The 81,237-nt window shown below is 70.8% G+C and carries 78 protein-coding genes and 1 pseudogene; 50 read left to right on the forward strand and 29 right to left on the reverse strand.

Going from position 1 to position 81,237, the window contains the following annotated elements; genetic code table 11:
• A partial coding sequence (locus N1028_RS17660; protein WP_259530852.1) for a peptide deformylase occupies positions 1 to 113 on the forward strand: 113 nt, incomplete at its 5' end.
• A gap of 85 nt (positions 114 to 198) precedes the next feature.
• On the forward strand, positions 199 to 1,482 hold the full coding sequence (locus N1028_RS17665; RefSeq protein WP_259530748.1) for a cell wall-binding repeat-containing protein: 1,284 nt from the start codon (positions 199 to 201) through the stop codon (positions 1,480 to 1,482).
• Between the two features lie 60 nt (positions 1,483 to 1,542).
• Here the strand turns inward: N1028_RS17665 and N1028_RS17670 are convergent, their stop codons facing one another.
• Positions 1,543 to 3,366, reverse strand: a complete 1,824-nt coding sequence (locus tag N1028_RS17670; protein ID WP_259530750.1) for an AMP-dependent synthetase/ligase — start codon at positions 3,364 to 3,366, stop codon at positions 1,543 to 1,545.
• 103 nt (positions 3,367 to 3,469) lie between these two features.
• On the opposite strand from N1028_RS17670, the gene N1028_RS17675 reads away from it, so the two are divergent.
• Genes N1028_RS17675 through N1028_RS17685 form a run of 3 tightly spaced genes read left to right on the forward strand, consistent with a single transcriptional unit; the run spans position 3,470 to position 6,539 of the window.
• On the forward strand, positions 3,470 to 4,432 hold the full coding sequence (locus N1028_RS17675) for an ROK family glucokinase (protein WP_259530751.1): 963 nt from the start codon (positions 3,470 to 3,472) through the stop codon (positions 4,430 to 4,432).
• Complete coding sequence (locus N1028_RS17680; RefSeq protein WP_259530752.1) at positions 4,432 to 5,136, forward strand: lysophospholipid acyltransferase family protein; 705 nt, start codon at positions 4,432 to 4,434, stop codon at positions 5,134 to 5,136. Before N1028_RS17675 ends, N1028_RS17680 begins: the two co-directional genes overlap by 1 nt.
• Before the next feature lie 59 nt (positions 5,137 to 5,195).
• Positions 5,196 to 6,539, forward strand: a complete 1,344-nt coding sequence (locus N1028_RS17685; protein WP_259530753.1) for a class II 3-deoxy-7-phosphoheptulonate synthase — start codon at positions 5,196 to 5,198, stop codon at positions 6,537 to 6,539.
• A gap of 73 nt (positions 6,540 to 6,612) precedes the next feature.
• On the opposite strand, the gene pknB is transcribed toward N1028_RS17685, so the two are convergent.
• Entirely contained in the window at positions 6,613 to 8,649 is a 2,037-nt protein-coding gene (gene pknB / locus N1028_RS17690; RefSeq protein WP_310795619.1) for a Stk1 family PASTA domain-containing Ser/Thr kinase, read from the reverse strand.
• Between the two features lie 143 nt (positions 8,650 to 8,792).
• Here pknB and N1028_RS17695 point away from each other — a divergent pair, with 143 nt between their 5' ends.
• The gene (locus N1028_RS17695) at positions 8,793 to 9,128 is read left to right on the forward strand and encodes an Rv2175c family DNA-binding protein (protein ID WP_259530754.1); all 336 of its coding nucleotides are present in this window, start codon (positions 8,793 to 8,795) and stop codon (positions 9,126 to 9,128) included.
• Between the two features lie 24 nt (positions 9,129 to 9,152).
• On the opposite strand, the gene N1028_RS17700 is transcribed toward N1028_RS17695, so the two are convergent.
• Positions 9,153 to 10,262, reverse strand: a complete 1,110-nt coding sequence (locus tag N1028_RS17700) for a polyprenyl synthetase family protein (RefSeq protein WP_375163440.1) — start codon at positions 10,260 to 10,262, stop codon at positions 9,153 to 9,155.
• 75 nt (positions 10,263 to 10,337) lie between these two features.
• On the opposite strand from N1028_RS17700, the gene N1028_RS17705 reads away from it, so the two are divergent.
• From N1028_RS17705 to N1028_RS17800, 20 genes are all read left to right on the forward strand, one after another.
• Positions 10,338 to 10,739, forward strand: a complete 402-nt coding sequence (locus N1028_RS17705) for an SCO2097 family morphological protein (RefSeq protein WP_259530756.1) — start codon at positions 10,338 to 10,340, stop codon at positions 10,737 to 10,739.
• Between the two features lie 244 nt (positions 10,740 to 10,983).
• Positions 10,984 to 11,415: a division/cell wall cluster transcriptional repressor MraZ gene (mraZ, locus tag N1028_RS17710; RefSeq protein WP_259530761.1), complete on the forward strand. Its 432-nt coding sequence runs from the start codon at positions 10,984 to 10,986 to the stop codon at positions 11,413 to 11,415.
• A gap of 137 nt (positions 11,416 to 11,552) precedes the next feature.
• The gene (gene rsmH, locus N1028_RS17715) at positions 11,553 to 12,533 is read left to right on the forward strand and encodes a 16S rRNA (cytosine(1402)-N(4))-methyltransferase RsmH (RefSeq protein WP_259530767.1); all 981 of its coding nucleotides are present in this window, start codon (positions 11,553 to 11,555) and stop codon (positions 12,531 to 12,533) included.
• Positions 12,530 to 13,207 (forward strand): cell division protein FtsL, encoded by a 678-nt coding sequence (ftsL, locus tag N1028_RS17720; RefSeq protein ID WP_259530768.1) that lies wholly within the window; start codon positions 12,530 to 12,532, stop codon positions 13,205 to 13,207. The genes rsmH and ftsL overlap by 4 nt, the downstream gene beginning before the upstream one ends.
• 6 nt (positions 13,208 to 13,213) lie before the next feature.
• Positions 13,214 to 14,998 (forward strand): peptidoglycan D,D-transpeptidase FtsI family protein, encoded by a 1,785-nt coding sequence (locus tag N1028_RS17725; protein ID WP_259530769.1) that lies wholly within the window; start codon positions 13,214 to 13,216, stop codon positions 14,996 to 14,998.
• A 12-nt stretch (positions 14,999 to 15,010) separates the two neighbouring features.
• Positions 15,011 to 16,603, forward strand: coding sequence for a Mur ligase family protein (locus N1028_RS17730; protein WP_259530770.1), 1,593 nt, complete (start codon positions 15,011 to 15,013; stop codon positions 16,601 to 16,603).
• 4 nt (positions 16,604 to 16,607) lie between these two features.
• Positions 16,608 to 18,086 (forward strand): UDP-N-acetylmuramoyl-tripeptide--D-alanyl-D-alanine ligase, encoded by a 1,479-nt coding sequence (locus N1028_RS17735; RefSeq protein WP_259530771.1) that lies wholly within the window; start codon positions 16,608 to 16,610, stop codon positions 18,084 to 18,086.
• Positions 18,083 to 19,177, forward strand: a complete 1,095-nt coding sequence (mraY, locus tag N1028_RS17740) for a phospho-N-acetylmuramoyl-pentapeptide-transferase (protein ID WP_259530773.1) — start codon at positions 18,083 to 18,085, stop codon at positions 19,175 to 19,177. Before N1028_RS17735 ends, mraY begins: the two co-directional genes overlap by 4 nt.
• Positions 19,177 to 20,727, forward strand: a complete 1,551-nt coding sequence (gene murD, locus N1028_RS17745; RefSeq protein WP_259530774.1) for a UDP-N-acetylmuramoyl-L-alanine--D-glutamate ligase — start codon at positions 19,177 to 19,179, stop codon at positions 20,725 to 20,727. The genes mraY and murD overlap by 1 nt, the downstream gene beginning before the upstream one ends.
• A complete protein-coding gene (ftsW, locus tag N1028_RS17750; RefSeq protein ID WP_259530776.1) occupies positions 20,684 to 21,919 on the forward strand; it encodes a putative lipid II flippase FtsW in 1,236 nt (411 codons plus the stop codon). The genes murD and ftsW overlap by 44 nt, the downstream gene beginning before the upstream one ends.
• Complete coding sequence (locus tag N1028_RS17755) at positions 21,916 to 23,007, forward strand: UDP-N-acetylglucosamine--N-acetylmuramyl-(pentapeptide) pyrophosphoryl-undecaprenol N-acetylglucosamine transferase (protein WP_259530777.1); 1,092 nt, start codon at positions 21,916 to 21,918, stop codon at positions 23,005 to 23,007. Before ftsW ends, N1028_RS17755 begins: the two co-directional genes overlap by 4 nt.
• A gap of 92 nt (positions 23,008 to 23,099) precedes the next feature.
• Positions 23,100 to 24,524 (forward strand): UDP-N-acetylmuramate--L-alanine ligase, encoded by a 1,425-nt coding sequence (gene murC, locus N1028_RS17760; protein ID WP_259530778.1) that lies wholly within the window; start codon positions 23,100 to 23,102, stop codon positions 24,522 to 24,524.
• Between the two features lie 86 nt (positions 24,525 to 24,610).
• A complete protein-coding gene (locus tag N1028_RS17765) occupies positions 24,611 to 25,615 on the forward strand; it encodes a cell division protein FtsQ/DivIB (RefSeq protein WP_259530779.1) in 1,005 nt (334 codons plus the stop codon).
• Positions 25,616 to 25,739: 124 nt separating this feature from the next.
• Positions 25,740 to 26,984: a cell division protein FtsZ gene (gene ftsZ / locus N1028_RS17770; protein ID WP_259530780.1), complete on the forward strand. Its 1,245-nt coding sequence runs from the start codon at positions 25,740 to 25,742 to the stop codon at positions 26,982 to 26,984.
• The gene (locus N1028_RS17775) at positions 26,981 to 27,652 is read left to right on the forward strand and encodes a YggS family pyridoxal phosphate-dependent enzyme (RefSeq protein WP_259530781.1); all 672 of its coding nucleotides are present in this window, start codon (positions 26,981 to 26,983) and stop codon (positions 27,650 to 27,652) included. The genes ftsZ and N1028_RS17775 overlap by 4 nt, the downstream gene beginning before the upstream one ends.
• Positions 27,653 to 27,692: 40 nt before the next feature.
• A complete protein-coding gene (locus N1028_RS17780; protein ID WP_259530783.1) occupies positions 27,693 to 28,208 on the forward strand; it encodes a cell division protein SepF in 516 nt (171 codons plus the stop codon).
• A gap of 7 nt (positions 28,209 to 28,215) precedes the next feature.
• Complete coding sequence (locus N1028_RS17785) at positions 28,216 to 28,521, forward strand: YggT family protein (RefSeq protein ID WP_259530784.1); 306 nt, start codon at positions 28,216 to 28,218, stop codon at positions 28,519 to 28,521.
• Between the two features lie 71 nt (positions 28,522 to 28,592).
• Positions 28,593 to 29,258 (forward strand): DivIVA domain-containing protein, encoded by a 666-nt coding sequence (locus tag N1028_RS17790; protein ID WP_259530785.1) that lies wholly within the window; start codon positions 28,593 to 28,595, stop codon positions 29,256 to 29,258.
• The gene (gene lspA / locus N1028_RS17795; RefSeq protein ID WP_259530786.1) at positions 29,248 to 29,850 is read left to right on the forward strand and encodes a signal peptidase II; all 603 of its coding nucleotides are present in this window, start codon (positions 29,248 to 29,250) and stop codon (positions 29,848 to 29,850) included. Before N1028_RS17790 ends, lspA begins: the two co-directional genes overlap by 11 nt.
• On the forward strand, positions 29,850 to 30,770 hold the full coding sequence (locus N1028_RS17800; RefSeq protein WP_259530787.1) for an RluA family pseudouridine synthase: 921 nt from the start codon (positions 29,850 to 29,852) through the stop codon (positions 30,768 to 30,770). Before lspA ends, N1028_RS17800 begins: the two co-directional genes overlap by 1 nt.
• On the opposite strand, the gene N1028_RS17805 is transcribed toward N1028_RS17800, so the two are convergent.
• Together N1028_RS17805 and N1028_RS17810 are read right to left on the reverse strand one after the other, a co-directional pair.
• Positions 30,767 to 31,141, reverse strand: coding sequence for a fluoride efflux transporter FluC (locus tag N1028_RS17805; protein ID WP_259530788.1), 375 nt, complete (start codon positions 31,139 to 31,141; stop codon positions 30,767 to 30,769). The two genes, N1028_RS17800 and N1028_RS17805, sit on opposite strands and share 4 nt — an antisense overlap.
• On the reverse strand, positions 31,138 to 31,611 hold the full coding sequence (locus N1028_RS17810) for a fluoride efflux transporter FluC (RefSeq protein WP_259530790.1): 474 nt from the start codon (positions 31,609 to 31,611) through the stop codon (positions 31,138 to 31,140). Before N1028_RS17810 ends, N1028_RS17805 begins: the two co-directional genes overlap by 4 nt.
• A gap of 81 nt (positions 31,612 to 31,692) precedes the next feature.
• Here N1028_RS17810 and N1028_RS17815 point away from each other — a divergent pair, with 81 nt between their 5' ends.
• A complete protein-coding gene (locus N1028_RS17815; protein ID WP_259530791.1) occupies positions 31,693 to 32,340 on the forward strand; it encodes a hypothetical protein in 648 nt (215 codons plus the stop codon).
• An 86-nt stretch (positions 32,341 to 32,426) separates the two neighbouring features.
• Here N1028_RS17815 and N1028_RS17820 read toward each other — a convergent pair whose 3' ends face one another.
• Entirely contained in the window at positions 32,427 to 32,597 is a 171-nt protein-coding gene (locus N1028_RS17820) for a hypothetical protein (protein WP_259530792.1), read from the reverse strand.
• Positions 32,598 to 32,685: 88 nt separating this feature from the next.
• On the opposite strand from N1028_RS17820, the gene N1028_RS17825 reads away from it, so the two are divergent.
• Positions 32,686 to 33,726, forward strand: a complete 1,041-nt coding sequence (locus tag N1028_RS17825) for a zinc-binding dehydrogenase (protein WP_259530793.1) — start codon at positions 32,686 to 32,688, stop codon at positions 33,724 to 33,726.
• Here the strand turns inward: N1028_RS17825 and N1028_RS17830 are convergent.
• The 3 genes from N1028_RS17830 to N1028_RS17840 form a co-directional block, all read right to left on the reverse strand.
• Positions 33,704 to 34,600, reverse strand: coding sequence for a helix-turn-helix transcriptional regulator (locus N1028_RS17830; RefSeq protein ID WP_259530795.1), 897 nt, complete (start codon positions 34,598 to 34,600; stop codon positions 33,704 to 33,706). The genes N1028_RS17825 and N1028_RS17830 overlap by 23 nt on opposite strands.
• Positions 34,601 to 34,704: 104 nt before the next feature.
• Positions 34,705 to 36,153 carry an APC family permease gene (locus tag N1028_RS17835; protein ID WP_259530796.1) on the reverse strand — a complete coding sequence of 483 codons (1,449 nt, stop codon included), beginning with the start codon at positions 36,151 to 36,153 and terminating at the stop codon, positions 34,705 to 34,707.
• 46 nt (positions 36,154 to 36,199) lie between these two features.
• Positions 36,200 to 37,297: an alcohol dehydrogenase catalytic domain-containing protein gene (locus N1028_RS17840; protein WP_259530797.1), complete on the reverse strand. Its 1,098-nt coding sequence runs from the start codon at positions 37,295 to 37,297 to the stop codon at positions 36,200 to 36,202.
• A 119-nt stretch (positions 37,298 to 37,416) separates the two neighbouring features.
• Between N1028_RS17840 and N1028_RS17845 the strand changes: the two genes are divergently transcribed.
• The gene (locus tag N1028_RS17845) at positions 37,417 to 38,838 is read left to right on the forward strand and encodes a PucR family transcriptional regulator (RefSeq protein WP_259530801.1); all 1,422 of its coding nucleotides are present in this window, start codon (positions 37,417 to 37,419) and stop codon (positions 38,836 to 38,838) included.
• Between the two features lie 6 nt (positions 38,839 to 38,844).
• On the opposite strand, the gene N1028_RS17850 is transcribed toward N1028_RS17845, so the two are convergent.
• Both N1028_RS17850 and N1028_RS17855 read right to left on the reverse strand, forming a co-directional pair.
• The gene (locus tag N1028_RS17850; protein ID WP_259530802.1) at positions 38,845 to 39,360 is read right to left on the reverse strand and encodes a hypothetical protein; all 516 of its coding nucleotides are present in this window, start codon (positions 39,358 to 39,360) and stop codon (positions 38,845 to 38,847) included.
• Between the two features lie 131 nt (positions 39,361 to 39,491).
• Positions 39,492 to 40,394: a glycosyltransferase family 2 protein gene (locus N1028_RS17855; RefSeq protein ID WP_259530803.1), complete on the reverse strand. Its 903-nt coding sequence runs from the start codon at positions 40,392 to 40,394 to the stop codon at positions 39,492 to 39,494.
• A 67-nt stretch (positions 40,395 to 40,461) separates the two neighbouring features.
• On the opposite strand from N1028_RS17855, the gene N1028_RS17860 reads away from it, so the two are divergent.
• Complete coding sequence (locus tag N1028_RS17860) at positions 40,462 to 42,873, forward strand: glycoside hydrolase family 3 C-terminal domain-containing protein (protein ID WP_259530804.1); 2,412 nt, start codon at positions 40,462 to 40,464, stop codon at positions 42,871 to 42,873.
• A gap of 2 nt (positions 42,874 to 42,875) precedes the next feature.
• Here N1028_RS17860 and N1028_RS17865 read toward each other — a convergent pair whose 3' ends face one another.
• Entirely contained in the window at positions 42,876 to 43,976 is a 1,101-nt protein-coding gene (locus tag N1028_RS17865; protein WP_259530805.1) for an NAD(P)/FAD-dependent oxidoreductase, read from the reverse strand.
• A gap of 59 nt (positions 43,977 to 44,035) precedes the next feature.
• On the opposite strand from N1028_RS17865, the gene N1028_RS17870 reads away from it, so the two are divergent.
• Positions 44,036 to 45,511 (forward strand): cryptochrome/photolyase family protein, encoded by a 1,476-nt coding sequence (locus tag N1028_RS17870; protein WP_259530806.1) that lies wholly within the window; start codon positions 44,036 to 44,038, stop codon positions 45,509 to 45,511.
• 43 nt (positions 45,512 to 45,554) lie between these two features.
• Here N1028_RS17870 and N1028_RS17875 read toward each other — a convergent pair whose 3' ends face one another.
• Positions 45,555 to 46,235, reverse strand: coding sequence for an SDR family NAD(P)-dependent oxidoreductase (locus N1028_RS17875; protein ID WP_259530807.1), 681 nt, complete (start codon positions 46,233 to 46,235; stop codon positions 45,555 to 45,557).
• A 102-nt stretch (positions 46,236 to 46,337) separates the two neighbouring features.
• Between N1028_RS17875 and N1028_RS17880 the strand changes: the two genes are divergently transcribed.
• A complete protein-coding gene (locus N1028_RS17880; protein WP_259530808.1) occupies positions 46,338 to 47,180 on the forward strand; it encodes a helix-turn-helix domain-containing protein in 843 nt (280 codons plus the stop codon).
• Between the two features lie 28 nt (positions 47,181 to 47,208).
• On the opposite strand, the gene N1028_RS17885 is transcribed toward N1028_RS17880, so the two are convergent.
• Positions 47,209 to 47,859, reverse strand: coding sequence for a 3'-5' exonuclease (locus N1028_RS17885; protein ID WP_259530809.1), 651 nt, complete (start codon positions 47,857 to 47,859; stop codon positions 47,209 to 47,211).
• A 166-nt stretch (positions 47,860 to 48,025) separates the two neighbouring features.
• Here N1028_RS17885 and N1028_RS17890 point away from each other — a divergent pair, with 166 nt between their 5' ends.
• From N1028_RS17890 to pdxY, 3 genes are all read left to right on the forward strand, one after another.
• Positions 48,026 to 49,141, forward strand: coding sequence for a hypothetical protein (locus tag N1028_RS17890; RefSeq protein WP_259530811.1), 1,116 nt, complete (start codon positions 48,026 to 48,028; stop codon positions 49,139 to 49,141).
• A complete protein-coding gene (locus tag N1028_RS17895; RefSeq protein ID WP_259530813.1) occupies positions 49,138 to 49,716 on the forward strand; it encodes a 2'-5' RNA ligase family protein in 579 nt (192 codons plus the stop codon). The genes N1028_RS17890 and N1028_RS17895 overlap by 4 nt, the downstream gene beginning before the upstream one ends.
• 78 nt (positions 49,717 to 49,794) lie before the next feature.
• Entirely contained in the window at positions 49,795 to 50,646 is an 852-nt protein-coding gene (gene pdxY / locus N1028_RS17900) for a pyridoxal kinase PdxY (RefSeq protein WP_259530814.1), read from the forward strand.
• Positions 50,647 to 50,672: 26 nt separating this feature from the next.
• On the opposite strand, the gene N1028_RS17905 is transcribed toward pdxY, so the two are convergent.
• Both N1028_RS17905 and N1028_RS17910 read right to left on the reverse strand, forming a co-directional pair.
• Positions 50,673 to 51,779 (reverse strand): iron-containing alcohol dehydrogenase, encoded by a 1,107-nt coding sequence (locus N1028_RS17905; protein ID WP_259530816.1) that lies wholly within the window; start codon positions 51,777 to 51,779, stop codon positions 50,673 to 50,675.
• A 4-nt stretch (positions 51,780 to 51,783) separates the two neighbouring features.
• Positions 51,784 to 53,424 (reverse strand): flavin-containing monooxygenase, encoded by a 1,641-nt coding sequence (locus N1028_RS17910; protein ID WP_259530818.1) that lies wholly within the window; start codon positions 53,422 to 53,424, stop codon positions 51,784 to 51,786.
• Between the two features lie 123 nt (positions 53,425 to 53,547).
• Here N1028_RS17910 and N1028_RS17915 point away from each other — a divergent pair, with 123 nt between their 5' ends.
• The 3 genes from N1028_RS17915 to N1028_RS17925 are packed head-to-tail and all read left to right on the forward strand — an operon-like array spanning position 53,548 to position 57,181.
• Positions 53,548 to 54,723 carry a thiolase family protein gene (locus N1028_RS17915; RefSeq protein WP_259530819.1) on the forward strand — a complete coding sequence of 392 codons (1,176 nt, stop codon included), beginning with the start codon at positions 53,548 to 53,550 and terminating at the stop codon, positions 54,721 to 54,723.
• A complete protein-coding gene (locus tag N1028_RS17920; RefSeq protein WP_259530821.1) occupies positions 54,720 to 55,085 on the forward strand; it encodes a Zn-ribbon domain-containing OB-fold protein in 366 nt (121 codons plus the stop codon). Before N1028_RS17915 ends, N1028_RS17920 begins: the two co-directional genes overlap by 4 nt.
• Positions 55,082 to 57,181 carry an acetate--CoA ligase family protein gene (locus N1028_RS17925; RefSeq protein WP_259530822.1) on the forward strand — a complete coding sequence of 700 codons (2,100 nt, stop codon included), beginning with the start codon at positions 55,082 to 55,084 and terminating at the stop codon, positions 57,179 to 57,181. The genes N1028_RS17920 and N1028_RS17925 overlap by 4 nt, the downstream gene beginning before the upstream one ends.
• Positions 57,182 to 57,248: 67 nt before the next feature.
• Here the strand turns inward: N1028_RS17925 and N1028_RS17930 are convergent, their stop codons facing one another.
• The 3 genes from N1028_RS17930 to N1028_RS17940 are packed head-to-tail and all read right to left on the reverse strand — an operon-like array spanning position 57,249 to position 60,631.
• Entirely contained in the window at positions 57,249 to 58,010 is a 762-nt protein-coding gene (locus N1028_RS17930) for an SDR family NAD(P)-dependent oxidoreductase (protein ID WP_259530823.1), read from the reverse strand.
• Between the two features lie 37 nt (positions 58,011 to 58,047).
• On the reverse strand, positions 58,048 to 59,508 hold the full coding sequence (locus N1028_RS17935) for an NAD-dependent succinate-semialdehyde dehydrogenase (RefSeq protein WP_259530824.1): 1,461 nt from the start codon (positions 59,506 to 59,508) through the stop codon (positions 58,048 to 58,050).
• Between the two features lie 34 nt (positions 59,509 to 59,542).
• On the reverse strand, positions 59,543 to 60,631 hold the full coding sequence (locus N1028_RS17940) for a zinc-binding dehydrogenase (protein ID WP_259530827.1): 1,089 nt from the start codon (positions 60,629 to 60,631) through the stop codon (positions 59,543 to 59,545).
• Positions 60,632 to 60,910: 279 nt separating this feature from the next.
• Between N1028_RS17940 and N1028_RS17945 the strand changes: the two genes are divergently transcribed.
• Positions 60,911 to 61,603 carry an N-acyl homoserine lactonase family protein gene (locus tag N1028_RS17945; protein WP_259530828.1) on the forward strand — a complete coding sequence of 231 codons (693 nt, stop codon included), beginning with the start codon at positions 60,911 to 60,913 and terminating at the stop codon, positions 61,601 to 61,603.
• Between the two features lie 6 nt (positions 61,604 to 61,609).
• On the forward strand, positions 61,610 to 62,014 hold the full coding sequence (locus N1028_RS17950; protein WP_259530829.1) for an FmdB family zinc ribbon protein: 405 nt from the start codon (positions 61,610 to 61,612) through the stop codon (positions 62,012 to 62,014).
• Positions 62,015 to 62,064: 50 nt separating this feature from the next.
• On the opposite strand, the gene N1028_RS17955 is transcribed toward N1028_RS17950, so the two are convergent.
• Positions 62,065 to 63,876, reverse strand: coding sequence for a sigma-54-dependent Fis family transcriptional regulator (locus N1028_RS17955; RefSeq protein ID WP_259530831.1), 1,812 nt, complete (start codon positions 63,874 to 63,876; stop codon positions 62,065 to 62,067).
• A 228-nt stretch (positions 63,877 to 64,104) separates the two neighbouring features.
• Between N1028_RS17955 and N1028_RS17960 the strand changes: the two genes are divergently transcribed.
• The 6 genes and pseudogenes from N1028_RS17960 (at position 64,105) to N1028_RS17985 (ending at position 72,071) form a co-directional block, all read left to right on the forward strand.
• Entirely contained in the window at positions 64,105 to 65,172 is a 1,068-nt protein-coding gene (locus N1028_RS17960) for an ABC transporter permease (RefSeq protein ID WP_259530833.1), read from the forward strand.
• Positions 65,173 to 65,232: 60 nt separating this feature from the next.
• Entirely contained in the window at positions 65,233 to 66,492 is a 1,260-nt protein-coding gene (locus N1028_RS17965; RefSeq protein WP_259530835.1) for a substrate-binding domain-containing protein, read from the forward strand.
• 79 nt (positions 66,493 to 66,571) lie between these two features.
• Positions 66,572 to 69,154 carry an ATP-binding cassette domain-containing protein gene (locus N1028_RS17970; RefSeq protein ID WP_259530837.1) on the forward strand — a complete coding sequence of 861 codons (2,583 nt, stop codon included), beginning with the start codon at positions 66,572 to 66,574 and terminating at the stop codon, positions 69,152 to 69,154.
• Positions 69,151 to 70,011 (forward strand): annotated as a pseudogene (locus N1028_RS17975) (LLM class F420-dependent oxidoreductase). The gene N1028_RS17970 and the pseudogene N1028_RS17975 overlap by 4 nt, the downstream one beginning before the upstream one ends.
• An 81-nt stretch (positions 70,012 to 70,092) precedes the next feature.
• Entirely contained in the window at positions 70,093 to 71,127 is a 1,035-nt protein-coding gene (locus tag N1028_RS17980) for an alpha/beta hydrolase (RefSeq protein WP_259530839.1), read from the forward strand.
• Positions 71,124 to 72,071, forward strand: coding sequence for a methyltransferase family protein (locus N1028_RS17985; protein ID WP_259530840.1), 948 nt, complete (start codon positions 71,124 to 71,126; stop codon positions 72,069 to 72,071). The genes N1028_RS17980 and N1028_RS17985 overlap by 4 nt, the downstream gene beginning before the upstream one ends.
• On the opposite strand, the gene N1028_RS17990 is transcribed toward N1028_RS17985, so the two are convergent.
• Both N1028_RS17990 and N1028_RS17995 read right to left on the reverse strand, forming a co-directional pair.
• Positions 72,049 to 73,074: an NADPH:quinone reductase gene (locus N1028_RS17990; protein ID WP_259530841.1), complete on the reverse strand. Its 1,026-nt coding sequence runs from the start codon at positions 73,072 to 73,074 to the stop codon at positions 72,049 to 72,051. The two genes, N1028_RS17985 and N1028_RS17990, sit on opposite strands and share 23 nt — an antisense overlap.
• A 58-nt stretch (positions 73,075 to 73,132) precedes the next feature.
• The gene (locus N1028_RS17995; RefSeq protein ID WP_375163441.1) at positions 73,133 to 73,411 is read right to left on the reverse strand and encodes a helix-turn-helix domain-containing protein; all 279 of its coding nucleotides are present in this window, start codon (positions 73,409 to 73,411) and stop codon (positions 73,133 to 73,135) included.
• Between the two features lie 65 nt (positions 73,412 to 73,476).
• On the opposite strand from N1028_RS17995, the gene map reads away from it, so the two are divergent.
• The gene (gene map / locus N1028_RS18000; RefSeq protein ID WP_259530842.1) at positions 73,477 to 74,238 is read left to right on the forward strand and encodes a type I methionyl aminopeptidase; all 762 of its coding nucleotides are present in this window, start codon (positions 73,477 to 73,479) and stop codon (positions 74,236 to 74,238) included.
• Positions 74,239 to 74,314: 76 nt separating this feature from the next.
• The gene (locus N1028_RS18005) at positions 74,315 to 75,325 is read left to right on the forward strand and encodes a hypothetical protein (RefSeq protein ID WP_259530843.1); all 1,011 of its coding nucleotides are present in this window, start codon (positions 74,315 to 74,317) and stop codon (positions 75,323 to 75,325) included.
• A gap of 3 nt (positions 75,326 to 75,328) precedes the next feature.
• Here the strand turns inward: N1028_RS18005 and N1028_RS18010 are convergent, their stop codons facing one another.
• The 3 genes from N1028_RS18010 to N1028_RS18020 all read right to left on the reverse strand — a co-directional run bounded on the left by N1028_RS18010 (position 75,329) and on the right by N1028_RS18020 (position 76,966).
• Positions 75,329 to 75,721 carry a PPOX class F420-dependent oxidoreductase gene (locus N1028_RS18010; protein ID WP_259530844.1) on the reverse strand — a complete coding sequence of 131 codons (393 nt, stop codon included), beginning with the start codon at positions 75,719 to 75,721 and terminating at the stop codon, positions 75,329 to 75,331.
• A gap of 32 nt (positions 75,722 to 75,753) precedes the next feature.
• The gene (locus tag N1028_RS18015) at positions 75,754 to 75,972 is read right to left on the reverse strand and encodes a hypothetical protein (RefSeq protein ID WP_259530845.1); all 219 of its coding nucleotides are present in this window, start codon (positions 75,970 to 75,972) and stop codon (positions 75,754 to 75,756) included.
• 64 nt (positions 75,973 to 76,036) lie between these two features.
• Positions 76,037 to 76,966, reverse strand: a complete 930-nt coding sequence (locus tag N1028_RS18020; protein ID WP_259530846.1) for an alpha/beta fold hydrolase — start codon at positions 76,964 to 76,966, stop codon at positions 76,037 to 76,039.
• Between the two features lie 114 nt (positions 76,967 to 77,080).
• On the opposite strand from N1028_RS18020, the gene N1028_RS18025 reads away from it, so the two are divergent.
• A complete protein-coding gene (locus N1028_RS18025) occupies positions 77,081 to 77,308 on the forward strand; it encodes a hypothetical protein (RefSeq protein ID WP_259530847.1) in 228 nt (75 codons plus the stop codon).
• 19 nt (positions 77,309 to 77,327) lie between these two features.
• Here the strand turns inward: N1028_RS18025 and pgi are convergent, their stop codons facing one another.
• From pgi to N1028_RS18045, 4 genes are all read right to left on the reverse strand, one after another.
• Positions 77,328 to 79,070 carry a glucose-6-phosphate isomerase gene (gene pgi / locus N1028_RS18030; protein ID WP_259530848.1) on the reverse strand — a complete coding sequence of 581 codons (1,743 nt, stop codon included), beginning with the start codon at positions 79,068 to 79,070 and terminating at the stop codon, positions 77,328 to 77,330.
• An 89-nt stretch (positions 79,071 to 79,159) separates the two neighbouring features.
• Complete coding sequence (locus N1028_RS18035; protein WP_259530849.1) at positions 79,160 to 79,798, reverse strand: TetR/AcrR family transcriptional regulator; 639 nt, start codon at positions 79,796 to 79,798, stop codon at positions 79,160 to 79,162.
• Between the two features lie 9 nt (positions 79,799 to 79,807).
• Positions 79,808 to 80,299 (reverse strand): BphX family protein, encoded by a 492-nt coding sequence (locus N1028_RS18040; RefSeq protein ID WP_259530850.1) that lies wholly within the window; start codon positions 80,297 to 80,299, stop codon positions 79,808 to 79,810.
• A gap of 32 nt (positions 80,300 to 80,331) precedes the next feature.
• The gene (locus tag N1028_RS18045) at positions 80,332 to 80,979 is read right to left on the reverse strand and encodes an alpha/beta hydrolase (protein ID WP_259530851.1); all 648 of its coding nucleotides are present in this window, start codon (positions 80,977 to 80,979) and stop codon (positions 80,332 to 80,334) included.
• Between the two features lie 107 nt (positions 80,980 to 81,086).
• Here N1028_RS18045 and N1028_RS18050 point away from each other — a divergent pair.
• On the forward strand, positions 81,087 to 81,237 hold a 151-nt coding region (locus N1028_RS18050; protein WP_259530857.1), incomplete at its 3' end, for a DUF2510 domain-containing protein.

The raw sequence follows: 81,237 nt of genomic DNA on the forward strand, positions 1-81,237 counted from the left end.
AAGCGCTCCAGCACGAGACCGACCACCTCGACGGCCTCCTCTACCTCGACCGCCTCGACAAGCTCACCCGCCGCGAGGCCATGCGCCTGGTGCGAGAGGCGCCCTGGTTCTGAGTACCAACTGCTCATAACGTCCGAGCCGGATGCGCCGCGAAGGTGAGAGGTCACCCCCTCACCATTCGAGAAAGCGATCCGATCCATGCACCTCCGTTCCTTCCACCACGGCGCCATAGCGGCCGCCGTGCTGACCGTGGCCGCCCTCCTGCCTGCCACGAGCGCGTCGGCGACGCCGACTCTCGACGCGCCCGTCTGCCCCCAGGCCGAGGCCCTTCAGGGCTTGGCCATCGCACCGACACCTGCCCTGGCCGAACCCGACTACAACGCGGTGGTCGAGATCTCCGCCGGTGCACTGCCCGCGGGCGTGCTCCTCGAGGGCGACCGTGCCACGAACACGCCCTACGTCTTCCGCGGAACCCCCTCCGTCACGGGGAGCTTCACCTTCACCGTGAAGCGCATCTTCGAAGACGCCACGCCGCTGACGACGTCGTGCACGATGACGGTCGGCACACCGGGCGACGTCTCGCGCATCGAGGGGCTCGACCGCTACGACCAGGCCGTCACGGTGTCGAAGGCCTCATTCGCGAGCTCTGACATCGTCTACGTCGCCAGCGGCGAGAAGTACTCCGACGCTCTGAGCGCGGCATCGGTCGCGGGCCTGAGGAAGGCGCCGTTGCTGCTCTCCCGGTCGACGACGATCACCACGAGCACGTCGGCGGAGCTGCTCCGGCTCAACCCCAAGCACGTCGTGATCGTCGGAGGCACCGCGTCGGTGGCGGAGATCGTGGTGGATGCACTCAAGGCAGTCGTGCCCGAGGGAGTGAAGTTCACGCGCATCGGTGGGGCCGATCGCTTCGAGGTGTCGCGGGCACTCATCCGACACGCTGACCTAGGGGTGTCCTCGGCCTCGGGCGTCGTCGTGGCAACGGGCAGCAACTTCTCGGATGCCCTTGCCGCGTCGCCCGCGGCGGTGCTGGCGCAGGCGCCGGTGCTCCTGGTGAACGGCTCCGCGTCAGCGCTCACCGCCGAAGAAGCGGCGCTGCTCGCTCACCTTGGCGCGCGCTCCGTCCATATCGCCGGTGGCCCGGCCTCCGTGAGCCCGGCACTGGAGACGTTCCTTGCGAAGTCGTTCACGGTCACGCGGTCCAACGGCACAGACCGATACGAAGCGGCTGTCGCGCTGAACAAAGCGGCCTTCACGTCGCCGACGGGGAAGATCTACCTGGCGAGCGGCACCGCCTTCGCGGATGCGCTGAGCGCCGGGCCGGTGGCCGGGCGAGATGGGAGCCCGATCTACCTCGTGAAGAACGGATGCGTGCCGAACTCGGTGCTGCAGGAGATCGTGCGACTGAAGCCCACGAGCATCATCGTGCTGGGCGGCACGGCGACGCTCAGCGCCTCGGTGGAGGCGCTGAAGTCCTGCTGAGCCACCAACGTGGAAGCGCCCCCCACCTGAAGGTGAGGGGCGCTTCTCGCGGGGCGGGCGTCAGTGCACCAGGGACTGGCCCTCGGTGGCCGGGGCCGCGTTGTAGATGTTCTCGATGATGGGGGCGTAGTCCTTGAGGATGACGTTGCGCTTGATCGTGAGCTTCGGCGTGAGGTGACCGGAGGCCTCCGTGAAGTCGTCGGTGATCACGACGAACTTGCGGATGGACTCGGCACGCGAGACGAGGGCGTTCGCCTCGTCGACCGCGCGCTGCACCTCGGCCAGCACCGCCGGGTTCTCGGCCGCCTCGGCCACCGTCATCGTGGCGTCCTGGCCGTTGTTGTTCAGCCACACCGGGAGCATCTCGCTGTCGAGCGTGATGAGAGCCGAGATGAACGGCCTCTGGTCGCCGACCACGACGACCTGACCGACCACCGGGTTCGAGCGGATCGGATCCTCGAGCGCGGCCGGGGCCACGTTCTTGCCACCGGCCGTGACGATGATCTCCTTCTTGCGGCCCGTGATGGTGAGGAAGCCGTCGTCGTCGAGCGCACCGATGTCGCCCGTCTTGAACCACTCGCCATCCATCACCTCGGCCGTGGCCTCGTCGTTCTGCCAGTAGCCGCCGAACACGTTGATGCCCTTGACGTGGATCTCCCCGTCTTCGGCGATCCTGAGACCCACACCGGGGAGCGCGGGGCCCACGGTGCCGATCTTGAACTTGTCGGTGAGGTTCACGGTGGCGGGCGCCGTGGTCTCGGTGAGGCCGTAGCCCTCGAGGATCGTGACGCCGAGGCTGCGGTAGAAGTGCCCCAGCCGGTGGCCGAGCGGCGCCGATCCCGAGACCGCGTGCACCACGCGCCCACCGAGGGCCGCACGGAGCTTCGAGTAGACCAGTCGGTCGAACAGCTTGAACTTGAGCTTGAGCCCGAGCGGCACGTGACCGGCGTCGAGCGCCTCGGAGTGCTCCACCGCCACGTGCGCGGCCGAGCGGAAGATCTTGCCCTTGCCCCCGCCTTCGGCCTTCTGCTCCGAGGAGTTGTAGACCTTCTCGAACACGCGCGGCACCGCGAGGAGGAACGTCGGCTTGAACGAACCGAGCGCCGGAAGCAGCTGCTTGGTGTCGGCCTGGTGCCCCACCTTGACCCCGCCGTGCACGGAGAGGATCGAGATGAAGCGCGCGAACACGTGCGCGGTCGTGATGAACAGGAGGGTGGAGGCGCCCGGTGCCACGACGTCCTTCATGGCCACCGCGGCGTTGCGGCTGAGCTCCACGAAGTTCGAGTGGGTGAGGATGCAGCCCTTCGGCCGGCCGGTCGTGCCCGAGGTGTAGATGAGGGTGGCGAGGTCGCTGCCCACGGCAAGGTTGCGGCGGCGCTCGACCTCGTCGTCGGACACCGCCCCACCCGAGGACGCGAGCTTGTCGAGGTCGCCGAGGTCGACCTGCCAGACCCGTGTGACGTTCGGTAGGTCGGGGTGGATCTCGTCGAACTTCGAGAAGTGGTCGGCCGTCTCGACGATGATCGCCGTGGCGCCCGAGTCGGAGAGGTTCCACTGCACCTGCGCAGGCGACGAGGTCTCGTAGATCGGCACGAGCACGGCACCGGCGAACCAGGTGGCGAAGTCGATCAGGGTCCACTCGTAGCGGGTCTTGCACATCAGACCGATCTTGTCGCCGGGCTCGATTCCGGCGGCGATCAGGCCCTTGGCGACAGCGCGCACCTGGGTGAGGAACTCGGCGGCGGTGATGTCGCGCCAGCCGGCGCCCTCGGGCACCGCGAAGAGCGCGTCGTCCGGGGTGAGTCGGACCCGCTCGATCAAGAGGTCGGTCACGTTCGCCTGAGGGTCGGCGGTGACGACGGGGGGAACGAAATACTGGTCCACGGCAGCTCCTTCGGTACCGGTCGAGTGCACTTCATCTACACTCTACTTGGTGCGCCCGGGGCTTCTCCTGGCGCCGTCCCATCACGGTGAGAGGAATCGCGGCATGCGCGCCATCGGAATCGACATCGGTGGCACCAAGATCGCCGGCGCCGTGGTGGACGAGCTCGGCACGATCGTGGCCCACGACCGCCGCCCCACGAGCGCGACCGACACGCAGCTCATCGAGGACACCGTGGTCGAGATGGTGCAGCACCTCACCGCAGGCGAGCTCGCCAAGGGCGAGCAGATCGCCGCCGTGGGCGTGGCCGCGGCGGGCTTCATCGACGCCTCACAGTCGACCGTCTACTACGCGCCCAACATCAGCTGGCGCAACGAGCCCTTCCGCGAGAAGCTCGAACGCCGTCTCGAGGTGCCCATCATCGTCGAGAACGACGCCAACGCGGCCGGCTGGGCCGAGTTCCGTTTCGGCGCCGGGCGCCTCGTCAGTGACATGGTCATCCTCACCATCGGCACGGGCGTCGGCGGCGCCATCGTGAGCGGCGACCGGCTCTTCCGCGGCGGCTTCGGCGCGGGAGCAGAGCTCGGACATCTCCGCATGGTGCCGGGCGGCCTGCCCTGCGGCTGCGGCGCCCACGGTTGCATCGAGCAGTACGGCTCGGGTCGCGCCCTCCTCCGCATCGCCGGCGAGCTGGCGGATGCCGGGGGCATCGGCCGTGAGCTGGCCGCGCTGCGGACTCGCGATGGGGGGCTCACGGGCCTGCACGTCGCCGACCTGGTGCAGGCGGGCGATCCGGGCGCCCTGTCGGCCGTCCGCACCCTCGGCGGCTGGCTCGGCCAGGCCTGCGCGAGCCTCGCGGCCGTGCTCGATCCGCAGCTCTTCGTGATCGGCGGGGGAGTGGCGCAGTCCGGCGACGTGCTGCTCGACCCGATCCGCGCCGCCTTCCTCGAGCACCTGCCGGCCCGCGGCTACCATCCGGAATCCGAGTTCGCGATCGCCGAGCTCGTCAACGACGCGGGGGTCGTCGGCGCCGCCGACCTCGCCCGCCACTACGCCGGGGCGGTCTGATGTTCTACTTCCTCGCCAAGTACCTCCTCATAGCTCCCGTGCTGAAGACCCTGTTCCGGCCCTGGGTGATCGGCCTCGAGAACATCCCGGCCAAGGGTGGCGCCATCCTCGCCTCCAACCACCTCTCGTTCAGCGACTCCGTCTTCCTGCCCGTCATCGTCGACCGCCAGGTCTCGTTCCTCGCCAAGAGCGAGTACTTCACGGGCAAGGGCATCAAGGGCTTCTTCGTGAAGCTGTTCTTCACCGCCTCCGGCCAGCTCCCCATCGACCGCGCGGGTGGCAAGGCCTCCGAGGCCTCGCTCAACACGGGCCTCCGGGTGCTCGCTCGCGGAGATCTGCTCGGCATCTACCCCGAGGGCACCCGCAGCCCCGACGCCAAGCTCTACCGGGGCCGCACGGGTGTGGCGCGGATGGTGCTCGAGGCGCACGTGCCGATCATCCCCGTGGCCATGATCGACACCGAGAAGGTCATGCCGATCGGCTCGAAGATCCCGAAGATCCGGCGGATTGGCATCGTCATCGGCGAGCCACTAGATTTCTCTAGGTTCGAAGGACTGGAATCAGACAGGTTCATCCTCCGCTCCGTGACCGACGAGATCATGTACGAGCTCCACCGCCTCGGCGGCCAGGAATACGCCGACGTGTATGCGACTTCAGTCAAGGAGAAGCGCACGAGACCCGTGCGCACCGCCACCACCAAATAGATACGGGAACAGAGCCAGTGGTAGATCCAACAGAACTCATCGTCGAAGCAGATGAATCGGTGATCGCGGGTCTGGACTATTGGCGCACCCTCCCGGTCAAGCAGCAGCCCTCCTGGCCCGACCAGAACGCGGTGGAGTCCGTCTCCCGCGAGATCGCCACGCTCCCGCCTCTCGTGTTCGCGGGCGAGGTCGACAACCTTCGCGACCGCCTCGCGGCCGCCGCGCGCGGTGAGGCCTTCCTCCTGCAGGGCGGCGACTGCGCCGAGACCTTCGCGGGCGCCACGGCGGATCAGATCCGCGACCGGGTGAAGACCATCCTGCAGATGGCCGTCGTGCTCACCTACGGCGCCTCGATGCCCGTCATCAAGATGGGCCGCATGGCGGGTCAGTTCGCCAAGCCCCGCTCGAGCGACACCGAGACCCGCGGCGGAGTCACCCTGCCGGCTTACCGCGGCGACATCGTGAACGGCTACGACTTCACCCCGGAGTCGCGCACCGCCGACCCCAAGCGACTGCTCGACGGCTACCACATGGCCGCGTCGACGCTCAATCTCATCCGCGCCTTCACCCAGGGCGGCTTCGCCGACCTCCGCCAGGTGCACACCTGGAACAAGGGGTTCACCTCGAACCCCGCCAACGTGCGCTACGAGCAGCTGGCCGGCGAGATCGACCGCGCGGTGAAGTTCATGGTGGCCTGCGGCGCCGACTTCGAGGCGCTCAAGCGCACCGAGTTCTACACCAGCCACGAGGCGCTCCTGTTCGACTACGAGCGCCCCATGACCCGGATCGACTCGCGCACGGGCACGCCGTACAACACCTCGAGCCACTTCGTGTGGATCGGGGAGCGCACGCGCGACCTCGACGGCGCGCACGTCGACTTCCTCTCGCGGGTGCGCAACCCCATCGGTGTGAAGCTCGGCCCCACCACCTCGGCCGACGACATGCTGCGCCTGATCGACAAGCTCGACCCGAACCGCGAGCCGGGTCGCCTGACCTTCATCACGCGCATGGGCGCGGGCAAGATCCGGGATGCGCTGCCGCCGCTGCTCGAGGCCATCAAGGCCAGCGACGCACTGCCCCTCTGGGTCACCGACCCGATGCACGGCAACGGCCTCACCACGCCCACGGGCTACAAGACCCGTCGTTTCGACGACGTGGTCGACGAGGTCAAGGGCTTCTTCGAGGCGCACCGGGCTGCAGGAACGCACCCTGGCGGCATCCACGTCGAGCTCACCGGCGACGACGTGACCGAGTGCCTCGGCGGCTCGGAGCACATCGACGAGGCCACCCTCGCCACCCGCTACGAGAGCCTCTGCGACCCGCGCCTGAACCACATGCAGTCGCTCGAGCTCGCGTTCCTCGTGGCCGAGGAGCTCGTCGCCACCTCCGGCGGCCGCCCCTAGCCCCAGCCCTGCCGAGACGTCAGAATCCACGCAAAAGCTCAGCTTTTGACGTGGATTCTGACGTCTCGGCGGGCTAGAAGACGCTGAAGCTGATGGTGATGGAGGAGCCGCGGGGGACGGAGGCGCCTCCTGCGGGGTCGGTCGCGCTCACGCGGAAGGTGTCGGGGAAGGCGTCGGCGACCGCGTTGTACTGCAGCGAGAAGCCGAGGTCGACGAGCACGGGCTTGACCTCGCTCCAGAGCTTGCCGTTGAGGTCGCTCGGCACCGTCACGGGCTCGGGCCCGCGCGACACGTTGAGCGTGATGTCGTCGCCCTCGACGATCGGCCCCTCCGGCAGGATGGCGTCGTAGACCTGGCCCTCGGGGTATTCGTCGTTGAAGTCCTGCGACCCGTCGACACCCACGAGGCCGACCGCCGCGAGGGTGGCCTTCGCCTCGTCGAGGGTCTGCCCGATGACGCCGGGCACCGAGCCGAGCGAGACCTCGAGATTGACGGGCTGCCGCTCGCCGTACTCGGCGCCGAGGGCCGCGCCGTCGGCGCCCGTGGCGACGAGCACGATGCCGGCCTCCGCGTCGTCGCTGAAGTACTTCGTGATCGAGCCCACGGTGAAGCCGGCGTCGGTGATGGCGGTCTGGGCCGCGGCCTCGTCGAGTCCGGCCAGGGACGGCACCGGGAGCATGGCGGGCCCGATCGAGACGAGCACGGAGATGGCCGAGCCGTTCCGCACCGAGCTGCCGGCCGGGGGATCGGTGCCGATGACGGATCCGGCGGGCACCTCGAGGTTGGCCGTGTCGACCCTGGATGCCTCGAGGTCGAGGGCCGCGAGAGTGGCGACCGCGTCGTCGGGCGCCATGGCCGCGACGTCGGGCACGGTGGTCATCGCGCCGGGGCCGGCGCCGAAGTACCAGCCGGTGCCGCCGAGGAGGGCGGCGATCACGATCACGATGCCGAAGATCCAGAACCCGCGCTTGCGCCTGGTCGACGACTTCTGGGCGATCTTCGCCTGGGTGGCAGCCGCCGATCCGTGCGGGCCGGGAGTAGCAGCCCCCACGGGCCCTCGGGCGCCGGGAGGGGCGGGCGGCAGGCCGGCCGCCGATCCGTAGACCGTGGTCGAGGGTGTGGGGGAGCCCTGGTTGACCGCCGACATCGAGCCCGTGCGCCGGCGCTCCTCGAGCACCTGGGTCTGGGCGTGGTCGAGGTCGGCGTCGAAGCTGTCGGCCGGCAGCACGACCGTGCGCGAGGTGGCGGGGTTCTTGGCGCGCTTGCCCACGAGCTCGTGCTCGGCGGTGCGCAGGCGGTCGAGCATCTCGCGGGCGTCGGTGGGCCGCTCGTCCGGGTTCTTCGCCGTGGCCCAGAGCACGAGGTCGTCGAGCTGCTCGGGCACCTCGGGGTTCGCGTGGCTCGGCGTGGGCATCTGGTCGTTGGCGTGCTGGAACGCGATGGCCATGGGCTGCTCGCCCACGTAGGGCTGAGCCCCCACGAGCATCTCGTAGAGCATGATGCCGGCGGCGTAGATGTCGCTGCGTGCATCCGCCGTTCCCCGGGTGAGGAGCTCGGGGGAGAGGTACGCGATCGTGCCGAGCAGGGCCTGGCCCGTCGCGGTGTTGGCCGAGACCGCCCTGGCGAGGCCGAAGTCGCTGATCTTGATGCGCCCGTCGTCGGCCAGCAGCACGTTCTCGGGCTTGAGGTCGCGGTGCACGATTCCCGCCTTGTGCGCGGCCGCGAGCCCGCCGAGCACGGCGTCCATCACGTCGACGGTCTGCTCGGTGGTGAGCTTGCCGTAGTCCTTCAGCAGGTCGCGGAGCGTGACGCCCGGCAGGTACTCCATCACGAGGTAGGCGATCTCGGCGTCCTGGCCCTGGTCGAAGACGTTCACGACGTTCGGATGCGCGAGGCGGGCCGCCGAGCGGGCCTCCTGCACGAAGCGCTCCTTGAAGGCGGCGTCGTCGGCGAGATGACCGTGCATGATCTTGATCGCGACCTGGCGCTCGAGCCGCAGGTCGGTGGCGAGGTAGACGGTCGCCATGCCGCCGCGGGCGACTCGCGACCGCACCTGATAGCGGCCGTCGATGAGACGGCCGATCATGGGGTCGGGAGGCGCGCTGGTCACACCCACGAGTCTAGGGAGCGGGTCATCCACTTCCCCGCATAGACACTGCGCGAGACAGCGGAGTTCGCGGGAATTCCTCTTTTCGCGACGGAAGCCCCGTGCACCGGTCGACCGACTGTGCGGAAGCGTGGCACTCTGTAAGCGTGACTGATCTGCCCGCCAACGAATGGCTGACCGTTCCCGACCTCGTCGACCTGCTCGGCCTCACCCCGGCGAAGGTTCGCCGCCTCATCGAGGACAGGCACCTGGCCGCCACCCGCCGCGACGGCGTGCTCTCGGTGCCCGCTGCGTTCCTGCGCGACGGCGAGCCCCTCACCGAGCTCCGCGGCACCATCATCGTGCTGTCGGACCTGCGATTCACCGACGACGAGATCGTCGAGTGGATGCTGGCGCCGAACGACCTGCTCGACACCTCGCCCATCGAGGCGCTGCTCGCCGGCCGCAAGGCGGAGGTGCGACGCATCGCCCAGGCGCTCTAGCTCGAACTAGAGCTCCAGCCGGTTCTAGCTCTCGCGGTTCGTGATGGTGCGGGCGAGCGAGGAGAGTTCCACCTTGGCCGTGTCGCCGAGGGGCGCTCGCTCGAGCTCCGTGAGCGCCGTGCGCACGCGGTCGGCGATCATAAGCTCGACCTCGGTGACGGCCCCGGTCTCCACCATCGTCTGCTGCATCATGCGGATCTGGTCGTCTCCGAGCTCCGGGTCGCCGAGCAGCTCGTCGAAGATGCGGCGCGACGAAGGATCGAGCCGGGCGCGGGTGAGAGCCACCAGCACGGTGCGCTTGCCCTCGCGCAGGTCGTCACCGGAGGGCTTGCCCGTGCGCGCGGCGTCGCCGAACACGCCGAGCACGTCGTCGCGCAGCTGGAAGGCGATGCCGAGGGGGAGGCCGAAGCGGCGGAGGGCATCGAGCTGGTCGACGCCGGCGCCGCGCAGCGACGCGCCGATCACGAGGGGCGCCTCCACGCTGTACTTCGCCGACTTGTAGACCATCACGCGCTCGGCGTGCTCGAGCGCCTGCTCGAAGTCGAGGCCGGCCCAGGCCCGTTCCTCCATGAGGTCGAGGTACTGCCCGAGGGTCACCTCGGTGCGCATCATGTCGACGGCCTCGCGGGTGCCGAGCAGAGCATCGAGCGCCGGTGCCCCGAGCACCGCACGGGAGATCAGCTCGTCGCTCCAGGCCAGCAGCAGATCTCCGAGGAGGATGGCGCTGCCCTCGCCGAAGCTCCGGGCGGGCCCGTGCCAGTTCTCGTCGGCGTGCAGCGACTCGAAGCGTTTGTGCACGGCGGGCAGCCCGCGACGGGTGTCGGAGTTGTCGATGATGTCGTCGTGCACGAGTGCCGCGGCGTGGAAGAGCTCGAGGCCGGCGCACAGATCGACGAGAGCGTCGAGCTCGCTCTCGCGCGGTACCGCCGAGGAGGAGTTCGCGGGCGACACCGCTCGCCAGCCCCAGTAGCAGAACTGCGCGCGGAACCTCTTGCCGCCGCTGAGAAGATCCCGCGAGAACGTCGCGAACGGTGACAGCTCGGGGGCGATGCGCCGGAGAATGGAATCACGCGACGCGAGGAATTCATTGATCCGAGTGTCGACGAGTTTGACTAGGCGCGGGCTTTCCATCACTCGCCTAGCCTAGCTAGACTGCGCGCACTACAATCGGCAGTGTCGCGCCGGTCCAGAGCCTGAGGTGAAACAAGGATGCCGCTTTCGGAGCAAGAACAGAGACTCCTCGATGAGATGGAGCGCAGTCTCTACCACAACGACGCCGACTTCGTGTCGGCGGTCAGCGGTGGTCGTGGACGGTTGAACTACGGTGCCCTCGTGGTGGGCATCCTGGTGGCCATCCTCGGCCTCGGTGTCGTCATCGCGGGCGTCATCTTCCGCCAACCGCTGATCGGCCTGGTGGGCTTCGTGGCGATGTTCGCGGGAGTGCTGATCGCTCTCCGTCGCTCCAAGCGCACGGCCGGCAGCCCCGTCTCCCCGCCTGCGTCCGGCAGTCCGGCGGGTTCCGGCCGCGGCACCGCGTCGAGCTCGAAGTCGGGCTTCATGGATCGCCTCAACGACCGCTGGGAGCGACGGGACGACGACAGGGGACAGTAGCCCCCTAACCCTCCACTTCGCTCCCCGAAAAAAGACCGGCCCCGGGCCGGTCTTTTTTCATGCCCGGAAACGCTCCCGGGGTGCCCAGATCGCTCCATTTCCCTCCACCCCTCAGATCCGCGCAATTCCGTGGCTCAGAGGGGTGTTTTTCGTGTCATGAGCGTCTCGTGCATAGATTTGTGGTGCGTAGTGGAGTAAAGTGGAGGCATTGCCCACGAATCTGGCCGGAGAGTGAGGGAGGTGGATGTTCCTTGGCACCTACGAACCCAAGCTCGACGACAAAGGGCGCATCATCCTCCCGGCCAAGTTCCGTGACGAGCTCGCCGGCGGCGTCGTGATCACGCGCGGCCAGGAGAACTGTCTCTACGTCTTCTCCACCCGCGAGTTCGAAGACCTGCACGAGAAGATCAGGCAGGCGCCCGTCACGAGCAAGCAGGCCCGCGACTACCTCCGCGTGTTCCTCTCCGGAGCGAGCGCCGAGACACCCGACAAGCAGCACCGGGTCACGATCCCCGTGGCCCTCCGCGGCTACGCCAAGCTCGACCGCGACCTCGTGGTGATCGGTGCGGGCAGCCGCGCCGAGATCTGGGATGCCGAGGCCTGGAACGCCTATCTGGCCGCCCAGGAGGCGGCCTTCTCCGAGACCGACGAGGAGGTGATCCCCGGACTCTTCTGAGTCGCAGCCCCTGACTCCCAGCCGTTCATCCGCCCTGGCACACTTCCCCGGTGCCAGGTCGAACGCCCTGACACACTTCCCCGGTGCCAGGTCGGAATGGATGGGGATCAGGGGCTGCGAACCGGATCCGGATGCTCATGGCAGACGACCAGACACCAGTCGACAAGACCCCCGCCGATCGCCACACCTCGGTGCTGCTCGAGCGCAGCCTCGAACTGCTCGGCCCCGCCCTCGGGCGGCCGGGCGCCGTGCTCGTCGACTGCACGCTCGGTCTCGGTGGTCACTCCGAGGCCTTCCTCGAGGCGTTCCCCGAGCTCCACCTCGTGGGCCTCGACCGCGACCCCAACGCGCTCCGACTCGCCGGGCAGCGCCTCGAACGGTTCGAGAGCCGCATCGACCTCGTGCACTGCGTCTACGACGAGATCGACGAGGCGCTCGAAGGCCTCGGCATCGACGCCGTCGACGGCATCCTCTTCGACCTCGGCGTCTCGTCGATGCAGCTCGACGAGGTCGACCGCGGTTTCTCCTACTCCAAGGACGCACCCCTCGACATGCGGATGGACGACACGGCCGAGTTCACCGCCGCCGAGATCATCGCCACCTACTCCGAGGCCGACCTCCGCCGCATCTTCCGCGACTACGGCGAAGAGAAGCTCGCCGACCGCTACGCCCGCAAGATCGTCGAGGCCAGGAACGCGGGGCCGGTCGTGCGCTCCGGGCACCTGGTCGACATCATCCAGGCGGCGACCCCCGCGAAGTTCTCGAACCAGGGCCACCCCGCCAAGCGCGTGTTCCAGGCGCTCAGGATCGAGGTGAACGCCGAGCTGAGCGTGCTCGAGGACGCCCTGCCGAAGGCCATCGACGCGCTTGCGGTGGGCGGCCGCATCGTCGTGCTCGCCTTCCAGTCCCTGGAAGACCGGATCGTGAAGCGCGAGCTGCAGAAGCGCGCCGTCTCCACCGCTCCTCGCGGCCTCCCGGTCGAGCTGCCCGAGCACAAGCCGGAGCTCAAGCTCCTCGTGCGCGGCGCCGAGCTCGCCGACGAGGCCGAGCGGGAGCGCAACCCCCGTGCCATCCCCGTGCGCCTGCGCGCCGCCGAGAAGATCAGGAGCATCGCGTGACGAACACGGCCGGCGCCTACATGGCGCGCCCCCGCCCCACCCTCGGTGCGAACGCCCTGCAGTCGGCGGTTTCATCCGCCGATCCGGCGCCGGGACTGCTCCCAGGACACGACCTTCCGGTCGCCCCGCGGATCGAGATCGTGCCGAGCCGTTCGCAGAAGCGCGCGCGGCCGAAGATCGCCTACGCCGCCGTCGTGGTGACGGGCGTGCTCGCCATCGTCGTCACGCAGCTCCTGCTCTCCGTCGGCCTCTCCGACGGCGCCTACGAGATCTCGTCTCTGCAGCAGCAGCAGAAGGAGCTCGACCGCACCAACCAGGTGCTCTCGGAGCAGTTCGACACCCTCTCGTCGCCTCAGAACCTCGCCGCGAGCGCCGCGGCGCTCGGCATGGTCGCCAACAGCACCCCGGTGTACCTCCGGCTGAGCGACGGCGCCGTGCTGGGCTCGCCGGCAGCAGCCGGGGCGAGCGCGATCGGCGGCTCCGAGATCCCGAACTCGCTGCTCTCGCCGGCAGACGCCGCGGCCGCCGCCGCAGCTGCTTCGGCCGAAGCGGCGACGGCTGCGGCGACGGCTGCGGCACAGCCGACTTCGGAGGTCGCGAGCGCGCCTCCCGCAGCCCCGCAGTCCGCCGACGTACCGTGGCAGGGTGCACTGCCCTCCCCGACCACGCGCTAGCGCCTCGTGACCGCCGCCGTCTCCCGCAGCACCCGTCGTCGCGCGGCCTTCGCGGTCGCCCTCGTGGCGGCCGTGGTGATCGTCTTCATCGTGCGCCTGGTGTCCATCCAGATCGTGCAGGCCGACACCCTGAACGCGGCCTCGCTCGACAAGCTGTCGATGCAGAACCCGATCTACGGCCTCCGCGGCGACATCGTCGACAACGACGGCACCGTGCTCGCCACCACCGTCCTCCGCTACGACGTGACGGCGTCACCGCGGTCGGTGACCGACTTCGAGCGCACGGGTGAGGACGGCAAGACCGTAGACGTCACCCCCACCCAGGCCGCCGCCGAGATCGCGGCGATCACGGGTCAGACGCCCGAGGCGGTCTACGGGGCGCTCACGGCCGATCCGTCGTCGAACTTCGCCTACGTGACGCAGGGCATCGACGTCGACGCGTTCCGTGCCATCCGGGATCTCGGCATCCCGTGGCTCTACTACGAGTCGAACCCCGTGCGCACCTACCCCAACGGAGCCGTTGGCGGCAGCGTGGTGGGCTTCACCGGCGCCCCGGGCGAGAACGGCCTCGAGGGCCTCGCGGGCGTGGAGCAGCTCGACAACGAGTGCCTCGTGGGCACCGACGGCCTCGAGACCTACGAGCGCGGCGCCGACGGCGTCGCCATCCCCGGCACGACCGAGACCGCGGTCGAGGCGAAACCGGGCGGCACCGCCGTGCTCACGATCGACAGCGACCTGCAGTTCTTCGCCCAGCAGACCCTCCTCGACCGCATCACCGAGGTGGGAGCCGAGTGGGGCACCGTGGTGGTCTCCGAGGTCAAGACGGGCAAGCTCCTGGCCGTGGCCGACTACCCGAGCGTCGACCCCAACAACGTCGATGCGACGGCCGAGGCGGATCGCGGGTCGAAGGCGTTCCAGGCCCCGTTCGAGCCCGGCTCGACCTTCAAGGCGCTCACCGCGGCCTCCGTGCTCGACGCGGGGCTCGCCACGACGCAGACGCAGGTCGTGGCGCCCTACATCTACACCGACGCCAACGGGGCCTCGACCCGCGACAGCTCGTTCCACGCCGATCCGCTCAACCTCACCTTCGCCGGGGTCATGCAGGAGTCCTCCAACACGGGCACCGCGATGCTCGGCGAGCTGCTGAGCTCCGAGCAGCGCTACGGCTACATCGAGAAGTTCCACATGACGACGCCCAGCGAGGTGGGGTTCCCCGCCGAGTCCGGCGGCATCCTCGCCCCCTGGGACGAGTGGGACGACCAGACGAACCTCACCACGACCTTCGGCCAGGGCGTGTCGACCACGGCCGTGCAGATCGCGAGCCTCTACCAGACGCTCGGCAACCACGGCGTGCGCCTCCCCGTGCAGCTCGTCGAGGGCTGCCGCCAGGCCGACGGCACGATGACCGACACCGTGGAACCGACGGGCGAGCAGATCGTGCCCGACGCGGTGGCCACGGATGTCGTGAACATGCTCGAGACGGTCGTCACGGGCGGCTACGCCAAGTCGAGCCTCGAGATCCCGGGCTACCGGGTGGCCGCGAAGACCGGTACCGCGCAGATGAGCGACGGCAGCGGAGCGTACAGCTCGAGCTACATCACGTCGGTCGCAGGGCTCGCTCCGGCGGAGGACCCGCAGTACGTCGTTTCGGTGTCGATCGCGAAGCCCGTTACCATTGACTCGGCTCTGGCCGCTGCGCCGGTCTTCCAGAAGATCATGTCGCAGGTCCTGAAGCAGAACCGGGTTCTGCCGTCCACGGTGCCCGCACCAGAGATGCCGACCACGTTTTGAGCAAGGAGTCCAGTGGCTGATCGCGGCTCTTCGGCACTCAGACCGGAGCATCCGATCGCGCGATCGCTCCCGCACCTGGTCGAGGAGTTCGGCTTCGCGCACCGCGGTGCCCCCGTGGCCGACGTCGTCAGTGGGATCACCCTCTCGTCGAAGGACGTCGTGCCAGGCGACCTCTACGTGGGGCTGAAGGGCGCCCGCTTCCACGGCGCCTCGTTCGCCGCGGCGGCGCGGGACGCCGGGGCCGTCGCCGTGCTCACCGACGACGAGGGCGCCGAGATCGCCCTCGACTCGGGCCTGCCCATCATCGTCACGCCCGACCCGCGCCTCGCGCTCGGCGAGGTCGCCGCCTGGATCCACCGCACGCGGGAGGATCCGCCCACGATGTTCGGCGTCACGGGCACCAACGGCAAGACGAGCGTGGCGTACCTGCTCGAGGCCATCCTCCGTCAGCTCGGCATCGTCGCGGGCCTCAGCACGACCGCCGAGCGGCGGATCGGCGACGAGACCATCGTGGCGAAGCTCACGACGCCCGAGGCCACCGAGATCCACGCGATGCTCGCCCGCATGCGCGAGGCCGACGTGCGCTCGGTCGTGCTCGAGGTGTCGGCCCAGGCGATCACCCAGCACCGAGTGGACGGGATCGTCTTCGACGTCGTGGGCTTCACCAACCTCAGCCACGACCACCTCGACGACTACGAGACCATGGACGTCTACTTCGCGGCCAAGCGCGAGCTCTTCCAGCCCGACCGCGCCAAGCGCGGCGTCGTGATCGTCGACGGCGGCTGGGGGACCCGACTCGTCGAGGAGTCGCGCATTCCGCTCACCACGATCGGCACCTCAGCCACCGCCGAGGGCATCGACACCGAGTGGAACCTCGTGATCGACGAGGAGACCCTCGACCGCACGACGTTCACCCTGCGCGGCCCCGACCACCGCGAGCTCACGACCTCGGTGCCGCTCGTCGGCAGCTACATGGCCGCCAACGCCGCCCTCGCCATCGTGATGCTCGTGGAGTCGGGCTTCGACCTCGACGCCATCGCGCACGCCCTCAACGAACCCTACGACGGCGACGACCGCGATCTGGACCTCGAGCGCACCCCTGGCATCGACGTGTACATCCCCGGCCGCACCGAGAAGGTCTCCGGCGATCGCGGACCCATCGTCTACATCGACTACGGGCACACCCCCGACGCGTTCGTCTCGGCCCTCGAGGCGCTCCGCCGGGTGGCCGAGGGGCGGATCGTGATGGTGTTCGGCGCCGACGGCGACCGCGATCCCTCGAAGCGCGAGGACATGGGCGCGATCGCCGCCCGCCTCGCCGACGCCGTCGTCGTCACCGACTTCCACCCTCGCTACGAGGACGCGGCCTCGATCCGTCGCGTGCTCGTCGACGCCGCGAAGGCCGCCGTGCCCGAGCGCGAGGTGCACGAGGTGCCGGATCCCCGAGCGGCCTTCCGGCACGCCCTCACGATCGCCGGCGAGGGCGACGTCATCCTCTACGCCGGTCCCGGCCACGAGGACTACCACGAAGTCGCGGGGGAGCGGATCCCGTATTCGGCCCGCGACGACGCGCGCAATGCGCTGCACGAACACGGATGGCTCTGACGACATGCTCGACCTCACACTGACCGAGATCGCCGAGGCCCTGCAGGGCGAACTCGTGATCACCGACGATGCCGCGCGCGCCGGCTGGACCCCCGAGACCGTGGTGAACGGCACGGTCGACACCGACTCGCGCCTGATCGGCACGGGCGACGTCTTCGTGGCCAAACGCGGCGAATTCGACGACGGGCACCGCTTCGTCGGGGCGGCCGTGGCCGCCGGCGCCGCGCTCGTGGTGGTGGAGCACGCCTTCGCCGCCGAGGAGGGGCGGGCTCTCGCCGTGCCCCAGGTCGTCGTGGCCGACTCCGTGCTCGCGCTCGGCGCCTTCGCGACCGAGGTGGTGGCACGCGTCCGCGCATCCGGTGACCTGAAGATCGTGGGGATCACCGGTTCGAACGGCAAGACCACCACGAAGAACCTCCTGCGCGCCGTGCTCGAGCGCGTGGGCGAGACCGTCGCACCGCGCGACTCGTTCAACAACGAGGTCGGAGCCCCGCTCACGATGCTCAAGCTCACCGCCGGCAGCCGGTTCCTCGTGGCCGAGATGGGTGCGAGCGGCAAGGGTGAGATCACCCGCCTCATCCGCATGGCCAAGCCCGACGTGGGTGTCGTGCTCACCGTCGGCCTCGCCCACGCGGGCGAGTTCGGCGGCATCGAGACCACCCTCGCGACGAAGACCGAGATGGTGCAGGATCTCGAGCCCGATGACGTGGCCGTGCTCAACATCGACGACCCACGGGTCGCAGGCATGGCGGGGAAGACCCGCGCCGAGGTGCTCTGGTTCGGGCTGTCGGACGCCGCCGCCGTGCGCGCGACCGAGATCGACGCCACGGCCTCGGGCACGACGTTCGTGCTGCACCTGCCGGACGGCTCGTCGAAGCCCGTGCGCTTCGCCGTGCTCGGCGAGCACCACGTCATGAACGCCCTCGCCGCCGCGGCCTCCGCGCACGTGCTCGGTGTGCCGATCGACGAGATCGTCGCCGCCCTCGAGACCGTGACCCGGGCCGAGCGCTGGCGCATGGAGGTCATGGGCGGCAAGGACGGCGTGCGCGTGATCAACGACGCCTACAACGCGAGCCCCGACTCCATGGCGGCCGCCCTCAAGACCCTCGCCCTGATCGCGCGCCCCGAGCAGCGCACGATCGCCGTGCTCGGCGAGATGAGCGAGCTCGGCCCGTTCTCCGTGGAGGAGCACGACCGCATCGGGCGCATGATCGTGCGGTTCAACATCCACAAGCTCGTCGTGGTCGGGGAGGGCGCCCGCGCCATCCACCTCGCCGCCGAGCACGAGGGCTCGTGGGGCGGCGAGGCGATCTTCGTCGACACCGCCGACGAGGCCTTCGACCTCATCGCGGCCGACACCCGGGCCGACGACCTCATCCTCGTCAAGTCCTCCAACTCGGCGGGCCTGCGCTTCCTCGGTGACCGCATCGCCCAGGCCAACTCGATCGCCCAGCCCGACCCGACAGGAGGGGCGGCCTCATGATCACCCTGCTTGCCTCCGCTTCGCTCTCGCTGGCGTTCACACTGTTCCTGACCCCGGTCTTCATCCGCATGTTCAAGCGGTTCGCCTGGGGCCAGTTCATCAACGTCGACACCCCGGATGCGCACCACGTCAAGCGCGGAACGCCCACCATGGGCGGCATCGTCATCATCCTCGCGGTGCTCTTCGGCTACTTCGTCTCGGGGCTCGTCACCCAGGAGCTGCCCTCGGTGTCGGGCCTGCTCGTGCTCTTCCTCATGACGGGGCTCGGCGTGGTCGGCTTCATCGACGACTTCCTCAAGGTGCACAAGGAGCGCAGCCTCGGCCTGAGCCCGGTCGCCAAGATCATCGGCCAGGTGCTCGTGGGCATCGTGTTCGCGCTCCTCGCCATCCAGTTCCCGAACGCGCAGGGCGAGACCCCGGCCTCCACCCAGGTCTCGTTCATCCGCGACCTGCCCTTCGACTTCCTCTCCTGGGGCGTCGTGATCGGTGTGATCGCGTTCGTGATCTGGATCTGCGTGATCGTGATGTTCACCTCGAACGGCGTGAACCTCACCGACGGCCTCGACGGCCTCGCCCCCGGCTCCTCGATCCTCGCCATCGGCTCCTTCGTGATCATCGGCTTCTGGCAGTTCAACCAGTCCTGCGCGAGCGTGACGCTCGACGCCGATGTGCTCGACAAGTGCTACGACGTGCGCGATCCGCTCGACCTCGCGGTGGTGGCCGCGACCGTGGTGGGCGCGCTGATCGGGTTCCTGTGGTGGAACACCAACCCCGCCAAGATCTTCCTCGGCGACACCGGGTCGCTCGCGCTCGGCGGCGCTCTCGCAGCTCTCGCCATCCTCGCCCGCACCGAGCTCCTGCTCATCCTGATCGGCGGCATCTTCGTGATCGTGGCCGGCCAGGTCGCCGTGCAGCTGACCTACTTCAAGCTCACCAAGGGCAAGCGCATCTGGCGGGCGAGCCCTCTGCACCACCACTTCGAGATGAAGGGCTGGGCCGAGGTCACGATCGTGGTGCGCTTCTGGATCATCGCCGGGCTCTTCGTGGCGGGAGCCGTGGGCTCGTTCTACCTCGAATGGCTCTCGCGCTGATGGCCGGCGTTCCTGTCGGTCGCGCGGAGCAGCTCACGAGCTGGCACGCCGACTGGACCGGTCTTCGCGTGGCGGTGCTCGGCCTCGGCGTGACCGGGTTCTCGGTGGCCGACACCCTCACCGAGCTCGGAGCGCGCGTGCTCGTGGTCGCCGAGAAGGCCAAGCAGGAGTACATCGACCTCGTTCCCGTGATCGGCGCCGCGCTCGTGCAGGCGCCGGCGGGGGAGATCCCCGCCGAGCTCGAGGCCCACGATCCCGAGCTCGTGGTGGTCTCGCCCGGCTACCACCCCGATGACCCGCTGCTGGTCTGGGCCGCCGAGCGCGGCATCCCCGTCTGGGGCGATGTGGAGCTCGCCTGGCGGGTGCGCGACAAGGTGGTCGACGCCGTCACCGGCCGGCCCGCCGACTGGATCGCCGTCACGGGCACCAACGGCAAGACCACGACCACCCAGCTCGCCGCCTCGATGCTGCTCGCGGGCGGGCACCGCGTGGCGCCGTGCGGCAACATCGGCATCCCCGTGCTCGACGCGATCCGCGACCCGCAGGGCTTCGACGTGCTCGTGGTGGAGCTCTCGAGCTATCAGCTGCACTCCACGTCGAGCATGTCGGCCCACTCGGCCGTGGTGCTCAACGTGGCCGAGGACCACCTCGACTGGCACGGCTCGTTCGAGGCCTACGCCGCTGCCAAGGCACGAGTCTACGACGCCGTGCAGGTGGCCTGCGTCTACAACAAGGCCGACGAGCTGACGATGCGGATGGTCGAGGAGGCGGAGGTCGTCGAGGGCGCACGCGCCATCGGATTCGGCCTCGGCGTGCCCGGCCCGAGCGACTTCGGGGTCGTCGAGGGCATCCTCGTCGACCGCGCCTTCCTCGACGAACGGCGCGACTCCGCCCTCGAGATCGCGACCGTGACCGAGCTCGCCGCCCGCGGCCTCGCCGCGCCGCACACCGTGGCCGACGTGCTGGCCGCCGCAGCGCTCGCGCGCGCCTACGGCGTCTCGATCGAGGCCATCCGTGCGGCGCTCGCCTCGTTCACCCTCGACCGGCACCGGATCGAGCACGTGGTCACGGCGGGCGGCATCACCTGGGTCGACGACTCCAAGGCCACCAATCCGCACGCCGCCGCCGCATCGCTGAAGGCCTACCCCTCGATCGTCTGGATCGTGGGCGGGCTGCTGAAGGGCGTCGACGTCGACCCGTTCGTGCGCGATTCCCTCGCCGGCGCCCGCTCTCCCGTGCGGGCCGTCGTGGTGATCGGGGTCGACCGCGCGGAGCTCGGCGACGCCATCCGGCGACACGCCCCCGGGCTGCCGCTGTTCGAGGTCGACCACGCCGAGACTAGTGACGTGATGGCCGACGCGGTCGCCCTCGCAGCCGCCGTCGCCTCCAGCGGAGACGTGGTGCTGCTGGCTCCCGCCGCGGCCTCGATGGACCAGTTCACGGACTACGCGGATCGGGGAGACCGATTCGCGGCGGCCGTGCGGAAGCACGTGGGAGGCACTGACGGTGACGACGACCTCCCGGCCCACGACCCGCAGGCCGGCCGCTAGAGCCGCCTCGGCCACGACCGCCTCGGCCAGAACCATCTCGGCCAGGACCATCTCGGACGGGGCGCACTCCGCCCGCATCTCGCTCGGCCAGGCGTTCACCGCCGAGTCGAGCAACTACTTCCTGCTGCTCGGCACCACCCTCTTCCTCGTGCTGCTCGGGCTCGTGATGGTGCTCTCGTCGAGCTCCATCGACTCCTACAACGGCAGCCAGGGCTTCTTCGGGGTGTTCTGGAAGCAGGGCATGTTCGCGCTCATCGGCATCCCGCTGATGCTCGTGATCTCCCGGCTGCCCCTCCGGGTCTTCAAGCGCTGGGCGTGGCTGGCGATCTTCGTGTCCGTGTGCGTGCAGCTGCTCGTGTTCACCCCGCTCGGCATCGAGGTGGGCGGCAACCTCAACTGGATCGGCATCGGCAGCGTCAACTTCCAGCCCTCCGAGCTCGTCAAGCTCGCGCTCGTGGTGTGGATGGGGGCGATCCTGGCGAAGAAGGAGGCTCTCCTCGGCAGGTTCGGGCACGTCGCCATCCCCATCCTGCCCGTGGCCGGCGGGGCCATCCTGCTCGTGCTCGTGGGCGGCGACCTCGGAACGGTCATGATCATGGCCGGCCTCGTCTTCGGCGCCCTCTTCTTCGCCGGCATCAAGCTCAGGATGCTCGCCCTCCCGATCATCGCGGCGGCCCTCATCGCCGTGGTGGTCGCCTTCTCCAGCGAGAGCCGCACCACGCGCATCATGGCGTTCCTCGCGGGCACCAACACCGATTACGAGGGCACGGACTGGCAGGCTCAGCACGGCGAGTGGGCGCTCGCAAGCGGCGGGGTTCTCGGCGTCGGGCTCGGTAACTCCCGGGCGAAGTGGTCGTGGCTGCCCGCGGCCGACAACGACTACATCTTCGCCATCATCGGCGAGGAGCTCGGCCTCGTGGGGGCCATCGTCGTGCTCATCCTCTTCGTGGCGCTCGCGATCGCGTTCGTGCGCATCATCCGTTCGACCAACGACATGTTCTCGCGCGTCGTGACCGGCGCCGTGATGGTGTGGCTGATCGGCCAGGCCTTCGTGAACATCGCGGTGGTGCTCGGTGTCCTCCCGGTGCTCGGCGTGCCCTTGCCGCTGATCTCGTCCGGCGGATCGGCCCTGCTCACGACGCTCGCCGCCATCGGCGTCGTGCTCGCCGTGGCCAGGGAGAACGCGACGTGACCACCTACCTCCTCGCGGGCGGCGGCACGGCCGGCCACGTGAACCCGCTGCTCGCGACCGCCGACGAGCTGCGCCGGCGTGATCCGTCGTGCACCGTGCTCGTGCTCGGCACCGCCGAGGGGCTCGAGGCGCGGCTCGTGCCGGCGCGCGGCTACGAGCTGCTGACCATCCCCAAGCTGCCCTTCCCACGCAGGCCTGACGCCGCCGCCCTGCGCTTCCCGGGCGGGCTGCGCCGCACCATCGCCCAGGTGGCCCGGATCGTGCGCGAGCGCGGGGTCGACGTCGTCGTGGGCTTCGGCGGCTACGCCTCCGCACCCGGCTACCTCGGCGCCCGCAAGGCCCGCGTGCCGTTCGTCATCCACGAGGGCAATGCGATGCCCGGGCTCGCCAACCGGCTCGGCGCGCGCTTCTCGCCCTGGGTGGGCGTGACGTTCGCGAGCACGAGGCTGCCGCACGCGCGACTGACCGGCATGCCGCTCCGCCGCGAGGTGACCGCCCTCGCCGATCCCGCCGTGCGCGCTGCGGCCGCCGCCGAGGCCCAGGAGCTCTTCGGACTCGACCCCGCGCGGCCCACGCTCCTCGTGACGGGCGGCTCGCTCGGCGCCCGCCGCATCAACGCCGCCGTGCACGGCTCCGCCGACGCCCTCGTGGGGGCCGGCTGGAACGTGCTGCACATCGCGGGGAACCGTGCCGAGGTCACCGACCCCGGTGTCGCCGGCTACGTCTTCCTCGACTACTGCGACCGGATGGACCTCGCCCTGGCCGTGGCCTCCTTCGCGGTGTCGCGCGCCGGTGCCTCCACGCTCTCGGAGTTCGGCGCCGTCGGCCTCCCCTCGGTGCTCGTGCCCTACGCGGTCGGCAACGGCGAGCAGCGCTTCAACGCCCGCGACCTCCTCGCCGCGGGCGGGGCCGTGCTCGTCGAGGACGCCTCGTTCACCCCGCAGAAGGTCACCGAGGTGGTGCTGCCGATCCTGGCCGACCCGGCCCGGATCGAGACGATGGCCGTCGCCGCGCGCGGAGCGGGCATCCCGGATGGTGACGCCCGCCTGGCCGCCCTGGTCGACGAGGCACTCGCGGGGCGTGCCTGAACGCCCGCCGCTCCCGGTGCGCGTAACGTTGTAGGCGGCGGATCCCCCTCCGCCCGACAGACCCGTCCCCGTCTTCGAAAGTGCGTGAGCCCGTGATCAAGCCCGACCTCGACATCGAGATTCCCGAGACGCTCGGCGCCGTGCACTTCGTGGGCATCGGCGGAGCGGGCATGAGCGGCATCGCCCGCCTCTTCGCCGCCTCCGGACTCACCGTGACGGGATCGGACCGCACCGACTCGAAGACCGCCGAGAAGCTCCGCGCGATCGGCATCCCCGTGGCCGTGGGCCACGACGCCGCGAACGTCGGCGACGCCGACACCCTCGTGGTGACGAGCGCGCTGTGGCCCGACAACCCCGAGTACCTGCTCGCGAAGGAGCGAGGCCTCACCGTGCTGCACCGCTCGCAGGCGCTCGCCTGGCTCACCAACCGGCGCAGGCTCATCGCCGTGGCCGGAGCGCACGGCAAGACCACCTCGACCGGCATGATCGTGACCGCCCTGCGCGAGCTCGACGCCGAGCCGAGCTTCGTGAACGGCGGCGTCATCTCCGATCTCGGCACGAGCTCCGCGCTCGGCGACGGCGAGCTGTTCGTGGTGGAGGCCGACGAGTCAGACGGCTCGTTCCTGCTCTACGACACGGCCGTCTCCCTCATCACGAACGTCGACCCCGACCACCTCGACCACTACGGCTCCGTCGAGGCGGTGGAGGACGCCTTCGTGCGGTTCGCCGACGCCTCCTCCGAACTCGTCGTCATCTCCTCCGACGACGCCGGGGCGCTTCGTGTGTCGGCCCGCCTCGCGCACGAGCGGGTGCTCACCTTCGGAGAGGCGGCCGACGCCGACTTCCGCGTGCACTCGGTGGTGACCGACGGGCCCGTGCGGTTCACGATCTCGCATCAGGGCACCGACTACCCGGCCGAGCTGCGAGTGCCGGGGCGCCACAACGCCCTCAACGCGGCCGGCGCCGTGGCCGTGCTCGTGGGGCTCGGCTTCGAGACCGCCGCGGCCGTCGCCGCCGAGGGGGCCTTCGGCGGCACGGGCCGGCGCTTCGAGCTGCACGGCACCGTGGGCGGCGTGAGCGTCTACGACGACTACGCGCACCACCCCACCGAGGTCGACGCCGCTCTCACCGCCGCGCGCACCGTCGTGGGCGAGGGCCGCATCATCGCCGTGCACCAGCCCCATCTCTACAGCCGCACCCAGCTCATGGCGGGGGAGTTCGCCGAGACCCTCGAGCGCACCGCCGACTACACGATCGTGCTCGAGGTCTGCGGCGCGCGGGAGGATCCGATCCCGGGCGTCACCGGGGCCCTCGTCTCCGAGCGATTCGACGACCCCGCCCACGTGGCCTACATCGACGACTGGCAGCGTGCCGCAGATCACCTCGCCGAGGTGGCCCGGCCGGGCGACTTCGTGGTGACCCTCGGCTGCGGCGACGTGAACCTCATCGTCCCGCAGCTGCTCGACTCGCTCGAGCGCATTCGTCCGGCGTCGGAGGCGGACGTCGCGGCCGGATGAAAAGACCACCCGGCATCACCCCACCCCCGGCGGCGCCCCCGCCGCCGCCGCCTCCTCCGCCTGCCCGCGAGAAGCGGGCGGCCCGCGTGCCCAAGGTCCGGCCGGCCGAGAAGCCTCCGGCACGACCTGCGGCGCCGGTGGCCGATGCGCAGGCGACCGAGCCGATCGAGCGGCTGCCGGTCTCGCTCGAGACCGGTGCCGTCATCGTGCCCGAGGGCATCCGCCTGCCCGAGCGCAGTCCGCTCTCGGAGCGCACGGGCACGATCGAGCGCACGGGCACGATCGAACGGCCGGCCAGGCCCGAGCGACCCGGCCGCCGCTCCGCCGTCGCCGAGCGGGAGCTCCGCCGCGCCACGCGCTCGCGCCGCCGCTACGAGCGCGCCGAGGCGAAGCGCTTCACCCAGCGCTCACGTCGGCGCAGGCTCGCCTGGATGATCTCGGGCGCCTCGCTCGTGGGGCTGGTCATCGTGGTGCTGCTCGCCGCGTACTCGCCCCTCCTGGCCGTGCGCAGCATCGCCGTGGAGGGTGCCACCCGTCTCGACGCGGCGGCCGTCACGAGCGCTCTCGACGACCAGCTCGGCCGTCCGCTCGCCCTCGTCGACTACGGCACGATCGAGCGCGAGCTGGCGGCGTTCCCCTACATCGAGTCGTACTCGGTCGAGGCCAGGCCGCCCGACACGCTCGCCGTGCGTGTCGTCGAGCGCCGACCGGTGGCCCAGGTGCAGACCGCCACGGGATTCGACCTCATCGACGCCGCGGGCGTCACGGTGCAGCAGTGGCCCGACCGCATCACGGGGTTCCCGCTGCTCGACCTCACCGGCACCCAGATCGGCAGTCCCGGTTTCCGGGCGGCCGCCGCCGTGCTGATGTCGCTCCCGGACGAGCTGCTCGCCTCGATCGACCGCATCAGCGGCACCACCCCCGACAGCGTGACCTTCGTCTTCGCCGGCGTCGGTCAGAGCGTCGTGTGGGGGAGCCCCGAGGAGAGCGAGCTGAAGTCGCGGCTGCTCACGCGGCTCATCGGCACCCAGGATCCGAACCTCCCGGTGCAGTACGACGTCTCGAGCCCGCAGAGCCCCGTGGTGCGCTGATCGCGACACGCGGTGTTTCTCCCGGATGCGCGGGGCGCGCTCCCGTAACTTCGTCGTAGGAAATACATACTCGGAATAACTTTAACTTTCAACTTGAACTTTAAGGTTCCAGCGGAGGCCGGACGTGACTTCAAACCAGAACTACCTCGCCGTGATCAAGGTCGTCGGTATCGGCGGCGGCGGCGTCAACGCCGTGAACCGCATGATCGAGCTCGGCCTTCGCGGGGTCGAGTTCATCGCGATCAACACGGATGCCCAGGCGCTGCTCATGAGCGACGCCGACGTCAAGCTCGACGTGGGTCGCGAGATCACCCGAGGGCTCGGCGCAGGCGCCGACCCCGAGGTCGGCCGTCGTGCTGCCGAAGACCACGCGGAGGAGATCGAGGAGGCCCTCGCCGGTGCCGACATGGTCTTCGTCACCGCAGGTGAAGGCGGCGGAACCGGCACCGGTGGCGCCCCCGTGGTCGCCCGCATCGCGAAGTCGATCGGCGCGCTCACCATCGGTGTGGTCACGAAGCCCTTCGGCTTCGAGGGCAAGCGCCGTGCGGCCCAAGCCGAGGACGGCGTGGCCACCCTCAAGAACGAGGTCGACACCCTCATCGTGGTGCCCAACGACCGGCTGCTCGAGATCAGCGACCGCGGCATCAGCATGCTCGAGGCCTTCTCGACCGCCGACCAGGTGCTGCTCGCCGGTGTCCAGGGCATCACCGACCTCATCACGACCCCCGGCCTCATCAACCTCGACTTCGCCGACGTCAAGTCGGTCATGCAGGGCGCGGGCTCGGCCCTCATGGGCATCGGCTCCTCCCGCGGCGCCGACCGGGCCATCAAGGCCGCGGAGCTCGCCGTGGCGAGCCCTCTGCTCGAGGCCTCGATCGACGGAGCGCACGGCGTGCTGCTCTCGATCCAGGGCGGATCGAACCTCGGCATCTTCGAGATCAACGACGCCGCCAAGCTCGTGCAGGACTCGGTGCACCCCGAGGCGAACATCATCTTCGGTGCCGTGATCGACGACACCCTCGGCGACGAGGTGCGCGTCACGGTCATCGCCGCCGGCTTCGACGGTGGCGAGCCCAACGCCAACACCCCGGCCGTGGCCGCCGACACCCGCCGTGCGAGCTTCGCCGCCGCGGCCGAGGAGTCCGACCCGTACGGCCGAGGCGGAGCCCCCGCGGCGTCGCCGCGCCGCGAGCACGCCGCCGCCGAGAGCGCCGCGGAGCCGACACCGTCGACCCCGACGCCCTCGTGGGCCGGTTCGTCGCAGTCCTCGCACTCCGGAGGTGACCTCGGTCTCGCCGGCGGTGTGGCGCTCGACCCGGCCTCCGAAGACGACGACGCCGACCTGGATGTCCCCGACTTCCTGAAGTGAGCGAACTCTCCGACCGCGTCGAACGGGTCGTCTCCGGCATCTCGGAGGCGGCCCGTTCGGCCGATCGCGATCCGTCGGAGCTCACGCTCATCGCGGTCACCAAGTTCCACCCCGCCTCGCTCGTGCGGGAGCTCCAGGCCCTCGGGCTCCGCGACTTCGGGGAGAACCGGCACCAGGAGGCGCGCGAGAAGGCGGTCGAACTCGCCGACCTCGACCTGCGTTGGCACTTCGTGGGTCAGCTGCAGTCGAAGAAGGCCCGCCAGGCCCGGGAGTACGCCTCCGTGGTGCACTCGGTCGACCGCCCCGAGCTCGTCGACCGGCTCGCCTCGCCCGGGCATCCGCTCGACGTGTTCCTGCAGGTCAATCTCACCGACGATCCCGCCCGCGGGGGAGTGCGGCCCGAGGAGCTCCTCGCCCTGGCCGAGCACACGGCCGGAGCCGAGGGGCTGAACCTCCTCGGCGTCATGGCGGTCGCCCCCCTCGACGAGGAGCCAAGGGCCGCCTTCGCGCGCCTGAAGGCCGCAAGCGACGAGGTGCGCACCGTCGTGCCCGCCGCCACCTCGATCTCGGCGGGGATGTCGCACGACTACCGCGAGGCGATCGCCGAAGGCGCGACACACCTGCGCATCGGGACCGCAATCACGGGAAACCGGCCGCCGCGCGATTAATCTCGGGGTTAGGAAAAAGTAACCGCAACCGGAGGTTCTGATGGCCAACCCGCTCCGCAAGACAATGGTGTACCTCGGTCTCGCCGACGAAGAGCTCGAGTACGAGGCTCCCGCCGAGCGCGCCCCCCAGTCCTCGCCCGTGGCACCTGTGCCTCATCCGCACCAGGCCCCGCAGGCCGCCGCCCCGGCTCAGCCGCAGGCCGGCCGCGCCCCCGTGACCCCGCTCCGCAAGTCCGCGCACACGAGCGCGCCGAAGAATGTGGCCCCTGCTGAAATGAACGAGATCCTCACCGTCCACCCCAAGCAGTACAAAGACGCCCAGGTGATCGCCGAGAACTTCCGCGACGGCATCCCGGTCATCATCAACCTCTCGCAGATGACGGATGCCGACGCGCGCCGTCTGATCGACTTCGCCGGCGGCCTCTCGCAGGGCCTCTACGGCAAGATCGAGCGTGTCACCAGCAAGGTGTTCCTGCTCTCGCCGTCCCACGTCTCGGTCTCCGGAGACGACGGATCTCCCGCGCGTGCGGAATCCTCCTTCTTCGTACAGTCATAATTGCTGAGTGGGTTCACTCGTCGTCATCATCGCGACCGTCGTCTATTTCGCTCTGCTGCTGTACTTCTTCCTGATGTGGGGTCGATTCATCCTCGACCTCGTCCGGACCGTGCGCCGTGACTGGCGCCCGGCCGGGGCAGTGCTGGTGCTGGCGGAGGTGGCCTACACGGTCACCGACCCGCCCATCCGGTTCTTCCGGCGGATCATCCCGCCGCTCCGACTCGGCGCCGTGGCGCTCGACTTCGGCTGGAGCATCACGATGCTCCTCGTCATCATCGGTCTCTCCGTGGCGGGCTTCTTCCGCTCGGCGTGACCTTCCCAGGGAATGTTGCTACGGTTAGCAACGCGTTATCACTGTTTGTCAAGCAATAAGGGTGGAAAACCATGGCGTTAACTCCGGAAGATGTTGTTAACAAGAGATTTTCTCAGACCAAGTTCCGCGAGGGCTACGACCAGGACGAGGTGGATGACTTCCTCGACGAGGTCGTCGTCGAGCTCCGCCGCCTGACGCAGGAGAACGAGGAGCTCAAGGCTCAGCTCGGCTCCGGTGCCGCTCCGGTCGCCGCCGCTCCCGCTGAGAAGGCCGTCGTGGCCGAAGAGGTCGTCGAGGCCCCCGCGCCCGTCGCCGAGGTGCCCGCACCCGTCGCCGCCGCTCCGGCACCGGCCCCGGCTCCTGTGGCCGCAGCTCCCTCGACTTCCGATGTCGACGACGAGACCGGCTCGACCACGAACCTGCTCCAGCTGGCCCGTCGTCTGCACGACGAGCACGTCAAGGAAGGCGCCGACAAGCGCGACGCCCTCATCGCCGAAGGCCACGCCACAGCGGCACGCATCGTCGCCGAGGCCGAGACCAAGCAGCGCAACGAGCTCGCCCGTCTCAACCAGGAGAAGGCCGGCATCGAGCACCGCATCGACGAGCTGCGCACCTTCGAGAAGGACTACCGCTCGGGGCTGAAGAGCTACATCGAGGACCAGCTCAAGGAGCTGACCTCGTCGAGCGTCGACGGCGACAAGAGCCCGTCGTCGAGCTTCAGCGGCTTTGGAGGCTGAGAACACCTCGAAAGGCCGCCCTCGGGTCCTGATCGTCCTGGCGATCGTCGCAGCAGCGTCGATCGCCTTCGATCAGGTCTCGAAGCTCCTGGTCGTCACACATCTCGAATTGGGTGAGGTCGTCCCCGTCCTGGGGACCCTCATCCAATTTCAGTTTGTGAAGAACCCCGGCGCGGCCTTCTCGATCGGAAACGCGTACACCTGGATCTTCTCGATCCTCGCGGCCGTCGTCACGGCGTTCATCATCTGGTTCGCCCGCCGCATCCGCTCGTTCGCCTGGGCCTGGGTCTTCGGCCTCCTGCTCGGCGGAACGATCGGCAACCTCATCGACCGGCTCTTCAAAGAGCCCGGCTTCGGGGTCGGGCACGTGATCGACTTCATCACCATCCCGGTGCTGCCTGCCATCTTCAACCTCGCCGACGTGTCGATCACGGCGGCGATGGTGCTGTTCCTCATCCTCACCATCCGGGGGATCGGGCTCGATGGCAGGAAGGCACCCTCGGAGCGTTCGGCCGAGGCCAAGGCCGAGCTCGAAGCCGGGTCCGGAGCGGATGCCGGGTCGAAGCCGGCCGAGCAGAGCGAACAGGCCTGATGGAGTCACGCACGCTGCCCGTGCCCGATGGTCTCGACGGCTCGCGGGTCGACGCGGGCATCGCCAAGCTGCTGGGCTTCTCGCGCACGTTCGCGGCCGAGGTCGTCGACGCGGGCGGAGTGAGCGTCGACGGCCGCACGGTCGGCAAGTCCGACAAGCTGCGCCGCGACACCTGGCTGTCGGTCGAGTGGGCCCCCAAGGAGGAGCCGCGGATCGTGCCCGTCGTCGTGCCGGAGCTCGAGGTCGTGTACGACGACGACAGCATCATCGTGGTCGACAAGCCCGTCGGCGTGGCCGCGCACCCCTCCGTGGGCTGGGACGGTCCGACCGTGCTCGGCGCCCTCGCCGGCGCCGGCTACCGGATCGCCACGAGCGGCGCCGCCGAGCGCGCGGGCATCGTGCACCGGCTCGACGCCGGAACGAGCGGTCTCATGGTGGTGGCCAAGAGCGAGCAGGCCTACACCTGGCTCAAGCGCCTCTTCCACGACCGCGAGGTCGACAAGATCTATCACGCGCTCGTGCAGGGACACCCCGATCCGTTCGCGGGCACCATCGACGCCCCCATCGGGCGGCACCCCAGGTCGGACTGGAAGTTCGCGGTGACCTCGGCGGGCAAGCCCTCGGTCACCCACTACGAGACGCTCGAGGCCTTCCGGGCGGCGACGCTGCTGGAGATCCACCTCGAGACCGGGCGCACGCACCAGATCCGAGTGCACATGGCCGCTCAGCGGCACCCGTGCTGCGGAGACACGATGTACGGCGCCGACCCCGCGCTGTCGGCCCGCCTCGGACTCGGGCGGCAGTGGCTGCACGCGATGCGGCTCGGCTTCGTGCACCCCGAGACACGGGAGTACGTGTCGTTCGAGAGCCACTACCCGGCCGACCTGCAGCATGCGCTCGACGTGGTGCGGAACGACTAGCCGATCCCCAGAGCGAGCCCCAGGTAGGCCGCCGCGGTGGCCAGGAGGAGCATGCCGAGCCCGTTGATCAGGCCGGCGGCCCAGCGTCGGGCGAGCAGCAGGCGCACGGATTCGACCGAGGCCGTGCTGAAGGTCGTGTAGCCGCCGAGGAGCCCCACGCCGAGCACGGTGAGCCAGGGAACGCCCACGAGGTGCGCTGAGGTGAGGCCCGTGAGGAGGCCGAGCGCGAACGATCCGCTGACATTGATCACCATGGTCCCCCACGGGAAGGCCGTGCGGTCGCGGTTCTTGACGGCGGTGTCGACCACGTAGCGGAGGCCGGCTCCCAGGCCCCCGGCGAGGATCGTGGCCGCGAACAGGAGCGGCGTCACGTGCCGGTCCTCTTGCGGCGGGTCAGCCGGCCGACGAAGACGCCGGCCAGCGAGGTGACCGCGCCGAGCACCACGGTGCCGAGGGCGTAGGCCGCGGCGGCGAGCAGGTGGTCGGCATCGACCAGCAGCGAGGTGTCGGCGGCGAGCGCACTGTAGGTGGTGAAGCCGCCGATGACGCCGGTTCCGACGAGCAGGCGCACCCGGCGCCTGGTGCCCGTGTCGGGACCGCGCAGTGCCAGGACCTCGAGCAGGAGCCCGAGGGCGAAGGCGCCCACGAGGTTGACGACGAGGATCGCCATCGGCAGCCCGCCGGCATCCGGGACCGCCGCCGAGACGAGCATCCGGAGCGTCGTGCCCACGATGCCTCCACCCACCACGAGCAGCAGGGGGAGACCGAACGGGCTCGCCCCGGCCCCGGCATCCGAGTCGAGCGGCTCGTTGCGCTCCAGTTCGTCGCGCGGGGTGGTCATGACGAGAATCTAGCCCAGATCGCCGGACCGGCCCGACTCCCAGCGGCGCAGGCTCCCAGCGGCGCAGGCTAGCGTGGGGCCGTGCAGAGACTTCCGCCCCCGTCGTGGCCCGTGTGGGTGCTGTTCGCGCTGCTCCTGGTGCCGGGCCTCGTGATGCTGGGGCTCCTGGGCGGCCTGAAAGACGCGTCGGGCGAGCTGCTCGCGCAGAGCGAGGACGCGGTGGGGAGGAACATCGTGCTCACCGGAACGCTCGTCGACGTGGAGACGGACTCGGGGATGCCCGTCAGCACGGGGATCTACGAGGTGACGATCCCTGCCGGCGAGGGCGGTGCAGCCGAGACGGTGACCTTCCGGGGTGACGAGCACTGGGGTTTCCCGCCCGACCCCGATCATCCCGCCGAGCTGTCGTTCCGCGTGGTGCTCGACGACCCGCCGCGGCCGGCCGCGCACGGTCCGGTCGGCAGCGTCGAGCCCGTGACCGAGGCGAGTGTGCAGGCCGACCGGGAGGCGCTCGCGACCAACGAGGCGGTCTGGGTGGGCGGCATCGTCGTGTTCTGGCTGTTCGCGCTAGGGATGCCGGCGCTCGGTGTGGTGCTGGCGGTGCGTCGGCGGCGTGCGAAGCAGGCGGTGAGGGCTGCGACCGCGACCGGCGCGGTGGGCTCGCCCACGGCGGCGGCCTGGGCGGCCCACGCCCCGTTCGACAGCCGGCTGCCCCCGCCGCGCATCTGATCCGGCCTCCCCCCGGAGCCGTCAGCGGCGCCGAGACTCGGGCCTGAGCTCCGTGGCGCCGTAGCTGTTGTCGTCGGGGTTGAGGGTCATGCCGGGGCCACGAGCTCGACGACCTCGAGCTCGTGCTGGTTGGCGGCGCTCGTCATGTCGAAGCGCGCCGCCGGGCGGGCCGACGAGGTGGGAGCGCCCGCCGCATCCCTCCGCCAGCGGCCCGAGAGCCAGCCGCCCGCCAGCGGGCTGTAGGTCAGGACCCCCATGCCGTGCCTCGCCGCGGCAGGGAGGGTCTGGCGGAACCCGTCATGACCGACACTCCCAGGAGGCCCCGGGGAGGGGTCGAATGGAGACATGAAAGCCACAATCATGTACGGCGCGGGCGATGTCCGCGTCGAGACCGTGCCCGACCCGATCATCAGCGAACCGACGGATGCGATCGTGCGGGTCGTCCGCGCGTGCGTCTGCGGCAGCGACCTCCACCCCTACCACTCGATGCCCGCCTCCGAGAAGGGCACTCCCATGGGCCACGAGCTCATCGGTGTGGTGGAGGAGATCGGCTCCGCTGTCACGACGCTCCAGCGGGGTGACTTCGTGGTGGCGCCCTTCGCCTACCAGGACAACACCTGCGCCATCTGCCGCGACGGCTTCCAGACCTCGTGCCCGCACGGCGGCTTCTACGGCACCCCCGAGGTCGGCGGCCTCCAGGCCGAGTTCGCCCGCATCCCGCAGGCCGACGGCAGCCTCGTGGTGGTGCCGGGCGTCGACGAGTCGAGCGACCTGCTGCCCTCGCTCCTCAGCCTCTCCGACGTCTACCTCACCGGCCACCACGCCGCCCACATGGGGCGGGTCTCGGCCGGCACGACGGTCACCGTGATCGGCGACGGCGCGGTGGGTCTCTCGGCCGTGCTCGCCTCCCGCCGGCTCGGTGCCGAGCGGATCATCCTGATGGGCCGGCACACCGCCCGCACCGACCTCGGCCGCGAGTTCGGCGCCACCGACGTGGTGGCCGAGCGCGGCGACGAGGGCATCGCCGCGGTGCTGGAGCTCACCGGCGGTGAGGGTTCGCACGTGGTGCTCGAGGCCGTGGGTCACCTGCCGGCCTACGAGCAGTCCTACGGCATCGTGCGGCCGGGCGGCGTGATCTCGCGCGTGGGCGTGCCGCAGTACGAGGAGGCGCCCGTGGGCTTCGGCTCGCTCTTCGGCAAGAACGTGACGCTCACGGGCGGCCCCGCACCCGTGCGCGCCTACCTCGAGGCCGCCATCCGGGAGGTGCTCGACGGCGAGATCGACCCGGGCCGCGTGTTCGACCGCACGGTCGGGCTCGACGACATCCCGGCCGCCTACGCGGCGATGGACGCCCGCGAGGCGCTCAAGGTGATGGTGGCGTTCTGACCACGTCCTGAGCGGCCTCCTGGGCGGCCTCCTGGCCGGCCGCCCAGGAGGCCAGGAGCTTCAGAGCGTCGGCGGTGGGGGAACCGGCGGGGGCCGTGTAGACGTTCATGACGAGTCCGGGCTCGCTCGGCAGCTCCATCGACTCGAAGTCGAGGTCGAGGTCGCCCACCACCGGGTGGTGCAGGCGCTTGCGCCCGCTGCGGTGGTGCATGACGTCGCGCGAGGCCCAGCGGGTGCGGAACAGCTCGCTCTGGGTCGAGAGCTCGCCGATGAGCGTGATCAGATCGGGGTCGTGGGGGTTCCGGCCCGCCTCGAGCCGGAGCATGGCCGCCGCGTCGTTCGCGATGCGGTCGTAGTCGCGCCAGAACTCGCGCGCCGCCGGGTCGAGGTAGGTGAAGCGCGTGGTGTTGACCGGCCTGCGCGGGCTGTCGAACACGGGGGAGTAGAGGGCCCGGCCCATCCGGTTGGCGGCGAGGATGTCGTGCCGTCCGTTGCGCACCCACGCCGGCGCATCCGAGACCGCGTCGAGCACCTGCTGCACGGCGGGCCGCACCGAGGTGGAGGTGCGTTCACGCGGCCGCCGCGACGGTGCCGCCGCCCGAGCGAGATCGAAGAGGTACTGCCGCTCGGCGTCGTCGAGCCGCAGGGTTCGGGCGAGCGCGTCGAGCACGCCCTCGGAGGCGCCGGCGAGGCTGCCGCGCTCGAGCCGCACGTAGTAGTCGACCGACACACCCGTGAGCATCGCGACCTCCTCGCGCCGGAGACCCGCCACCCGGCGGTTGCCGCCGTAGACGGGGAGACCTGCCTGCTCGGGAGTGATGCGGGCCCGCCGGGAGCTGAGGAACTCGCGGATCTCCGCGCGCGTGTCTGCCATGCACCCACGCTAAGCCCGCACGCACGACGCCGGGGAGGCACTGCCACTACCTGGCAGAGCCTCCCTGGCGAGCGGGCCGCCGCGGCGGTGGTCCGAAGAGCCCGCTACCCGACGCCGCTCATCGTGCTGGTCTCGGTGCGGCCGATCCGCTCGATCACCTCGGGCCGCCGCTTCGCGAGGTACACGAACCGGGTGACTGCGAGGGCGAGGGTGACGAGGAACACGTAGGGGATGACGTTGAGCGGGAACGCCGGCACCGGGAACACGTTGGCGAAGAACACGTAGGCCATGGTGGCCACGGCGATCGTGGCGCACACCCAGACCAGCCGGTTCGGGATGCCGGCCCGCCGCGTGTAGACGACGCAGGCGATCGCCACGAGCGCGTAGGCCACCATGTAGCCGTAGGTGCCCCAGGTGTTGACCCAGACGAGGGTCTCCATGGGCTGCGCGCCGATGAGCAGGAACACGATGTCGACGACGATCGCGGCCGGCCCCGCCACGAGCAGCACCCGGTGCGGCGTGAGGTGGCGGTCGTGGGTGCGGCCGAAGCGCTCGGGCACCACGCCCTCCTTGCCCATGACGTAGACGATCCGGCCCACGACGTTCAGCGGAGCCACGACCACGGCGAAGAACGACGCTCCGACCCCGAAGGTCAGCACGGGGCCGAACCAGGCCGGCATGCCGATGAGCGACGACATGTCCTCGAGCGGGCTCGCCGACGTGGCGAGGCCCTCCCCGAGCACCGCGATCTGCGTGTAGGCGGCGAAGACGTAGAGGATGCCGACCGAGAGCGCGCTCCAGATGATGGCGCGGGGGATGGCGCGGTAGGGGTCCTTGGCCTCGCGGCCGAGCGCGTCGGCCGACGAGAAGCCCACGAACCCGAGGATGCCGAGGACCATGCCCGCCGCGATCCCCTGGAACGAGGAGCCCTCGGCGATGACCTGGGCGGGATCCCAGGCGCCGGGGCCCGCCCAGACGAGGGCGGCGACGAGCAGCACCGCGATCACGCTCACCGAGACCAGCTCGAGCACGAGCGAGATGCGGGCCGACAGCCGGATGCCGCGGATGGTGAAGAGCGTCGCGAGACCGCCGAGCACGATCGTGAGGCCGATGTTCCAGCCGAGACCCGTGGCCGGCACTCCGAGGAGCACGAGGAACTGGCCGATGTAGCTCACCGAGCCGTTGAGCGAGGCCGTGGCGATGCCGAAGCAGCCGATGAGGAGCGCGGCGCCCGCGAGGAAGGCGCCGGTGGGGCCGAGGCCCTTCGCGACGTAGGTGTAGAGCGAGCCCGCCGAGGCGTGCTTGCGGGCGAACACCACCACGCAGTAGCCGACGCACAGGATGACGATGGTCGCCAGCACGAACGCGTAGATGGTGCCGTTGCCCGCGCCGAGGAAGATGGCGGCGGCGGTGAACGCGATCACGGCGCTCGGGGCGATGTTGGCGATGGCCTGCGCGGCGAGCTCGGGACCGCTCATGACGCCGGTCCGGAGCCCGGCGTCTTTCGGCGCCGGGTTCGCGGCGGAGGCGGGGCGGGGTCTGGTGGTGGACATGGGCTCTCCAGTGAGTCGGAACGGGCGGGTCGGGGTGAGTGCGGTGCTAGGGGATGAGGAGGGTGCGGAGCACGGTGCCGGCCTCGAGGTCGTCGAATGCCTCCTGCGCCTCGGAGAGCGGACGGCGGCCCGAGATGAGCGGGTCGAGCTTCAGCTGCCCGTCCATGTAGCGGTCCACGAGCGCGGGCACGTCGATGGAGGGCCGCACCGAGCCGTAGTTCGAACCGAGGATGCGCTGGTCGGCCTCGGCGAGCACGAGAGGCTCGAACGAGGCCTTCGCGCCGGTGGGCGGGAGTCCGACGATGACGGCCGCGCCGCCGAGGCCGAGCATCCGGATGGCCTGCTCGGTCGTGGTGGTGCGCCCGATCGCGTCGAAGGCGTAGTCGACGCCGTCCGGGAGCAGGGCGCGCAGCTGGTCGACGGCATCGCCCTGGGTGGCGTCGATGCGGTCGGTGGCGCCGAACTGCAGCGCCATGAGGGTCTTGTCGGCCACGACGTCGATCGCGATGATGCGCTCGGCACCTGCCAGCCGGGCACCCTGCACCACGTTGAGGCCCACGCCGCCGCAGCCGATCACGGCCACGGTGGAGCCCGGCTCCACGGCGGCGGTGTTGAGCACGGCGCCGACGCCGGTGGCCACGGCGCAGCCGACGACCGCGATGATGTCGAGCGGGGCGTCGTCGCGCACCTTGACTGCTCCGGATGCCGGCACCACGACCTCCTCGGCGAAGGAGGAGACGCCGAGGTAGTGGTGCAGGGTCTCGCCGTCCTTCGACAGCCGCGAGGTGCCGTCGAACAGCACGCCCTGCGGCGCGACGAGGGTGGCGACCTTCTGGCAGCGCGCCTCGTGGCCGGAGCGGCAGTAGCGGCACTCGCCGCACGGCGGCACCCAGCTCAGCACGACGTGGTCGCCCACCGCGAGGGTCGTGACTCCTTCGCCGAGCGCGACGACGACGCCGGAGCCCTCGTGCCCCATCACCATCGGCGACGCCGCATCCCACTCTCCCCGCATGACGTGCAGGTCGGAGTGGCAGACGCCGGCGGCGGCGATGCGCACGCGCACCTCGCCGGCCTTGGGCTCTGCGAGCTCGACATCGGTGTACTCGATCGGTGATCCGGGCTCGCGGAAGACGACGGCTCGCATGAGACCCCTTCGTGTCGTGGAATGGTTCGGGGTCGATGCTAGGGACAAGCCGAGCAGCGTGTCATTCGTCAGAAGTGTGGAACGCAGCATCCGGATTCACCATCTCGTACACTGACGGCATGGTGAGGGATGTCGGTTCGGTCGCGCGCTCGCTCGGCGGGGAGGTGCTGCCGGGCGCCGTGGAGGTCTCGCGCCCTGTGGAGGCGATCGTGCCGCTCGAGGAGTTCTCGGTGCTCGGGAGCGCGCGCTTCGCCACCCTCGTGGCGGCCCCTGCCGCGCGGCTCGCCGAGGCGCTCGCCGGGGGTGACGAGCGGTCGATGCTGCTCCGTGATGCGGTGCTCGTGACCCACGGCGGCGGCAGTGCCCTGCGCTCGAGCGTGGCGGGTGCCGGCGTCACGGCGATCGTGGCCACGGCGCCCGCCGACGACCTCGTGCTGCCCACGGTGACCTCGCTGCTGGCCGTCGACCAGGCGGCCGAGGAGCGCGCTGTGGTGGCAGCGATGCGGGTGCTCACCCTCGCCGCGCGGCGGGGCGGTGCGGCGGGTGTGGTCGCCGAGCTCGCCCACCGCACCGACGGCTGGGTGGTGCTGCTCGACCGGCACGGCCAGGTGATCACCACCGCAGGTGCCGGAGGGCTGCACGTGCAGGATGCGCAGGCCGTGGCGCTCGGCCGGCCCGTGCGCATCCGGCACCGTGCCCTGCAGGTGCACCCGGTGGGCCCGGGCGAGGACATCAGCGCGCAGCTCGTGCTCGCGCCCCGCACCGAGACCTCGGCCAGGGGGCGTGAACTCGGCTCCCAGGCCGCTGCGCTCATCGACCTCATCATGCGCACCCACGACTCGAGCCGCACCGAGCGGCTCGGCCGCTCCGTGATGATGGACGTGCTGCTGGCCGGGGGCTCGGGTGCCGCACGGCTGCTGCGGCAGCTCGGCGTGCACGAGCAGAGCCTCAGCGGCTTCGCTCTCGCGTCGCGCTCGGCCGGGATCGACATCGAACGGCTGCTCGTGCCGTGGCTCGCGGAGCTCGGTGCCGCGCAGGTGTTCACCGAGCAGCGCGGGGTCGTGACCGGGTTCCTCCGCGGCGACCACGCCGAGGAGATCGCCTCGCGGGTGGAGGCCTACAGCTCGGTGCTCTACCTCGGCCTCGGCGGTGAGGCGGCGGCCGAGGCGCTCGAGCGGAGCGCGGCCGAGGCCCGCCAGGCGCTCGAGGTGGCCAGGGCCGATGCCCGGCGCGTGGTGCGGTATGCGGCGATCCCGACGATCGCCTACGTGTTCGACCGGCTCGACGACGAGACCACCCGGCGCATCGGCCACCTCCTCGATCCGCTCGCCCGGGAGGGCGTGCACGGGGAGCTCACCGAGACCCTCCGCGTGTTCCTGACTGCGAACGGGGCCTGGGGGAGCGCAGCTGCGACCCTCGGGGTGCACCGGCAGACCCTCGCCGGCCGCATCCGCCGCATCGAGGCCGAGACGGGCCTGTCCATGGCCGACCCCGACGACCGCACGGCGGCGTGGCTGGCCCTGCGGGCCCTCGAGCGCTGACTCGCGCTACTGCGGACCGCTGTCGGGCGGCACCTCGGAGCCGCCGTACCAGAGCTCGACCGTTGCTCCTCCGGTCAGACCGGCCAGCGCGTCGGGGTCGATGGGGCCGGGCGCGACATAGCTGACGGAGTAGACACCCTCGACCTCGTCGTAGTGGCCGCCGATCGGGCCTGTGGTGTCATCGGCGCGCAGACGATCGATCAGACTCAGCAGGACTGCGTTCGACTCGTCCCAGGTCGGCCCGTCCGTGACGATGACGACCTCCACCTGGAGCGGCGCGGCGTCGAGGAGCTGGAGGGCTGCCTCGTCGACCGGCCCCCGCAGGACCACCTGGGCGTGGGGCACGGCTTCCTTCCGCCACTCCGCCTGCACCAGAGAGTCGAAGAAGCGCGCCGACAGCGCATTGTCGATGTCGTAGAGCTGCTCGGCGATCCCCGGATCGTCGGCGCCGACGATGCGGCGCTCCACGCTGGGAGGTTCTGCGGTGGCGGCGATGAGCACGGGTTCGGTGGCAGCAGGCATGGTCGCAGGCGGGTGAACGGCCGGCGCGGTTGTGAGCACAGGCCCGGTTCCGCTCGCCGTGCATCCTGCAAGCATTCCCACCACGACGGAGGCGGCGGAGAGGGCCGCCGCCACCCGCAGGCCGCGCACCGCTAGTCGACCTCGGCCGCGGAGGGCTCCGGGGTGCGGGGGCGGCCGCCCCAGGCCTGGGGAGTGCGGTGCTCGAGGAGGCGGCGCTGCACGTGCAGGGCGGGGTAGATGCCGAGGAAGACCGCCATGGGGGCGAGCAGCCGCAGATCGCGGATGCCGTGGGCCTCGTAGGTGCGCTTGAAGCGCTCCACGTAGTAGTAGTAGTCCTTCGGCGCCGAGTCGAGCCGGCGTGCCGACATGCCCACGGTCATCGCCGAGACGTAGCCGATCTTGAAGCCCTTGAGTGCGAGGTGCACGGCCAGGTCGAGATCCTCGTGCATGAGGTCCTCGCGGTCGGGGCAGACGTCGTCGCGCACCGCGAGCCAGGCCTCCTTCGTGATGGCCATGTTGGTGCCGAAGAGGAAGACGTACTTGCCGGCGAGCTTGACCTGGATCTTGCGGAACGTGTCGTCGGCGTGGTGCCCGAAGGAACGCATGGGCATGTCGTAGTACTCGACCGAACCGCTCGCGGCCACGAAGTCGCCCGAGGCGAAGGCGCGCTGCACTTGCTCGACCCAATTGGCCGAGAGGGCCGTGTCGGCGTCGATGCGGCCGATGATGGTGCCCGTGGCCGCATCGAAGCCCGCATTCCTGGTGGGCGTGATGCCCTGCTCCTCGTGCTGCGGGACCAGCCGGATGTTCGCATCCGGGAACGCCACCTGCATGGCCTCGACCGCGGCCGCCGTGCCATCGGTCGACTTGTTGTCGACCACGATGATCTCGTGAGCGGGGACGGTCTGCTCGATCGCCGCCACGAGGCAGTGCCGGATGCCGGCCTCCTCGTTGTAGGCGGGGATGACGATCGAGACGGTGAGGAGGGCGGAGGCGGGGCTGGAGCTGGTGGAGTGGGGGGCACTGTCGGTCACGGCGGCGTCCTTCGGTTCAGGGGTGGGGACAGTCTGGCAGAGCGGCGGCCATCTAGCATGGGTTCGGATGACTGGACAGACTCCCGCCGAGATGCTCGCGCGGCTCACCGACGCCGAGAAGGTCTCGCTCACCGCGGGCGCGGACGCGTGGACGACACGTGCGGTCGACCGGGTGGGGGTTCCCGCCGTGCGGGTGGGTGACGGCCCCCACGGTGTGCGCCGGCCGCAGGAGGGCTCGGCCCTGTCGATGTTCGACTCGCATCCGGCCACGTGCTTCCCCACGGCCTCCGCTCTCGGGTCGAGCTGGGATCCCGCGCTCGTGCGCGAGGTCGGGATCGCGCTCGGCCGGGAGGCCGCCGGACACGGGATCGGCGTGCTGCTGGGCCCCGGGGTCAACCTCAAGCGCACCCCCGTGGGTGGGCGGAACTTCGAGTACTTCAGCGAGGACCCGCACCTCTCGTCGCGCATCGGCGCCGCCTGGGTGGGCGGTGTGCAGAGCACGGGCGTGGGCGCGTCGCTGAAGCACTTCGCCGCCAACAACACCGAGCAGCGGCGCTACGGCATCGAGGCCGTGGTCGACGAACGGGCGCTGCGGGAGCTCTACCTGGCGAGCTTCGAGCACATCGTCGTGAGCGAGCGGCCGGCGACCGTGATGGCCGCCTACAACCGCCTGAACGGCCCGCACTGCACCGAGAACGCGTGGCTGCTCAACGGGGTTCTCCGCGGTGAGTGGGGATTCGAGGGGGTCGTGGTGTCGGACTGGGGGGCCGCGTGGGATCGCACGGCCTCGGTGCCGGCCGGCAACGACCTGGCCATGCCCGGGCTCGGCAAGGGCGACGACCGCTACGTGCAGCGCGCGCTGACGTCGGGACGCCTGCCGCAGAAGGCTCTCGACGCCTCGGTGCTGCGCATCCTGGAACTCGCGGCGCGGTACGGGGACGTGCAGGGTACGAGCGCCCCCGACCTCGAGGCGCATCACGACCTGGCACGCAGGGCCGCCGCTGCGGGCACCGTGCTGCTGAAGAACGACGGGGTGCTGCCGATCGCGACCGGGAGCCGTGTGGCGGTGATCGGCGCGATGGCCGAGGAGCCGCGGTTCCAGGGCGCCGGGAGCTCGCACGTGGTGCCGACCCAGGTGGACACCCTCCTCCAGGCCCTCACCGAGGCGCTCGGGGACTCCGCGGTGTCGTACGCGCCCGGCTACGACCGCGGGCACGACAGGGCCTCGGCGGCCCAGCTCGCCCAGGCGCGGGTGGCGGCGCTCGCCGCGGATGTCGCGGTCGTGGTGGTCGGACTGCCCGAGACCTTCGAGACCGAGGGCGTCGACCGCGAGCACCTGCGCCTGCCGGCCTCGCACGACAGGTTGGTCGAGACCGTACGGGCGGCGAACCCGCGGACGGTCGTGGTGCTGCAGAACGGCTCGCCCGTGGAACTGCCGTGGGCGGCGTCGGTTCCGGCCATCGTGGAGGGCTACCTCGGCGGCCAGGCCTCGGGGAGCGCGATGGCCGATGTGCTGCTGGGAGCGGCGGAGCCGGGCGGGCGGCTGGCCGAGACGTTCCCCGTGCGCTACGACGATCATCCGGTGTCGGTGCTGCCGAACGGGCCGGCCACGATCGAGTACCGGGAGAGCCTCTACGTCGGCTACCGGTGGTTCGACAGTGCCGGGGAGGCCGTGGCGTTCCCGTTCGGCCACGGCCTGTCGTACACGAGCTTCTCCTGGTCGGAGGCGACGGTGACGGTCGGCGAGGGGCTCGACGAGGTCGAGGTGCGGGTGACGGTCTCGAACACCGGGTCACGGAGCGGATCGGACGTCGTGCAGGTGTACGTGCACGACGCCGAGTCGACGCTGTTCCGGCCCGAGCAGGAGCTGCGCGCGTTCGAGAAGGTGTGGCTCTCGCCGGGGGAGAGCTCGGAGGTCGTGCTGCGGCTCGACCGGAGGGCGTTCAGCGCCTGGGACGCGGACGCCCACGCGTGGGTGCTCGAACCGGGGGAGTTCGAGGTGCGGGTGGCGAGGTCATCGCGCGACATCGTGCGGCGGGCGACGGTGGTGCCGGGTGGTGCCCGGGTAGACCGCGAACCTCCGGACGACCGCGAACCACCGGCCCACCGTGATCCGCTGCCCTACCGCGAGCCCTCGCGGGCCGTCGGCTTCCCGGCGACCGCCTTCGGCAAGCTCCTCGGGCGGACGCGTCCGGGGAACACGGCGGCGCGCCAGGGGCGGTTCACCCTCGACACCTCGATCCGGGACATGCAGGAGGCACGCGTGGGTCGCATCCTGCTGCGCTTCGCGACGAGCCGGGCGATCGCGACCCTCGGGGCGCCTGCCGGGGCCGCCGCTGATGCGGTGGCGGGCGACGTGGTCTCGCAGTTCACGTTCCGCATGATCCCCACCGTGAGCGGTGGCCTGGTGGGACGGCGGGCAGCTCGGCGACTGCTCGCCATCGTGAACGTCCTGGCCCGGCTCGACCGCTCGTTCTGATCTCAGCCTGCCGCCGTGGGGGCGTCGCCTGTGGCCTTTCCGGTGGGGCTGCCGAGCACGCTGCCCAGGGCTCGGCCGAGGGCGTGGCCGGACTCCCAGGCGGTGGCGACCGAGGTGCGGCCGCCCCAGGCGTCGCCGCAGACCGCGAGGCGCCCGTCGAGCAGGTAGGGCTCCGGATGCGTCGACGTGGCACGGGCGAACGTCCACCGGTGGGCGTGGGTCCAGACGGGCGGGCCGGCGGGGTCGAGGCCGAGGAGCGCTTCGACCTCGGCGATGACGGCGGGCACCGCGGACTCGGGGTCGTCGAGGTGGCGGTGGGCGAGATCGGCGGTCGTGTGCGCGACGAGCACGGGAGCGCCGTCGCCGCGGCGGTCGCCGTCGTCGGCGAGGAACGAGATCACATCCGATCCGTTCACGAACGCGCCGTGCAGCTCGGCCGGCCAGGAGCGCTGCGGGTAGCCGAGGGCCACCGAGATCACGGGTTCCCAGGTCTCGACGTCGAGCTGCGCCCGCACCGCCGAGTCGTCGGGCAGCAACCGGACGGCCTGGGGCTCGGGCATGGCCAGGACGACGGTGTCGTAGGGGGCGGCCCCCGAGCCTTCGACGCGCACGGTGCCGCCGGGGTGCACCTCGGTGACCTCGTGCTCGAGCTGCAGCACGGCGCCCGCCCGCACGGCTGCGTCGGCGAGATCGCCCACGAGTGAGCGGAGGCCGGCGGGTGCGGCGTGGCGCAGGGGACCCGTCGTCGTGTCGGAGGTGCCGGGCTCGAGCACCGTGAGGGTGTCGGTCCAGCCGCGGGCGAGCCCGCGAGCGGTCCACTCGGCGACGACCGCGGCGAATCCCGAACCGCCCGAACCGCCCGGCCCCGTCGCATCCGGAACGGTGAAGTAGGCGGCCCCCAGGTCGACCGGCCGCCCGTGCAGTCGTCGCCCGGACATCCGCCCGCCGGGGCGCCTCCCGCGATCGACCACGGTCACGGGCACCCCCGCCTCGCGGAGCGCGATCGCGCAGGCGAGCCCCGCGATGCCGGCACCCACCACGAGGACACCGCCGGACGAGCCGTCGAGCGCGGCCGAGGGGCGGGGGAGTTGTGGGGAGTCCATGCGTCCATCCTGCCCCGCGCGCCCTGTGCACGCGGCGGGAGCGTGTCTACGGTGGGGCTGTGACCTCCTCCTCCGATCGCACGCGCTGGGTGTTCGCCGGTCAGCTCGGCCCGCTCTTCGACGACGGCGGACCGATGATGATCGTCGAGGCCCGCTCGGTCTTCGGCCGCCGCCCGATGCACCGCGCCAAGGCGCACCTGCTGCTCTCGGCGATGCGCCACCGGGCGGCGGCTCTCGGCGACCGGGTGGAGTACCACCGGGTCGAGCGCTACAGCGAGGTGGTCGAGGGGCGCGACCTCGAAGTGATCGACCCCACCTCGTGGTCGGCCCGCCGGTTCGTGCGACGGCACGGCCTGCACGTGCTGCCGAGCCGAGGCTTCGTGACCCCGGAGGAGGAGTTCGCCGAGTGGGCGGCCTCGCGGGCCGGCAAGCGCCTGCTGCTCGAGGACTTCTACCGCACCGTGCGCGAGCGCACCGGCATCCTGATGCGCGGCGACCAGCCCGAGGGCGGCCACTGGAACTACGACCACGACAACCGTCAGCCGCCGCCCAGGCACGCCGCGCGGCTCGGGCTCCCCGACCCGTGGTGGCCGGTCGAGGACGGCATCGACGAAGAGGTGCGCGCCGACCTCGACCGCTGGCAGCGCGAAGGGGCGGTGACCCTCGTCGGCGACGACGGCCCGCGCCGTTTCGCAGCGACCCCCGAGGAGGCCGAGCTGGCGCTCGCCGACTTCGTGGAGTCGCGGCTGAACGACTTCGGGCCGTTCGAGGACGCCATGCTCGGCGGCGACTGGACCATGGCGCACTCCCTGCTGAGCGCTCCCATGAACCTGGGGCTCCTCGACCCTCTCCACGCCGTCGAGACCGTGGTCGCCGAGTACCACTCCGGCCGGGCGCCGCTCGCGAGCGTCGAGGGCTTCACCCGGCAGATCATCGGCTGGCGCGACTACGTCTGGCACCTCTACTGGCACCTCGGCGAGACCTACCCCACCCGGCGCAACGCGCTCGCCGCCCACGAGCCCCTGCCGCCCGCCTTCCGCGAGCTCGACCCCTCGGCGGTGGAGTCGAACTGCCTGCACGAGACGCTCGACGGCATGCGGCGGCACGGCTGGGCACACCACATCCAGCGCCTCATGGTGCTCGGCAACTGGGCGCTCCAGCACGGCTACGACCCGGTGGCGCTCAACGACTGGTTCGTCGACATGTTCGTCGACGGCACGCCGTGGGTGATGCCCGCCAACGTCATCGGCATGTCGCAGCACGCCGACGGCGGCATCGTGGCCACGAAGCCCTACGCGGCGGGCGGTGCCTACATCAACCGGATGTCGGACCACTGCTCCGGCTGCGTGTTCGACCCGGCGAAGCGGCTGGGGGAGGACGCGTGCCCGTTCACCGCCGGCTACTGGGCGTTCCTCGACCGGGTCGAACCGCATCTCGCCGGCAACCACCGCATGGCGCAGCCTCTCGCGGGGCTCCGCCGCCTGGCCGACCGGGAGGCCGTGGTCGACCAGGAGCGGCACCGCGAGCGGTGGTGAGCCGGGCCGGCCGCAGATCGGCTCGTCCGCCCGTGCGCCCGAATCAGTAGTCGATGCGACCGTGCCGGTTGTGGAACTCCCCGGTCGGTCCTTCCGGCCCGAGGAGCGCGAGGGCAACCGTCGCGTCGGTGCCCTCGGCGACGGTCTGGTGCCCGCTGTGCCGGTTGAAGTCGGTGGCCGTGTAGCCCGGGTCGCTCACGTTTGCCCGGAAGCCGGGGAGGTTCTTGGCGTACTGCACCGTGAGCGCGATCACGGCCGCCTTCGAGGCGGCGTAGGGCACGGCGGGCACGGGGAACTCGTCGTGCCCCTCCGTGCTGAGGAATCGCGGCCAGCCGACGCCCGAGGCGACGTTGACGATCACGGGCGCCCCGGAGAGCCGGAGGAGCGGGAGTGCCGCTTGCGTGACGCGCACGAGGCCGACCACGTTGGTGTCGAGCACCTCCTCGAGGGTCTCGGCCGAGAGGTCGTCGACGCCGAAAGAGCGGCCGAGGATGCCGGCGTTGTTCACGAGCACGTCGAGCTCCGGCAGGCTCGCCAGGGCCCTGTCGACGCTCGCCTGCTGCGTGACGTCGAGCTGCACGACGTGGGCACCGAGCGCTCGGGCCGCGTCGCCGTTCGCGGTGTCGCGCATGCCGGCGTAGACGGTGTGGCCCGCTTCGAGCAGGCGACGGGTGGTTTCGAGGCCGAGGCTCCTGTTGGCCCCGGTGATGAGTGTCGTTGTCATGACTCCCACCCTGCGGCCTCCCCGCTGGTGCGCCCAGGCCCCGATCGACAGGGGGACCGGCGGTACCACCCTCGCGCGGCCGGCAGGGCGCAGGATGGGGGCATGAGCGAATTCGCGACCGTGCTGCGCGCCTGGCGCGACCGTGTGCGCCCGGCCGACGTCGGTCTGCCCGCGGGCGCCGGCCGGCGCACCACCGGGCTGCGGCGCGAGGAGCTCGCCGCGCTCGCCGGCGTCAGCGTGGACTACATCGTGCGGCTCGAGCAGGGCCGCTCCACGCATCCGTCGCCGCAGCTGCTCGGAGCCCTCGCCCTGGCCCTCCGCCTCGACGAGAACGAGCGCGAGCACTTCCACCGTGTGGCCGGAGCCGCTCTGCCCACTCGCGGCGTGGTGCCTCAGCACGTGAGTCCGGGCGTGCAGCGCATCGTCGACCGGCTCGGCGATGTGCCGCTCGCGGTGTTCACCGCGAGCCACGACATCCTGCTCTGGAATCCGCTGTGGGCGGCGCTCACGGGCGATCCTTCGAGGTGGACGGGCCTCGACCGCAATCTCGTCTGGCGCCACTTCACCCGTGGGCACGAGGGGGTGGAGTTCGATGACCGGCACGAGGAGGAGTTCGCGAGCGACCTCGCGGCCGACCTCCGCACCGCCGTCGGCAGGTATCCGCGCGATGCCGGGCTCGCGCAGCTCGTGCAGAGGCTCCGCGCCGAGTCGACCGAGTTCGAGCGGCGCTGGGCCGAGGCGAAGGTGGCCGAGCACCGCTCCAGCCGCAAGACGATGACGCGCACGCCGGCCGGGCCGATCACGCTCGACTGCGACGTGCTCACCGTGCCGGGCGGCGATCTGCGGCTGGTCGTCTACACGGCCGCACCCGGCAGCGACGACGAGCAGAAGCTCGCCCTGCTGCGGGTGACCGGCCTGCAGGCGCTCTCGACCTCGCCCGCCTGACGGCTACGGCGGGAAGACTGTCTGGCGGTCACGGCGCGAAGGCGGGCCAGACGGACGACGCCGCGTGTTCGCGCGGGTGCCACCGGGTGCCGCGAGCCGGCAGCGGGGCGAGCGGCCGCGCGGCCGCCCGGTCGAGCAGGGCGTCGAAGCCCGAGCGATCGGCGGTGTTGGCGAGGTAGCACTCGAGCAGCTGTGCGGTGGCGCGTGCGTCGACCGAGGCGCGGTGGGCGCCCTCGAGCTCGATGCCGAAGACCTCGCAGAGGTGGGCGAGCGATCGGCGGGAGCCGGGGAGGTAGGTGCGGGCGAGGCGCTGCGTGCAGAGGGCGGCCGGCGCCGGCCACGGGCGGTGGCCGATGAGGTCGAGCTCCGCTGCGAGGAACCGGAGGTCGAACCCGGCGTTGTGGGCCACGATGACGCGCCCGCTCAGCAGCTCGAGCAGCTCGGGGGCGATGTCGGCGAAGGAGGGCGCGTGCTCGAGGGTGGAGCGCGAGATGCGGTGGATGTCGGAGCGGCCGACCGGGCCGTCTCCCGCGATCAGCGTGTCCCAGCTGCCGATCACCGCGCCATCCGGGTCGGAGTGCACGACGGCGATCTCGAGCGCGCGGGCCCCGGAGGAGGGCGCCAGGCCGCTGGTCTCGAAGTCGATGGTGGCGAAGCCGCGGGTGGTCGTGGTGCTCACCTCCTCCGCGCCGGATCGGGCCGTGACGACGTCCGGCCGCGCCGATTTCCAGCGCGCTCTCGACGGTAGGGGCGGCCACCGACATCGGAGCCGGCGCCTGGCGATGGGGAGGTGTCCCCATCGCCGCCTCGGAGGCATCCGGCCATGATGGATCGAGGAGGGGATCTTGAGCGAGACGACGACACCCGGCGGTGCCGGCACCGCGGTGGGCGGCAGGCGGCGCGCTCGGCTCCTCATCGTCGTGACCGGCATCTCGCTCGTCGTGCTGGGGATCGCGGCCGCCGTGGTGTGGTCGGTCCTCCGCACCGCACAGGGGCCCGCAGAGGCCGTGCGCGACTACGCCGCGCTGATCGCGGAGGGGAAAGCCGGAGCGGCCTCCTCGCTCGTCGATCCGGTCGCGTGGGCCGAGGGCCGTGAGGGCGTCGCCTCGGTGCTCGTGAGCGACGAGGTGCTCGCGAGCTCGCTGGAGCCGTTCTCGGTGCTCGACATCGAGCTCGGCAGCGACGGCACGACCGAGGTCGCCGTGGGGAGCACGGTGCTGGTCGAGGTCGACTACGCGGTGGGCGACGAGCGCGGGCGTGCGGCGCTGCGGGTCGAGCGCGAGCACGACGGGCCCTTCGGCGCCTCGCGGTGGCGGGTCGTCGATCCGCTCGTCGTGCCGATCGTGGTGGAGTCGAACGTGCCCACGGTGGGCCCCGCCACCCTCGGCGGGGAGCCGATCGACCTCAGTGGCCCCTCCTTCGCGGGCGCCGAGCAGCTCATCGCACTCGTCTACCCGGGCGAGTACCAGGTGATCGCGCCCGAGCGCACCGCGTTCTCGGCGGCGACCGAGTACGTCCTCGCGCTCTCCGATGCGGAGCCCTCGGTGGAGGAGCCCTCCGAGGGTGCGGCGCTGCCGGTGGCGGCCCGGGTGCAGCTCACGTTCGATCCGACTCCCGAGCTCGTCGACACCGTCTCCGAGGCTCTGGACGAGCACCTCGACGCGTGCCTCGAGGAGGCGACCGCGATGCCTGACGACTGCCCCGCCGTGCTCGCCTACCTCGGCCGGACCGTCTCGAACCTGACCATCACCGAGCGGCCGGAGATCGACGTGCTCGGCGCGGTCGGGGTCGACTACGTCGACGGTGTACCGTCCCGTTCGCCGGTGGGGCTGAGGAGCACGATCGGCGTGATCGAGTACACCGGGGAGGACGGTGCCCGTCGCGATGAGAGCTTTAGGGTGGTCGCTGACCTCGAGGTGCACGGTGACGCGGTCGACATCGTCTTCCGGTCCGCCGCATGACCGACGCGCCCCGACAGCCCGTCGTCAGTCTGGAGCTCCTCCTCGACCCGGTCACGGAGATGCGGGTCATGGCCGAGTGGGAGGCCCTCGCGGGAGCCGGACTGTCGAGCCTCGCGGCGCACACGGCCGCGAGCAACCGGCCGCACATCACCCTCCTCGTGCGGAGTGGGCTGACCTCGCCTGCGCCCGAGGCGCTCGCGGCGGCCATCGCCCTGCCCCTTCCGGTCGAGCTCGGGGCGCCCCTCCTGTTCGGTGCGGGGGATCGGCGGGTGCTCGTCCGATCGGTGGTCCCCTCACCGGCGCTCCTCCACCTGCACTCCGTCGTGCACGACCTCGCCGGGCCGGGCGACGACGCGCCGCACACACGGCCCGCCCAGTGGACCCCGCACGTCACCCTCGCCCGCCGCCTCCGCCTCGACACCCTGCCCCAGGCGCTCCGTCTGCTCGACGACACCGCCGAACGGGCAGCGGATGCCGGCGCGGTCGCCTCGAGCGGCGCGGCCGATTCCGGCAGCTCGGCGACCGCTCTGCGCCGCTGGGACGCGGCATCCGCCACCGTCACCCACCTGCTCTGATCCGTGCCGGCAGCCGATCCGTCACCGATCGGTCACGTCGCGTTCGCTTCCTGGGCCCGGAGCGCGAAGAATGGGGGTGTGAAGGTCCTCTCCATCCAGTCCGCCGTCGCCCACGGGCACGTCGGCAACTCGGCAGCCGTGTTCCCGCTCCAGCGCATCGGGGCGGAGGTGCTGCCCGTCTACACCGTCAACTTCTCCAACCACACGGGCTACGGCGCGTGGCGCGGCCCGCTCATCTCACCGGAGGACGTGCGCGAGGTCCTCCTCGGCATCGAGGAGCGCGGCGTCTTCCCCTCGATCGACGTGGTGCTCTCGGGCTACCAGGGCGGTGTGGGCATCGGCGACGTCATCGTCGACGCCGTGAACCGGGTGAAGGCGGCGAACCCCGGCGCGATCTACGCGTGCGACCCTGTGATGGGCAACGCGAAATCGGGCTGCTTCGTGGCACCCGAGATCCCGGATCTGCTGCGCGACCGCGTGGTGCCCGTGGCCGACATCATCACGCCCAACCAGTTCGAGCTGGGCTACCTCACCGGCACCGAGCCGTCGACCCTCGAGTCGACCCTGGTCTCGGCCGACCTCGCCCGCGAGATGGGCCCGTCGACCGTGCTCGTGACGAGCGTCGAGCGCCCGGATCGCGACCCGGAGACGATCGAGATGCTCGTGGTCGACGACGCGGGGGCGTGGATCGTGCGCACACCCTTCCTGCCGTTCAAGGCGAACGGATCGGGAGACGTCACGGCCGCCCTCTTCACCGCCCACTACCGAGCGACCGGCCAGGCGTCGGTGGCGCTCGAGCGCACCGCCTCGAGTGTCTTCGACCTGATCGAGCTGACCTACCGCTCGGGCGAGCGGGAGCTGCAGCTCGTCGAGGCGCAGGAGTCGTACGCGCACCCCAGGCCGCAGTTCGCGGCCGAGCAGGTGCGCTGAGAGCGACCGACGACTCCTGCGCCGGCTCAGCCGGTCAGTTCCTCCACCCGGCGGAGGGCGGCCAGGAGTGCCGCCTCGGTCAGCGGCTCGGGCAGGTTCACGACATGGGGCGCCGTCAGCGTCTTCTCGGCCACGACGGCCAGCGCATCCTCATCGGCCTCCGCACCGAGCTCCCTCAGCGAACGCGGCAGACCCACCTCGCCGAGGTAGTCGGCGAGGTCGAGGAGCACGGTGTCGTCCTCTCCGAGCACGGCCAGCTGAACCAGGAGCCCGTAGGCCACGTGCTCGCCGTGCAGGCGCTCCGCGGGACCGGGGAGTGCCATCAGCCCTCGGGTCACCGCGTGGGCGAGCGACAGGCCGCCGTTCTCGAAGGCGAGCCCGGAGAGCAGGATGACGGCCTCCACCGTGTCCTCGAACGCCTCGTCGATCTCATCGGCCTCGAGCGCCGCGAAGGCCCCCGCCGACTGCGACCGCAGCACGTCGTAGCAGCCCTCTGCCACGACGGCCGCGATGCGGAGCCCGCGGGTGCCCTGCATCGTGATGCCACCGGCAGCCCGGCACGCCGCGACCTCGAAGTGCTTGGACAAGGCGTCGCCGATGCCGGCGGCGAGGAACCGGCGCGGCGCCCCGGCGATCACGGCGGTGTCGACCAGGACCAGCGCCGGGCTGCGCTCCAACTGCGGCACCTGCTGCAGCTGGTGGGCGTCGTCGTAGACGGCGATGGCACGGCTCGCCGGGCTGTCATTGCTCGCGATCGTGGGCACGGTCACCACCGGCACCTCGCGAAGCCGCGAGACCCCTTTCGCGAGGTCCACCGTCTTGCCGCCGCCCACGCCCACCACGAAACCGTGATGGGGGGCGGCGGCCGACGAGATCGCGGCGATGGCCGCAGACGTCACCTCGCTCGACACCGCCACCACCTCGACCTCGATACCGGCTGCGGCGAAGGAACGCTCGACGCCAGGGGCGAGCGTCGGCAGCAGGAAGGCGTCGATCAGCACGAGGGCCGACCCACCGATGCCCTTGCACTCCCCGCCGATCCGCTCCAGCGCACCCGGACCCTGCACGTACCGCGCGGCCGTCGCGAACGCCCGGATGCCGGGGGAGTGCGTCTCAGGTGCCGTGGCCCGCACTCGCTCAGGCCCTCACCCGGGCCGCATGGCCGTCGGTGAGGAAGTGGTCGCCGAACTCCGATGCGCGATCGGCGTCCATGAGGTCCATGTAAGCCGCCATCCCGCCCATGAAGAAGTAGTTCACCACCGGCTTCCCGGGGATGTTCGCCCCGTTGATCCAGGAGTTCACCTTCGGGAAGAGCGTCAGGGCCGCACCGGTGTCGCACAGCTCCATCCAGTCGTCCTCGGCCTTCTGCGTGGGCTCGAGCGTCGAGGCGCCGGTGTCGATCGTGTGCTTGATCGCGTCCGCGATCCAGTTCACCTGGGCCTCGTGCACCGGAGGCTGGTTGGTGAACGGGCCCATGGGGCCGTAGACCATGAACATGTTCGGGAAGTCCGCGGTCATCATGCCGAGGTAGGTGTAGGCGCGGTCGCGCCACTTGTCCTGCAGGGTGAGACCGTTCCGGCCCTGCTGGTAGATGCGCAGCTGGTTGCCGGAGACCGCGTCGAAACCCGTGGCCAGCACGATCACGTCGAGTTCGTACTCGACGTCGCCCGCACGGATGCCCTTCTCGGTGAACTCCACGATCGGGTCGGCCTTCACATCCACGAGCGTCGTGCTCGCGCGGTTGTACGCCTCGTAGTAGTTGTCGCAGCACAGCGGCCGCTTGGCGTAGAGGTCGGTCGGCACGAGCAGCTCGGCCACGATCGGGTCCTCGACCGTCTCGCGGATGCGCTTCTCGATCACGTCGGTCGCGGCCTTGTTCGCCACGAGGCTCGTGCCGACGTCGTTAAACGCCTTGAACATGTACTGGAAGCCACCGCCGTCGTCGTACACCTTCTCGAACGCCTCGTGCCGCGCGGCCTCGTCGACGCTCTCCGCCGAGACGGCGCTCTCCTCGAAGCCGAACGCGGTCGTGGAGTAGAGCACCTCGCGGTGATAGCCCTCGTAGTCGCCGCGGATCCGGTCGATCAGCTCGGGGTCGATGGGCCGGTGCCGCGAGGGCACCACCCACTGCGGTGTGCGCTGGAAGACGGTGAGGTGATCGACGACCGGAGCGATCTCCGAGATCACCTGGATGCCACTGGATCCGGTGCCGATGACGCCCACGCGCTTTCCCGCCAGCTCGACCTCCTCGTGCGGCCAGCGCGCCGTGTGGTAGATCTCACCGCGGAAGTTCTCCTGCCCGGGGAACTCCGGAACGTTGGTGGCCGAGAGCAGGCCGACGGCCTCGATCAGGAACCGGGCGGAGAACTGCTGCCCCTTGTCGGTCGCCACCAGCCAGCGATCGGTCTCCTCGTCGAACAGCAGGCTCTCGATCTGCGTGCTGAACTGGTAGCTGCGGCGGAGGTCGTAGCGATCGGCGACGTGGCCGAGGTAGGCGAGGATCTCGGACTGGCGCGGGTAGCGCTCGCTCCACTTCCAGTCGTCGTAGAGGGCCTTGTCGAAGAAGTAGCAGTAGGCGTTGACCTCGGTGTCGGATCGGGCACCCGGATAGCGGTTCCAGTACCAGGTGCCTCCCACGTCGCCCGCGTTGTCGAACGCCTGCACGGTGAGGCCCAGGTTCTCCCGCAGCGCGTACACCGAGTACAGCCCGGCGAACCCACCTCCGATGACCACCGCATCGACTTCGATCACATCCGGCCGTGTAGCGACATTGCTCATCGTCGGATTCCCTTTCTCTCCGGACTGAATAGGTGATGATCATCACCCGGCCCGGCGACGCCCCGGTCGGGACGTCGCAATATGGGACAGCGCCGATCCGGGCCGATCGGAGAGACTGAGGCCGTGCCCCAGGAACGCAAAGGCGACGACGCCTCCATCATCGGTGTCGGCCTCACCCCCTTCAGCCGCGACTCCGGCCTGAGCGCCCTCGAGCTGCAGGCCGACGCCGCCTACCAGGCGCTCGACGACGCCGGACTCGGCGCGCCCGAGGTCGACACCGTCATCACCGGCTACGCCACCACGGTGAACCACATCATGCCCGGCAACGTTCTCGCCGAATACCTCGGAGCGAAGCCCGAGCGGGCCTTCGGCATGAATGTCGGAGGAGCGACGGGGCTGGCCATGCTCGCCGAGGCCGCTCGCCTCGTGCGCTCCGGCGACGCCCGCACGGTCCTCGTCGTGGGCGGTGAGAACCGGGCGAGCGGGCAGACCCGCGACGCCGCCATCGCCACGCTGGCCCAAGTGGGGCACGCGAGCCACGAGGTGGCGCTGGGTGCCAACATCCCCGCCTACTACGCCCTCCTCGCCTCCGAGTACCTGCACCGTCACGGCCTCGAACGGAGCGAGCTCGCCGCGCTCGCCGTGCAGATGCGCACCCATGCCGCCGAGCACCCCGGAGCGCAGTTCCGCACCCCCATCACCGTCGACGACGTGCTCGCCGCACCGCCCATCGCCGAACCCCTCGGGCTCCTGGACTGCTGCCCGATGTCCGACGGAGCCGCCGCCGTCGTCATCTCCCGCGGCGACGGCGGAGTGCGCGCCGTCACGATCGCAGGCCTCGGCCAGGCCAACGACCACCAGCACGTGAGCGAGGCCGACTTCTCGGCCTTCGGGGCGGGCGCGAGCGCGGGCTCGGCGCTCGCCGAGGCCGGTGTGGGCGTCGAGGGCCTCGACATCCTGGGCATCTACGACAGCTTCACCATCACGCTGGCCCTCCTGCTCGAGGAGATCGGCATCGTCGATCCGGGCACCGCCGGCACCCGCGCCGCGGAGGGGCTCTTCGCGGCCGACGGCCGCTTCCCGCTGAACCTCCACGGCGGCCTGCTGTCGTACGGCCACTCCGGGGTGGCCGGCGGCATGGCGCACCTCGTGGAGATGGTCACCCAGATGCGCGGCGAGGCCGCGAACCGCCAGCTGAGCACGCGACCCCGACGAGGCCTCCTGCACGCCGACGGCGGCGTGCTCTCGGCCCACGTCTCCGTGGTGCTCGACAGAGAACCGACAGGAGCAGGAGCATGACCGGAGCGATCCCCATGACGGGCGACTGGACGACGGGGGAGCCGATCCTGCTCGCCCAGCGCTGCGCGGCCGGACACCGTTGGTACCTGCCGCGGGCCCGGTGCCCGGTCTGCTCCGAGGCCGTCGAATCGTTCGAGCCGACAGGAGCCGGGACGGTCTTCGCTGAGACGAGCCTGCACCGCCGCTCCTCGGGCCGTGACACGGAGGCCGTGGGCATCGCGCTCATCGACCTCGACGACGGGGTGCGTCTGATGGCGCGCTGCCGGCCGGGGACCAGGATCGGCACCCGGGTGCACGTGAGCATCGTGTTCGACGAGGGCTCGCAGAGGCTGCTCCCCTCGGCCGAGGAGGTCGCGGCGTGAGCGGGCTGCGCTTCTTCCACGACCCGGCATCCGTGGCGATCATCGGCGCCTCGAGCGACCCCGAGAAGATCGGCGGGCGGCCCATCCGCTATCTCGCCGAGAACGGCTACGCCGGTGCGGTCTACCCCGTCAACCCGCAGCGGACCGAGATCCAGGGGCTCGAGGCCTACCCGTCGCTCGACGCCCTGCCCACCGTGCCGGAGGTGGCCATCGTGGCGGTCTCGGGGGCGAACGCCGTGGCCCAGGTGGTGCGCTGCGCCGAGCTCGGGGTGAAGGGCTGCGTCATCATGGCATCGGGCTTCGGCGAGACCGGCGACGAGCAGGGGCTCGCCTGGCAGCGGGAGATGCTCGACGCCGCTGCGCGCACGGGCATGCGCATCGTGGGGCCCAATTCGCAGGGACTCGCGACCTTCTCCACGGGTGCCGTGCTGAGCTTCTCGACCCTCTTCACCGAGCAGCAGCCCGAGGACGGCGCGGTCGCGGTGGTCAGCCAGAGCGGAGCGCTCTGCTCGGTGCCCTACGGACTGCTCCGGGAGGCGGGGATCGGCGTCCGCTATGCGCACGCGACCGGCAACGACATCGACGTGACCGCGGCCGAGTTCGCCGCCGAGGTCGTCGCCGACCCGGAGGTGCGGCTGCTGCTGCTCTACCTGGAGGACATCTCGGACCTCGATTCGCTCGCCGAGGTCGCCCGCACGGCGCTCGCACGAGGTGTGCCGGTGGTCGCGCTGAAGGGCGGCCGGAGCGAGGCGGGCCAGAAGGCGGCGGCGTCGCACACGGGCGCCCTCGCGACCGAGGAGGGCGTCGTCGACGCGTTCCTCGCCAAGCACGGCATCTGGCGTGCACGGAGCACGCGGGATCTCGTGGCCGCGGCCGAGCTCTACCTCCGGCCCCGGACGCCTCAGGGGGAGCGGCTCGCCATCGTGAGCAACTCGGGCGCCATCTGCGTGCTCGCGGCCGATGCCGCCGCAGAGGAGGGGTTGGCTCTGGCCGAGCTCACGGACACCACCCGCGCGGCTCTCGAAGCAGCGCTGCCCGCCTTCGCGTCGGTCGAGAACCCGATCGACGTCACGGCGGCACTCCTCACGGACAGCTCGCTCTTCGGCAAGGTCCTGCCGGTGCTCGGGGACGACGGCGGTGTGGATGCCTGCGTCGTGGGGATCCCCGTGGCGGGCCGCGGCTACGACGTCGACCGGTTCGCAGACGACGTCGCCCGCTTCGAGGCGACCTCGGGTCTCCCGGTGGTGATGGCGGTGCCTCAATCGGCGATCGCGCGGGTGTTCCGCGACCGCGGGATCGTGGTCTTCGCCGATGAATCGGAGGCGGTGCGCGCCTTGGCACAGTATCTGCGCCATCACGCCCTCATGGCGGCCGCGCGGTCCCGCGCGCTCGCACCGCGTGCGGCCGATCGCCGTCTGGCCGAAGCCCGAACCGCCCTCAACGAGTCGGAGGGGCTCGAGTTCCTCGCGCGCATCGGGGTGCCGGCGGTCGAGCACGTGCTGGTCAGGAGTCCTGCCGAGGCGCGTGCTGCGATCGATCGGCTCGGCGGCGGGCGGGTCGTGATCAAGGGCTGCTCCTCGGAGGCCACGCACAAGTCCGAGCTCGGACTCGTGCGGGTGGGCGTGCAGGCCGAGGATGCCGAGCAGGTCGTGGCGGAGATGATCGCCACGCTCGCGCGCGAGGGCCTCGCCGACGAAGGCGTCATCGTCGCCCGCCTGGTGAAAGGCGTGCACGAGGCGATGCTCGGCGCCCGCTTCGACCCCGTCTTCGGCCCGGTCGTGCTCCTCGGCGCCGGCGGCATCCACGTCGAGGCCCTGCCCGACGTGCAGCTGCTGCTGCCACCGTTCTCCGAGCAGGATGCCCTCGACGCCATCGGGCGACTCCGTCTGTCGGCCGTGCTCGCGGGTGTCAGAGGTGCTCCTCCGGTGGACCTCGGCGCCTGGGCGACGGCGGCCGTGGCGCTCGGGGAGGCGATGCTCGACCCGGACCTGGCGGTTCACGAGCTCGACGTCAACCCGCTCATGCTGCTGCCGCTCGGCGGCGACGTGCAACCGGCCGTCCGCGCCGTCGACGCGGTCGTGGTGCGGAGCCGCTGAAGCCACGGGGCACATGACAGAACCCCCGCCCGGAGGATCGGGCGGGGGTTCTGTCTGCTGCGGAGGATCAGACGATCGTCCAGCCTCCGTCGATGACGTAGGCCGCTCCGTGGATGAAGTCGGACTCGTCATTGGCCAGGAAGAGGGCGAGGTTCGCGATCTCCTCGGGCTGGGCGTGGCGGCCCGCCGGTACGGCATTGATCGACTCGATCACGGCGGCTTCCCCGTCCTCGAGGATCTTCTTGGTCATCGCCGTCTCCACGGCGCCGGGGCAGATCGCATTCACCCGGATGCCCTGAGCGCCGTAGTCGGCCGCGGTCTGCTTCGTGAGTCCCACGACGCCGTGCTTGGCCGAGGTGTAGGCGGCCCCACCGCCGCGCGCGACGAACCCGGCGATCGAGGCCATGTTCACGATCGTGCCTCCACCGCCCTCGAGCATCGTCGGCAGCGTGGCCTTCGTCACGAGGAAGACGCCCTTGAGGTCGACACCGATGATGCGGTCCCAGAGCTCCTCGCTGGTGTCGAGCACGGGCGCGTAGCCGTCGAGGATGCCGGCGATGTTCGCGAGCACGTCGATGCCGCCGAGCGCTCGGACGCTCGAGTCGATCGCAGCGGTGACCGATCCGCTGTCCGACACGTCGACCTGCACGCCGTGGGCGGTGCCTCCGGCCTCGACGATGGTGCGGGCGGTGGCCTCGGCCGCCGCGTGATCCAGATCGAGTGCGGCGACGGCGGCGCCCTCCGCGGCGAACCGCACGGCGATGGCCCGTCCCATGCCGGACCCCGCCCCCGTGACGACAGCCTTCCGGCCTTCGAGTTTGCCTGTCATGCGTTCTCCATTCCTCGTGCGTGTGTTCGGCGGATGCTCAGGGCCGGGTCAGGCCGGCGAGCGAGATGTACTTCGTGTCCATGTACTCCTCCATGCCCCAGTGGCCGCCCTCGCGGCCGATCCCGCTCTCCTTCACGCCGCCGAACGGGGCCTGCACGGCCGAGATCGTGCCGTCGTTGGCGCCCACCGTGCCGTACTGGAGGGCCTCGGAGACCCGCACCACCCGGTTGACGTCGCGCGTGAAGAAGTAGGCGGCGAGGCCGTAGGGCGAGTTGTTCGCGCGCCGGACGACCTCCTCCTCGGTGTCGAACTCGAAGATCGGTGCCACGGGACCGAAGGTCTCGTCGCGGGCGACGAGCATGTCGTCGGTGACTCCGGTGAGCACGGTCGGCTCGTAGAAGTGCCCGTAGGCGAGCGAGGCGTGCTCCGGTCGCCGGCCACCCGTGGCGACACCGGCGCCACCGGCGATCGCGTCGGCCACGTGCGCCTCCACCTTCTCGACGGCGGCCGCCTCGATCAAGGGGCCGACCTCCACCTCAGCCTCGTGGCCGAAGCCGATCCGCATCGCCGAGAGGCGCTCCACGAGACGGCGGGTGAACTCCGGGGCGACCGAGCGCTGCACGAAGATGCGGTTGGCCGAGACGCAGGTCTGGCCCATGTTGCGCATCTTCACGGCCACGAGCTGGTCGAGCGCGTGGTCGACGTCGGCGTCGTCGAACACGATGAACGGGGCGTGTCCGCCGAGTTCCAGCGAGAGCCGTTTCATGGTGGCGGCGCCCTCGCGCATGAGGATCTTGCCGACCTCGGTCGAGCCCGTGAACGAGAGCACCCGCACGCGACTGTCGGCCATGATGGTGGCGCTCACCCGGGCCGCCCGCGAGCTCGGCACGATCTGCAGCACGCCTGCCGGGAGCCCCGCCTCGGCGAAGAACCGGCCGATCTCGAGCGCCGAGATCGGGGTGAGTGCCGCGGGCTTGACCACCATCGAGCAGCCGGACGCCAAGGCGGCACCGAGCTTGCGCAGGATCTGCAGCGAGGGGAAGTTCCAGGGGGTGATGGCGACGCTCACACCTGCGGCCTGCCGGATGGCGACGATCCGCTTGTCGGGACCGGTCGAGGGCACGGTCGACCCGTAGGTGCGGCGGCCCTCCTCGGCGAACCACTCGATGAAGTCGAGCCCGTAGTTCAGCTCTCCCACCGATTGAGCCACGGGCTTGCCGTGTTCGGCCGTCATCACTCGGGCGAGCCGGTCGATGTCGGCGCGAGCGATCTCGGCGGCCCGGCGGAGGATCTTCGAGCGTTCGAGCGCCGGGGTCGCGGCCCAGCCGACCTGGGCGCGCTCGGCGCCATCGATCGCCCGGGTCATGTCCTCGGCGTTCCCGTCGGCGATGCGAGCGATCTCGGAGCCGTCGGCGGGATTCTGCACGGCGAAGGTCTCGCCCGACACGGACTCCTGCCAGGAGCCGTCGATGAAGAGTCTGCTGAGGTGGTCGGTCATCGTGGGGTCTGCTCTCTGTGTGGGGTTCGGTCGGTCAGAAGACGATGGAGGCGCGGGCGACGCTGCGGGACTCACCGTCGCGGATCGCGTCGGCGAGGTCGTCGAAGGAGTGCGCATCCTTCGTGAGCGCCTCGAACGGGAACCGGTCGTGGGTGCGCAGCAGGAACTCGAGTGCGCGGTGGAGGTACCAGGGGTCGTAGCGCAGCACGCCCTGCACCCTGAGGTTCTTCCGCGTGATGATGCCGGGCGAGAGCGCGATCTCGAACCCCTCGCCCACGTTGAGGTTGCCGACGGAGACGACCTCGCCTCCCACCCGTGCGAGAGCCACCGACTCCGTGAATGCCGCCGAGACCCCGGTGACCTCGAGCACCACGTCGGCGCCGAGACCGCCTGTGAGCTCGAGCACCCGGTCGAGCCGATCCTGCCCCGTCGGGTGCGCGGCCATGTCGACGACGTGATCGGCCCCGAACCGCTCGGCCAGGTCGATCCGTTCGGCGACGCCGTCGATGACGATCACGGTCGCCCCGCGCTCCTTGGCGACCGCGACGGCGTAGAGGCCGAGGCCCCCCGCGCCCTGCACGACGAGGGTCGATCCGGCGGCCAGCCGGGTGCGGTCGAGGGCGAACAGCATCTGGGCGAGCCCGCAGTTCGCGCCCGCGACGATCTGATCGTCGAGCTCGTCGGGCACGACGAAGAAGTACTGGTCCTCGTTCACGTAGTAGTGGGTGCCGAAACCGCCGAAGAAGTGCGGAGCGAGCTCCGGGTTCTTCGACCACTCGCGCAGGGAGTTCGCGCACATGCCGAAGTCGCCGCGCAGGCACGCCGGGCAGCGCCGGCAGGTGACGTAGTAGACGGGGACGACCCGGTCGCCGACGGCCACCGGGCGGCCCGCGTTGTCGTGCGTGACCCCGGGGCCGAGCGCCTGCACCCGGCCCACGAACTCGTGCCCGAGAGCCGCCTCGCGGAGGGCCGGACTGTCGTAGTGGAACTGGTGGATGTCGGAGCCGCACACATTGGCGCGCTGCACCTCGAGCACCAGGGCCCCCGCCGCGGGCTGCGGCACCTCGTACTGCTTGACCTCGAACTGTCTCGGTCCGACGACCGCTGCCACTCTGCCCTGCACCGAACGCTCCTTCGCGTGTAGTCGTGCCGCTCGCGGGCGTCATCCGGCGCCGCGGCTGACCCGATGATAGGCAGGGCCGAGGGGCCCTCCCGCCGCCCCTGACCCAAGATGGGACAGGGGCTCCGAGCACGTCGACGGCAGACTGACTGGGGTACGACGACGTACTCGCGAAAGGATCGAAGTCGAATGACACACGGACACGCACGCAGGCTTTGGGCCCTGGATTCCCCGACTCTCACGGTTCAATCCGAGACCCTCCTCTACGGCACGAGCGGAGAGGTGACCATCCCGTGCCCCTCCTTCCTGATCGAGCACCCGAGGGGTCTCGTGCTCTTCGACACCGGACTCCACCCCGATGCCATCGACGACCCCGAGAAGGTCTACGGCTCCGAGCTGGCACCGCTGCTCGGCATCGGCGGCACGAGCGAGCAGCGGCTCGACCGCCAGATCCAGGCGCTCGGCTACCGGCTGAGCGACATCACCCACGTGATCTCCTCGCACGGCCACTTCGACCACACCGGTGGCCTCTACCTCTTTCCCGAGGCCAAGCACTTCTTCGGCGAGGGCGAACTGCGCTACGCGAACTGGCCGGATCCCATTCAGGCCTTCGTGTACCGGCAGGAGGTGCTCGACACCATCAAGCGCCTCGACGTGCGGGAGGTGCCCGGCGACCTGGACCTCTTCGGCGACGGCGCCATCACCATCCTCGCCACTCCCGGCCACAGCCCCGGTGAGGTGAGCCTCGTGGTGCGGCTCGCCTCGCGCACCTTCATCCTGACCGGCGACGCCATCCACCTCCGGGCGCAGATGGAGCAGGAGTACCACTTCCCGATCGACGCCGACACCAAGACCGCCGTGCAGTCGGTCCGGCGGCTCAAGTACCTCACCGAGAGCCTCGAGGCCACCATCTGGATCAGTCACGATCCGGATGACTGGGCCGAGTTCGCCCACGCGCCCGGCTACTTCGAGTAGGCCGGCATGGCCATCATCGTCGACTACCTCTGCTCCGACTGCGGCTCGAGGGCCGAGGCGTTCGTCGTGCATCCGGTGCCCTCGTCGCGCGCGTGCGACTCGTGCGGCGGCGAGAGCCGCCGACGGTGGTCGCCGGTGGGCATCGTCTCGCGTGCGCCGGACACGCCGCCGGCGCCTGCCCGGCCCGCGCCCACCCGGCCCGCTCGGTCGCTCTGTGCCGACAATCCCGACGTCCCCGGGCTCTGCCACATGTCGCCCACCGCCGGCCGCGCCTGGGTGGCCCGCTACCGCGGAGACCATCGTGCGCTCGACGCCGAGCTCGAGAAGCAGCAGAAGGCTGCCGCCGTGTCACCCCCCACCATGGCGGATGCCATCTCGCACGAGCACAGTCACGCCGCGCACACGCACTGATCGCCAGGATCGACGAGCGGCCATCCATCCGGGTGGCCGCTCGACCGCGCTCAGAGGAAGAGGCGCTCCTCGTCGAGCTTGTAGCCGCTGATCTTGCGGTAGAGGGTCGACCGCGAGATCCCGAGCATCTCGGCGGCGAGCACCTTGTTGCCGAAGCAGCGGATGAGCGCGTTGATGATCCCGTCGACCTCGAGCTGCTCCAGCATCGTGAGGTCGCGCCGCCGTGCGTACGCCGCGATGGCCGGTGGCAACTGGTCGACGGTGACCTCGTTGCGGCGTCCCAGTGAGAAGACCCCCCTCATCACGGAGTCGAGCTGCCGGAGGTTGCCCGGCCAGGGCGCTCTGGTGAGTGCCGTGTAGGCACCCTGGGTGTAGCTGATGTTGACCGCCGATGCGTACTTGCGCTCGAACACGTGCAGGATCGCGCGCATGTCCTGCTTGCGCTCGCGGAGGTTCGGCATGTCGATGCGTCCCACGGCGATCTGGTCCAGGAGAGCCTGGTGCCCTGGCTCCAGCGCCTTGGAGCCCTGAGCGCCCGCGGTGGCCAGCACGAGCCCCCTGGCGAGAGGGGCCGGAGAGGCGACGAGGTGGTCGGCGGCCCGCTGGGCAACGTCGTCCTCGAGTGCGTCGAGGTGGCGGAAGATCACCGGCGTGCCCTCGGCGAGTGCGGCGTCGAGGTCGGCGAACCAGCTCTCGGTGGCCTTCTGCGCCTCCTGCGACTCCAGCACGAGCGGGGTCTGGCGCGGTGCCACCCGGTCGAGCATGTGCCGCAGCAGTGTGAACTTGCCGGTGCCGGGGGCGCCGAAGACCACCACGGGCAGAGAGGCCCTCATCGCCGATTCCGCCTGCTCGCGGGCATACACCCAGGCCTGGCTCGATCCGGGCAGGGACTCCGCCAGCGGCGGCCAGGTCGAGGAGAGGGTGGCGGCGGATCCGGTGAGGAACGGCTCGGTCTGCACCTGCTGCACGACCTCGACGATCGCACCGATCATCTCGTCGTCGAAGACCACGGCGGAGCAGCTGAGCTCGGTCATGGCCGTCTCCGTCTCGAGCCGGACCGTGCGTTTCGGGCGCGCGGCCGAGATCGCCTCGGAGACGATCATCCAGAGCGTCGACTTGTCGATGTGGTGCAGGAACTCGGTCGCCGCGGGGTTCTCCATCAGCAGGTCCCCGCCGACCACGGCGACCGCGCGGCCGTTCCGCGACGCGGCGAGGAAGGAGTCGAACAGCACGCGCTCGCGCATGCTCGACAGGTTGACCAGCTGCCGCCCCACCTCCCGCGCCGCCTGGTTGATGAGGCTCGGCAGGATCGGGCTGGCGTCGGACACCAGGGCGGTGAGCGTCACGATGCCCTCGGGTCGCCCCGTGATGGGGTTGTTGATGGGCGCTCCCACGCACGCGAAATCGGTCAGCATGTCCGAGATGTGCTCGGCGCCGACGATCATGCCGGCCTTCATGTCGGCTGCCGGGGTGCCGATCCCGTTCGTGCCGACGACCGACTCGGCACCGGAGTGCCCCGGTGCCGAACCCACCCGCTGGAGCCGGCGGGCGAGTTCGCTGTTGGAGATCCAGGTCTCGAGGATGCGCGCGTGGCGGTCGGCGATCAGCAGGCTCGCGTTGCTCATTCCGAGCTCGTCGGCGAGGTTCGACAGGATGGGCCGCGCGGCGCGCAGCAGCACGGAGTCGGTCATGATCGACGACTGGAAGGGCAGCTCGGCGTACTCCTTGCCTGTTCCGAAGCCGCGTGAGCGCTTCCAGGATTCCAGGACCACGGGGCGCACCATCTGCTCCATCTGCAGATCGAGCTTGCCGTCGTTGAGGAAGGTGTCGCGGAGGTCGTCGAGTTTCGGGCGGGAGGGCATGCGGGTACTCCTTGCACTTGAACACATCGTTGGGATCAATTGCGTCGCGCGCGGCGCGAGTGGTTCATTACAGCACGCCGCACAGGTCGCACGACGGCGGCTTGTGAGCATTTTCTCCACTTCCACGACGGCCGTGGGGCCAGTGTCCCGATATGGCACAGCTCCGCGAGAGGCCTCCGAGCGGTGGGAGAGGATGCTCGCACCGACAAGCCCAAAGGAGGGTGGCGAGTGTCAGAGTCGAACACGCAGTCGAAGACCGAGGGCCAGGCCCGGCGTCGCTCGCGCTTCTCGTTCCAGTGGTCGCCGCTCGTGGTGATCCTCGTCGCCAACGTGCTGCTCGTGCTGTACCTGCAGCTGATCGCCGGCCAGAACCTGTTCCAGCCGCGCTCGCTGTCGACGCTCACCCCGCTGCTGGGGGTCATGGTGCTCGTCGGTCTCGCCCAGGCGTTCGTGATCGGAACGGGCGGGATCGACCTCAGCATCCCCTCGGTGATCACCCTGATGGGCATCATGATGCTCCGGGAGTCGGGCGGTCGCGACGAGCAGCTGCTCAAGGCCCTGCTCGTGGCGGCCCTCGTCTGCGTCGTGATCGGGCTCGTGAACGGGGTGCTCGTCGAAGTGCTCGGGTTGAATGCGCTCGTCACGACCCTCGCGACGGGCCAGCTGGTGCTGGGCGCGACCGTCATCTACCGCGAAGGCGCCCTGAACATCACGAAGGTGCCGGCCGCGCTGTCGTCGTGGGCCCAGGCCAACGTCTTCGGCATCAGCGTCATCCTGATCGTGGCCGTGGCCTTCGCCCTGCTCATCCTCCTCTTCGTGCGCCGCGTCGCGACCGGCCGCCGCCTGGTGCTCGCGAGCGCCTCGATGCGGGCGAGCCAGCTCACAGGCCAGCGACAGCTCGCCCTGCGGGTGCTGGCCTGGGTGATCGCGGCGCTGATCGGCGGCGTCGGCGGCGTGCTGCTGGCCGGGCAGCTCTCCTCGCCCGACATGTCCTCCGGCAGCCCCTACCTCCTGCTGAGCATCATCGTGGTCGTGCTCGGCGGCGCCGTGCTCACAGGAGGCCGGGTCGGTCCCTTCGCCACCGTGTTCGGGGCGACCTTCATCATCCTGCTCGACCACGGGCTCGCCGTGCAGGGCTTCTCCACCGGCGCCCGCACCCTCGTGCAGGGGCTCGTGCTGGCCCTCGGCCTCGCCGGAGTCGGGCTCCTCATGCGGCCCCGCACGGCCAAGGCCAAGCCCACCGCCGAGTCGGCACCACCGACGACGCCCTCCGACCCCGAGCTCCAGCGCGTCTGAGAGCCCGAGCTCCGTCTCGACGAACCACACCCACCAAGAGAAGAAGGAAGAGGAACACCGATGGTCACAACCACTCGCGCCCGCCGAGCACTGTCGCTCGGTGCGGCCGCAGCTGCGTTCGCACTCGTGCTCGCCGGCTGCAGCGGCTCCGGAGACGCCGGCAGCACCGCGTCGTCCGGCATCACGATCGACACCTCGTTCGACGCCGATCCGGCCGCCACCCAGGACCTCGTCGACCTCGCGTTCGGGGTCGAGACCCCGGTCGACAGCCTGCCCGCCGAAGCGGTGACGGGCTTCGAGCGCGCCACCGCCGAGCTCACCGACGAGCAGGTGCAGACCGCTCTCGACTGCTGGAAGCAGCCCGAGTGCACGATCGGGGACGGACCGGTGCACATCGGCATCTTCAACGCCGTCGACAACCTGTGGCAGACCACCGCGGTGATGGACATCATCCTGCAGGCCATGACCTACCCCGAGGTCGGCAAGATCTCCTACTCCTTCGTGGCCGACCTGCCCTCCGCCCAGGCCGCAGTGCGCAGCCTCGCGGCGGGAGGCGCGAACATCATCATCGGCTACAACGCATTCGGTGCGGCGATGGCGCCGGTGTTCCAGGAGGCGCAGGCCGCGGGCGCCGTGGTCGCGACCTACACCGGCGAGACCCCCGACGTCGAAGGCGACGTCATCAACAACCAGGTCTACGCCGAGGCGTGCGACGCCGGGACGGGCATGGCGGAGGTCACGGTCGACGACCTCGGCCTCACCGACGCCGACCAGATCGCCTTCCTCTTCGGCACCCCTGGCAACCCGCAGGACACACTGGTGACCGGCTGCCTCGACGAGTCCCTCACCGAGCTCAAGGGTCCCGAGGTCGGTTTCCAGCAGGACACCGACTGGTCGCGCCCGGGTGTCGCGGCGGCCGCTTCGGCCCTGATCTCGTCGGGAGTGCCCGCTCAGGCCGTGCTGAACACCTACTCCGACCCCATCCCGCAGCTCATCAACGCCTACGACCAGGCCGGCGTGCCCGTGCCCGCCATCCTGACCTGGACCGAGATGAACGAGCTCTTCGGCATGTGGGAGGAGCGCGTGGGCACCGAGGACGAGTTCCCGCTCTACTACACCAACGCGCTCGTCAACCAGGCACGGCTCGCGACCACCAATGCCATGAGCATCCTGGCCGGTGAGGAGATCCCCGCTCGCACCGCCCTGCCGCTTCCGATCATCAAGGCGGAACCGGGAGTCTACGAGGCCGACCTGCCAGGCGACTTCCCGGGCTGGAGCTCGCTCATCCCCGAGTCCGTCATGACCGGGATGCTCGAGTAGCAGCCACCGGCGCGGGGTGCGTCCTCGGCGTGCCCCGCGCCATCCTCCCACCACCGACCCACGAACACGGGAAGCTTCGATGACTCATTCGACAGACGAGATGCTGAAGACCGGCACGCGCACCGACGAGGTCGTGCTCACCACCGACGGCGTCAGCAAGCAGTACGGGCCGGTCACGGCCCTCAGCGCCATGTCGCTCACCGTGCGCGCCGGAGAAGTGCGTGCGCTCGTGGGCGAGAACGGATCCGGCAAGTCGACCTTCGTGGGCATCGTCAGCGGCACCGTCGTGCCGAACACCGGGACCGTGACGATCGGAACACGCTCCCTCACGAAGCACCTGCCCGTCGAGTCGCAGAACGCGGGAGTGCTGACCGTCTTCCAGGACGGCTCGCTGCTGGCCGCACTCACCGTGGCCCAGAACCTCTACATCGGCACTCCGGCCGCCCAGCGGCCGAAGTACGGCGAGATCTCGACGTGGGCCTCCGAACGGCTGGCCGAGTACGACCTCGACCTCGACCCCCTGCTCAAGGTCGCGGCCCTCGCCCCGGGCGATCGCCAGATCCTCGAGATCGTGCGCGCGGTCATGGCCAAGCCCCGACTGCTGCTGCTGGACGAGTCCACCTCCGCGCTCGATGCCAGCGGCGTCGACAAGGTGCTCGACCTCATGCGGCTCGCCGCCCTGCAGGGGTCTGCCGTGCTGTTCGTGACCCACCGTCTCGCCGAGGTCTTCCGGGTGGCTGATGCGGTGTCGATCCTCCGCGACGGCCACTACATCGGCACCCGGCCCGCCGGAGAGGTCTCGCCGAAGCAGATCGTCGAGCTGATGGCGGGCACCAAGGTCGAGATGGAGTTCCCACCGCGATCACCGCTGCACTCGGGGGCGAAGGAGCTGCTGCGCGCCGAGGGGCTCGAAGGCGAGAAGTTCGGGCCGGTCGACCTGACGCTCCGCGCGGGCCAGATCCTCGGCATCGCCGGAGCCGACGGCAACGGCCAGGGCCAGCTCCTGCGCGGTCTCGCCACGCTCGGCGTGACCGGCGGATCGGTGACCTCCCTGGGGACCGCGCTCCGGAGCTACCGCCAGGCCACCCGCGACGGCATCGTGTTCCTGAGCGGCGACCGCAAGAACGAGTCGCTGTTCCAGGCGCTGTCGATCCGCGAGAACATGACGGCCGGCGTGCTCCGCCGTCTGTCCACGGGCGGGATCGTGCGCTCGGGTGCCGAGAACCGCTTCGTCGACAAGCAGATCGCCGACTTCGGCATCCGGCTCGGTACCCCGGCGCAGCCCCCCTCCTCGCTGTCCGGGGGCAATCAGCAGAAGATCGCGCTCAGCAAGGCGCTCGCGACGGAGCCCAAGGTGCTCCTCATCGACGAGCCCACCCAGGGCGTCGACGTGCGGTCGCGGATGGACATCTATCGCTTCATCAGGGCGTGCGCCGACGAGGGCAACGCCGTGGTCATCGTCTCCTCCGACGCCTCGGAGCTCGCCGGAGTGGCCGACCGGATCGTCGTCATGTCGCGGGGTCGCATCATCGAGGACATGCCGGGTCTGGGCTCGAACGAGGAGAGCATCGTCGGTGCCTTCGCGGTGGAGTCCCGCGTGGTCGAGGGCGACGGGGAGCCGGTCTCCGAACCGGTCCCCGGCACCGATCCCGAGCCCGCAGCGGGCCCCGCTGCCGCACCGGTGGTCCGCCGCTCGCGCATCCCGCGCTGGGTGCGCAACGAGGAGACCACCCGCCTCGCCGTGCTCGCGCTGCTGATGCTCGCCATCGGGGCCGTGACGGCCGCCCAGAACCCCACCTTCCTCAGCGAGCTGAGCCTGAAGAACGTGCTCCTCATCGCGACGCCGCTCACCGCGGTCGCCATCGCCCAGTACTTCGTGCTGCTCGTCGGCGGCATCGACGTCTCGGTGGGGGCGACCATGAGTCTCAGCGTGGTGCTCATGTCGTTCCTCGTGAACACCGGCGGGATCTTCCCGAACATCCTCGTCGCCATCGGAGCCGCGGTGGTCCTCGGCGTGGTGGTCGGGCTCATCAACGCCTGGCTGGTCGAACGGATGAGGCTCTCCGCGGTCATCGCCACCATCGCGACGCTCGGCATCGTCACCGGAGTCGCCCTCACGCTCCGGCCGACCCCCGGAGGTGCCATCAGCTACGAGCTGATGAGCGCGATCACGCGGAGCATCGGGATCTTCCCGATCGCGTTGATCGTGCTGGCGGTGCTCGTGGTCGCCGGCGACATCCTGCTGCGCCGCACGGGTCTCGGGCTGCGCGTGCGCGCCGTCGGGATCAACGGGCTCTACGCCGACCGGCTCGGGATCAGGGCGACCGCCATCCGGGGTGGCGCCTACGTGCTCTGCGCCGTGCTCGCCGCCATGGCGGGCGTGCTGCTCGCCGCACAGGTCGGCATCGGCGACGCCTCGGTGGGCGAGATCTACACGCTGCTGGCGATCGCGGCGCCCGTGATCGGCGGGGCGAGCCTCCTGGGCGGGCGCGGCACGCTCATCGGTGCCCTGCTCGGTGCCGTGATGCTCGCACTGCTCATGACCCTCGCCACGGTCCTCCGCATCTCGCAGGGCGTGAACCTCCTGTTCATCGGCGGAATCACCCTCATCGCCCTCCTCACCTACGTGCTGCCCCTCCGCCGCAACGCCCTCCGCCGATGAGGGTCGGCGTCTACGTCTTCGCGACCGACCTCGACCTCGATCCGGGCCCGCTCGCGGTGGAGATCGAGCAGCGCGGCTTCGACAGCCTGTTCTTCCCCGAGCACTCGCACATCCCCGTCTCCCGGGCGACCGCCTATCCCGAGCAGTACGGGGGTGGGGTGCTCCCCGAGTTCTACAAGCGCACCTACGATCCCTTCATCTCCTGCTCGTTCGCCGCGGCGGCCACGAGCACGCTCCAGATCGGCACAGGCGTGAGCCTGCTCGCCCTCCGCGATGCCGTGCACGTCGCGAAGATGGCGGCGTCGATCGACCGTTTGAGCGGCGGGCGGTTCGCCTTCGGAGTCGGTTTCGGCTGGAACCGGGACGAGTTCGCCACCCACGGGGTCGCCTTCGGCAGCCGGCACCGCAGGGTTCGGGAGCAGGTGGCTGCCATCCGCATCCTCTAGAGCGACGACGTGGCCGAGTTCCATGGCGACTTCGTCGACTTCGAGCCGAGCTGGTGCTGGCCGAAGCCCGTGCAGTCGTTCCCGCCGGTGTACCTCGGTGGCAGCGGGCCGCTCACCATGAAGCACGCCGCGGAGTGGGCCGACGTCTGGTACCCGACCCCGCCGATGGACGATCCGCACCTCACCGAGGCACTGCCGCGCTTCCGCGAGCTCGTCGCGGAGGCGGGCCGCGATCCGGCCGGCGTGCCCGTGGGGATCGCACCCGGATCGTGCGACGCCGCCGACCTCGAGGCCTACCTGCGCAACGGGGTCGAGCAGGTGAACATCGCGCTGGTCGCCGACACGCCTGCAGAGATGCTCGCGCGGCTGGACGAGCTGCAGGCCCTGCGGATCGCCGTGCTCGGGCGGTGACAGAGTTGATCAGGCGAGCGCCTGGAGCAACTCGCGGTGGTGCTCGAGCACGGGAGCGCTGCGGGCCGGTAGGTTCGAGCCGTGACGCCTCCTGCCTCCCGCCGCCCCTGGTACCGCCGGCCCGGCCGCGTGGTGCTGCTCGGCGTGGTGGCTGTCGCGGCGGCCGGCGCCATCGCGTTCGTGGTGAGTCCGTGGCCGGCGGCCATGCTCATCCGGGCGATGTTCGAGCAGGGCGCGCGCACGACGGTCTCCGAGATGGAGCCGTACGCTCCCACGACGGGCGTCGACGAGACGCTCGATGTCCCCTACGGCGAAGCGGGATCCTCGACCTCGTTCGACGTCTTCTCGCCCGCGGGTGGTGACGAGCCGCTGCCGACCGTGGTGTGGATCCACGGCGGCGCCTGGATCTCGGGCGACAAGAGCAACGTGCGGCCGTACGTGCGGATGATCGCCGCCGAGGGCTACACGACCGTCGCGTTCGACTATTCGATCGCTCCCGAGGAGACCTACCCCACCGCACTCACGCAGCTCAACGGCGCGCTCGCCCATCTCGTCGAGCACGCCGAGGAGCTCCGCATCGACCCGAGCCGCATCGTGCTGGCGGGCGACTCGGCCGGGGCCAACCTCGCGAGCCAGCTCGCGGTGCTCACCACGAATCCCGACTACGCGGCGCTCCTCGGCATCGCGCCGGCCCTCACCACCGGACAGCTCCGCGCGGTGGTGCTGAACTGCGGCATCTACGACATCTCCGGCATCCCCGACGCTCCCGGCATCGCCGGCTGGGGCTTCCGGATCGCGCTCTGGTCGTACCTCGGCGAACGCGACTGGCTGCCCACGGCGGGCGGGCAGGAGATGTCGACGCTCGACTACGTGAGCGCCGAGTTCCCCGCCACGTGGATCTCGGGCGGCAACGGCGATCCGCTCACCTCGACGCAGTCCGAGCCGCTCGCCGAGAAGCTCGGAGGCCTCGGCGTCGACGTCACCCCTGTGTTCTATCCGGTGGGGCACGAGCCCGAACTGCCGCACGAGTACCAGTTCCACCTCGACTACGAAGACGCCAGGACCGCGCTCGGCTCGACCATCGAGTTCCTCGACCGGGTGACCGCCGCCGGATGACGCAGACCGCACCGGTCGCGTCGTCCGCGGCCCGCTGGGGACGACTCTACTTCGCGCTGCAGGCCCTCGGGGGAGCAGCCTGGTGGATGGCCGTCTTCACCGTGCCCGCCGTGTGCGGGGCGACCCTCGGCGGTCTCGAGCCCGTCCCGGTCGCGGCCGCCGATCTGCCGCTGTTCGTGGGCACCTCGGCCCTCGCCGCGCTCGGAGTGCGGTGGGCCGCCATCCTCGCCACGAGCTGGACGCTCCTGGTGGCGACCGCCCTGGCCGTCTACGCGACCGTGACCGGCGAGGCGGGCTGGGGCGTGCTCATCATGGCCGCCGCCGCCGGCGGATCCCTCCTCGGGCTCGCGCTCGTGCTGCTCGGGCGCGTGCCCACCGAGTGGGCCGTGCGCGGGCCGTTCGCCTTCCGCCCGAACGCGACCGGGCGGAGCAGACGGTCGGATGTACTCCGCACGTTCGCGCAGATCGCCGTGTTCTGGGGGCTCGGTCTCGTCGTGGTGCCGGTCGTCATCCGGCTGCTCGAGCAGCGCTGGGCGGTCGACGTCGAGTTCCCGCCGGTGTCGCTCCCCGTCGGCATCGTGCTGCTGGTGCTCGCGAGCAGCCTCGGCATCGGTTCGGCCGTCGTCATGTCGAGCCTCGGCGAGGGCACGCCGCTGCCCTCGGCGATGCCGCACCACCTCGTCGTCGCGGGGCCCTACCGCTGGGTGCGCAACCCCATGGCCGTCGCGGGCATCGCCCAGGGGGTGGCCGTCGGCCTCATCCTCTCGTCGTGGCTCGTGGTGCTCTACGCCGTGGCGGGTGCCGTGGTCTGGAACCTCGTCATCCGCCCGCATGAGGAGGCCGACCTCGGGCGGCGGTTCGGCCCCGAGTTCGACCGGTATCGCGCCGCCGTGCGCTGCTGGGTGCCGCGGCTCCGGCCCGTCAGAGCGACGCGACGTCGATGAGCACCTTGCCCACGACCCCGGACTCGACGGCGTCGTGCGCGGCCGCTGTCTCGGAGAGGGGGAAGCGGCTGAGGGGGAGGCCGGCCGCCTCGCCGACCGGGAGGGCTCCGTCGGCGAGGGCCGCCGTGATGTCCTCCGCAGCGGCCGCGAGGGCCTCCGAGCCCACGGTGTAGAGCAGCAGGAACTGGTAGCGCACGTTGAGGGCGAAGTGGCTGCGCACGTCGATCGTGACCTGGTCGCCGCCGTTGTTGGCGTAGACCGAGACGGTGCCGTGGTTCGCGAGCACGGCGGCGTTGAGGGCGGCGTTCTGAGCGGGTGAGACCTCCACGACGATGTCGACGCCGTCCGGGGCGATCTCGCGGATGCGGGACGCGGCATCCTCCTCGCGGTAGTTCACGACCGCGTCGGCACCCGCCGCCGTGGCGAGGGCCGCCTTCGCGTCTGAGGAGACCGTGGAGACGACGGTCGCTCCGGCCCAGTGGGCGAGCTGGATGGCGGCGTGACCGACGGCTCCTGCGCCTCCGGCCACGAGCACCGTGCGGCCCTCCAGTGCGCCGGGGGACAGCCGCGACGGGCCCCCCTCGTGCACCGTCAGGGCGCGGTGCGCCGTCATGGCGGGCACCCCGAGCGACGCCCCCACGTCGAACGAGACGTCCTCGGCGAGCTTCACCACGCGCTCGACCGGCACCACGGCGAACTCGGCGGCCGAGCCGCCCGGCCGCTGATACGCGGAGAGGAACATCCAGACCCGGTCACCGGGCGCGAGGTGGGCGACGCCCTCGCCCACGGCGTCGATCACGCCGGCACCGTCCTGGTTCGGGGTCTGCTCCTCGGCCTCCTGGCCGTTCGACGTGCTGCCCGACCGGTTCTTCCAGTCGGTGGGGTTGACGGCCGAGACGGCCACCCGCACGCGAACCTCACCGGCACCCGGTTCGGGCACGGGCCGCTCGGCGAGCTGGAGGACATCGGACGGGCCGTTCTGGGAATACACGATCGCTCTCATGCCTTCATCCAACCCCTGGAGGCCCCCTCTGCATTCCGGGAGCGAGGGCGAACACCCGCTACGCGGTCCGGGCGTCGACGTCGTGGGCGGGCGTTCCCGCCCATTCCACCGCAAGGGCGTCCAGGGAGAGGCCGAGGGCGCGCGCGAGCGAAGCGACCACGCCGAACGCGGGGCTCGGCAGGCGACCGGTCTCGATCTTGCGGAGCGTCTCGGGGGAGATGCCCGCCTGGCCGGCGACCTCGTTGAGCGAGCGGCCGGCACGGGAGCGGCGCAGGGTCTCGCCGAGGCGCCGGCCGGCCTCGAGCTGCTCGGGTGTGAGGGGTGCGCGGACCATCATGGGGAACTCCTGCGATCGGATGCCTGCGGTATTTCCATACCGACAATCGGTATTATCATACCAGCATGATCGAACTCCACACCCCCGCCGAGATCGAGCGGATGCGCCCCGCCGGCGCGTTCGTGCGCGACACCCTCGCGAAGCTCTCGGCCCAGGTCGCCGTGGGCGTCAACCTGCTCGAGCTCGAAGAGGCCGCCCGCCACGAGGTCGCCGAGCGCGGAGCCGTCTCCTGCTACTGGGACTACGCCCCGTCCTTCGGCGACGGCCCGTTCCGGAACGTCATCTGCCTCTCGGTGAACGATGCCGCCCAGCACGGCCTGCCCCACGACTACCGGCTGCGCGACGGCGACGTGCTGAGCCTCGACTTCGCGGTCTCGGTCGACGGGTGGGTGGCGGATGCGGCGGTCACCGTGATCGCCGGCCGGACCGATCCGGCCGACCTGACCCTCATCCGCTCCACGCGTGAAGCTCTCGACGCCGGGATCGCCGCCGCGCAGCCGGGCAACCGCATGGGCGACATCTCGGCCGCGATCGGCGCGGTGGCCGCCGCCTACGGCTACCCCGTGAACCACGAGTTCGGCGGGCACTCGGTGGGCCGCACGATGCACGGCGACCTCTTCATCTGCAACGACGGGCGCGCGGGCCGCGGCTACCGCATCCGCCCCGGAATGGTGTTCGCGCTGGAGCCGTGGTGGGCGAAGACGACGGCGCGCATCCGGATGGACCCCGACGGCTGGACCGTGCGCTCGGCCGACGGAAGTCGTGCGGCCCACACCGAGCACACCCTCGCGGTGACCGAGCACGGACCCCTGGTGCTCACGGCCTGACCGGCGGGCTCCGGATGCCGCCGCGGGGATGACGCGGATGCGTCCGGTGCCCTACCGTGAGCGGAGGGGGGGAGACATGGCCAGATCCGGCACTGCACACCTGAAGCCCGCGCGCGACCTCGTGGCCGAGGGCGAGGACCACGCCGCCGTGCGCGCCACGTTCGTCAAGCACGCCCTCACCCGGCTGCCGCTCATCGGCTCGCTCGTCATCACCATCAACCTCTTCGTGCAGGTGCGCGGCGATGTGGGACTCGCGGTGGCAGTCGCCCAGAATCTCACCTTCGGCGGACTCCTCGTGGTGGTGCTGCTGAACCTCGCCGTCTACATCATCATCGGGGTGATGGTGGCGGCGATGCCTCTCGTTTTCGACCGCGAGTACAACTTCTGGACGAGGGTCGTCGGCGCGGCGATCCTGCTGCTGCTCTCGGCGGTGCTGTTCAACACGGCGTCGTGGCTGCTGCTCGCCGGACTCGCTCTGGTGTTCGTGGTCATCGGCGCGATCGTGCTGCACGGTCGCACGAGGCCGGCACCCCTGGTCGACGCGGTGAGCGTGCGCACCGCGCTCACCAACCCCACGCCGCCGCTCGACTCCGGCCTCCGCACGATCTGGGCGGAGGGGCGCGCGATGCTCCGGATCGTCTCGCCCACGGCCCCGCCGGTCACTGTTGCCGAGACCGCCCTCGATCCCGTTCCCGCTCCCAAGCCGTTCGCCGAGATCGCCGACGAGTGGAACGCACGCACGACCGCCCTGCACGATCCCCGGGCCAAGTCGATCACGCGCCTCGCGTTCGCCGGCATCATCGGCTTCGTCGTGCTGTTCGGCCTCAACATCCTCACCCAGCCCATCCGCTTCGCCCCGCTCGAGCTCGTCGCCCTCGACGGCGGCACGGCGCGATCCGGGTTCGTGCTGCTCCAGGGTTCCGGCGGCGTCTTCGTGCCCAACCCGTTCGGCACTGTCGAGTTCATCACGGCCGCGGACATCACGGCACGCGACCTCTGCGAGGATGTGCCGCGCTGGTGGTCGATCTCGCCGATCGAGGCGCTGTCTCCCGGCGCCCCGAGCGGCGTCGACTGCACCGGCAAGTAGGGTTCAGCCGGTGTAGTCGTTCGCCCAGCTGGTCTGTGGCCGGATGAGGAAGACGGCGAAGCCGCTGCGCTCCTCGTAGGGTGCACCGGTGTAGGCCTCCGAGATGCGGTCGACGATCGCCATGGCCTCGTCGCCCTCGATCCGCCGCGAGACGACGCCGCGCACGGTGGCCATGTCGAGCGGCTCGTCGGGGCGGGTCACCGAGAGCGCTGCCCGCGGATCGCGCTGCAGGTTCTCGTCCTTACGGGAGCCCTCGATCATGAAGACCGCGAGCTCGTCACCCTCCACGCCCACCCATACGGGCACGGAGTGCGGGGATCCGTCCGGCATGAGGGTCGCCAGGTGCACCACGGCGGCCCGCTCGAAATACGGCCGCACCTTCTCGAACGACGCCATCAGCGATTCGTCTCCTGCTCCATCGGCTGGTGCTACTCGCCGTCGCGCTGGTGGGTGAAGTCGCCGCTCGAGGGGTTGGAGTACGCCGAGCGCGCCGGCTCCGCGGTCGACTCGTCGGCGTCGCCGGTGTCCTCCTTGTCGTAGAACGCGGCGTCGGCGCGCTCCTGCTCGTCTCGCCCGGCGGTCTTCTCGCGCTCGGTCGCCTCGTCGGAACCGCTCATGACGGGTTGGTCCTGTGTGTCGTCGCTCATGGTCGTGACACTATCCCCGCCGTGCGCATCCCGCATGCTGCCTGCTCGGAGTTCGCTGTCGGCGTCAGCCCCGGCGGTCGACGCGCTCCTGCGGTTGCCCTTCGCGGGCGACCTCCGGGAGCCCTCCGTGATCGGGCGCCACATGCTGCAGGATCCGCGACCACTGGGTGACGAGGGCGAGTGCGCCACCAGAGGAGACCCGCACGACCGACGATGAGGGGATGCGGTCGCGGTACCAGTGCCCGTCGTCGACTCCCGCGCCGGTCGCGTCGTCGGCGTAGATGAGTATGACGTCGGCGCGGATGGCGCCGAGCTCCTCGGCCCATGAGGTGTCGGCGAGGGCCTCGTGATCGAGCTCCGCTCCCGCACCGCCCTGGGTGGCGGCCTCGTCGAGCATGCGCTGCAGCCGGTTGCGGAGGCCAGGTCGCTCGAGCAGCCGGTCGCCGGGGGAGATGCCGAGCAGGTCGAGGCCGAACGGCGGAGCAGGTGCCGGCGCGGCCTCGTCATCGGATCCGGCCGCGCGGGGCGCCGGCGTCTGGAAGACCGCCACTCGATCCACGAGCTGCGGATGCCGCGCGGCGAGCGAGAGCGCCACCATGCCCCCCGTTCCCCAGCCGACGACCCCGGCGGTGCCGTAGGCCGCCGCCTGCGTCTGCTCGGCGTCGTCGTGCGCGGCCGAGAGGTAGGCGGCGAGATCGTCGGCTCGCCGCTGGATGGTCGCACGTGTCCCCGGCACCGCCTTGACCTTCGACGGGTCACCGGGCGAGAGCGCGTCCGGACCGGGGGCGTCGGGGGCCGGTGTCGCGCCGTAACCCGGGCGATCGAGCGCCACCAGGTGCACGCCCCACCGGCTCGTGACCGTCGGATCGGGGTCGAACATCCCGCCGCCCGGTGTCGGCAGGCACAGCAGCACGAGTCGCTCGGAGAGCGGATCGCCGGCGGCCGACAGCCCCATGACGTCGCCCGAGCGCAGGGTGGTCAGGTGGTGCGCCATCGTGCTCCCGTCCTGTGCTCTCTCGAAGTCCCCACCCTCTCTTCTACAACCGCCGACGCGATCCGCACACCCCTTGACCGGGCGGAAGACGGCGTGCCGGTCTACTCTTCGATCATGACGAACGATCCGACGGAACCCACCGAACCGCCGCGCCGCGACTCCGACGCAGGGCTGCCGAAATACGTCATCATCGGCGTCGTGGCCGGGATGCTCGCGGGCGCGGTCGGCGGCATCGTCGTGCCGTCGCTCGGTGTGGGCTTCGGCCTCAGCATCGGGATCGTCGTGGGCATCGCGCTCGGCGTGGCCCTCTGGTTCGCCAGGCGGGGCGGCGCCCGGCCGTAGCGGCACGCCGTCGCAGCGGCTACCGCGACCGCAGCTCCAGGTACTTCGCGATCAGCGACTTGGTCGAGGAGTCCTGCGACTCGAGGGCCGCCGCATCCCCGTCGACCGCCGGAGCGATCTCGAGCGCGAGCTGCTTGCCGAGCTCCACGCCCCACTGGTCGAACGAGTCGATGCCCCAGATGGTGCCCTCGGTGAAGACGATGTGCTCGTAGAGCGCGATCAGCTGCCCCAGCACGCCCGGCGTGAGCGAAGGGGCGAGGATCGAGGTGGTGGGCCGGTTGCCGCTGAACACGCGAGCGGGCACGACGGATTCCGCCGTGCCCTCGGCGCGCACCTCGTCGGCGGTCTTGCCGAAGGCGAGCGCCTTCGTCTGCGCGAAGAAGTTGGCGAGGAAGAGGGCGTGCACGTCGGCGCCCGGCTGCACGGCCTTGCCGTCGCCCGTGGCATCCTTCAGCGGATGCGCGGGGTCGGCCACCGCGATGAAGTCGGCCGGGATGAGGCGCGTGCCCTGGTGGATGAGCTGGTAGAAGGCGTGCTGCCCGTTCGTGCCCGGCTCGCCCCAGAAGATCTCGCCGGTGTCGGTCGTCACGGGCGAGCCGTCCCAGCGCACGCTTTTGCCGTTGGACTCCATGGTGAGCTGCTGCAGGTAGGCGGGGAAGCGGTGCAGGTAGTGCGCATAGGGCAGCACGGCGTGGCTCTGGGCTCCGAGGAAGTTGGAGTACCAGACGTTGAGCAGCCCCATCAGCACGGGTACATTTCGCTCGAGCGGTGTGGTGCGCATGTGCTCGTCGAGGGCGTGGAAGCCGGAGAGGAATTCGCGGAACCCGTCGGGGCCGATCGCGATGGCGACCGAGGTGCCGATGGCGGAGTCGACGGAGTAGCGGCCGCCCACCCAGTCCCAGAAGCCGAACGCGTTCTCCGGGTCGATCCCGAAGGCCGCGACCTTGTCGAGGGCGGTCGACACGGCCACGAAGTGCTTTGCCACGGCGGAGGTGCGCGCGTCGTCGTCTCCCGCTGCGATCGCTCCGGATGCCTCGAGCTGCTCCCACAGCCACTCGCGGGCAAGGCGCGCGTTGGTGAGTGTCTCGAGCGTGCCGAAGGTCTTCGACGCGACGATGAAGAGGGTGGTCTCGGGGTCGAGGCCCGCCGTCTTCTCATAGATGTCGGAGGGGTCGATGTTGGAGACGAAGCGGCACTCGAGACCGGGCTGGACGTAGGGCTTCAGGGCCTCGTAGACCATGACGGGCCCGAGGTCCGATCCGCCGATGCCGATGTTCACGACCGTCTCGATGCGCTTGCCGGTCACACCCGTCCACTCGCCCGAGCGCACGCGGTCGGCGAAGGCGTAGACCTTCTCGAGCGTGGCGTGCACCTCGGCGTCGATGTCGGCGCCGTCGACGGTGAAGCCCGCGGGCGGCTCGAGCTCGGTGGTGGCCCCGCCGGACGCAGGGCGGCGGAGCGCCGTGTGGAGAACAGCGCGGTTCTCGGTGACGTTGATGTGCTCGCCGGCGATCATGGCCCGGTAGCGGTCGGCGACTCCGGCGTCCTCGGCCAGCTGGAGCAGGTGCGCGAGGATCTCGTCGGTCAGCAGATTCTTCGACAGGTCGACCGTGAGGTCGGCCGCCTGGAAGGTGTAGCGCTCGGCGCGGTCACCCTCGGCGGCGAACCAGCCGCTCAGGTCCGGGGTGAACCCGGAGGCGATGCCGTCGAGGGCCTTCCAGGCGTCGGTGGCGGTGGGGTCGATGGGCGCCGATTCGGGCATGGCGTTCTCCTGGAGTCTGGACGGGCCGGTGCCACGAGCCTAGCGCCGGGTGCCCCCGGGCGGATCCCGGATCCGGCGGTTCCCGCCGGTCAGTGGGAGGGGGTGCGCAGCACGAGCCTGTCGATGGCGTCGGAGAGCCAGCGGCGGTAGTGATCGTCGTCCCAGCCGCGCTCCCGCACGAAGAAGCGGTAGGTGCCGGGGGAGACGAGGTGGGTGAGGGTCTCGGTGCGCTCGTCGGGATCGACGTCGCCGTGGAGCAGGCCGTGGGCGCCGCACCAGGTGATCGCCATCCGGATGTCGGCGTGCCGCCGGGTGTTGAGGTCGGCCACGAGCGCGGCGACGGCCTCATCGGTCTCTGACGCCACGTAGAGAGCATGGTCGATGCCGGCGGTGCGGGAGTTCGCCTCGGCGAGGAACCGCACGTAGGCCGGCAGCGCCTCGACAGGCGGCAGCTCCATGATGGCGGCCACCGCGGGGCGCTCGTGCAGCGGATGCGTGCCCTCGTCGCCCGCGAGCGAGAGCTCGAACGCCGCCATGAGGAGCGCGCTCTTGGGGCCGGCCAGGTGCACGCTCTGCACCGAGACGCCGGCCTCCTTCGCGATGGCCGCCATGGTGGTGCCCTGGTAGCCGTCGCGCGCGAAGAGCGTCGCCGAGGCCTGGAGGATGCGGCGGCGCGTGGACGCCGACGCCTCCTCCCGGATCGGTGAGGAGTAGTGCCGGGTTGCCATGCGGCGATCCTAGGCCGAGACCTCCGTGGCGGGGGCTGTGGCGCGCTCTGGTGCCCTGGATGCCGCGTGTGCTGCGACGGCTCGAGCGTCTCGTTCCGCGGCCCGGCGGGCGGTTCGGAGGGCGAGCGGCCCGGTGACGATGATGGCGAGGTGCAGACCGATGAAGACGAGCATGCCGGCGAGCGGATACCCGGCCGCGATCATGTAGATGTCGTCGAGCACGCCGCGCACGATCGAGAGCACGATGGCGAGCCAGGCGAGGATGCGGTGCTGCCCCGGCCGGAACGACGCGACGATCAGGAACGCGCCGAGGATCAGCAGGTCGAGCCCGAAGAGCATCGTGAAGTCGAGGAACCCGCGGTAGGCGGTGCCGCCGATCGGAGCATCCCACCCCGGAACGCTCAGCTCGAGCCTGGGCGCGTTGAGGAAGGGCAGCCACATGAGGCCGAGCACGATATTGACGAGGCCGACGCCCCGGAACCACCACCGAAGAAAAGTCATAAGAGCATTACTACAGTCAATAGAGCCGTACGTCAACCAATCAGGTAGGCCGCCACGTCGGCCAGTTCGTCCGGGAGGAGGGCGTGGCTGTCGCCGGGGTAGACGCGGTGGGTGAGGTCGACGGTGCCGGCGAGGGCCGCCTCGGTGCGGGCCACGAGGTGCGGTGCGATCGCGAAGTCGTGCTCCGAGCGACCCCAGAACACCCGCGGGCGCACGGCGGCGAGGCGCGCATCGCCCTCGACGGTGCCGGGGAGCCAGATGCCCGCGAGCATGACCGTGGCGGCGAAGCGCTCCGGATCGTGACGCAGGAGGTGCAGAGCGAGCGCCCCGCCCTGCGAGAAGCCGACCACCGCGACCGCCGCTGGTGTGCCGCGGCGAGCCGGCAGGGCGTCGAGCCAGTCGAGCACGGCCTCCGCGGTCTCGTTCTCCTGGCCGCCCTCGGGCTGGATCTCGGCATCCACGTCGTACCAGCCGCGACCACCCGGCAGTGGTGCTCGCGATTCGCGCGGCCCGCGGAGGGACGCGGTGACGAGAGCGGGGCCATTCCCCAGCGCCTTCGTCACGGGTGCCATCGCGTGCTCGTCCTGGCCGTAGCCGTGCAGCAGCACCACGAGCATCCGCCCGTCGAGCCGACCTTCGTGCGACCACACGACCGCACCGTCATCCACCGAAACCGTCACGACATCTCCTTCGAAGTCCTCTCCACCGTAGTCGCCGGAGGCATCCGCCCCCGTTAGGGTCGAGGTGACGCGGGGGCCATCTGGACCCCGCAGGATGCGGGGGACCGGTGAGCGCAGCTCCGGGATGGTACGACGCGGGAACGCCAGGGAAGCTCCGCTGGTGGGACGGCGTGCAGTGGACGGCGTTCGAGACGGACGCCGCGCCGAGCGCGCCGGCCGCCGCGGTGGCGGCGGCGAGCGCGCCGGCCGCCGCGGTGG

This window comes from Herbiconiux oxytropis (assembly GCF_024979315.1).
Classification (GTDB): domain Bacteria; phylum Actinomycetota; class Actinomycetes; order Actinomycetales; family Microbacteriaceae; genus Herbiconiux; species Herbiconiux oxytropis.

What these genes read in the sequence shown, in the direction of transcription:
- N1028_RS17705 (WP_259530756.1), top strand. Translation starts at nt 10,338, where the DNA reads ATGCCGCTTTCGGAGCAAGAACAGAGACTCCTCGATGAGATGGAGCGC.
- N1028_RS17910 (WP_259530818.1), bottom strand. Translation starts at nt 53,424, where the DNA reads ATGAGCAATGTCGCTACACGGCCGGATGTGATCGAAGTCGATGCGGTG.
- N1028_RS17865 (WP_259530805.1), bottom strand. Translation starts at nt 43,976, where the DNA reads ATGGACTCCCCACAACTCCCCCGCCCCTCGGCCGCGCTCGACGGCTCG.
- N1028_RS17950 (WP_259530829.1), top strand. Translation starts at nt 61,610, where the DNA reads ATGGCCATCATCGTCGACTACCTCTGCTCCGACTGCGGCTCGAGGGCC.
- N1028_RS17835 (WP_259530796.1), bottom strand. Translation starts at nt 36,153, where the DNA reads ATGTCCACCACCAGACCCCGCCCCGCCTCCGCCGCGAACCCGGCGCCG.
- mraZ (WP_259530761.1), top strand. Translation starts at nt 10,984, where the DNA reads ATGTTCCTTGGCACCTACGAACCCAAGCTCGACGACAAAGGGCGCATC.
- N1028_RS17880 (WP_259530808.1), top strand. Translation starts at nt 46,338, where the DNA reads ATGAGCGAATTCGCGACCGTGCTGCGCGCCTGGCGCGACCGTGTGCGC.
- N1028_RS18020 (WP_259530846.1), bottom strand. Translation starts at nt 76,966, where the DNA reads ATGGCGCACCACCTGACCACCCTGCGCTCGGGCGACGTCATGGGGCTG.
- N1028_RS17930 (WP_259530823.1), bottom strand. Translation starts at nt 58,010, where the DNA reads ATGACAGGCAAACTCGAAGGCCGGAAGGCTGTCGTCACGGGGGCGGGG.
- N1028_RS17675 (WP_259530751.1), top strand. Translation starts at nt 3,470, where the DNA reads ATGCGCGCCATCGGAATCGACATCGGTGGCACCAAGATCGCCGGCGCC.
- N1028_RS17990 (WP_259530841.1), bottom strand. Translation starts at nt 73,074, where the DNA reads ATGAGAGCGATCGTGTATTCCCAGAACGGCCCGTCCGATGTCCTCCAG.
- N1028_RS17680 (WP_259530752.1), top strand. Translation starts at nt 4,432, where the DNA reads ATGTTCTACTTCCTCGCCAAGTACCTCCTCATAGCTCCCGTGCTGAAG.
- N1028_RS18035 (WP_259530849.1), bottom strand. Translation starts at nt 79,798, where the DNA reads ATGGCAACCCGGCACTACTCCTCACCGATCCGGGAGGAGGCGTCGGCG.
- N1028_RS18025 (WP_259530847.1), top strand. Translation starts at nt 77,081, where the DNA reads ATGACGAACGATCCGACGGAACCCACCGAACCGCCGCGCCGCGACTCC.
- N1028_RS17810 (WP_259530790.1), bottom strand. Translation starts at nt 31,611, where the DNA reads ATGACCACCCCGCGCGACGAACTGGAGCGCAACGAGCCGCTCGACTCG.
- N1028_RS17820 (WP_259530792.1), bottom strand. Translation starts at nt 32,597, where the DNA reads ATGGGGGTCCTGACCTACAGCCCGCTGGCGGGCGGCTGGCTCTCGGGC.
- N1028_RS17850 (WP_259530802.1), bottom strand. Translation starts at nt 39,360, where the DNA reads ATGCCTGCTGCCACCGAACCCGTGCTCATCGCCGCCACCGCAGAACCT.
- N1028_RS17955 (WP_259530831.1), bottom strand. Translation starts at nt 63,876, where the DNA reads ATGCCCTCCCGCCCGAAACTCGACGACCTCCGCGACACCTTCCTCAAC.
- N1028_RS17845 (WP_259530801.1), top strand. Translation starts at nt 37,417, where the DNA reads ATGGTGAGGGATGTCGGTTCGGTCGCGCGCTCGCTCGGCGGGGAGGTG.
- N1028_RS17735 (WP_259530771.1), top strand. Translation starts at nt 16,608, where the DNA reads ATGCTCGACCTCACACTGACCGAGATCGCCGAGGCCCTGCAGGGCGAA.
- N1028_RS17965 (WP_259530835.1), top strand. Translation starts at nt 65,233, where the DNA reads ATGGTCACAACCACTCGCGCCCGCCGAGCACTGTCGCTCGGTGCGGCC.
- N1028_RS17665 (WP_259530748.1), top strand. Translation starts at nt 199, where the DNA reads ATGCACCTCCGTTCCTTCCACCACGGCGCCATAGCGGCCGCCGTGCTG.
- N1028_RS17800 (WP_259530787.1), top strand. Translation starts at nt 29,850, where the DNA reads ATGGAGTCACGCACGCTGCCCGTGCCCGATGGTCTCGACGGCTCGCGG.
- rsmH (WP_259530767.1), top strand. Translation starts at nt 11,553, where the DNA reads ATGGCAGACGACCAGACACCAGTCGACAAGACCCCCGCCGATCGCCAC.
- N1028_RS17825 (WP_259530793.1), top strand. Translation starts at nt 32,686, where the DNA reads ATGAAAGCCACAATCATGTACGGCGCGGGCGATGTCCGCGTCGAGACC.
- N1028_RS17895 (WP_259530813.1), top strand. Translation starts at nt 49,138, where the DNA reads ATGACCGACGCGCCCCGACAGCCCGTCGTCAGTCTGGAGCTCCTCCTC.
- murD (WP_259530774.1), top strand. Translation starts at nt 19,177, where the DNA reads ATGGCCGGCGTTCCTGTCGGTCGCGCGGAGCAGCTCACGAGCTGGCAC.
- mraY (WP_259530773.1), top strand. Translation starts at nt 18,083, where the DNA reads ATGATCACCCTGCTTGCCTCCGCTTCGCTCTCGCTGGCGTTCACACTG.
- N1028_RS17920 (WP_259530821.1), top strand. Translation starts at nt 54,720, where the DNA reads ATGACCGGAGCGATCCCCATGACGGGCGACTGGACGACGGGGGAGCCG.
- N1028_RS17935 (WP_259530824.1), bottom strand. Translation starts at nt 59,508, where the DNA reads ATGACCGACCACCTCAGCAGACTCTTCATCGACGGCTCCTGGCAGGAG.
- N1028_RS18005 (WP_259530843.1), top strand. Translation starts at nt 74,315, where the DNA reads ATGGCCAGATCCGGCACTGCACACCTGAAGCCCGCGCGCGACCTCGTG.
- N1028_RS17875 (WP_259530807.1), bottom strand. Translation starts at nt 46,235, where the DNA reads ATGACAACGACACTCATCACCGGGGCCAACAGGAGCCTCGGCCTCGAA.
- N1028_RS17780 (WP_259530783.1), top strand. Translation starts at nt 27,693, where the DNA reads ATGGCCAACCCGCTCCGCAAGACAATGGTGTACCTCGGTCTCGCCGAC.
- N1028_RS17970 (WP_259530837.1), top strand. Translation starts at nt 66,572, where the DNA reads ATGACTCATTCGACAGACGAGATGCTGAAGACCGGCACGCGCACCGAC.
- N1028_RS17985 (WP_259530840.1), top strand. Translation starts at nt 71,124, where the DNA reads ATGACGCAGACCGCACCGGTCGCGTCGTCCGCGGCCCGCTGGGGACGA.
- pgi (WP_259530848.1), bottom strand. Translation starts at nt 79,070, where the DNA reads ATGCCCGAATCGGCGCCCATCGACCCCACCGCCACCGACGCCTGGAAG.
- N1028_RS17830 (WP_259530795.1), bottom strand. Translation starts at nt 34,600, where the DNA reads ATGGCAGACACGCGCGCGGAGATCCGCGAGTTCCTCAGCTCCCGGCGG.
- N1028_RS17860 (WP_259530804.1), top strand. Translation starts at nt 40,462, where the DNA reads ATGACTGGACAGACTCCCGCCGAGATGCTCGCGCGGCTCACCGACGCC.
- N1028_RS18040 (WP_259530850.1), bottom strand. Translation starts at nt 80,299, where the DNA reads ATGACTTTTCTTCGGTGGTGGTTCCGGGGCGTCGGCCTCGTCAATATC.
- N1028_RS17995 (WP_375163441.1), bottom strand. Translation starts at nt 73,411, where the DNA reads ATGATGGTCCGCGCACCCCTCACACCCGAGCAGCTCGAGGCCGGCCGG.
- N1028_RS18015 (WP_259530845.1), bottom strand. Translation starts at nt 75,972, where the DNA reads ATGAGCGACGACACACAGGACCAACCCGTCATGAGCGGTTCCGACGAG.
- N1028_RS17790 (WP_259530785.1), top strand. Translation starts at nt 28,593, where the DNA reads ATGGCGTTAACTCCGGAAGATGTTGTTAACAAGAGATTTTCTCAGACC.
- N1028_RS17840 (WP_259530797.1), bottom strand. Translation starts at nt 37,297, where the DNA reads ATGCGAGCCGTCGTCTTCCGCGAGCCCGGATCACCGATCGAGTACACC.
- N1028_RS18010 (WP_259530844.1), bottom strand. Translation starts at nt 75,721, where the DNA reads ATGGCGTCGTTCGAGAAGGTGCGGCCGTATTTCGAGCGGGCCGCCGTG.
- map (WP_259530842.1), top strand. Translation starts at nt 73,477, where the DNA reads ATGATCGAACTCCACACCCCCGCCGAGATCGAGCGGATGCGCCCCGCC.